A 111732-nucleotide genomic window follows, 5' to 3' on the forward strand; every position below is an offset into this window, starting at 1 on the left:
GGAATGAACTTGCCGTCCTTGGGCATGTCGCGGACCTGAAGCACGTTCAGCCCCTCGAAGATCAGGATGTCCGGCTGGTCCACCGTCACCTGCTCGCCCGACACGACGTCATAGACGAAATGCGAATAGACGGGCGCCGTGACGCGGGGCACGCCGGCCTTGATGTCCGAGAGGAAGCGCAGGATGGCGCCGACATCGTAGCTTTCGGGAAAGCCCTTGCGCTGCATCAGCCCTTCGGCTTCCAGAACGGCATTGGGAAACAGGAACCCGTCGGTCGTCACGAGATCGACCTTGGGCGTGCCGGGCCAGCGCGCCAGAAGCTCCTTGAGGATACGAGCCGTGGTGCTCTTGCCCGCCGCCACCGAGCCGGCGATGCCGATCACGAAGGGCGTCTTGGTCTGCTCCGAGCCGCGCAGGAAGCGGCGGCGCTGGCGAAACAGGGTCTGCGAGGATTCCACATGCGCGTAGAGAAGGCGCGACATGGCGAGATAGATGCGCTCCACTTCGCCCAGATCGATCCGGTCGCCCATCGAGCGCAGGCGGCGCACCTCGTCCTCGCTGAGCGTCAGCGCCTCGCGGCCCCGGAAGGTCGCCCATTCCGCCGCCGAGAAGAAGCGATAGGGCGAATGCGCGGGATTGGGCAGCCGCGTGTCCATCGCGCTCAAGCCCCGGCGAGCGGGCGCGCCGCCTTTTCCTGAAGCCCGGTCTGCGCCGTGCGGCGCTGCAGCTCGTCCATCACGGAGGCGAGCGGAAGCCCACGCAGGTGGAGCACCACGAGGAGATGGTAGAGAAGGTCGGCCGCTTCGCCGGTCAGCGCCGCGTCGTCCTCGCTGATCGCCGCGATCACGGTTTCCACGCCCTCCTCGCCGAGCTTCTGCGCAGCTTTCGGCAGGCCGCGCGCGGCGAGCTTGGCGGTGTAGGAAGTGGGGTCGTCCGAGCGGGCGCGCGCGGCGACGATGGTTTCGAGCTCGGCAAGCGTGAACATCGTCAATCAGATCCGGGCAGGGGGTTCGGTCCGGCGGCGGATCGCTTGGGGCGGTCCGCCGGGCGGGGTCAGGAAGCGCGCCGCGCGGCCGGGGCCGCGTCGAGACGCATGGGAATGCCGGCCTTGGCCATGTGATCCTTGGCTTGCGCGATCGTATAGGTCCCGAAGTGGAAAATCGAGGCCGCGAGCACCGCCGCCGCGCCGCCCTGCAACACGCCGGCGGCCAGATGATCGAGCGAGCCGACGCCCCCCGAGGCGATTACCGGCACGGACACGGCGTCCGACACGGCGCGCGTCAGCTCGATGTCGAAGCCCGCCTTGGTGCCGTCACGGTCCATGGAGGTGAGAAGGATTTCGCCCGCGCCCAGCGCCACGACGCGCCGCGCGAACTCCACCGCGTCGATGCCCGTCGGCGTGCGCCCGCCATGGGTGAAGATTTCCCAGCGCGATACGTCTTCGGGGCTGGACACACGCTTCGCGTCGATCGCGACGACAATGCACTGGTTGCCGAACTTGTCGGCGGCCTCGGCGACGAATTCCGGCCGCTTCACCGCCGCCGTGTTGATCGAGACCTTGTCGGCCCCGGCGAGCAGCAGCTTGCGGATGTCGGCGACCTCGCGCACGCCCCCGCCCACCGTCACCGGCATGAAGCAGGCTTCCGCCGTGCGGGCGACGACGTCGAAGATCGTCTCGCGATTGTCGGAAGAGGCCGTGATGTCGAGAAAGCAAAGCTCGTCCGCCCCGGCCGCATCGTAGCGCCGCGCCGCTTCCACCGGGTCGCCGGCATCCACCAGCCCCTCGAAATTGACGCCCTTGACCACCCGGCCGTCCTTGACGTCGAGACAGGGAATGATGCGAGCCTTCAGCGTCATCGCGCGAACCTTATCCGGGCAACCGGGAATGGGGCGACATCTCGTCCCCGTCGCCGGTGCTTATCGCCGGGTCGGGGCGAAGGCGCAAGCGCGGCCGAAGCCTTGCCCCCCGCTCCTGTCTCACGTGAAACAGCGTGTCTGGCTTAACAAAAGCTGAAAGCTCTTTCGGAACGGGGCCGGAAACGGTCCGTTTGCTCCTCGAACGCCGGCGCGGCGCCGGTTCTGAGATTTCGAGGATTTCCATGAAGAAGATCATTGCTTTGGCGGCCCTGTCCACCCTGCTCGCCATGCCCGTCGCGGTGCAGGCCCAGCAGGCCGTGACGCCCGCCGCCGGCTCGCCGACCAAGATGAAGGCGGCGACCACGCAGGACGAATTCGTGCCCATGGCCGTCTCGTCCAACATGTACGAGATCGAATCGAGCCGCATGGCGCTGGAGAAGTCGCAGAGCGCCGAGGTGAAGCGCTTCGCCCAGCACATGATCGACGACCACACCAAGGCCACGGCCGAGCTGAAGGCCGCGCTGGCCTCCGGCCCGAAGACGGCGATGCCCGAGCGCCTCGACCCCAAGCACGAGCGGATGCTCGAAGAGCTGCGCGCCGCCTCCGGCACCCAGTTCAACGCGCTCTACATCCAGCAGCAGGGCGCCGCGCACGAGGAATCGATCGGTCTGTTCCAGGGCTATGCCGAGAACGGCGAGGCGGGTCCGGTGAAGGATTTCGCGGCCAAGACGCTGCCGACCCTCGAAATGCACCGCGACATGCTCGCCAAGGTCAAGGCGTCCTGAGCGAGCGGCCCTAGGCGATAGAAAAAAGGCAGGCGCTCGCGGGGGCGCCTGCCTTTTCGCATTCGAACTCCGGCGAGTCCCGTCAGGCCCGGGCCAGCCGCGCCAGCGCTTCAGTGGGGTCGATGCGCCCGTCATAGAGCGCGCGGCCGCTGATCGCGCCTTCCAGGATCGCGGCGTCAGGGCCGGCCAGACGCTCGATATCCTCCATCGAGGCGAGGCCCCCGGAGGCGATCACCGGAATGCCGACGGCGCGGGCGAGCTCGATGGTCGAATCCCAGTTGATGCCGGCGAGAATGCCGTCGCGGTCGATATCGGTGTAGATGATCGCGGACACGCCGACATCCTCGAAGCGGCGGGCGAGGTCGATGGCCGTCAGCGTCGAGGATTCCGCCCAGCCTTCCACCGCGACATAGCCGCCCTTGGCGTCGATGCCGACCGCGACGCGCCCCGGAAAGCGCTGCGCGGCTTCGCGCACCAGATCGGGATCGCGCACCGCGACCGTGCCGAGGATGACGCGCGACAGGCCCTTGTCCAGCCAGCGCTCGATATCCTCCATCCGCCGGATGCCGCCGCCGAGCTGCACCTTCATGTCGGTGCCGACCGCACCGAGGATCGCGTCCACCGCGCCGGCATTCACCGCGCGCCCCTCGAAGGCGCCGTTGAGATCGACGACGTGAAGATGCGTGAAGCCCTGCGCGCGAAACGCCTCGGCCTGATCCGCCGGATCGGCGTTGTAGACCGTCGCCTCCTCCATCAGCCCGAGCTTCAGGCGCACGCATTCGCCATCCTTCAGGTCGATGGCGGGAAAGAGAATGGGCATCAGGGCTTCCACTTCAGGAAGTTGGCGATGAGGGCGAGACCGAGCGTCTGGCTCTTTTCGGGGTGGAACTGCGTGCCGACCTTGTTGCCATTAGCGACGATCGCCGTGACCGGGCCGCCATAGTCGACGGTCGCGATCACCTGGGCCTCGTCGCGCGGCACGAGGTGGTAGGAATGGACGAAATAGGCGTGCAAGCCGCCTTCGCCGGTCGGAATGCCCTCGAGGATCGGATGGGCGTGGCGCAGCTCGATCGTGTTCCAGCCGATCTGCGGCACTTTCAAGCTGGCATCGCTCGGCACGATCGGCTCGACATCCCCGGAAATCCAGCCGAAGCCTTCTGTGATCGTCTTTTCCAGCCCGCGCTCGGCCATGAGCTGCATGCCGACGCAGATGCCCAGGAACGGCCGCCCTTGCGTGTCCACGGCGTGGCGCAGCGCCTCTTCCATGCCCGGCACCGCGCGCAGGCCCGCCCGGCAATCGGCATAGGCGCCGACGCCCGGCAGAACCACGCGGTCGGCCCCGCGCACCACCTCCGGGTCATCCGTCAGGCGAATGTCCATGTCGAGACCGGCCTCGAGGGCGGCGCGCTCGAAGGCCTTGGTGGCTGAGCGCAGATTGCCCGAGCCATAGTCGATGATCGCAAGTGTCGGCATCAGCTCTTGTCCGAAAGGGGGGAGGGGGCTGGCCCGAAGGGGCGGCTCTCGTCGGAAGTCAGGGGCGCGGCAGGGGAAAGACCGTGGGTTCGAATCCCATCCTCTCCGCCAGCCGCCATGCGCGCATAATAGCGGATTTCGGCCTCGGCCCGGTCGCTCGCCATCAGGGCCGCCGTCTCGCGCCAGCCCTGCCGCCGAAGCTTCCAGGCCTTGAGGCTCGGGCCTTCCAGCGCCACGAGAAGCCCGATCAGAAGCGGCAGCACGGCGGCGGCCAAGCCGAAGCCCGTCGCGCCCGCCTGCCAGCCGATCAGGACCTCCAGCGCGAAGACGGCGATGGCGGCGAGAAACAGGCGCTGCCACAGAAGCCAGATCACGGGAACCACGAAGGCGACGAGCGAAAACCCATCACGCAGAAACAGCGCCTTCTCGCTGGCCGCAAAGCCCGTTCGACCCTCCGGCCGGATCGGCTCCGCCGGGGCGTTCGCGCCGTCGGCCTCGACCGCGTCCGCCGCCTCGCCGGCCCGCGCGATCCCGCGCCCGTCCTCCACCGACGCGTCGTCCCACTCGCTCTCGGCCGGGGCCGGCGGCTCGAAGACGCGAAACCGCTTCATGTCAGCCGGTCCGTCATGCGAGGACGCCCTTGGTGGAGGGCACGAGATCGGCCTGTCGCGGGTCGATCTGCAAGGCATCGCCCAGCACCCGCGCCACCGCCTTGAAGCAGGTCTCGGCGATGTGGTGCGAGTTCTCGCCGTAGAGCGTCTCGATGTGCAGCGTCAGTCCGGCGTTCATGGCGAAGGCCTGGAAGAACTCGCGCACGAGCTGCGTGTCGAACGTGCCGATCTTCTCGGTCGGAAAGCGCGTGCGAAACACCAGAAACGGCCGGCCCGACACGTCCACCGCCGCGCGCGTCAGGGTCTCGTCCATCGCCAGATCCAGCGAGGCATAGCGCCGGATGCCGCGCCGCTCGCCCATCGCCTGCCGGATCGCCTGACCCAGCGCAATGCCGACATCCTCCACCGTGTGATGGTCGTCCACATGCAGATCGCCCTTGGCCTCGACCCGGATGTCCATGAGCGAATGGCGCGCCAGATGGTCCAACATATGGTCGAAGAAGCCGACGCCCGTGGAGGTCGTCGCCCGGCCCTGGCCGTCGAGATCCACATGAACGCGGATCTGCGTCTCCTTCGTCGCCCGATCCACCGCCCCGTCGCGCCGACCCGCCGTCACGCCCATGATCCTGCCCCTTCGTCTTCCACTCCCGGGCTTCCTACAGGGGCCGAGGCCCGTGTGCCAAGGGGCGTGATGGTGGATGGGCGAGGGCAGGGGCGCTGCCCCTGCACCCCGGCAGGGGAAATGATTTCCCCTGCACCCCTCCACTCTCTTGGCGCATGTGTCCGAGATTGGGCGGGGCCGCTGGCCCCGCCCAATCTCGGAAAGAAGGTCCCAAAAGAAAGGAAGGGTTCGGGAAGCCCTTCCCGAGCGGGGCCCGGGGCGGCAGCCCCGCCTTCGACATCCGCCATCGCCCCCTTGGCGCGCGGGCCCTCGGCCACCCATATGGGGCCGTGAGTTCGAGACAAAGGGCATGAGACCATGATGGAGCGGCACGATCCCGCGCAGATGTATTCCACGACGATCGTGACCGTTCGCAAGAACGGCAAGGTCGTGGTGGCGGGCGACGGGCAGGTTTCGCTGGGCAACACGGTGATGAAGGGCAACGCGAAGAAGGTGCGCCGGCTCGGCAAGAACGGGCAGGTGATCGCGGGCTTCGCGGGCGCGACGGCGGACGCCTTCACGCTCTTGGAGCGGCTGGAGGCCAAGCTGGAGCAGTATCCGGACCAGCTGACGCGCGCCTGCGTGGAACTGGCGAAGGACTGGCGCACGGATCGTTATCTGCGCCGGCTGGAGGCGATGATGATCGTCGCCGACAAAAGCGTGACGCTGACGCTGACCGGCAATGGCGACGTGTTGGAGCCGGAGAATGGCGTGATGGCGATCGGCTCGGGCGGCAATTATGCGCTGGCGGCGGCGCGCGCGCTGGCCGACACGGATTTCGGCGCGGAGGAGATCGCGCGCCGCGCGATGAAGATCGCGGGCGAAATCTGCATCTACACCAACGGCAACGTGGTGCTGGAAAGCCTCGACGCGGACGCGTGAGACGAGCGGCGGGGCCGAGGCGTTGCGCCCGGCCCCGCCGGCTTCGAGATGACGCCCAGCTCTTAGTCGCGGTCGCGCGCGATGAGGCCGAGAACGAAGCCGATCAGGCCGGCGACCAGCAGGGCGGAGAGCGGGTTCTGATGAACCTTGTGGCGAACGACCTTGCTGCCGCGTTCGGCATAGGCGCCGGCGTTCTCGTAGAGGTCGGAAGCGTAGTGCGAGGCATCGCGCAGTGCCTCGCGGCCCTGACCGTAGAGGTCCTGCGCGGCGCCTTCCGCCTGGCGAAGCCGGCCTTCGGCGGCGTTCTTGTCGGAGCCGAACGCATCCCCGAACGCGCTCTGCAGCTTGCCGCCCAACTCGCGCGCGCTGCCTTCGAAACGATTTTTGTCCAACGCTCCGTACCCCTTGTGACGAATTCGCGGGTTCACCTGTCGGTCTGAAACTCGTTAGTCGGGCATTGGTTCGCCCGCGCGGCCCGTCTTTTGAAAGATCGTTGGCCTGCAAGATGGTTGGGCGGGCGCGCATTCGACGCCCTTCCCGCTGTCATCCGCGCACCCTAAGTCGGCCCTGCAATGGCTGGACGGGCGCGTGCCGCTGTCTGGCCGAAGAAAATGTCTGGCCCGGAGAAGGAGCGCCCCCATGGAGTATCGTCGGTTCGGACAATCGGGCCTGAAAGTGCCCGCTCTCAGCCTGGGAACGGCGACCTTCGGCGGGTCGAACGAGTTCTTCCAGCGCTGGGGCGCGACGGATGTGGCGGACGCCGCGCGCATGGTCGATCTCTGCCTCGACCATGGCGTCAACTTCTTCGACACGGCCGACATCTATTCCGGCGGCGTGTCGGAAGAGGTGCTGGGGCAGGCGCTGAAGGGCAAGCGCGAGCGCGTCCTGATCTCCACCAAGGCGACGTTCCGCAACGGGGAGGGACCGAACGAGGTCGGCTCCTCGCGCCACCATCTGGTGCGCGCCTGCGAGGCGAGCCTGAAGCGGCTGGAGACCGACCATATCGACGTCTATTTCATGCACGGGTTCGACGCCTCGACCCCGGTGGACGAGACGCTGCGCGCGCTGGACGATCTGATCACGGCCGGCAAGATTTCCTATATCGGCGCGTCCAACTTCTCCGGCTGGCACCTGATGAAGTCGCTGGCGACCTCCGAGAAATACGGGCTCGCCCGCTATGTCGCCTATCAGGGCTATTATTCGTTGATCGGGCGCGACTACGAATGGGAGCTGATGCCGCTCGGGCTCGACCAGGGCGTCGGCCTCATGGTCTGGAGCCCGCTCGGCTGGGGCCGGCTCACCGGCAAGATCCGGCGCGGGCAGGAGAACAAGGGCGGGCGCATCGCCTCGGGCGGCGCGGTCGGCGGGCCGCCGGTCTCGGACGAGTATGTCTATGACGTCGTGGACGCGCTGGACGCGGTGGCGGCCGAGACGGGCAAGAGCGTGTCGCAGGTCGCGCTGAACTGGCTGCTGCAACGGCCGGGCGTGTGCAACATCGTGGTCGGCGCGCGCAACGAGGAGCAGCTCAAGCAGAATCTCGGCGCGGTCGGCTGGAGCCTTGCGCCCGAGCAGATCGAGCGTCTCGACAAGGCCTCGCATCGCGAGCCCGTCTATCCCTATTGGCACCAGAAGGATTTCGACGAGCGCAATCCCAAGCCCACGCGCTGGTAGGCGCATGAGCGCGAGCGCGTTTCGCCGGGCCGTCGTCGTCGGCGCGTCGGGGGGCGTCGGCGGCGCTCTGGCGTTTGCGCTGGCCGAAGGGGGATCGGAGGTCGAGGCCTTCTCGCGCTCCGGCCGCGCGCCGGATCATCCCCTGATCCGGCCGGGGTCCATCGACCTTCTCGACGAAGCCACGATCGCGGCGGCGGCGGCGCGGGTGAAGGCGGGCGGCGCGCCGGACCTCGTGATCGTCGCGACCGGGCTTCTGCATGGCGAGGGCGTGCAGCCGGAAAAGACCTGGCGGCAGATCGAGCCGGACGCCTTCGCCCACCTCTTCGCTGTCAACGCGACCGGGCCGGCGCTGGTCGCCAAGCGCATGCTGCCGCTTCTACCGCGCGAGGGGCGGGCGGTCTTCGCCGCGCTCTCGGCCCGCGTCGGCTCGATTTCCGACAACCGGCTCGGCGGCTGGGTCGGCTATCGCGCGTCCAAGGCGGCGCTGAACATGATCGTGCGCACGCTGAGCCTGGAGCTGAAGCGCACCCACCCTGCCGCGCTCTGCGTGGCGCTGCATCCCGGCACGGTGGAAACCCAACTCAGCGACCCGTTCTCGCGCAACGCCGCGCGCGTGACGCCGCAGGCGGCGGCCGGCCATCTCCTGCGCGTTCTCGCCACGCTCACGCCGGACGAGAGCGGCGGCTGCTTCGCCTGGGACGGACAGCCGATCCCGGCCTGACAGGCGCGCGTCGCGGGCGCGTTCGCTCGCGAGGGGCTTGCCGCTTCCGGATGGCGCTGTTCTTCTGCAAGCCCTTGCAGGGGTGAATGCGGTCCGGGCGCAGGCGCGAGGAGCCTCCGATGATCACGACACTCGCCGTCGCCAACTATCGCTCGCTTCGCGATCTCGCGATCCCGCTCGGGCGGCTGACGCTGGTGACGGGCGCCAACGGCAGCGGCAAGACCAGCCTTTATCGCGCGCTGCGGCTTCTGGCCGAGATCGCGCAGGGCCGGCTCGCCGCGACGCTGGCGGGGGAAGGGGGCTTCGGCTCGGCGCTCTGGGCGGGGCCGGAGACGATCGGCCGGGCCATGCGGGAGGGCCGCGTTCCCGTTCAGGGCACCGTGCGCTCAGGGCCGGTGAGCCTGCGGCTCGGCTTTGCCGGCGAAAGCTATGGCTATGCGATCGACCTGGGCATGCCGAGCCCCGAAAACCCCTTTCCGCTCGATCCTGTCATCAAGGGCGAGGCGATGTGGACGGGCGAGCGCCTGTCGCGCGTCTCGCTCTTTGCCGAACGGCGCAACGCGCTCGTGCGGCTGCGCGCCTCGGACACCGGCGCATGGCGCGACGCGCTGGACGATCTCTCGCCCTTCGACAGCATGGTGACGCATTGCGCCGATCCGGCGGATGGGTTCGAGCTTCTGGCGATGCGCGAGCGCATGCGCGACTGGCGCTTCTACGACGCGCTGCGCACCGACCCGGACGCGCCGGCCCGCCGCCCCGGCCTCCTGACCTACACGCCGGTTCTCGCCGGCGACGGCGCCGATCTCGGGGCCGCGATCGCCACGATCCGCGCGATCGGCGATGCATCGGCGCTGGACCGGACGATCGAGGCCGCCTTTCCCGGCTCGAGCCTCGAGGACGATCCGACCGGCCTCCGGCTTCGCCAGCACGGGCTTCTGCGCCCGCTCGGACCCTCTGAACTGTCCGACGGAACGCTGCGCTTTCTGCTTCTCACCGCCGCGCTCCTGTCGCCGCGCCCGCCCGAGCTGATGGTGCTGAACGAGCCGGAAGCGAGCCTTCATCCCGCGCTCATGCCCCCGCTCGCGGAGCTTCTGAACACCGCCGCGCGACAGACGCAGATCGTCCTCGTCAGCCACAGCGCGGCGCTGGTCGAGGCGTTGCGCGAGACGGGCGGCTGCGCTGAGGTGCGGCTCGACAAGAGCTTTGGCGAGACGCAGGCGCCGGATTGCGAGCGGCCGGTCTGGACCTGGCCGAAGCGCTAGCGAGCCGCTTGGCTCGCTCGCAGGCGCTCCGAACAGGCGCGAGGCTGGCGACCTCTCGGCGGCGCTGACGGGAAATGCGCGGGCCCGCCGCCCGGCGGCCATGGCGAGCCCCCGGTCGCTCCGCTACATCGCCTCCATGGTCGCTCCGCATCCCCCCGTCTCGTCGCCGTCCTCGGCCAAATCCGCTTCCCACCGCGCCGCGTGGCGCGACCGGCTGCGGGAGCTCTATATCGGCGAGGAGGCGCGGGACGTCCGCTTTCAATGGGCGGTCGGGATCGTCGATCTGGCGATCATCGTCTTCTTCATCTTCGCGCCCGTCCTTGCCGAGGAGCCGAGCTTTCTCTGGATCGACTATTCCGTCGCGGTGCTGCTGATCCTCGATCTCGGCACGCGGGCGCTCGCCGCGCGCTCCTTCCGCCGCTGGATCGCTCGGCCGACGGTCTGGGTCGATTTCATCGTGCTCGCGACGCTGCTCGCCCCGCTCTGGCTCGCCAATCTCGGCTTCCTGCGCATCCTGCGGCTCTGGACCCTGTCGAAGAAGGACCTCTTCTGGCGCTCGCTGCGCCGGCGCGGCTATCAGGAATGGGAGGATGTCGGGCGCGCCGCGATCAATCTCCTGACCTGCCTCTTCGTCATCACCGGCTTCGTCTACACCGCCTTCGCGCAGGAGGGGTCGGGCATGGAGGGCTATGTCGACGCGCTCTACTTCACGGTCGCCACCGTGACGACGACGGGCTTCGGCGACATCACCCTGCCGGGCACGGCCGGCAAGCTGACCTCGATCGTCACCATGATCGTCGGCATCTCGCTCTTCGTTCGCTTGGCGCAGGCCCTCTTCAAACCCTACAAGGTCTTCTTTCCCTGCCCTCAATGCGCGCTGCAGCGGCACGATCCGGACGCCGTCCATTGCAAGGCCTGCGGCCATATTCTCGCGATCCCCGACGAGGGGGCGGATTGACCGCGCTGTTTCACGTGAAACGTCAGTCGCCCCGGCCAGAGCGCAGGCCGTTGAGGAGAACCAGCGTGCTCGACAGGCCCATCGCGGCGGCCGCCCAGACCGGCGAAAGCAGAAGGCCGAAGGCCGGATACAGCGCGCCGGCGGCGACCGGGATCAGAAGCACGTTGTAGCCGAAGGCCCAGCCGAGATTCTGGCGGATATTGCCGAGCACCGAGCGCGACAGGCGAAGCGCGCGCGGCACGTTGCCGGGCGAGGGCGCGACGAGCACGATGTCGGCCGCCTCGATCGCGACATCGGTGCCGGAGCCGACGGCCATGCCGATCTCGGCGGCGGCGAGCGCGGGCGCGTCGTTGATCCCGTCGCCCACGAAGAGCACCGGCCCGTGCTCGCGCTGAAGCCGGCGGATCGCCTCGACCTTGCCCTCGGGCAGGACCTCGGCGACGGTCTCGTCGATGCCGAGCTTGCGGGCGACGGCCTCGGCCGTGCGCCGGTCGTCGCCGCTGACGAGCGCCGTGCGCAAGCCCTCGCGCTTCAGGGCGGCGATGGCGTCGGCCGCCTCCTCGCGGATCGGATCGCTGACGGCGAGAAGCGCCGCGAGCTGGCCGTCCAGCGCCAGGAAGAGCGGCGTCGCGCCGCTCTCGGCCAGCGCTTGAGCCTGTGCATCGAAGGGGGCGGCGTCGAGCCCCAGCCGCTCCATGAAGCGCCTCGCGCCGATCTCGACCCGCCGTCCCTCCACCTCGGCTCGCAGGCCAAAGCCGGGCAGCGCTTCCGCGCCGGTGACGGGCGCGAGCGCGAGGCCGCGCGCCTTGGCGGCGTCTAGCAGCGCATGGGCGATCGGGTGTTCCGAACGCGCTTCGGCGGAGGCGGACAGGCGCAGGGCCTCGTTCGCGTCGAAGCCGGGCGCGGTCTGGATGCGCTCCAGCGTGGGGCGGCCGAGCGTCAGCGTTCCCGTCTTGTCGAAGGCGACGATGCGGGCGTCGCCGAGCGCCTGCAGGGCTTCGCCGCGCCGGAACAGAATGCCCTGACGCGCCGCGCGGCCGGTGCCGACGAGGATCGAGGTCGGCGTCGCCAGACCCATGGCGCAGGGGCAAGCGATGATGAGGACGGCGACGGCCGCGCTCAGCGCGTGGGGCAGGGCGGGCGTGGGGCCGAGCGCCAGCCAGAGCGCGAAGGTGGCGAGCGCGGCGGCGATCACGGCCGGCACGAACCAGAGCGTCACCCGGTCCACCAGCGCCTGGATCGGCAGCTTGCCGCCCTGCGCCTCTTCCACCATGCGCAGGATGCCGGAGAGAACCGTGTCCCCGCCGACCTTCTCGACGCGCAGGGTCAGCGCGCCCGCGCCGTTCACCGTGCCGCCCGTCAGCGCCGCGCCGCTCTCCTTGCGCACGGGCGCGGGCTCGCCGGTCAGCATGGCCTCGTCCACGAAGCTCGCGCCCTCCTCGACCCGCCCGTCGGCCGGCACGCGCTCGCCGGGGCGGATCGCCACGAGATCGCCAGCGCGAAGCGCGTCGATGGGAACGCGCTGGCTCTGGCCGTCCGCGCCGATCCGCTCGGCCTCGGCCGGCTGGAGCTTGGCGAGCGCGCGGATCGCCTGACCCGTCCGGCCCCTGGCGCGCGCTTCCATCCAGCGGCCGATGAGCACCAGCGCGACGATGACGCTCGCCGCCTCGTAATAGACATGCACGGCCTCGGCCGGCAGAAGCGCGGGCGCGAAGGTCGCGACCAGCGAATAGGAATAGGCTGCGAGCGTGCCGATCGCGACCAGCGAGTTCATGTCCGGCGCGCCCTTGATGAGGAGCGGCAGGCCGATGCGATAGAAGCGCAGGCCGGGGCCGAAGAGCACGAGCGTCGCCAGCACGGCCTGGATGCGCCAGCTCGTCTCCATGCCGATCGTGCCGGCCACGGCGTGATGCAGAGCGGGCACGAGATGGCCGCCCATTTCCACGACGAAGAGCGGCGCGGCCAGCGCCAGCGCCAGAAGCGCGCGGTGCTTGAGGCCGCGCGTTTCGGCGTCGGCGCGGGCCGCGCGCTCGTCCCGCCTCGCTTGCGGCGGCGTGTCGCCTTCGAGGCGCGCGTCGTAGCCGGCCTCTTCCACGGCGGCGACGAGATCGGCCGGGGCGAGCGCGGGCGAGGCCGTGACATGGGCCTGGCCCGTCGCGAGGTTGACCGTGGCTTCGCCGACGCCCGGCAGGGCGCGGAGCGCGCGCTCGACGCGGCCGACGCAGGACGCGCAGCTCATGCCCTCGACGCTCAAGGCGATCCGGCGCGGCGGCACGTCGTAGCCGGCCTCCTCGATCGCCCGGACGGCGGCGGCGGCATCGGCCTCACCCGCAAAGCGCAGGCTGGCCTCGCCGGTCGCGAGATTGACCGAAGCCTCGGTGACATCGGGCAGGGCGCGGAGCGCGCGCTCGACGCGGCCGACGCAGGAGGCGCAACTCATGCCTTCGACCGGCAGCGTGAGCCGGGAGGGCGAGGCAGAGGAAAGATGCCGGGTGGGAAGGGTTTCGTTCATGGCTCGGGCGTCCGACACTATCGCGATCACAGCTCCTGGACAGGGCCGCCCATCTCAAATGGAAGCCTCCCGCGCGGGAAGGTCAAGGGCGAGCGGGTTTGGAAGATTAGCATTGCCGCCGATGCTCCGAGCGCGTTCCGCGCGACCCTTGCCGAGACGGGGGCGGAGCGCCCATGTCTGGCAAAGGCACAAGGAGAGTTCCCATGAGATTGCGGATCGACGACATGACCTGCGACGGCTGCGCCCGCGCGGTGACGCGTACCATCCAGCGCCTCGACCCGGAGGCACAGGTCGCGGTGGACCGGCCAGGCGGCACGGCGGACGTGACCACGAAGGCCGAGGGCGAGGCGCTGGTGAGCGCGTTGACCAAGGCCGGCTATCCCGCCGAAGTGCTCGCCGCCTGATGGGCTGGCGGGCGAGTTTCGAGATGGCGCGAGGTTGAACGCGCGCGAGGGTCGTCACGCTGTCGTCGTGATCGCGCCTTTGAACGGCAGGATGGGCCTATCGAGGGAAGGGGCAAGGTTGAGAGGGCAACGGGCTCGCCGGTTGCGCCGCCCATTTCTCCACTGGCCCCGCGACAGGCGCGCTCGATACCGTGGGAAGGCTGGTCCCTCACATACGCACCATCCGCAAAATTTCAGACAGTCGCTAAGCCGGCTTACCGCTACACGATGCGAAGACGGGACGCGCCCGCCTGAGCTTCGTTCTTCACGAGACCGCCGGCTTCGCTTTTCCCTTCGTCGTAGGGGCTTCGGAGGCGAGACCTGTTCGGCGCCGCAAGGAGCCGGGGCCGATCCGTTGCCTCAAACGCCCTCGACCACCCGCAATCCGCCGCGAAAGCGCCGGGCGTTTTCGACATAGGTCTCGGCCGAGCGCTTGAGGCCGGCAAGCGTCGCCTCGTCCAATTGGCGCACGGCCTTGGCCGGGGCGCCGATGATGAGCGAGCCTTCCGGAAATTCCTTGCCTTCCGTCACCAGCGCGCCCGCGCCGACCAGGCAGTTGGGGCCGATGCGCGCGCCGTTCAGCACCGTCGCGCCCATGCCGATCAGCGTGTTGTCGCCGATCGTGCAGCCATGGACGATGGCGTGATGGCCGATCGTGCAGCCCGCGCCGATGGCGAGCGGGAAGCCCGGATCGACATGGAGCATCGCGCCTTCCTGGATGTTGGTGCGCGCGCCGACCGTGATCGTGTCCCGGTCGCCGCGCAGCACCGCGCCGAACCAGACGCCGACATCCTCACCGAGCGTGACGTCCCCGATCACATGCGCGTCGGGCGCGATGAAGAGGCGGTCGGGCGAGGGGAGCTTCGGCGTCAGATCGTCGAGGGCATAGACGGGCATGGGAACCTTCCTTGGTCAGACGCTGGGGCTCAGGAGCTCGCAGGCGGCGAGCGACAGGGCGACGACGCCGTTGCGGATGGCGCGCTCGTCCGGCTGATAGTCCGAATTGTGAAGCTCGTCCCGCCGGCCCGGCGTCATGGAGCCGATGCCGAGCTGGAAGGCCGGCACCTTTTCGCCGATCAGCGCGAAATCCTCCGCGCCGAGCGAGGGGCTGGCTTCCAGAAGCGCCTCGCGGCCGAAGTGGTTTTCCACCGCGCGCATCGTGGCGCGCATCACCCGCTCGTCGCTGACGAGCGGCGGCGTGCCGCGCTCCCAGTCGAGCCGGCATTCGAGGCGCAAGGACGTGGAGACGCCCTCGCAATGACGCCGGATCGCCGCCTCCATCGCCACGCGGTCGGCTTCCAGATGGGTGCGCACCGTGCCTTGGAGGCGCACGGCGTCCGGAATGATGTTGGGCGCGAGCCCGCCTTCGATGACGCCGAGCGTCAGGACGATCGGGCGCATCGGGTCCATCTCGCGCGAGACGATGGTCTGGAGCTGCAGGACCAGCGTCGCGGCGCCGACGATCGGATCGGCGGTGAGATGCGGGCGCGCCGCATGGCCCGAGCGGCCCGAGACGGTGATGGTGAACTCGTCCGACGAGCCGCCCGCGACGCCCGGTGTGAAGGAAAAGCTGCCGACCGGCTCGCCGGGATAATTGTGGAAGCCGAGCGCCAGATCGACGCCCTCCAGCGCGCCGTCCTGCATCATCCTGGCCGCGCCGCTGTCGGAGACCTCCTCGGCCGGCTGGAACATCAGCTCGATGCGCCCCGAGAGATCGGGCGCGATGCGCTGGAGCACTTCGGCGACGCCGATCAGCGTCGCAGTGTGAAGATCGTGGCCGCAGGCATGCATCTTGCCGGGAACGGTCGAGGCATAGGGCAGGCCCGTCTGTTCCTGGATCGGCAGCGCGTCCATGTCGGCGCGCAGCAGAACGGTCGGGCCGGGGCGGCCGGTGTCGATCGTCGCCATGACGCCCGTGCCGCCGATTTGGGTGCGATGGGGCACGCCGATGCGCGCGAGTTCGCGGGCCACCACGCCGCTGGTGCGCACCTCCTCATGGGCGAGTTCGGGATGGGCGTGAAGATCGCGGCGGATGTCGATGAGCGCGGGTTCGATCTCGCCGGCGATCGCCTCGATCCGGGGTCCGATATGGTTGCTGGTCATCGCTCTCGTCTTCCTGTTCAGCGCTGGGGCCAACGCGCTCGCGGCTCGCCCCGGCGCCGAGCGGCACCTTGGCGGGGCGTTTCTCCCCGCGTCTTGTCCCGCGTTTTGCCGGCGGTTTCCAGTGCGAAGCCGCGTTGCGTGCCACGCCGGGACGAAGCCTCGTGCGGTCGCGCGAAAATGAGGTGACATTGACGTTTACGGAAGAGTAGATTCTTCGCGCTTGCCCTATCTCGTGTCTTTGGGAGAAGACCGGATGGAAAACGGGGCATGGGAGGAGCGGACATGAACAAGCCTTGGCTGGCGCATTATCCCGAGGGCATGCCGGCGGAACTCGGCCCGGTTCCCTACGAGACGCTGGCCGACCTCCTCAGCGAGGCCTTCGGCAAATACGCCGCGCGGCCCGCCTTCCGCCTGATGGGCGTCACTCTCACCTATGCCGAGCTCGACCGCGCCTCGGCCCGCTTCGCCCGCTATCTCCAGAGCCTCGGGCTGACATCGGGCGATCGCATCTCGCTGATGATGCCCAATGTCTTCCAATATCCGGTGGCGGTGGCCGGCGCGCTGCGGGCCGGGCTCGTCATCGTCAACACCAATCCGCTCTACACGCCGCGCGAGCTTGCCCATCAGCTCAACGATTCGGGCGCGCGGGCCATCGTCATCCTCGAGAACATGGCCGAGACGCTGCAGAAGTGCCGCGCCGAGGTGCCGGCGCTGGAGCATGTCGTGGTGACGGGCGTCGGCGACATGCTGCCGGGGCTGAAAGGGCATCTCGTCAATTTCGTGCTGCGCTACGTCAAGCGCGCGGTGCCGGCCTACACGCTGCCGGGCGCGGTGCGCTGGAAGGCGGCGCTGAAACAGGGCGGGGACGGGCGCTTCACCCCCGTGCGGCGCGAGGCCGACGAGCCGGCGATCCTGCAATATACGGGCGGCACGACGGGCGTCGCCAAGGGCGCGGTGCTGACCAACCGCAACATCGTCTCCAACGTGCTCCAGTCCGAACTCTGGAACCGGCCGGCGACGCGGCTCGTGCCCGAAAGCCAGCAGGTCGTCACGGTCTGCGCCCTGCCGATCTACCATATTTTCGGCTTCACCGTGAACATGATGCTGTCCTTGCGCCAGGGCGGCTGCAATCTCCTGATCCCCAATCCGCGCGACATTCCCGCCGTCATCAAGACGCTCAAGACCGGGCCGTTCCATCTCTTTCCGGGCGTCAACACGCTGTTCGGCGCTATCGCCCGGCATCAGGATGCGGGGAGCGTCGACTGGAGCCACATGGTCATGTCGCTCGGCGGCGGCATGGCCGTGCAGCGCGCGACGGCCGAGAAATGGCTGGCGCTGACGGGCAAGACGATCTGCGAGGGCTACGGCCTGTCGGAAACCTCGCCGTCGGCGGCCTGCAACATCGTCACCAGCCGCGAATACACCGGCACGATCGGCTATCCGATCCCCTCCACGGAATTCTGCATCCTGTCGGACGACGATGCGCTTGTGCCGCCGGGCGAGGCGGGCGAGATCGCCATTCGCGGGCCGCAGGTCATGGTGGGCTACTGGAACCGGCCCGATGACACGCGCCGCGCCTTTGCCGACGGCGGCTGGTTCAAGACGGGCGATATCGGGATCATGGACGAGACGGGCGCGATCCGCATCGTGGACCGCAAGAAGGACATGATCAACGTCTCGGGCTTCAACGTCTATCCCAACGAGATCGAGGACGTGGTGACGCGGATGCCGGGCGTCGCCGAAGCCGCCGTGGTGGGCGTGCCCGACGAGAATTCCGGCGAGGCGGTGAAGCTCTTCGTGGTGCGCTCCGACGAGGGCGTCAGCGCGGACGCGGTGAAGCAATATTGCCGCGAGAACCTGACCGGCTACAAACGCCCGCGCGAGATCGTGTTCCGCGAGGAGCTGCCGAAAAGCGGCGTCGGCAAGGTGCTGCGCCGCGCGCTGCGGGACTGAGAGCCGGACGCCCGGCCGCCTTCATCACAGGTCGGCGACCGGGCTTCCAAACCTGCGTGGATAAGGTTTGTATGCACGCGCCCGACGCGCTATCGCGAAAGGCGAGCCGCCCCATCCCCGCAGACGAGGACCCGACATGAGCGAGCCAGCCGACACGCCCGCGCCCGAGCGCAAGCGCGGCTCCGGCGTGAAGATGGTCTACGACCTCCTGCGCGACGAAATCCTCGATCTCGTTCTGCCGCCGGGAAGCCCGATCGACGAGGTGCAGCTCGCCGAGCGTTTCGGCATGTCGCGCACGCCGATCCGCGAGGCGCTGGTGCGCCTGTCGGGCGAGGGTCTGGTGCACACGCTGCCCAACCGCTCGGCGGTGGTGGCGCCGATCGACTTCCTGAACCTCCACACGTTCTTCGACGCGCTGGTGCTGATGTACCGCGTCACGACGCGGCTGGCCGCCGAGCATCACCGGCCCGAAGACCTCGAGCCGATCCGCGCGCGCCAAGCCGAGTTCGCCCGCGCGGTGGCCGACCAGAACGCGCTCGCCATGATCGCCACCAACGCCGCCTTCCATTCGGCCATCGCGGAAGCTGGGCGGAACCCCTATTTCCTCGGGCTCTTCAACCGCATTCTGGACGAGGGGCGGCGCATCCTGCGCATCTACTACAATTCCTACGAGGATCGCCTGCCCCGGCAATTCGTGGACGAGCACGAGGAGATCATCCTCAAGATCGCCGGGCGCGATCTCGACGGCGCGGACCATCTGGCCCGTATCCATGCCGAGCAGATCGTGCGCCAGGTGCAGACGCTGTTCGCGCGCGGGGGAACGCTCGACATCGCGCTCTGACCCTTTCCCGCCATCCGCACCACCAAGCCGTCTCGTTTCGCGAGGCGGCTTTTTTTGCGTCTTGCCGACCCGCCCGACCGCCGCAAAATCTTGTCGACAAATAAAATGCAATGCGCGATAGTCACGTCCAGAACGGCGGGAACGATGGCTTGAAGCTCACCGCTGGGGTCCCACGAGGAGTTTACAGGTGAAGGCTCAGATCTTTTCCGGCGTCATTCCCGCGCTGATGACGCCCTGCAAGGCCGACCGCACGCCCGACTACGACGCGCTGGTGAAGAAGGCGCAGGAGCTGATCGCCGAGGGCATGTCGGCGGTCGTGTATTGCGGCTCGATGGGCGACTGGCCGCTCCTCACCGACGAGCAGCGCATGGAAGGCGTCGCGCGCCTCACGGGCGCCGGTATTCCGGTGATCGTCGGCACCGGCGCGGTCAACACCGCCTCGGCCGCCGCCCATGCCGCGCACGCCCAGAAGGTCGGCGCCAAGGGTCTGATGGTGATCCCGCGCGTCCTGTCGCGCGGCTCGGTGATCTCGGCCCAGCGCGCCCATTTCAAGGCGATCCTCGCGGCGGCGCCCGAGCTTCCGGCGGTCATCTACAACAGCCCCTATTATGGGTTCGCGACCCGCGCCGATCTCTTCTTCGCGCTGCGCGCCGAGCATGCCAACCTCGTCGGCTTCAAGGAATTCGGCGGCCCGGCCGACATGCGCTACGCCGCCGAGACCATCACCAGCCGCGACGACGGTGTGTCGCTGATGATCGGCGTCGACACGGCCGTGACCCATGGCTTCATCAATTGCGGTGCGACGGGCGCGATCACCGGCATCGGCAATGTCCTGCCCCGGGAAGTCATCCAGCTCTGCACGCTCGCCCAGAAGGCGGCCGCCGGCGACGCGCTCGCCCGCCGGCAGGCCAGGGAGCTGGAAGAGGCGCTCGCCGTCCTCTCCTCCTTCGACGAAGGCCCGGACCTCGTTCTCTACTTCAAGCACATGATGGTGCTGAAGGGTTTTGGCGAATACACGCTCCACTTCAACGAGACGGATGCGCTGAGCGACAGCCAGCGCGGCTATGTCGAAGCGCAGCTCAAGCTCTTCGACACCTGGTATGCCGACTGGTCGAAGCGTGAAGGCCTCGCGGCCTGATCGGGCGTCGCTTCCGTCAAAGGCGGGTCTCGCGAGAGGCCCGCCTTTTCTGTTTCAGAGCGTGACGGCGTCGAGCCCGTCGCGCTCCAGCCGGTCGAGCTGAGCGAGTTCGCTGGCCGACAGGGTGATGCCCTCGCGCTCCGACACGGCGCGCGCGGCGAAGCGGCGTTGCGAGGGGAGGCGCGCGCCCTGGCCGACGATCGCCTCGAACAGCGTTTCGGCCCGCGCGAACGGGTCGCCCGCGCGCCCCGCCGCGAAGCGCTCGGGCGAGAAGGCGAGGATCAGCTCGCCATGGCTCGGCGACAGGTTGGTGGAGCCGAGCTGGCGCAGCGATTCCAGGCTCGTCAGATCGCCGATCATGATGCCCGCCAGAAGCTCGATCATGGTGGAGATGGCCGAGCCCTTGTGCCCGCCGAAGGTGAGCATGGCGCCGGCGAGCGCGGCTTCCGGGTCGCGCGTCGGCTGGCCTTCGGCGTCGATCGCCCAGCCCTCGGGGAGCGTTTCGCCCGCCCGACGTTTCAGCTCGATCTCGCCGCGCGCGGCGACCGAAGTCGCGAAATCGAAGACATAGGGCTCGCTGTCGCGGCGCGGCCAGCCGAAGGCGAGGGGATTGGTGCCGAGAAGCGGCTGCGTCCCGCCGGTCGGCGCGACGGTCGCATAGCTCGGGCAGAGCGCGAGCGCGGCGAGCCCGTGGGCCGTCACCGCCTCCACCTCCGGCCAGAGCGCCGAGAAATGCGTGCAATCGTTGATGACGAGCGCGGCCATGCCGAGGGTGCGGGCGCGCTCCGCAAGATGCGGCAGGCCGAGTTCGAAGGCGGGATTGGCAAAGCCGCCCTTGGCGTCGACCCGGAGGATCGCCGAGCCGTCGTCGGGCAGGAGTTCGACGATCGCGTCGGCCTCGACCTTGCCGGCCTTCACGGTCCGCAGCGCGCCCTCGATCCGGTAGATGCCATGCGACTTGCAGGCGTCCCGCTCGCCCGCCACGATGACGCGCGACAGCGCGCCGGCCTGCGCCGCGTTGAGGCCGCCCTTGCGGAAGATCGCCTCGACACGGGCCAGAAGCGCGGAAACGGGCAGGGTCTCGGACGTCAGGGTCATCGGGGCCGGTCCTTTGCATTCGAGGGCGCGGCGCGCGCGGCCCCTCCTCTTTTTGCATACACAGAGAATATTGCAAACGACGGCTGCGCCGGGCGGGGCGACTGCACCGCAACAGACTTTGCCGCTTTGTCTCGCAATTGCACAAAATATGCGCTGCCGACAGGTCTTGCACACTTGTTGTATTTTCTGTTTGATGCCTCCATCCGGAGGCTCGCGAGACGAGCGCCCGATGCCGACACAACAAGGGGACAGCGCATGAAGACCAAGGCCATCGCACTCAGCCTCATGGCTGCCACCGCCTTTGCCGGAGCCGCCAAGGCCGACAAGCTGGACGACATCATCGGCTCGGGCACGCTGCGCTGCGCCGTGGTTCTCGACTTCCCGCCCATGGGCTCGCGCGACGCGTCCAACAACCCGGTCGGCTTCGACGTCGACTATTGCAACGATCTGGCGAAGGCCCTCGGCGTCACCGCCGAGATCGTCGAGACCCCGTTCCCCGAGCGCATTCCCGCGCTGATGTCGGGCCGCGTCGATGTCGGCGTCGCCTCGACCTCGGACACGCTGGAGCGCGCCAAGACGGTCGGCATGACCATTCCCTATTTCGCCTTCGAAATGGCCGTGACGGCCAACGAGAAGTCGGGCGTCACCTCCTTCGAGGGGATGAAGGGCAAGACGGTCGGCGCGACCGCCGGCACCTATGAAGCCATCGCGCTCGAGAAGCAGGTGACGGAATGGGGTTCGGGCACGTTCCGCCCCTACCAGACGCAGGCCGACGTCTTCCTGGCGCTGAGCCAGGGCCAGATCGACGCGACCGTCTCGACCTCGACCGTCGCGCAGGCCAACGTCAAGACCGGCAATTTCCCGGGCATCGCGGTCGTCGGCAAGGCGCCCTTCGACATCGACTATGTCTCGCTCTTCACCAACCGCGAAGAATACGGCCTCATCAACTACCTGAACCTCTTCATCAATCAGCAGGTTCGCACCGGCCGCTACAAGGAACTCTACGAGAAGTGGGTCGGCGGCGAAGCCCCGAACCTGACCGTGCCCGGCGTTTACCGCTAAGCTCCTGCCTCTGCCCGGCGGCGCCTCGGGGGTCTCCCCCGCGCGCCGCCGGCTTTTTTCGAGGGCGAGAGGGCCATGTTCAACTACTCGTTTCGATGGAACCAGGCCTTCCAGGCCCTGCCGCGAATGCTCGACGGCGCGCTCGTCACGCTGCAGGTCGCGCTTCTATCCATGGCGATCGGCCTCGCCTTCGCCATTCTCCTCACCCTCTTCCGCCGCTCCGACAGCCGCATCCTCAAGGGCTTCGCGACGGCCTGGGTGGAGGTCGCGCGCAACACGCCGGCGCTGTTCCAGATCTACATGGCGCATTTCGGCCTGGGCGCCTTCGGCATCCACCTGAGCCCCTATCTGTCGCTGCTCGCCGGCATCGCCTTCAACAATGCCGGCTATCTCGCCGAGAATTTCCGCGGCGCCTTGAAGGCGATCCCCGAAACGCAGGCCCGCGCCGGGCGCTCGCTCGGCATGAGCTCGCTTCAGGCCTTCCGCTTCATCGTCCTGCCGCAGATGCTGCGCATCGCCTTCCTGCCGATCACCAACCAGATGGTCTGGGCCATTCTCATGACCTCGCTCGGCGTCACCGTCGGCATGAACACGGATCTTGCCGGCATCACGCAGGAGCTGAACGCGCGCTCCTTCCGCACCTTCGAGTTCTTCGCCATCGCCGCCGTCATCTATTACGTCATCGCCAAGGCCGTGACGCTCGCCGCGCGCCTCGTCGCCTGGCGCCTGTTCCGGTCCTGAGGGGCGCGCCATGTTCGAGACGGCTCTGACCCTCAACGACTTGATCTTCCTCGCCAAGGGCGCGGGCATGACGCTGGCCGTCACCGGCGTCGCCGTCACGGCGGGCACGCTGCTCGGCATCCTGTTCGGCGTCCTGCGCTTTCAGCTCGGACCCATCTGGTTCGCGCCGATGACCTTCCTCCTCGACATCTTCCGCTCCGTGCCGCTCCTGATCCAGTTGGTGCTCGCCAACGCGTTCCAGTCCATCGCCAAGCTTGGCTGGCCGCCCTTCACGACCTCCTGCGTCGTGCTCTCGCTCTATGCGGCGGCCTATTGCACCGAGATCGTGCGCGGGGCCATGGAAGCCGTGCCCTTCACCACGCGCCGCGCGGCGCGCTCGCTGGGCATGACCTGGGGCCAGGACCTTCGCTATATCGTCGCGCCCTTGGCCACCCGCGTCGCGCTGCCCTCCTGGATCGGGCTGACGCTCGGCGTCATGAAGGATTCCGCGCTCGTGCTCTGGCTCGGCCTGATCGAGCTTCTGCGCGCCTCGCAGATCCTCGTCACCCGCCTTCAGGAACCGCTGTTCATCCTGATGATCTGCGGCCTCATCTACTTCCTCCTGAGCTTCCCGGTCGCTCGGCTCGGAGCCTATCTCGAAAGGCGCTGGTCTCCCCATGATTGAGATCCGGAACGTGCGCAAATCCTTCGGCCCGCTGGAAGTGCTGAAGGGCATCGACCTCACCGTCGCCAAGGGCGAGGTGCTGACGATCATCGGCGGCTCGGGCTCGGGCAAGTCGACGCTTCTCACCTGCATCAACGGGCTGGAGCCGATCGATTCCGGCTCCATCCATATCGACGGCACCGAGGTTCACGCCAAGAGCACCAATCTCGACAAGCTGCGCCAGAAGGTCGGCATCGTGTTCCAGCAGTGGAACGCCTTTCCGCATCTCACCGTCATCGAGAACGTCATGCTCGCGCCGCGCAAGGTGCTGGGCCTGTCCAAGGCCGAGGCCGAGGCCATCGCCGTCAAGCAGCTCGGCCATGTGGGGCTGGGCGACAAGCTCAAGGTCTATCCCGGCCGTCTCTCGGGCGGCCAGCAGCAGCGCATGGCGATCGCCCGCGCCCTCGCCATGAGCCCGGAATACATGCTCTTCGACGAAGTGACCTCGGCGCTCGACCCGATGCTGGTCGGCGAGGTGCTGGACACGCTGCGCATGCTCGCCTCCGAGGGTATGACCATGATCTGCGTGACGCACGAGATGAAGTTCGCGCGCGAAGTGTCGGACCGAGTCGCCTTCTTCCACAAGGGCGTCATGGCCGAGATCGCGCCGCCCGAAGAGCTGTTCGGCGCGCCGAAGAACCCGGAAACGCAGACCTTCCTGGCGGCGACGCACTGACATGAACCAACCTTCTTCCGCCCAGCCGGATGTCGCGGTCATCGGCGCGGGCGTCATCGGCCTGTCCATCGCCCTGGCGCTCCAGGCGCGGGGCCTTTCTGTCACCGTTCTCGACCGCGAGGGGCCGGCGGCCGGTGCTTCGGCCGGCAATGCGGGCGCCTTCGCCTTCACCGACATTCTGCCGCTCGCCTCGCCTGGCATCCTGAAAAAGGCCCCGCGCTGGCTTCTCGACCCGCTGGGGCCGCTCAGCGTGCCGCCGCGCTATGCCGCGCGGATCACACCCTGGATGCTGCGCTTCTGGCGCGCCTGCCAGCCCGACCGCGTGGAGGCTGCAACCGCGGCGCAAACCGCGCTGATGGATCTCTCCAAGGCCGAGCTGGAGCCTTTCCTCCAAGCGACGGGCACGCTGGGGATGCTGCGCAAGGAGGGCAACCTTCAGGTCTATGAATCCCGAGCCGAACTCGACACCTCGCAGCCCGGCTGGGACGCGCGGGCGCGGCATGGGATCGAATTCCGGCACTTGACGGCCGCCGAGATGGCGGCGATCCAGCCCGGACTTTCGCCGCGCTTCACCCATGGCACGTTCACGCCCGGCTGGTTCTCCATCGCCGACCCCAAGACTTACGTGCTGGCGCTGGCCGAGCGGTTTCGGGCGGGCGGTGGCGCGATCGAGCGCGCGAGCGTTTCGGCGCTGAAGCTAGAGAGCGCGGGCGTCGCGATCGAGACCGAGGGCGGTTCCCGGCGCGCGGGCCATGTCGTGGTCGCGGCCGGGGCCTTCTCGCATCGCATCGCGCAGACGCTCGGCGAGCGCATTCCGCTGGAAACCGAGCGCGGCTACAACACGACGCTGCCGGCGGGCGCGTTCGATCTGCGCACGCAAGTCACCTTCGGCGGCCATGGCTTCGTGGTCACGCGCCTGACCTCCGGCGTGCGCGTCGGCGGCGCGGTGGAACTCGGCGGCCTGTCGCTGCCGCCGAACTTCAAGCGCTCCGAGGCCATGCTCGCCAAGGCGAAGGCGTTCCTGCCCGGCTTGAAGACGGAAGGCGGCAAGCAGTGGATGGGGTTTCGCCCCTCGCTGCCGGATTCGCTGCCCGCCATCGGCCCGGCGCGGGCCAGCGCCCAAGTCACCTACGCCTTCGGCCACGGCCATCTCGGTCTCACCCAGTCGGCCGGCACCGCCCGGCTGGTGGCCGATCTGGTGTCGGGCCGCCCCTCCGCCATCGATCCGACACCCTTCTCGCCGCAACGCTTCTGATCAGCCTTCCCCAATGAGGTCCGGCCCATGGCCAACCATACGTTTTCCTGTCTCGATGGCCACACCTGCGGCAATCCCGTCCGCTTGGTGTCGGGCGGTGGTCCGCTTCTCAAGGGCGAGACCATGCTGGAGAAGCGCGCGCATTTCCTGGCCGAGTTCGACTGGATTCGCACCGGGCTCATGTTCGAGCCGCGTGGCCATGACATGATGTCGGGCTCGATCCTCTATCCGCCGACGCGCCCCGATTGCGACGTCGCCGTGCTCTTCATCGAGACGTCGGGGTGCCTGCCCATGTGCGGCCATGGCACGATCGGCACGATCACCATGGCGATCGAGAACGGGCTGATCCAGCCGCGCGAGCCCGGCAAACTGTCGATCGACGCACCGGCCGGCAAGGTGGATATCACCTACCGCCAGGAAGGCCGCTTCGTGGAAGAGGTGCGCCTCACCAACGTGCCGGGCTTTCTCTATGCCGAGGGGCTCACGGCCGAGGTCGAGGGCCTCGGCGAGATCGTGGTGGACGTCGCCTATGGCGGCAATTTCTACGCCATCGTCGAGCCGCAGGCGAACTTCCGGGACATGGCCGATTTCACCGCCGGCGAGCTGGTCGGCTTCTCGCCCAAGCTCCGCGCCGCGCTGAACGCCAAGTACGAGTTCGTCCATCCCGAGCACCCTGAAATCCAGGGCCTCAGCCATATCCAGTGGACGGGCGCGCCGACGGTCGAGGGCGCGCATGCGCGCAACGCCGTGTTCTATGGCGAGAAGGCGATCGACCGCTCGCCTTGCGGCACCGGCACCTCGGCGCGCATGGCGCAGCTGGCGGCCAAGGGCAAGCTGCAGGTCGGTGACGAGTTCGTCCACGAATCCATCATCGGCTCGCTGTTCAAGGGCCGGGTCGAGGCGGCGGTGACGGTGGCGAACCGTCCGGCCATCATCCCGTCCATCGCCGGCTGGGCGCGCCAGACGGGCATCAACACGATCTTCATCGACGATCGCGACCCGTTCGCGCATGGCTTCGTGGTGAAATGAGCGGCGCGGCCCTCGCCGTCCTCGAAGGCCGGGCGGAGGGCCCGGTCCTCGCGCTCCCCGAGCCCTTGAGCTTCTGGGGCGGGGTGGACCCGGCGACGGGCCGCATCATCGACGTGCATCACCCCGCCCATGGCGCCTGCGTCTCCGGCGCGGTCCTGATGATGCCGACGAGCCGGGGCTCCTGCACGGGCTCCGGCGTGCTCCTCGATCTCGTGCTGGAAGGGCGCGCGCCGGCGGCGTTGGTGTTCTCCGGGCCGGAAGACGTGCTGACGCTCGGCGCGCTGGTGGCGGCCGAGCTGTTCGGCCGGAGCCTACCGGTGTTTCGCTTGGGGCAAGCCGATTTCGCGGCGCTTGCGACCGCGCCTCATGCCCGGCTCGGGCCTGACGGCATCGAAGCCGAAGGGCTCCGCCTCGCGGTCGAGCCCCTGTCCGCCACGGACCTGGCGTTATCAGACCATGACCGATCCTGTCTTTCGGGCGAGCGGGGCGAGGCGGCGCGGCAGGCCATGCGGATTCTCTGCGCGGTGGCGCGCCAGCAGGGGGCCGAGACGCTGACGGATGTGTCGCGCGCCCATATCGACGGCTGCATCTATGCCAGCCCCGCCAACCTGACCTTTGCCGAGAAGATGGAAGCGCTCGGCGCTCGCGTCGCCATTCCGACGACGATGAACGCCATCTCGGTGGACCGGGAGAACTGGCGGGGGCAGGGCGTGCCGGACAGCTTCGGCTCGCCCGCCGCGCGCCTCGCCGACGCCTATATGCGCATGGGTGCCAGAGCAAGCTTCACCTGCGCGCCCTACCTTCTGCCGGGTGCGCCTGCTGAGGGCGAGGCCATCGGCTGGTCGGAATCCAACGCCGTGATCTATGCCAATAGCGTTCTCGGCGCGCGCACGGCCAAGCACCCGGACTTTCTCGATCTCTGCATCGCGCTGACCGGCCGCGCGCCGCTTTCGGGCGTTTATCTCTCGGAGCATCGCCGCGCCCGGCGCGTGCTCCAGGTCGAAGCGCCGGACGGGGCGGGCGGGGCCTTCTGGCCCGTCATCGGCTATCTCGCCGGTCTCGCCGCGCCCGACCGCATTCCCGTCCTGACGGGCCTCGCCACTCTCGCACTGAGCCCGGACGATCTGAAGGCGCTCTGCGCGGCCTTCGGCACGACCTCCGCCGCGCCCATGCTGCATGTGGAGGGCGTCACGCCCGAGGCCGTCGGCGCGGCGCTGCCCGAGGCCGATCACGTTACCATCACCCGCGCCGATCTGGCGACAGCCTGGGAGCGCCTGAACGGCGGCCCGGGTGACATCGATCTCGTGGCATTGGGCAGCCCTCATGCTTCGCTGGCCGAATGCCGCGCCTTGGCCGAAGCGCTGGGCGGGCGACACCGGGCGGAGGGCGTGTCGGTGATCGTCACCGCCGGGCGCGACACGATCGCGGCCGCGCGCGCCGACGGCACGCTGGCGCGCCTTCAGACGAGCGGCGTCGAGGTTCTGCCCGATCTCTGCTGGTGCTCGATCTCGCGGCCGGTCTTTCCCGAGCGGGCGAAGGTGGTGCTGACGGATTCCGGCAAATACGCCCATTACGGGCCGGGCCTGTCGGGCTGCACGGTGCGGCTCGGCACGCTTGATGATTGCGTCGAAGCCGCGCTGACCGGCCACGCGCCGCCGCGCCTGCCGGCCTGGCTCGACTGAGGAGGACATCGGATGCGCAGCATTAGGACGGTTCACGTCATTTCGGCTCATGCGGAAGGCGAGGTCGGCGACGTCATCGTCGGCGGCGTCGCGCCGCCGCCGGGCGACACGCTCTGGGCGCAGAGCCGCTTCATCGCCAGCGACAATCGCTTGCGCAATTTCGTGCTCAACGAGCCGCGCGGCGGCGTCTTCCGGCATGTGAACCTGCTGGTGCCGCCGAAGAACCCGAAGGCGGATGCGGCCTTCATCATCATGGAGCCGGAGGACACGCCGCCCATGTCGGGCTCCAACTCGATCTGCGTGGCGACCGTCCTGCTCGACGGTGGGATCATCCCGATGACCGAGCCCGAAACGCGGCTCACTCTGGAAGCGCCGGGCGGGCTCGTTCCCGTGCGCGCCGAGTGCCGGGACGGCAAGGCAGAGCGCATCTTCGTGGAGAACCTGCCGAGCTTTGCCGACAAGCTGGGTGCCTCGCTCGACGTGCCGGGATTGGGCACACTCAGCGTCGATACCGCCTATGGCGGCGACAGTTTCGTGATCGTCGATGCCGAGGCGCTCGGCTTCAAGCTCGTGCCCGAGGAGGCGCATGAGATCGCGCGCCTCGGCGTGCGCATCACCAAGGCCGCCGACGAGCAGCTCGGCTTCCACCATCCGGAAAACCCGGACTGGCGGCACTTCTCCTTCTGCCTTTTCGCCGGGCGCGTGGAGCGGACGGCGGAGGGCCTGCGCGCGGGCGCGGCGGTCGCCATCCGCCCCGGCAAGGTGGATCGCTCGCCGACCGGCACGGCGCTCTCGGCCCGCATGGCCGTGCTTCATGCGCGGGGAGAGATGACGGAAGCGGACAGTCTCACCGCCGTGTCGCTGATCGGCTCCACCTTTACCGGCCGTATTGTGGGACAGGCGAAAGTGGGCGGGCGTCCCGCCATCCGGCCGGAAATTTCCGGGCGCGGCTGGATCACCGGCATCCACCAGCACATGCTCGACCCCGCCGACCCCTGGCCGGAGGGCTATCGCCTAACGGACACGTGGGGCGCGCGCTGAGAACGTTTTGCGATGGGGCAGGGCGCGCGGGCGTTGCGGCCGCGAGGCGGGCGGCCGCAGGATGATGCCGACCGTTCGAGCCGGCGGGAAGGCGCTTTAGGCGTCGCGCTTGCCCGCCCGATCTTGCGCGCTGAGAATGGCCGGCAGGCTGGCTTCCACCCAGTCCGCCAGATCCTTCACGCGCCGGGCGGCTTCCTGGCCGAGTTCGGTCAGCGAATATTCGACATGCGGCGGCACGGTGTCGAAGGAGGTGCGGCGCACCAGACCGTCGCCCTCCAGCGCCTTCAGGGTCTGCGCCAGCATCCGCTCGCTGACCCCGTCGATGCGGCGGCGCAGGGTGCTGAAGCGGAACGTGCCCTCTTCGAGAACGATCAGCACCAGGACGCCCCATTGGCTGGTGAGGTGACGCAGCACCGCGCGGGACGGGCAGGCGGCGGCTAGGACATCGCCGCGCCGGAGCTTGTCGGACAGGGACGGCGCGCTCTCGGACAAAATCTCCATACGAACCTTTTTGTGCGTACTTACGTTTCGTAAGCATCCTGTCTAAGTCTCGGCGATCGATCCAGCAAGGAGATTGATCGTGACCATTGCCATCACCGGCGCCACCGGCGCTCTCGGACGCCTCGTCCTTCAGGGCCTCGCCACGCGACGCCCGAACGAGACCGTGGTCGCCCTCGCGCGCTCGCCCGAGAAGCTGACGGGGGCCGGCGTCGAGGCCCGCCACTTCGACTACAACGACGCCGCGACACTCGCCCCGGCGCTCGCCGGCGTCACCACGCTGCTCCTGATTTCCTCCAGCGAGGTCGGCCAGCGCGAGGCGCAGCACCGCGCGGTGATCGCGGCGGCCAAGGCCGCCGGCGTCGGGCACATCGTCTATACGAGCCTTCTCCATGCCGACCGCTCGGCCCTGTCGCTGGCGGGCGAGCATCTGGCGACGGAAGCGGCGCTGCGGGATTCGGGCATCCCCCACACGATCCTGCGCAATGGCTGGTACACCGAGAATTACATGGGCTCGGTGCCCCCGGCGCTCGCCCATGGCGCCTTCATCGGCAGCGCGGGCGAGGGGCGCATCGCCTCGGCGGCGCGGCAGGATTACGCCGAAGCGGCGGCCGTGGTGCTGACCGAGAGTGGCCATCAGGGCAAGGTCTACGAGCTTGCCGGCGACGAGGCCTATACGCTCGCCGATCTCGCGGCCGAGCTGTCGCGCCAGTCGGGCCGCGAGATTCCTTATGTGAACATGCCGGAAGCCGACTATGCCGGCGCGCTGGCCGGCGTCGGCCTGCCCAAGCCGCTCGCCGATGCGATCGCGAGCTACGACGCCAAGGCCGCCGAGGGCGCGCTGTTCGACGACGGCCGCGAACTCTCGCGCCTCATCGGCCGCCCGACGACGCCGCTCTCCGCCAGCATCACGGCGGCGCTGCAACAGGCGAAGTGAGATCGGGCGCGGCATGGGAGAGAGCCCGTGCCGCGCCTCCGCCGCACTCACAGGGTTTCACGTGAAACACCGGGGGCGACGGATCGCCGCATCCGCGGCGGCACGGGTGGAGTGGGCCTCTCCAAAGGGCAGGACCCATAAGCCTTGCGAAGCGTCTCGGCCGTCCTCTTGAAACTGCATGGCAGGCTTGCAGAATCCGGGGTCGTCATGGCGGCGGCGCCATGGTGTCGCTTTGCGACGCGAACCCTTTCAGGCGGCATTCCATGGACCTTTCCGTTCCCTCCTCCGTGCGGGAAGGCGGCTTGGCCGCTTCGCCCGCGCCGCGCGCGGGGCTGACGCTCGCCGCCCTGTCGCTCGGCTCCTTCACCATCGGCTGCGGCGAATTCGGCATCATGGGCCTCCTGCCCAATATGGCCGACGACCTGCGCGTCACGATCCCGCAGGCCGGCCTTCTGGTGACGGGCTATGCGCTCGGCGTCGTCTTCGGCGCGCCGCTGCTCGCCGTCCTCACCTCGCGCTGGGAGCGCCGGCGCGCGCTGCTCCTCCTGTCGCTGGTCTTCGTGATCGGCAATCTTGCCTGCGCGCTCAGCCCGACCTATGGCCTCCTCATGGCCGCGCGCGTCTTCACGGCGCTGGCGCATGGCACGTTCTTCGGCATCGGCGCGGTGCTCGCCACCGAGATCGCCCGGCCCGGGCGCGAGGCGCAGGCCATCGCCATGATGTTCGTCGGCATGACGCTCGCCAATGTCTTCGGCGTGCCGCTCGGCACGTTCATCGGCCAGGAATATGGCTGGCGCATGCCCTTCTACATCGTGACGGCGCTCGCCCTTCTCACCTCGCTGGCGCTCTTCCTCTTCGCCCCGCAGAGCTATCCGCGCGCCAATGTGCGCTTTCGCGACGAACTGCGCGCGCTCGGCCGCCCGCCGGTTCTCATGGCCATGGGCCTCAGCGTTCTGGCCTCCAGCGCCCTGTTCACGCTCTACACCTATATCTCGCCGCTCCTGTCCGAGGTCACGGGCATCGCGCCCGAGCGCGTGCCCTATCTGCTTCTCGTCTTCGGCGTCGGCATGACGCTCGGCAATGTCATCGGCGCGCGGCTCGGCGACTGGAAGCTGATGCCCGCGATCATCGGCATGTTCGGCGCCATGGCCGTGGTGCTGGCCGCCATGCATGTCCTGGCGGCCGAGACGGTGCCCATGCTGTCGCTGCTGCTCGTCTGGGGTGCGTTGGTCTTCGGGCTGGCCTCGCCGATCCAGATGCGCATCGTCGCGACCGCTGAGGGCGCGCGCAATCTCGCCTCCACCGTGAACCAGAGCGCCTTCAATCTCGGCAACGCGATCGGCGCCTGGATCGGCGCCATGCTGATCAGCGCCGGCATTTCCTATGCCATGCTGCCCATGGCCGCCGCGATCCTCGCCGCGCTCGCCTGCGCGCTCGCCGCCTTCAGCCATCGGCAGGACCGGCGCGCCGCCTGACGGCGACGACAAGCCTCTAGCCGGCTGAGGGTTGAGCCGGCGCGCGCCGGGAGCGATCGGGCGTCCTGCCTCGTTCGGAAGGACGGACCTGAAGCCGGAGGAGGCGGGCGCATGGTGGTGCAGATCGAACTCGGCGAGGCGGCGCGCGCGCCCGAACGCGTCGAGGCCCATGAGGTCCGGGAGGTGCGCCCGGACCTTGCCTATCTTCGCACGATCCTCGTCAATGTCGCTTTCGTCGGCCAGCCGGGCGCCGGCGACCGGGGCTGGGTGCTGGTCGATTGCGGCATCACCGGGACCAAGGGGCAGATCACGGAGGCCGCCGCCTCGCGCTTCGGCGCGGGGGCCCGGCCCGCCGCCATTCTCCAGACCCACGGCCATTTCGACCATATCGGCGCGCTGGAAGATTTCGCCGCCGAGTGGGACGCGCCGGTCTTCGCCCACGCGCTCGAAGCACCCTTTCTCACCGGGCGGGAAAGCTATCCGCCGCCGGACACGAGCGCCGATGGCGGCATCATGCCGAAACTCGCCCCGCTCTTTCCGCGCTCGCCGGTGGATGTCTCCGCCCATCTCCAGATCCTGCCGGACGACGGCTCGGTGCCGCCGCTGCCGGGCTGGCGCTGGGTTCACACGCCCGGCCACACGCCGGGTCACGTCTCCTTCTTCCGCGAGGCGGACCGGACGCTGATCGCGGGCGACGCCGTGATTTCCACGGGGCAGGAATCGGCCTACGAGGTCGCCACGCAGCGGCTCGAGATGCACGGGCCGCCCCGCTATTTCACGCCGGACTGGGTGGCGGCGCGGGACTCCGTGCGCCGCCTCGCCGCGCTGGAGCCCGAGCTCGTCGTGACCGGCCATGGCCGCGCGCTGGCGGGGCCGGCGATGCTTAAGGCGCTGCATCATCTCGCCGCGCATTTCGACGAGATCGCCCCGCCGCGCCACGAGCGCGCCTGACGCGTCCTCCGGCCGCGCGCCCGCGCTGCGACCAAACGCGCATGACATCCGCTTGAACGGGGCGGAACGGCGCGGCGCGTTCCACGCTTCCTCGGGCATGATGGATGTTTTCGTATACGGGACCCTGAAACAGGGCTTTCCCTTTCACCCGCTCGGCCTGTCCGGCGCGCGGTTTCTCGGGCCGGTGGAAACGCTGGAGCCCTATCCGATGGTAATCGCCGGCTCGTTCTACGGGCCGATGATGCTGGAGCGGCCAGGCGAAGGGCTTCGGGTGCGCGGAGAGCTCTACCGCGTCGAGCCCGAGCGGCTCGCCAAGCTCGACGAGCTGGAGGATGTCGGCAAGCCCGGCAGCTACCGCACGCGCATCGCGGTGGGCGGGCAGGGCGCCGATCGCGTCGAGGCCATCGGCTACATGAAGAGCGCCGAATGGCTGAAGCCCGTCCACACGGGCTATCTCTCGGATTATCAGGACCGGCGCTTCATCCCGCCCTGGGAGCGCTGAGGCCACCAAAAAAGGGGAGGCCGGCGCGGCCTCCCCTTCGATGGTTTTGGCCGGCGCGAAGCCTCAGCCGGCGCGCAGCGGCGAGATGGAAATCTCGACGCGGCGGTTCTGGGCGCGGCCCGCTTCCGTCTGGTTCGAGGCGACCGGGCGCGACATGCCGTAGCCCTGCACGTTCAGGCGGCGCGGATTGACGCCCTGGCTCTGCAGGAACTGCGCGACCGAGCCGGCGCGGCGCTGCGACAGGGCGAGATTGTAGCCCTCGCCGCCGACATTGTCGGTGTTGCCGGCCACATCCACGATCGACTGGTCGTATTTGTTGAGCACGATCGCGACCGACTGGAGCGTCGGGTAGAACTGCGAGCGGACCTGATCCTCGTTCGTGCCGAAGGTGATGTTGGAGGGCATGTTGAGGATGATCTGGTCGCCATTGCGCGTGACCGAGACGCCCGTGCCCTGGAGCTGGGCGCGGAGGTCCGCCTCCTGGCGGTCCATATAGGCGCCGATGCCGCCGCCGCCGATGGCGCCGATGCCCGCCCCGATCAGCGCGGCGCGGCCGGGGTCGGTGCCCGTCGCGCGGCCGACGAGATAGCCGCCGAGCGCGCCGGCGCCCGCGCCGATGCCCAAGCCCCCGGCCGTGTTGGAGAGCTTCTGCTCGCCGGTATAGGGATCGGTGGTGCAGCCGGCCAGGAGCGAGCCGGCGGCGAGCACGAGAAGAAGCTTCTTCATGAAAGTCCAGCCTTCCGATGTTCGGACGCCTCTCGCGGGCGCCCTTCAGGATCGTTCGGAGAAGGGGCTAGAAAACAGTCTGGGCTGGATTGGGGCTGACGCTCCTGGTTTTCCACAAGCGTTGCGCTCCTGCCACAGGGGGCTCAGCCGGCGGCGGGCTGCCGCAGGCGCGCGGGCGCCGCCGCCTTCGGCCCGGTGAACATCACGACATTGCCGAGAAGCGTCAGCGCGAGGCCGAGGACGCCGGTCGCCGTCCAGACATAGGATTCGAAGAGGCTGGAGAGGGTCAGCGCGACGATCGGAAACAGGACCGTGGCATAGGCCGCGCGCGCCGAGCCGATGCGCGCCACCAGCATCAGATAGGTGGTGAAGCCGACCACCGAGCCGATCGCGGCGAGATAGACGAGCGCCGCGACATAGCGTCCGTCCGGGGGCGTCACGATAGGCGTGCCGGTGAGCGCGATGAGGGCGAGGAGAACGAGCGCGCCGTAGCTCATGCCCCAGGCATTGGCGGTGATGGGTTGAAGACCCGCCGCGCTGTTGCGCCGCGACACCATGTTGCCGAAGGAGAAGAACAGGGTGCCGAGCATGGCGAGCCCGATGCCGGTCAGCGTGCCCCGGTCGAGATGGGTGGCGATATCAGGCCCGAACAGGAGCGCGAGGCCGCAGGCGCCGAGAAGCGCGGCCAGAAGCGCGCGGCGCGAGATCGGATCGCCGAAGAAAAGCCGGGCGTTCAGCGCGTTGAGGATCGTCGCCAGCGAGAAGATCACCGAGATGAGGCCGGACGGCACGAAGCCGGCCGCCTTGTAGAAGCACAGGAAATTGCAGGAGAAGAGGCACAGCGCCTGAAGCAGCACGAAGGGCTGGTCGCGCCGCGCGGGGATCTTCAGCCGGCCCGCCAGCGCCAGAGCGGCGACGAGAAGGAGCCCGGCCAGGGCGAAGCGATAGAAGACCGACACCAGAACCGGCACGGGGCCGACCTGAAAGGCGATGGCGATCCAGGTCGTGCCCCAGATCAGGACGGTGGCGATGAAGAGGGCGGCATTCATGGGCTGACGTCTCGGAAGGAACAGAAGCGGGGCAGGCGAAGGCGACGCGCCGCCGCATGAGCGGACGACACGGGGGGTTCGATCGGATCGGACGGCCGACACGTCTATTCGACGGGCGCCGACAAGGGCGGCTCGACATCGACGAGAACCCTCGTCGAACGGGAGGCGCCGACGCGATGAGGCGCCCGCGCCTTCCTCGGAGCCGCGACAGAGGCTCCCGGTGCCGATCCGTTCCGATCGCCCTTGGCTCTAGCGTGGACGCTCGGGTCCGCTCTTGACGATTCTTGCGGTAGATCGCGCTTGGCTTGGCGCCCGCTTCGGGCGCAGATTGGGCCCCGTCCACCCGTCTCGCACCGCAAGCCCCGCACCGCAGCCCCGCACGCCCCATGCCGCCTCGCTCCCTCTCGCCCTCCGTCTTCTCGGCGCTTTCGGCCTCGCCCACCGCCCAGGCCACGCACCGGCTGGACCTTGGCGCGGGGCGTTCGGCGACGATCTGGCGCAACACGCGCGACGAGGTGAGCTACGAGCAGCCGGAGGGTCACACGCTGAGCCTCTATCTGACCGGCGGCGAGGGCACGCGGCGCGTCGGCGGGCGCGGGGCTGGCGCGCGGGGAGCCAGCGGGCGGGCCGGCGCGGTCTGCATCCTGCCGCAGGGCCATTCCTCGCGCTGGGCGATCTCCGACCCGTTCGAATTCGCCCATCTCTACGTGCCCGACCGGGAACTGCGCCGCTTCTTCGCCGAGACCTTCGAGCGCGACGCGCGGCTGATGAGCCTGCCGGAGGCGACCTTCGCGGACACGCCGCGTCTGGCGGGCGCGCTGACGCGCTTGGCCCTCGCCGTGCGCGCGGGCGAGGCGCTCGCGGCCGAGGTGGCGATGGGCGAGGCGCTGGTCGCGGCGCTCGCCCCGGAGGGCGCGGGCGGGCGGGCCGTGAAAGGAGGGCTCGCGCCCCATCTCTGCCGCCGGGTGGAGGAGCATGTGGACGCCGCGCTCGGCGAGACCATCCGGCTCGACGATCTCGCCCGTCTCGCCGGCCTCAGCCCCTTCCATTTCCAGCGCATGTTCCGCGAGACGTTCGGCCTGTCGCCGCACGCCTTCACGCGCCGGCGCCGGGTGGAGCGGGCGCGTGCGCTGCTGCGCGCGGGCGAGCCCGTGGCCGAGATCGCGGCGGCTTGCGGCTTCGGCGACCAGAGCCATTTCACCCGCGTCTTCAAGAGCGAGACGGGCCTCACCCCCGCCGCCTATCGCGCCGCGCTGCGGCGTTAGGCTTCGGTCGGATTGTCGGGCGCGCCGCCCTTCGCCGCGACCTATTCGAAGATCGGCACATGGGGCGCGGCGTCGCGCGGCAGCGCGCCGTTGAGGCGCGGATCGTCGGCGATTTCGAGGCTTTGGCCGATCGGCCGGAACCCGGTGCGCCGGTAGAAGGCGAGGGCGCGCGGATGGTCGATCGTGTTGGTGTGCAGCCAGAGCCGCCGGATCGGCCGCGCGAAGGCGGTCTCGATCGCGTGGTTCATCAGGGCGCGTGCCGCGCCCGTGCCCTGAAGCCGCTCCGTCAAGCCGAAATACTTGATCTCGCAGGCGTCCGGCTCGGAAAAGTCGAGTTCCAGAAGCCCCTCGTCCACGCCCTCGACGCGCCAGGAGAAGATCGCGGTGCCGGGATGGGCGAGAAGCGCGTCGAGCTCGGCGCTCTCCATGTAGAGGCGCGAGAACCAGAGATGCGGGGCGCCGACCTTGCGATAGAGCGCGAGATAGGCCTCCCGCTCGGGCGCCGGCCAGGCGACGATCCGGCCCGGCAGATCGGCGGGCGCGGGGCGCAGGGGCGGGCGCTCGCGCAGTTCGAGCGAGGTGGCGATGGCGGCGATCTTGCCCCGTTCGATCTCGTTGAAACGCTCCATCCGCCTGTCTCCTCGCCATCCGTTCGGCTGGCGGAGTGCCATGGCGACGGGGCGGGGGCAAGGGCGGGCCTCGGGGGCGGAGAGGCGAGGGCGTGGATGTCACCGCTCCGCTCGGACGCCGCGCGGCTCAGCCGAGGAGCAGCGCCAGCGCGAGATAGATGGCCTGCAGCGCCACGACGAGGACGCCGCTCCACAGGAAGGCTTCTTCCCAGGTCTCGGCGATCAGGAAGATGGCGGGCATGCCGATCGCGACCGCGATCAGGAAGCGATGCAGGAACAGCCCGACGCGCCAGGGCGAGCGCTTGTCCGGCGCCGGGCGCGGCGGACGGTGCCGCCGGCGCGGATGCCGTTCCTGTCCGGGTTCGACAGGCTCGGCCTCGATGATCCGATCGTCTTCTTCGGGCCGGTCTTCTTCGCGACGAGACGACATGCGACCTTCCTGCGGCGCGCGGCGCCCGGAGAGGAGGGATCGGACAGGCCGGACCGGCCCACGATCGAAGCGATGGGCAGAACATGTGCTCGACGAAGCCGCCCTTGGGCGGCGTTCGGGGACGCGCCGGTCTGGCCCTCGAGAGTAATTGAAACCTCAGGGCTTGGCGATACGCTTTTGGGTTAAAAATGCAGTTTTGATTGTGATGAACCGGATCGGTGTAGCGCCGGTCCCCCTGCGATCAAAGAGGGGCTGCCAGCAAGGCTCGCCGGATTTCCAGCAGTGTATCGGACGTCTTGAGGCGGTCCTCGCCGAGGCTTCCGCAGCGCCAGGCGTGGCGACTCCCTCGCAAACACCCGAACCTCTCTCCCCTGCGGCTCGATCGGCGCGGACTTTTCTTGAGGGCAGGTGCGCTTCTCGTTGCAGCGGGGGCTCGCCGCCACGCGCTCGTGGACATGAAAACGCCCCGGCGGGAAACCCGCCGGGGCGCTCGGTCGAGTAGGCGGACCGGGCGCCTGGCCTTTGCAGGGGGCGCCCGGCCTTGTCGGGTTCGTCAGGCCGGGCGCTCGCGCGACGGGGCGAGCCAGAGCACGAGGGCGCCGAGAAGGCCGGAGGTGATCGAGCCCATGAGCACGCCGAGCTTCACTTCGTCCTGCAGAAGCGGCGAGGTCGGGAAGGCGAGAAGGCCAATGAACAGGCTCATGGTGAAGCCGATGCCGCACAGAAGCGCGACGCCGTAGAGCTGCGCCCAGGTCGCCCGCTCGGGCAGGCTCGCCCAGCGCAGGCGAATGGCGAGCGCCGCCATGCCGAAGACGCCGACCTGCTTGCCGACCAAAAGCCCCACCGCGATGCCGACCGGCACGGGGTCGGTCAGCGCCGAAAGCGTGAAGCCGGCAAAGGACACGCCCGCATTGGCGAAGCCGAAGATCGGCACGATCAGAAAGGCGACCCAGGGCTGGATCGCGTGTTCGAGCTTCAGAAGCGGCGGCTCCTCCTGCTGGAGGCCTTCTTCGGGCACCACGAGCGGAATGGCGAGCGCGAGCACGACGCCGGCCAGCGTCGCATGGATGCCCGACAGGAACACCAGCACCCACAGAACGAGGCCGAGCGCGAGATAGGGCGCGAGCCTCGTGACGCCGCGCCCGTTGAGAAGCGCCAGAAGCGCGACCACGACCGCCGCGCCCGCGAGCGCCAGGAGATTGAGCTCAGCCGTGTAGAACAGGGCGATGATCAGAACCGCGCCGAGATCGTCGATGATCGCGAGGGCGGCGAGAAAGACCTTCAGCGAGACCGGCACGCGCGAGCCGAACAGCGAGAGAACGCCGAGCGCGAAGGCGATGTCGGTGGCGGACGGAATGGCCCAGCCGCCCCGCGTCTCGGCCGAGCCCATGTTGAAGACGAGATAAAGCGCGGCCGGCACCGCCATGCCGCCGAGCGCGGCGAGACCCGGCAGGATGCGCGCGTCCCAGGTGGCGAGCTGGCCGCCCAGAACCTCGCGCTTGATCTCCAGCCCGACCATCAGGAAGAACACGGCCATCAGTGCGTCGTTGATCCAGTGGAGCAGCGAGAGCGGGCCGATATAGAGGTGGAGCGCGCCGAAATACTCGGCCGCGAAAGGCGAATTGGCGACGATCAGCGCCAGGGCCGCCGCACCCATCAGGACGAGACCGCCCGAGGCCTCGCTGGCGAGGAAGTTGCGCAGGAATCGCGACGGCCGCCGGCTCGGGATCGAATTGTGGTTCTGCGAGGACATGGCTTCGCCCTCCCTCCTGTTCGAAAAAGGTTGCACACATCTCCGTCGATTTGAGGGAAGCCCCCGGGCGCACGCAGCACACGCCTCGAAGGCCTAGATAGAAGGACGAACGCCGCTTGGCGAGAGGCGATGGGCCTGCGAGCCTGACGCTTTCGCGAGCGCGAGAAGGGCGCGGGCGGCGACGGCCTCCATGCCGTCCCGGCGCCCCGCGCCGGCAAGGGGGCGGCAGGGTTCGAACGGCGTCTCAGCGCCGGATCAGATAGGCCTTCAGCCGCTCCAGGCGGAACAGGATGCGGAAGATGTGGCGGGCGTGCGGGCTGTTCAGGACGCGGCGGCGCAGCACCAGCTTCTTCTTGAAGGACGCGGGGATCGAGGGCATGGCGAGAAGGGTCGCCACATAGTCGTTGGCGATCTGCAGATATTCGCGCTTGTGCGCCGTGTACTTGCCGGGCACGTCCAGCGCGGCGTTGCGCGCTTCCCGCATGATCGGCTGGTGGAAGCGCTTGATCATCAGATCGCGCACGAAGAAGCGCCCCTTTTCCGGATCGTCGGGAAACAGGCCGATCAGCTTCTGGAAATAGCGCCAGCGCGAGCGCGCCATGCGGATGCCGTAGGACGTGCTTTCCGTGTGGATGCACCAGACGGTCACGGGCTTCGGCGTGAAGTGGTTCGTGTAGCCGCGCCGGAAGATGCGCAGGAACAGGTCGTCGTCCTCGTAGCCCATGAACTGCTCGTCGAACCCGTCGACCGCCTCGAAGGCCTCGCGCGCGATCAGCGAGGCGGAGGGCAGGACGTGCATGTCGTTGGCGAGAAGATCGGCCAGCGAGGTCTTGGGGTGGGACGAATGGTGACTGACGATGCTGGTGCGCACCACCTGGCCGTCGCCATCGGCCTCGAACAACTCGCCATAGACCCAGCCGAAATGCGGATCGTCGTCGGGCATGGCGTCGATCAGCGTCTCGATATGGGTCTTCAGGTAGAAGTCGTCCTGATCGAGAAAGCAGATGAAGGGCGAGGTCGAATGGCGCACGCCGTGATTGCGCGCGCTGCCCTGGCCGCCGTTCGCCTTGCGCAGGACCGTGAAGCCCATGCGCTCGGCGATCGCGTCCAGCCGCGCCGCTTCCTCGGCCGTCGATCCGTCATCCACCACCAGGAACTCGGCGGGGGGAACGGTCTGCTCCAGAACGCTGCGGGCCGAGCGCTCGATGAAGTCCGAACCGTTGTAATAGGGGATGACGACGACGACGGGCGTCTGGCCATGGCGCGCGCGCCGGGCGGCTTCCTCGGCCGGGGTCTTCGTCCAACTCGTCATCCATCCATCTCCGGCCGGGGCGCCAAGCGTCTCCTGCGAGACGGTTTGGCCATGCGCGGGCGAGGAACCGGGGAAGGGACTTGCCCCTCGCGCGAAACGCCGGACGCCTGATGCGCGAGCGCAGCGGCGCCTTCGCAGGAATGCGCGTTCGGGGAACCGCCGGACCGACCCGAGCGGGTTGTCGTGGCGTCTCTTAACCCTTGCCGCGCGCTTGCACAACGCGCGGTCCTCGCGGCCTGTCAGCCCGAGCCCCTCGCGCCCGTCTCAACGCCGAGGGGCCCACGGCCCGCGCCCGCCCGTCTCGGCCCGTCTCGACCCTGCGCGCGCGGCCGCTCAGGGCTCCCGGTCTTCGCCAAGCAGCGCCGGCGTGTCGGCCGCGCCCATGGCGCGCGCGGCGCCGGCGGCGGTGAGACCCTCCGGCGTGCGGCGCGCGGGGTCCGCGCCGCGTTCCAGAAACAGGCGCACGAGATCGACCCGGTTGAACATCGCGGCCATCATCAGCGCCGTGCGCCCGTCCGGCCCGGCCGCGTCCACCGCCGCGCCGCCGTCGAGCAGCGCGCGCGCCGTCGCAGCATGGCCCTTGAAGGCGCAGCCCGCGAGCGGCGTCTGGCCGCGATCGTTGACGCGGTCCGGGTCGGCGCCCTGGCGCAGGAGAAGCGCGGCAAGCTCGGTGTGCCCGTGATAACTCGCCAGCATCAGGAGCGTGTCGCCCTTGTCGTTGGACAGGTTCGGCGGCAGGCCGCGCGCCAGGGCCTCCTCCAGAAAGGCGATGTCGCCCTCGCGCGCGGCCTGGAACACCCGCGCCGCCAGCGCCAGCGTGTCCTCGTCGAATTGCGGCTCCATGCTCGTTCCCTCGTCGCTCGTCGCTGCGGCCCATTATGGAGCGCGCCGCGCTCTTGGGTCCCTCGAAACCCCGCCGCGCGGCGTTTGGCAAGCGGGAAAAGAGCGGCGAACGAAGGCGCGGGCGTCTCGCCCTGCCGCGCGGGACGGAGAGGTCGCGAGGGCGGGGCCATCGCCCGCAAGCGGACAACAGGGGCGGCCGGCGTGTCTCCCGGCTGCGCGCTTCGAACCGCTGCCGCCAGCCCGCGCCCTCACGGATGGAGAAGGCCGCGCAAGCCGTGTCCGCGATCCGTGAGGGCTCCACGCGGACCACCGCCTCGCCCGCAACGCCGGCTTTCGCGGCCTCGCGCGAGGGCCTCCGGCGCCCTGCGCTCTTGCTCCCGGCCGCTCACTTGCCCATAGCATGGTCGATGGAAACACCCCGCACATCCGCCCGCTCCGCCGGCTCGCCCGGCCGACGCTCCTCCGCTCGCCCCTCCGGCTCGGGAGGGCGCCCGCCCGCCGATCCGCCCAGTGAGCGCCCCGGCATCGCCTCGCGCCGCACCGCCGCCCGGCTGCTCGCCGCCGTGGTGGACGCGCGCACCTCGGCCGACGGGCTCACCGACCGCCGCCACGGCCATCCCGACTTCCTGCGCCTGCCGCCGCGCGACCAGGGGCTGGTGCGCGCGATCCTTCTCAGCGCCCTTCGGCGCCGAGGCACGATCGAGGCGATCCTCGACGAATGCCTGGAGCGGCCTTTGCCGGCGCGCGCGGCGCATCTGCGCCATGTCCTGCATGTCGGCGCGGCGCAGATCCTGTTTCTCGACGTGCCGGATTCGGCGGCGGTCGATCTCGCCGTGGCGCAGGCCTCCGGCGATCCGCGCTCGGAGCGCTTCGCCGGCCTCGTGAACGCCATCCTGCGCCGCGTGGCGCGCGAGAAGGACGCCTTTCTCGCCCAGTTCGACGATCCGCGCCTCGACTGCCCGCCCTGGCTCTGGGCGCGGCTGGAGGCGGCCTATGGCGAGGACGGCGCGCGCGCCATCGTCGCCATGCATCGCCTGCCCGCGCCGCTCGACTTCACGGCGCGCGGCGAGCCCGCCGCGGTTGCCGAGGCGCTGCAGGCCAGCCTCCTGCCCTTCGGCACGGTGCGGCGCGCGCCGGGCGAGGAGGCGGTGAGCGATCTGCCGGGCTTCGAGGCGGGCGACTGGTGGGTGCAGGACGCCGCCGCCAGCCTGCCGGCCCGGCTCATGGGCGAGGTGAAGGGCCTGCGCGTCGCCGATCTCTGCGCCGCGCCCGGCGGCAAGACGGCGCAGCTGGCCGCCAGCGGCGCCGATGTCACGGCGGTGGAGATTTCCCCCTCGCGCCTGCGCCGCCTGAAGGAGAATTTCGCCCGGCTGAAGCTGGAGGCGCAGTTCGTCGGCAGCGATCTCATGCGTTTCGAGCCGGAAACGCCCTTCGACGCCGTGCTTCTCGACGCGCCCTGTTCCTCCACCGGCACGATCCGCCGCCATCCCGACGTCGCCTACACCAAGGACGAGACGGAGCTGCGCAAGCTCGCCGAGGTCCAGGCGCGGCTTCTGGCGCGCGCGGCCGATCTCGTGGCGCCGGGCGGGCTTCTCGTCTTTTCCAACTGCTCGCTCGACCCGATCGAGGGCGAGGAAACGGTCGCCGCCTTCCTCGCTTCGCGCACCGACTACACGGTGGAGCCGGTGCGCGAGGAGGAGGTTCCGGGCCTCGGCGAGGCCGTGTCGGCTTCGGGCTTCCTGCGCACGACGCCCGCCATGCTGAGGCGGGACACGCCCGAGCTGTCCGGCCTCGACGGCTTCTTCGCCGCCCGCCTGCGCCGCGCCGCGACCGCGCGCTAGAGCATGTCCAGCGAAAGCCGAGTCGGCTTTCGCGCCCGGACAGGCTCTGGACGCCTGCCCAGCGAAGGCCGGACCGGCTTTCGAGGGGCGGAGCGACACGCCGGGGATGGGGCGGGTGCCTGTTCGCTCCACCCCCCCGAAGGCCGGCTTTCGCCCTCCCGTCCGGGTCGCCGACGCCTTGGGAAGACCCGTCCTGACGGGAATGTGTTGGGCGGGACGGCGCCCCGTTTCGGCCACAATGCCTGTCATTAGCGCGGTGTTAACCCTGCTCGTCGAAAAATCGGCGCAACACGACAGGCCGGCCGAGGCCCCCTCCTGCGACGCGCGCAGGGCTGGGGCAGAAGGCCCGGCATCGTTGGTCGGGGGAAGTTGCGATGACGACGGGATTTGTCGACGAGCCACGCTTGGCGGGGCTGATGGTCCGCGAGACGGTGCGTCGTCTGCGCGGTGTCGGGCCGGCGATCGTCGGCTTCGCGCCGCTCGCCGGCCGGCGCGCCGGCCGCATCCTGGCCGTGCCGGTGGACCTGCGCCGGGCCGAGCCGAGCTTCGTCGAGACCTTCTATTCCGGCCGCCTGTCGCTCGCCGGCCATGACGTCGAGTTCGGAAGCCGCTCGCCCTTCCTCCTGCGCGGCGCGCCGCGAAGCTGGATGGCGGAACTGCACGGCTTCGGATGGCTGCGCCATTTCACCGAGACCGGCGACGCGCTGTCGGCCGAGCAGGCGCGCGTTCTGGTGGCGGATTGGCTCGTCCTCGATCGCCGCGCCCTGCCGCGCCTCGCCTTCGACCACGAGGTCGCCGCCCGCCGCCTGATCAGCTGGCTCGCCCATGCGCCGATCGTGCTCGCCCAGGCGCACGCGCCCTTCCGCCGACGCTTCGAAACCGCGCTGGCCCGCGAAGCGCGCCGCTTGTCGCGCGCCAGCGCCTCGGCGCCGGAGGGCCTGCCGCGCCTTCTGGTTCGCATCGCGCTCGCCACCGCCGCGCTCTGCCAGCCCGGCCGCCGCTCGCTCGTGCGCCCCGCCGCCAAGCTCCTGTCGGACGAGCTCGACCGGCAGATCTATCCCGATGGCGGCCATATCTCGCGCAACCCCGCCGCGATCCCGGCGCTGCTCGCCGATCTCCTGCCGCTGCGCCAGCTCTTCGCCCATCGCAACCAGGCGGTGCCGCGCGCCCTGTTCAGCGCGATCGACCGGATGCTGCCGGCGCTGCGCTTCTTCCTGCATGGCGACGGCGCGGTGGCCCTCTTCAACGGCGCGGCGCTCGCCGATCGTTCGCTCCTCGCCCTGCTCCTGCGCTACGACGAAACGCTCGGCGAGCCGGCTTCCGCGCTGCGCCAGACCGGCTATCAGCGCTTGGCGGCCGGCGGCACGGTGCTTCTCGCCGACACCGGCCTGCCGCCCGCGCCCGCCCATGCGGGCGAGGCCCATGCCGGCACGCTCGCCTTCGAGTTCTCCTCCGGGCGTCGGCGCATGGTGGTGAATTGCGGCGCGACCACCCGCGCCGAGGATGCCGGTCGGCGTCTGGCGCGCAACACGGCGGCGCATTCGACCCTCGTGCTCGGCGATCATTCCTCCTCGCGCTTCGCCAAATCGCCGATCCTCGACCGCTATCTCGGCGTGCCGCTCCTGCCGGGGCCGACCCGCGTGCCGGCCTCGCGCGAGGACACGGGCGAAGGGCATCTCCTCACCGCCGCCCATGACGGCTACCGGCTTCCCTTCGGCTTCGTGCACGAGCGGCAGATTCACCTTTCCGGCGACGGACGGCGGATCGAGGGCGTCGACCGCCTGTTCCAGGCGACCGGGCGGAACCAGCGCCCGGCCGGCGACCCGCCGCTCGGCATGTTGCGCTTCCATCTCCACCCGGACGTGACGGCCGACGAGACGCAAAGCGGCATCCGCCTCCAGCATGGCGACGAGATCTGGTGGTTCCGCAGCGAGGTCCCGGCGCGGCTGGAGGATTCCATCTTCTTCGCCGATCCGGCCGGCGCGCGCCCGAGCGCGCAGATTTCGGTCGTGTTCGACCCGATGGAGCGCACCCAGCTCGGCTGGTGCTTCGAGCGATAGGCGCGGCCCATTCCCCTCCGTCGGCCGGGTGAGACTTGGCCGACGAAGGATCGACGGGCGGCGAATGGCTGACGCGAGGCGGGCAGGCGCTATCTACCCGTTTCACCGCTCGGGAGCCCGGCCGCCATGTCTCGCCTTCTTCTTCTCGCCGCGCTCGGCGCCTGTCTTGCCGGCTGCGGCATGAACCGGGCCGTCGCGGTTCTGCCCAACACGCTGGACGATCTCGGCCGGCGCACCGAGCCCCTGCGCGAAGGGCGCCAGCCCGGCGACGAAGCCTTGGCGGCGGCGCGCTGAAGCCGCCGTTCCCACCCGGTAAGCCGGCTAATCTCTGTCGGTGCCGAGAACCTGCGCTGCGACTTCCACGGCTTTCGAGAGCGGCGCGGGAAGCGCATCCAGCGCGAACCAGCCGAGCGCCTCGTGCTTGTGCGGCTCGACGATGCGCGGCTCGCCCGTGAAACGATCCGCCCGATAGACCGGCGACACCCAATGCGTATCCGCCTCGCGATCGATCAGGTCCACCACGCAGAGAAGCGCGAGCGGGCCGACCGCGATCCCGAGTTCCTCGGCCGTTTCGCGCGCGGCCGCCGTCTCGGTCGGCTCGAACGGATCGACCTTGCCGCCCGGAAAGCTCCAGCTGCCCGCTTCCGGCGCGCCGCGCCGCTGGACGAGAAGGAGCCGCCCCTCCCGCAGGATCGCCACGCCGCAGCCGACACGCGGTTCACTCGCCATCGCAGGTCCTTCCATTGTGTGCGGGTCGCTTCTACCGGCAAACCGGCGCGCGCGCCAAGCGGGCGGGGCAGGGGAGGCGGGGCGGTTTCGGTGCGGCCGAGCGGGGATCGGCGCGTTCGGCTGGGCTCGCCGGCCTTGTGAGCGGCGGGTTTGCGCACTATGGGGAGGCGATCCGCCGGGGCCGCGCCCCGATCCGCCGATCGCCCTTTCCAGCCTGGAGTGCCCGCCCATGGCCGTCGCCGCCAATCTTTATCCCGCCCCCGATCGTCATCCGGTGCGCCGGGCGCTCCTGTCCGTCTTCGACAAGACCGGGCTCGTGGATCTGGCGCGGGGCCTCTCGGCGCGCGGCGTCGAACTCGTTTCCACCGGCGGCACGCGCGCCGCGATCGAAGCGGCCGGCCTGCCGGTGCGCGACGTGTCGGAGCTGACCGGCTTTCCCGAGATCATGGACGGGCGCGTGAAGACGCTGCACCCCGGCGTCCATGGGGGGCTCCTCGGCATGCGCGCCGACCCCGCTCATCAGGCGGCGATGGACACGCACGGCATTTTCGGCCTCGACCTTCTCGTGGTCAATCTCTACCCCTTCGCGCAGACCGTCGCGTCGGGCGCCGACAAGGCTTCGATCATCGAGAATATCGACATCGGCGGCCCGGCCATGATCCGCGCCGGCGCCAAGAACCACGCCTATGTCAGCGTGCTCACCGACCCGGCCGACTACGACGCCTTCCTCGCCGCGCTGGACGAAGGCAAGGGCGAGGTCGAACTCGACCTGCGCCGCCGCCTCGCCGGCAAGGCCTATGGGCTGACGGCGAGCTACGACGCGGCGGTCTCGGCCTGGTTCGCGGGCGTCACGCAGGATGTCGCCCCGGCGCGGCGCGCCTTCGCCGGCACGCTCTCCTCCTCGCTGCGCTATGGCGAGAACCCGCACCAGACCGCGAGCTTCTATCTCGACGGCTCCAACCGCGCCGGCGTCGCCACCGCGCGGCAGGTGCAGGGCAAGGAACTGTCCTACAACAACATCAATGACACCGACGCCGCCTTCGAGCTCGTGGCCGAGTTCGACCCCGCCCGCACCGCCGCCGTCGCCATCATCAAGCACGCCAACCCCTGCGGCGTGGCGGAGGGCGGCACGCTTCTCGACGCTTATGCCAAGGCGCTCGCCTGCGACCCGGTCTCGGCCTTCGGCGGCATCGTGGCGCTGAACCGCAAGCTCGACGCACAATCGGCCGCCGAGATCGTCAAGGTCTTCACCGAGGTCATCATCGCGCCGGAAGCGGACGAGGAGGCGATCGCCCTCGTCGCGGCCAAGAAGAACCTGCGCCTCCTCCTGACCGGCGGCCTGCCCGACCCGCGCGCACCCGGCCTTCTCGTGAAGTCCGTCGCCGGCGGCCTCCTTGTCCAGAGCCGCGATTCCGGCACGGTGGACGCGCTCGACCTCAAGGTCGTCACCAAGCGCGCGCCGAGCGAACAGGAAATGGCGGATCTGCGCTTCGCCTTCCGCGTCGCCAAGCATGTGAAGTCCAACGCCATCGTCTATGCCAAGGATCTGGCGACGGTCGGCATCGGCGCCGGCCAGATGAGCCGCGTGGATTCGGCCCGCATCGCCGCCCGCAAGGCCGAGGACGCCGCGCAGGCGGCCGGCGGCCAAGTGCTGACGCGCGGCTCGGCGGTGGCCTCCGACGCCTTCTTCCCCTTCGCGGACGGTCTCCTTTCGGCGGTCGCGGCCGGCGCGACGGCGGTGATCCAGCCGGGCGGCTCGATGCGCGACCAGGAGGTGATCGACGCCGCCGACGAGCACGGCATCGCCATGGTCTTCACGGGCATGCGCCATTTCCGCCATTGAGGCGCGCCGCGCCGCTCCGTGCGGATCGTCAGCGGTTTCGATTTGGCAAAGGCCGCCGGTTCGCCCGGCGGCCTTTGGCGTTTTCAGGCCGAGGCCTTGGGATGGCTTGTGTTCGCTTTGGGATCGTGCTTACTTTGCATTACAAAGTGAGGACGTCATGGGCGACTACGAACGGGCCTTGGCCGATATCGACGACATCCGCAGTCGGATGGCGGCGAGCACCGTGTTTCATGGGCTCGGTCCCGCCGCGCTCGCGACGACGGGTGGTCTCGCCATCGCCACCGCTCTCGTGCAGGGCGCGCTGATCGCCGTCCCGGCGGAGCGCCCCGGCCTGTTCTTCGCCGGGTGGATCGCGGTCGCCGTCGTCAGCGTGGTGCTGGTGGGGGCCGAGATGGTCGTGCGCTCGCGCCGCCACCATGCGGGCCTTGCCGATGCGATGATTTTCCAGGCGGTGCACCAGTTCCTGCCGGCCGGCGCGGCGGGCGCGGCGCTCGCGCTGATCCTCGCCCGCTTCGCGCCGGACGCGCTGTGGATGCTGCCGGGCCTCTGGCAGATCCTCGTCAGCCTCGGCCTCTTTGCCGCCGCCCCGTCGCTGCCGCGCGGCACCCTGATCGCGGCCGCCTGGTACTTCGTCGCCGGCTGCGCCGTTCTCATGCTGGAGGGCTCGGCGCCCACGCTCTCGCCCTGGTCGATGGGTGTGCCCTTCGCGGTCGGGCAGCTGCTTCTCGCCGCCGTCGTCCGCCATGCTTCGGGAGATCACGATGCAAGATAGCGCCGCGCCCTTTTCCTATGACGGCCTCGACCGCGTGATCCACGAGAAGGCGCGGCTCGGGATCATGACTTCGCTCGCCGGCCACGCGAAGGGCCTCGCCTTCGCCGATCTGAAACGGCTCTGCGGCCTCACCGACGGCAACCTGTCGCGCCATCTCCAGGTGCTGGAAGAGGCCGGGCTCGTCGCGATCGACAAGGTGTTCGAGGGCAAGCGCCCGCTCACCACCTGCCGCCTGACGGCGGCCGGCCGCGCGCGTTTCCTGGATTATCTCGCCGTGCTCGAACGCGTCGTGCGCGACGCGGCGGAGCTCGCCAAGACGAGCGGCGCGGACGCCCCCGCCTTGCGCCCGCGCAACGCCTGACCCCTTCCCGAATTTTTTTGCACTGGAGCTTTGCGATGCAAAGTGGTTTCGCCGACAGAATGCATATCGGCCTGATCATGGATGGCAACGGCCGCTGGGCCACCGCGCGCGGCCTACCGCGCGTTCGCGGTCATCAGGCCGGCGTGAAGGCGATCCGCCCCGTGGTGGAAGCCGCCGCCGAGGCGGGGGTCGGCACGCTGACGCTCTATGCCTTTTCGAGCGACAACTGGCGCCGGCCGGCGGCCGAGGTCTCCGGGCTGATGGCGCTTCTCGGCCGCTACCTGCGCGAGGAGATCGCGACGCTCGCGAGAAGCGGCGTGCGGCTCGGCTTCATCGGCCGGCGCGACCGCTTGCCGGCGGGGCTCGCCGCGCGCATCGCCGAGGCCGAGCGGGAGACGGCGGGAGCCGAGCGGCTGCATCTGCGCATCGCCTTCGACTATTCGGCGCGCGACGCCATTCTCGCCGCCGCCCTCCAAGCCGCCCACGCCGCTCAAGCCGGCCCCGGCCTGTCGCGCGAGGCCTTTTCGCGCCTCGTCACCAGCGACGGCGCGCCGGATGTCGATCTTCTGATCCGCACCGGCGGCGAGCAGCGGTTGAGCGACTTCCTCCTGTGGGAATGCGCCTATGCCGAGCTCCTCTTCGTGGAGCGCATGTGGCCCGATTTCGGGCCCGCCGATCTCACCGAAGCCCTGGCGCGCTTCGCGCGGCGCGAGCGCCGCTTCGGCGAGGTGCCGGAGGCCGCCGTCGCCGCCTGACGAAGAGGCGCCGGCAGGGTTCGGGCCGAGACGGCATGCGGGTCGGTCAGGCGCTGCGGGGCAGGCGGGGCAGGAGCGCGAGGCCGAGGATGAAGAACAGGGCGATCACCGACATGCCCCAGCGCGTGGCCGTCGCCGGCTCCACCCAGAGCGCGGCGAAGGCGGTCGCGCCCGCCACGAGAAGCGGCGCGAGAAAGCCCGTGGCGCGGCCCGCGAGGGAATAAAGGCCGAACCAGCGCGCGGCGTCCGCGACCGGCACCGCCATGGCGAGCGCCGAGCGCGAGGAGGCCTGGACCGGGCCGAAGGCGATGCCGATCAGGACGCCGTAAAGGAGAAAGGCCCGCTCGGCCGGCGTCGCGAAGAGCCCCGTCGCCTCGGACGGGGCAAAGCGCAGCGCGCCGAACAGCGTGGAATCCGGCGTGGTGGAAACGATGCCGACGGTCGCCAGCACCAGCATCGCGAGCCCCGCGACCACCACCGGGCGCGGGCCGAAGCGCCGGTCGAGAAAGGCCGCCGCCAGACAGCCGATCGTCGCCGCGACCGCGAGAAGGAGGCCGAACACGCCACTTTCCGTCGTGCTCCAGCCAAAGCTCGCCGCCGCGAAGGCGCCGCCGAGAACGAGAAGGGCGTTGATCCCGTCCTGGTAGAGCATCCGCGCCAGGATGAAGCGGGCAAGGCGCGGATGCTGCGCGAGATCGCCGCGCAGCGTGCGCCAGAAGGAGGGGGCCTCGCCCGCTTGCGCGACCGGGGGCCGGCGCGGGCGGTCGGGCACGAACAGGAACATCGGCCAGACGAAGGCGAGATACCAGAGCGCCGCCAGCGGCCCGGCCGCCCGCGCGCCTTCGAAGCTCGTGGCGTCCAGCCCGAAGAACGGCGGGAGGCCGAGCAGCGTCAGGCCGCTGGCGGGCTCGGCGGCGAGCAGCCCGAGCGTCACCACCAGCGCCAGAATGCCCCCGACATAGCCCGTGCCCCAGGCGATGTTGGACACGAGGCCGAGCGAGGCGCGCGGCACGAGGCTCGGCAGAAGCGTGTCGTTGAGCACCACCGACAGCTCCGCCGCGATGCCGGCGAGAACCACCGCGATCGCCACCGGCAGGAGCGGGGAGCCGGGCGCGGCGAACCAGAGCGTGGCACAGCTCGCCACCTGCACCAGCGCCAGCGTCGCGAGCATGGGCTTCACCGGCCCGCGCCGGTCGGTGCGCTGGCCGAGAACAGGCGAGGCAAGGGCGACGAGAAGGCCCGTCGCGCCCGCCGCGAGCGCCCAGGCCGACTGCCCACGGGCGGGGTCCTCCGCCAGATGCGCCACGAAATAGGGGCCGAAGACGAAGGTCAGCACCACCGTGAAGAAGGGTTGGGCGGCGAAATCGAAGCCGATCCAGCTCCACACCGCCCGCCGTCGCAGCGGCGAGGGGGAAGGGGAGGAAGAGGAAAGAACCGGCTGCGGCGCGGGCTGGGGCTCGGTCATGATCGGCTCTCGTGAGGGGGCGAAAGGCTGCAAGCTGTAGCCGAGCCGCGCCCGGTTTCGAAGGGGCCGGTCCGCAACCTGTCCAAAGCTTCATCCCTCATCTCACGAGGCCGCTTGTGGACGGCGCGAAATCGGATCACAACATCCGACCGATCGCTGCTTCCAAGCCCCGGACGTCCGGGCGCGGCGGTCTTCGGGAGGGTGACATGGCCAAGGGTCAGATGCGCAGCAACAAGGAAACGCGCAAGCCGAAGGCGGACAAGGCCAAGAAGGTCGAGCCGACGGCGACCGGCGTTCCCGGCAAGTTCGCCACGCCCCAGAAGGACGCGAAGAAATAAGGTTTCGACACCGCAGCGCGGCCGGCTGCTTGCTGCCGGCCCGCCTTCCTGACGCTCTCTCGACCCTGGCCCCACACGGCCCGGGATCGCGGCTTCGGGAAAGCGCTCGACAAAGCCTCACGGTCGCGCTGCGTCGGCTCCCGGCTCCCGGCTCCCGGCTCCCGGCTCCCGGCTCCCGGCTCCCGGCTCCCGGCTCCCGGCTCCCGGCTCCCGGCTCTGCCTGACGTCCTCCCCGTTCGTGCGAACCTCTGCGGCGTCGAGCGTCGAGCGGTGCGGAGGCAGGGCTCGGCTTTCGAGGCCGACGCCGATCCCTCGGCGGCTTCCGCTGGTTGTTCTGTTGCGGCTCGGGAGTTGTGGACCGATCCTCGCGGGATCGACTTCTCGGATCGCTTCATCGTTTGTCCGAGGGCGGCCCACGCGGCTCGCCCGTCGGCAGGTCCGTCGCGACGGCACTGATGCCGATATCGCATCACCCAAGCGCCGCGCCTCGCGACCGAGCGACGCTCTCTCGCCCTCCGCCCGGAGGCCCCCATGGGCCTAGTAAAGCGTCGTCTTCAGCCGCTCCGGCAGCGCCTCGTCATAGGCCGCGCCGTCGAAGGCTTCCTGCGACAGGGTGCGCAGGATCGTGCCGGGGCTCGGCAGGGTTTCGCGCGCGATCCGGCTCTCCTCGCTCCAAAGGCCGGCGCGGATCACCGCTCGGCTGCACTGGAAGAAGACACTCTCCACGCGGATGCGCAGCACGGATTTCGGTGGGTGGCCCGCCAGGGTGAAGCGGGCGAGAAGGCCGGGGTCGACGCGAATTTCGGCCGTGCCGTTGACCCGGAGCGTTTCGCCGATGCCGGGCAGGAGAAACAGAAGCGCGACGCGCGGATCGGCGAGGATGTTGCGCAGGGCGTCGATCCGGTTGTTGCCGCGCCGGTCCGGCAGAAGCAGCGTCTTGCGGTCCTCGATCTCCACGAAGCCGGCGGGGTCGCCGCGCGGCGTCACGTCGAGCCCGCCCGGGCCGACCGTCGCCAGGGCGACGAAGGGGGCGGCCTCGATGAAGGGCCGATAGACCGGATGGAGGTGGTCGACCTCCTTGATCCGCGAGGGCGGCGCGACCGGCCCGTACAGCGCTTCCAGCGCGGCGAGCGTCGCGACGCGGCCCGCCTCGGTCCGCTTCCCTCCGGCGCGCTCCGTCTCGATCCCGTCCATCTCTCGTCTTTCCGTTGGCTCGGCGGTTGTCCGGCCGGACCGCGCGGGAGGCGGTCCGGCCGGACGCTTCGTCAGTGCCCGAGGTCCTGCAGGAGACCGGCCGCGAGGGTGAGGCGCGAGACCGAGGTCTCGCCCGTGCCGGCGAGGCGCGCCATCTGCTCGCTGGCATCGCGCAGCGCGTCGCCCTGTGATTCCAGCCAGTCGGCCACGGGATCCTGACCCCGGCCGTTCTGGAGGGCGAGCACGGCCAGACGGCGGCGCTCCCGCGCGATCTGGCTCGCGGCGCGCTCCAGCGCCAGCGTCTCGTAATAGTCGGTCGGCCGCAGCGTGCCGAGCGCGGCTTCGAGCTGGCCGATGCGCAGGACGTGCGACAGCTCGAACATGGCGCGCACCGCCGCCTCGATCGGCTGCGATGTTTCACGTGAAACGGCATCCATGTCCGGCACCAGCGCCAGAAGCGGAAGCAAGGCAAGATCGGCGGCAAGGTCCTGCGGCACGCCCCGGCCGACATAGTCGGCCTCCGCCGCCTCCACGGCCTGACGCGCGCGCTCGCTGGCGAGCATCGCCAGTTGCGGCTTCAGGCGTCGCACGCGCTCCTGCAGCGCCGCGACGGCCGGGCCGAGATCGGTCGCGCCCGCCCGGACGGTGCCGACCGTGACGCGCTGGAGGAAGAGCGAGACGGCGGCGTAGAGCTCGTTCTGCACCTCGCCGGGCAGGGCGGCGTCGAGCGCGTCGATGCGTTTCAGAAGGTCGGCGGCCTCGAACCCGTCGGCCGCCAGAACGAAGCCCTGGCAGACCGCGCTCGCATTGCGGCCCGTCGCGTCGCGCAGCACCACGGCGAAGCTCGGCCCCAGCCGGTTGACGAGATCGTTGGCGAGCCCCGTCGCCACGATCTCGCGGCGCAGGCGATGGCCGTCGATCTCGGCGGCAAAGCCCTGCCGCATGGCCGGCGGGAAGTAGGAGACGAGCCGCTCGTGGAGATAGGAATCGTCCGGCAGCGGGCCTGAGACGATCCCGTTGAAGAGGTCGATCTTGGCATAGGCGAGAAGCACGGCGAGTTCGGGCCGCGTCAGGCTCTGGCCCTTGGCGCGCAGGTCCGCGATCGCCGCATCGCTCGGCAGGGTCTCCACCGCGCGGTCGAGCGCGCCGGTCTCCTCCAGAACGTTCATGAGCCGCGTCTGAAGCGCGAGGCGCGAGGCGCCGGCGCGCTGTTCCAGGGAGAGCGCCAGCGTCTGCTCGTAATTGTTGCGCAGGACGAGCCGCGCCACGTCGTCCGTCATGGAGGCGAGAAGCGTGTCGCGGTCGGGCCGGGTCAGGCGCTCGGCCGCCATGGCGGCGCGCAGCGCGATCTTGATGTTGACCTCGACGTCCGACGTGTTGACGCCCGCCGAATTGTCGATCGCGTCCGTGTTGAGCCGCACGCCCGCGCGCGCCGCCTCGATGCGCGCCTGCTGGGTGAGGGCGAGATTGGCGCCTTCGCCGATCACCTTGGCGCGGAGGTCGCGGCCGGTGACGCGCACCGGATCGTTGGCGCGGTCGCCGACATCCTGGTTGGTCTCGGAGCGGGCGCGCACATAGGTGCCGATGCCGCCGAACCAGAGAAGGTCCACCGGCGCGCGCAGGATGGCCGAGATCACCTCCTGCGGGGTTCCCGAGCGCTTGTCCCAGCCGATCGCCTCGGCCGCTTCGGCCGACAAGGTGATGCGCTTCTCGCGCCGCGAGAAGACGCCGCCGCCCGCCGAGATCTTCGAGCGGTCGTAGTCGTTCCAGGAAGAGCGCGGCAGGTCGAACAGGCGGCGGCGCTCGGCGAAGGAGGCGGCCGTGTCCGGCTGCGGGTCGATGAAGATGTCGCGATGGTCGAAGGCCGCGACGAGGCGCGTCTGCGCGGACAGCAACATGCCGTTGCCGAACACGTCGCCCGACATGTCGCCGCAGCCCGCCGCCGTGAAGGGCTCGGACTGGATGTCCCAGGCCTTGTCACCGGAACCCATCTCGCGGAAATGCCGCTTCACGGCCTCCCAGGCGCCGCGTGCGGTGATGCCCATGGCCTTGTGGTCGTAGCCCGCCGAGCCGCCGGAAGCGAAGGCGTCGCCCAGCCAGAAGCCGCGCGCTTCGGCCACCGCGTTCGCCGTGTCGGAGAAGGTCGCCGTGCCCTTGTCGGCGGCGACGACGAAATAGGGATCAAGATCGTCGTGGCGCACCACGCCCTGCGGCGTCACCGTTTCACCGGCCGCATCGATATTGTCGGTCACCGACAGGAGCGAGGCGATGAAGACGATATAGGCCGAGCGGCCGGCCTCGAACCAGACGTCGCGCTGCGCGGGGTCAGGCAGGCGCTTGGGGTAGAAGCCGCCCTTGGAGCCGACCGGCACGATCACGGCGTTCTTGACCTGCTGCGCCTTCACGAGGCCCAGCACTTCGGTGCGGTAGTCCTGGCTTCGGTCGGACCAGCGAAGGCCGCCGCGCGCCACCGGGCCGAAGCGCAGGTGGACGCCCTCGACGCGCGCGTCGAAGACGAAGATTTCGCGATAAGGCACGGGCGCGGGAACGCCCTCCAGAAGATGCGGGTCGAACTTGAAGGCGAGCGCCGGATCGACCTGCGCGGGCCGCGAGTTCGGATCGGCTGAGACCTTCGGCACGGCGTAGAAATTGGTGCGCAGCGTCGCGAGGATCGCGGAGAGAAACCGGCGGGCGACGCGGTCCTCGTCCAGCGTTTCCAGGGCGTCGAGGGACGTGCGCAGGCGCTGGAGAATGGCGAGCGCGCCGCGCCGGGCCGCGCGCTCGGCCTCGCCGTCGCCCTTCAGATCGTCGGGCAGCGCGTCCTCGCGGCCGGCCTGCGCGGGGTCGAAGCTCGCGGAGAAGAGCTCGGCGAGATCGCGCGCGATGGCCGGCTGGCGCTCCAGAACCTGCGCGATGAAGGCGTCCGTATAGGCGAAGCCCGTCTGCCGGATATAGCGGGCATAGGCGCGCAGCATGTTGGCGGTGCGCCAGTCGAGCCCGGCGGCGAAGACCAGCGCGTTGAACCCGTCATTCTCGATGCGCCCGTCGGTGACGGCGGCAAAGGTCGCCTCCAGCGCCGCGCCGCCATCGGGGAGCGCGATGGCGCCGCCTGCGCGCAGCGTCAGCTCCATGTCGTGCAGCCAGACATTGGTCTCGTCGGGGCGGCGCACTTCGAAGGAGCGCTCGGCGACGGCCGAGAAGCCCATATTCTCGAGGATCGGCACGCGGCGCGAGAGCGACAGCGGCTCGGCGTAATTGTAGAGGCGCAGGCGCAGCACGTCCGGGCCGTCGCTCTTGCGGCGATAGAAGTCCGCCGCGAGGCGCTGCTCGTGCGACAGGGCGAGAATGTGCAGCGCGTCACCCACCGCCTCGTCGGGCGGCACGAGATCGCGGTAGCCGTCCGGCAGGCCGGGAGCGAGCGCCATCAGCTCGCCATAATGGCCGGCGGCGGCGCTGGAGCGCTCGAAGCCGAACATCCAGTCACGCGCGAGATCGGCGATCGCCTCTTCCAGCCCGGCCGGGTCGGGCTGCGGCGTCACCCCGCCCCGGCGGCCGATGATGAAGTGGATCGAGGCGAGCGAGCCTTCCGGGAAGGCCGGATACCAGGCCGAGACATGGCCGTCGTAGCGCTCGGCCAGAAGCAGGCCGATCTCGTCGCGCAGCCGCGCGTCGTAGCGCTCGCGCGGCACGAAGACGAGCACGGAGGCGAAGCGGTCGAAGCGGTCGATGCGTGGCAGGACGCGGATGCGCGGGCGCTCGCCGAGTTCGGTGATGACGCCGATGAACTGTTCCAGGAGATCGGTGTCGATCTGGAACATCTCGTCGCGCGAATAGGTGTCGAGCGCCACGCTGAGCGCCTTGGCCGAATGCGAGCGCGGCGAGAAGGCGAAGCGCTCGATCACCGTTTCCGCCTTGCGGCGCAGAAGCGGGATGGAGAGAACCGAACTCGTATAGGCGCTGGAGGCGAAAAGGCCGACGACGCGGGTTTCGCCGACGAGCCGCCCCTCCGCGTCGCGCCGCTTGATGCCGACATAGTCCATGTAGACGCGGCGATGGACGCGCGAGCGGGCATTGGCCTTCGCCACGATCAGCGGGGCGGGGTCCTCCAGAAAGGCGCGGACCTCGGCGCTGGTGGAGGCGCCCGGCGCTTCGCGCCGGAGAACGCGCACGTCCGGGTCGGTCAGGATGCCGAGTTCGGCCCCTTCGACCCGGCGCAGCGCCTCGCCCTCGGGGTAGTAGGTGAAGTCGCGAATGCCGAGGAAGATGAAATTGTCGTCGCAGAGCCAGCGCAGGAGCGCCGCGCCCTCGCGCTCGGCGGCGGCGCGGGCTTCGTCACCCTCGCGACTGGCGCGCGCCTCGATCTCCCCCGCCGCGTCCTCGACGCGCGCGCGCATGGCCAGATGATCGCGGTTGACGACGCCGACCTCGGCGAGGATCGCCTCGAGATCGGCGGCGAGCGTCGCTTCGAGGCTCGGCTCGGCGCTCGGCTCGATCGCCACCTGAATGAGGCTGATGCGCTCGCGGCCCGAGCCCTCGCGGCCCGCCGCCTGGAATTCCGTCGGCGTGCCCGAGGCGTCGCGCGTCACGTCCAGCACCGGATGCGACACGGCGTGAATCGCCGGGGCGCTGGTGGCGATCGCGGCGGTCACGCTGTCGAACAGGAAGGGCATGTCGTCATGCACGAGCGTGACGAGCGTCACGCCCTGGCCGAGCCGCGCCGCCTCCTCGAAGCGCTCGACGCGCACCAGCGAGCCGCCGGGGCGGTGGTCGGCCAGAAGCGCGGCGGCGCGCTCGGCCATGCGGGCGAGAAACGCCGGATCGAAGGGCGCGAGATCCTCGGCCGGCGGGCGGGCGAAGAGGAGCGGGGCCAGCTTTCGCGCCGCGCTCCCGTCCGGCAGGCGCGTCAGGACGGCTTCGAGAACGGTGCGCTTCTCGCCGGTCGATTCGGGCATGATGGTTCCTCGTTCGTTCGGCCAGGCCGCCGACGCTGCGTCATATCGCGCCGGGACCCTGCCAAGGCCCGCTGACGCGGGGCTTTCGGGCCTCCCGCCGCTGGCGGCTTTCCTTGGGTGATCTCCGCGCGACAGAGTCAGGGCGCCGTCGCGGCACGATCCCACCGGCGGAAGAATGGAACGTCTGGCTTAGATTTCCACCAGTCGATCGGGAAGGACGTTGCCGCTTCCCGCGCGCGGCGGAAAGCGCGTCGCCAGAAGCGCGCCGCAGCGGCCGACTGCCGCCTCGAACCCGTCCGCCAGCCGGTCGCCCCGCGCGGCCTCGGTGAGACCAGCGACGATCCCGTCCCATTCGCCCTGCTCGACATGGGCGGCGATGCCCTCGTCGGCGATCACCTCGGCATAGCGCTCCTGTTCGGACACGAAGACGAGGACGCCGGTGCGATCGGGCGTCCTGTGGAGATTGTGGGCGAGGAACTGCGCCCGCGCCATGCGCGCGGCGCGCATCCGCGCCAGCGCCGGCGGCACGAAGAGCATCACGAGGCGGGAGGAGCGCAGAAGGAAGAACAGGAGAAGCGCGCCCGCGAGCTGCGCGGTTTCGATCGCGAGCGTGGGAAGCGCGAGGCCGGCGAGCCAGGCGAGCGCGGCGGCGAGCCAGCCGAGAAGAAGGGAAAGAGCCAGCGCGAGCGTCGCGGCGACGAAGCGGTAATCGTCGCTCGCGCGGGCGAAGACGGCATAGATTTCGCCGCTCGTTTCCCGTTCCGCCGCCGCGATGGCGGCGGCGATGCGCGCGTGGTCGTCCTCCGTGAAGCGAAGCACCATGGCCGTCTCCTACCAGCTTCCCGAGGCGCCGCCGCCTCCGAACGATCCGCCGCCGCCCGAGAACCCGCCGCCGCCGGACGAGCCGCCGCCCCAGCCCGAGCCGCCGCCGAAGCCGCCGCCCCAGCCGGGGCTGATCGGACCTACGCGCCGCCGCCGCCGCGCCGGCTGGCGCAAGCCGCTGCCGGGACCGCCGCGCCCGCCGCCGCCGCCGAACAGGCGCGCCAGAAAGGCGAGGACGATCGGCCCGACCGCGACGAACAGGATGAACAGGATCACGACGAGGCCGAACCAGCCTTCGCCCTTGCCTTCCTGCCAGCCGCCATTGCGCTCGGCGCGCTGCTTCACCTCCTCGGCATCGCCGCCGACGATCTGGAGAATGGCCTCCGTGCCTGCCCGGATGCCGCCCGCATAGTCGTTGGCGCGGAAGCGGGGCAGGATGTCGTTCTCGATCACGAGGCGCGACAGGGCGTCGGTGAGCGTGCCCTCCAGCCCGTAGCCGACCTCGATGCGCACCTTGCGATCGCCCTTGGAGACGAGAAGGATGACGCCGTTGTTCTCGCCTTCCCGGCCGATGCCCCAGGCGCGACCGAGACGGTAGCCATAGTCGGCGATGTCGGTGCCTTGCAGATCGGGCACGGTCGCGACCACGACCTGATCGCTGGAGCGCTCTTCGAAGGCGGCGAGCTTCTGGGTGAGGTCGGCCTCGGTCGCCGCGTCGAGAAGCTCTGCCGCGTCCACCACGCGCCCGCTCAAGGGCGGAAAGGTCTGCGCGCTCGCGGGCAGGGCGTATAGCGCGAGGAGGCAGAGCGCGGCGAGCGGCAGGAGCGCGCGCCAGCGCCGGGCCAGACGCTCGAACGCGCTCCGGCGAGCGAGCGGGTCGAGGCGGGTCGGACGGAGGCCGATCGGACCAGGCAGGGCGCGCATCACCCGCGCGCCCTTAGGGCCGGAAGGAAACGGGCGGGGGCGTGTCGGCGCCGACGCGCGCCTCGAAGACCTGCATCGGCTTGGCGTCGGGGTAGAGGAAGCCGGCGATCCAGCGGCCCGGAACGGTGCGAAGCTCGGTGTTGTAGGCCTGCACGGCCTCGATATAGTCGCGGCGCGCCACGGCGATGCGGTTTTCCGTGCCTTCCAACTGGCTTTGCAGCGCCATGAAGTTGGCGTTGGATTTGAGGTCCGGGTAGCGCTCCACCGTGACGAGCAGGCGCGACAGCGCGCCGCTCAATTGCTCCTGCGCCATCTGATAGCGCTGCACGGCGGCGGGGTCGGTGAGCTGGTCGGCCTGGATCGTGGTCTGCGTCGCCTTGGCGCGCGCTTCCGTCACCGCCGTCAGGACGTCGCGCTCCTGCGCGGCATAGCCCTTCACGGTTTCCACGAGATTGGGAATGAGATCGGCGCGGCGCTGATACTGGTTCTGCACCTCGGCCCAGCGCGCCTTGGCGCTTTCTTCGAGGGTCGGCACGTTGTTGACCCCGCAGGCGGACAGGAAAGGCGCGAGAAGAAAGAGGGCAAGCGCGAGGCGAAAGGGCGCGAAGCGGGACGGCGCGGAGTGGGACGCGTCGAGCGACGCGGCGGCGGACTGGGACACGGGACGCATTCCTTCAGGTCACGGGCCAGCACACTGGCAAGACCGCCCCGATATAGGGCAAGATGTCGCGGCGGGCAGGAGGGCTGTTTCACCCAAAAAAGCTTATGCGCGCCGGGGCGCCGGCCTCGTCTTGCCCCGCACCGGCTTTTCGGTCAGGTTCGCCGCCATGACAGGACGACCCCAAGACCAAGAGCGCCGCGACGAGGCCGAGGCGATCCTGCGCCGCGTGCGTCAGGAAACGGAGCCGCAGATCGGCCTGTCGGCCGAGCGGATGAGCCAGGGCGTGCGCCGGCATTTCTGGGGCGGCGACGCCGACCCGGCCGACCGGATCGAGGTCTGGGGCACGCGCATCGGCCGGCTGGCGGGCCTTGCCGCCTTTTGCGGGCTCGCCGCCTATCTCGCGGTCAGTCTGATGGCGCAGTAGAACAGGGGCGACGATGAAGCAGCGGTCGGTTTCGGGTCGGGTCAGCGCGCGCCGCATGGGCTGCGCGAGGCGGCTTTCGGCCGCGCGGGGGCCGCTCGCGCGTCGTTCCGTGCCGGCCAGCGCGACCGTCGCGACGCGCCGCCTTCGCCCTTTCGCGCCCGGTTCGTTTCCTGTCCCGCCGGGCGCGCGCTCCCGTCTCGCCCGCAACATCCTCTAGGCTCCCATGTCCTATGTCTCTGCCGCGTCGGATGAAAAGCCGGCGGTTCTCTCGATCTCGTCGCATGTCGCGCGCGGCACGGTGGGCAACCGGGCCGTGGTCTTCGCGCTGGAAACGCTCGGCTATCCCGTCTGGTCGGTGCCGACCGTGACGCTGCCCTGGCATCCCGGCCATGGGCCTTCGACGCGGATCGTGCCGGACGCCGAGACCTTCGCGGCCTTCGCGGCGGACCTCGCGCGCGCGCCTTGGCTCGGCGAGGTCGGCGCGGTGATCTCGGGCTATTTCGGCGCGCCGGGGCAGGTCGAGGCCGTGGCCGCGCTGGTGGACGCGGTGAAGGCGCGCAATCCGCGCGCGCTCTATCTCTGCGACCCCGTGCTCGGCGACGGCGGGGCGGATGGCGCGGGCCGGCTCTACCAGCCGCGCGCAGTTCTGGACGCGATCCGCGACCAGCTGATCCCGCGCGCCGACATCGCCGTGCCCAACCGCTTCGAGCTCGAATTCCTCACCGGGCTCGAATTTTCGGCCAACAATCATCTGGTGGAGGCGGCGAGCGCGCTCGGGCCGCGCTCGGTCGTGGTCACCTCGGCCTATCCGCTGCTGCGCGGCGGCATCGGCAATCTCCTGGTGGAGGACGACACGGCGATCCTCGCCGAGCATCGGCGCATCGAGGGCGTTCCGAACGGGCTCGGCGACCTCACGGGCGCGGTGTTCCTGGCGCGCAAGCTCGCCGGGCTTTCGGGCGAGAAGGCCCTCCAATCCACCACCGCCGCCGTGTTCGAGATCCTGGCCCGCACCACCAAGCGCGGCAAGGACGAGCTGACGCTGGAAACCGACGCCGACAGTCTGAAGACGCCGATGGCCATGGTGCAGATCCGCCGTCTGGCGACCGGCGGCCGGCGCGCTTGAGGCGGCTCGCGTCGCCGCGCGGGATCGGGGTTTGAGCGAAAGGAGAAGCCTTGCCGGCGTCGACGGATGCCGGGCCGGCTGGATCGCGGCCGTGGAGCATCCGCGCGGGCGAACCGAGCTTCGCGTCCACGCCCGCTTCGCCGATCTCGTGGCCGCGCTGCCCGAGGAGGCGCTCATTGCCGTGGACATGCCGATCGGCCTGCCGGATCGGATCGAGGGCGCGGGCCGCGCCGCCGAGATCGCCGCCCGGCCGCTTCTGCCGCCGGAGCGCCGCTCCAGCCTGTTCTTCATTCCCGCGCGCCCCGCGGTGGAGGCCGGGGCCGGGCCCTTCGGCGATGCTGGGGAGCGCCGGGCCGCCTTCGCGCGCGTCACCGCCCTGTCGCGCGCGACGTCCATGCCGTCCCGCGCCGTGTCGATCCAGGGCTTCTGCCTGTTCCCCCGCATCGTGGAACTCGACCGCCTCCTGCGCGCCGACCCGACCCTTGCCGCCCGCGTTCACGAGAGCCATCCCGAGCTTGCCTTCGCGCGGCTGAATGGCGGGGCGGCGATGCGCCAGCCCAAGAAGCGGGGCGGGCGGGCCTCGCCGGATGGCATGGCGGAGCGCCGGGCGGTCCTGCGCGCCGCCGCCCTGCCGCCCGCGCTTCTCGAGGGTGCGCCGCCGCGCGGGGCGGGCGAGGACGATCGGCTGGATGCCTGCGCGCTGCTTCTCGTGGCGCGGCGCATCGCGCGCGGGCAGGCGGTCAGCCACCCAGACCCGCCCGGCCGCGACGCCCATGGCCTGCCGGTGGCGATCTGGGCGTAGCTCCCTATGTGAGCATGTGCAAAAAAGGTTAGAGACGTTCGAATCGATCGGCCGCGGCTGCCCCGAAAGGCGCGGCTTTCCTAGAGGAGCGCCCATGTCCCTTCTTCCTTCCGTTCTTCTCGACGGCTACCGGAGCTTCGTGGAAGGCCGTTATCTGCAGGAAACCCAGCGCTACCGCACGCTGGCGCGGGAGGGACAGGCGCCCGACACGATGGTGATCGCCTGCTGCGATTCGCGCGCGGCGCCCGAAACCATCTTCGGCGCGGGCGCGGGCGAATTGTTCGTGGTGCGCAACGTCGCCAATCTCGTGCCGCCCTACCGGCCGGACGGCGATTTCCACGGCACCTCGGCGGCGCTGGAATTCGCGGTGCAGGCGCTCAAGGTCAAGCACATCGTGGTGATGGGTCATGGCCGCTGCGGCGGCATCAAGGCGGCGCTCTCGCCCGATGCCGAGCCCCTGTCGCCCGGCGACTTCATCGGCAAGTGGATGAGCATCCTGGAGCCGGTGGCCGCCGCCGTCTCGTCCAACGAGCTTCTCACCTCGGGCGAGCGGCAGACCGCGCTGGAGCGCATCTCGATCCGCACCTCGATCGGCAATCTGCGCTCCTTCCCCTATATCGCCGAGCGCGAGGCGGCGGGGGACCTGACCCTGCACGGCGCCTGGTTCGACATTTCCACCGCCGAGCTCTGGGCGATGGACAACGAGAGCGGCGACTTCCAGCGCCCGCTCGTGGATCTCGACCCCGAGCCGAAGGACAGTCTGGCGGCGGGCGATCCGATGCACGGCGTCAAGGACGAGCCGGCGGACGGCAGCGAGGACGCGCTCTCGGAAGGGGCGAACTGAGCGCATCGCCCTCGCGGGCGCGCTTGGCTCTTGCGTGGCCGCCTCGCCACAATTTACCTTGCATTTTAACGAAAGGGTGGTGAGCCGGCTTGCGAAACCCGGCGGCCCTCCCTTTTAACGGAATGGAAACGGCGCGCGTCGGGGACGGCGCCGATGGCGCATCACGAGGATCGGGCTGACATGACCCATTGGACCAAGACCGGCGCGGCCCTGGCGGCGCTTCTGACCGTGGCGGGGTGCAATTCGGTCGCCCCCGGTCTCGGCGGCGCGAGCCTCGGCGGCAACGGGTCCGGCGTCGCGCCGCTGCGCGCCGCGCCGACGGGCCAGGTCTATGCCAACCAGCTTCCCCCGCCGCCTCCGCCGCCGGCGGCCCCGCCCACCACGGCGCAGACCCCTCCGCCCACCGGCGAAACCCCGCCTGCGAACGGCGCGACGCCGGCCGCCCAGCCGACCCGCACCGCCTCCACCGCGCCGGTCACGCGCGAAGGTCTCGTCGGCGCGTGGCGCGTCTCGTCGGGCGGCGGCAATTGCCAGATCTTCATGGCGCTGACGCAGTGGACCGGCGGCTACCGCGCCGCCTCGCGCGGCTGCCCCGGTCAGGTCGCCGACGTGTCCGCCTGGGACGTGTCGGGCAGCCAGGTCGTTCTGAAGGATTCCAGCGGCTCCACCGTCGCCACCCTCAGCAACACCGGCGGCACGCGCTACGAAGGCACCACGAGCGGCGGCCAGTCGGTCAGCCTCTACCGCTGATCCAAAGCTTTCTCGCGGCCCGCTCCTTGAGGAGAAGGCCAGCGTCTCGTCGCGCCGTCCGGCCTTCTCCTTCGGGAGCGGGCCGGGCGGCGTTTTGCCGTGCGCCCCGGCGGATGCTAACAGGCCGGCCATGCCGCGCCGCCTCGGCGCTCTTCCGCCCTCTCGTTGCGCGGGTGGGGCAGGGGGCGCGGGCGCGCTTGTTCTTGAGGTTGATCCGACATGGCTGATGCGAAGGGTTACGGCAGGCCCGGTTCCGAACGCGGGCCGGTGCGCACCGAGTTGGAGCGGCGCGTGCGCGCGGGCGACATCCAGCCCGACCCGATCCAGGCCGATCTCTCCGACAAGCTCGACCGGATCGGGCGCGAGCTGAAGCTCCAGGCGCTGCCGGCCAAATCCAGCGCGCTCGGCTGGCTCTTCGGCAAGCGCGACAAGCCGGAGGCGCCGCGCGGGCTCTACATCTACGGCTCGGTCGGGCGCGGCAAGTCCATGATGATGGACCTGTTCTTCAAGCTCTGCCCCGAGCCGCGCAAGCGCCGGCTGCATTTCCACGAATTCATGCGCGAGGCCCATGCGCGCATCAACGCGCACCGCGCGGCGGTGAAGGCGGGCGAGGCGAAGGGCGACGATCCGATCCCGCCCGTCGCCGAGGCGATCGCGGCGGAAGCCCGGCTCCTGTGCTTCGACGAATTCACCGTGACGGACATTGCCGACGCGATGATCCTGTCGCGCCTCTTCGACGCGCTGTTCGCGCAAGGCGTCGTTCTCGTGGCCACGAGCAATGTCGCGCCCGACGATCTCTACCGCAACGGCCTCAACCGCCCGCTCTTCCTGCCCTTCGTGGAAACCCTGAAGCGGCACACGGAACTCTATTTTCTGGATGCCCCGACCGACTACCGGATGGAGACCGTGGAGGGCGAAAGCCTCTATGTCACGCCGCTCGGCCCGGAGGCGGAGCGGCGCATGGACGGGCTCTGGCGCTCGATCCTCGCCGGGGCGAGCGAAGCGCCGGAAGCGGTCGAGGTCGCCGGGCGGCGGGTCGCGGTGCCGCGCGCCGGCAACGGGGCGGCGCGCTTCGCCTTTGCCGATCTGCTCCAGCGCCCGCTCGGCGCCAACGACTATCTGGCGCTCGCCGCGCGCTACGACACGCTGATGCTGGATGGCATTCCCGTCCTCACGCAGGACCAGCGCAACGAGGCCAAGCGCTTCATTCTCCTGGTGGACACGCTCTACGATGCCGGGCGGCGCATCGTGGTCTCGGCCGCCGCGCCCGCGCACGAGCTGTATCGGGCGAGCTCCGGCACCGAGCTGTTCGAGTTCGATCGCACGGTCTCGCGCCTCACCGAAATGCGCTCCGGCGACTATCTCGACCGCGCCCGCGCCAAGGCCGCCGCCTGAGCGGGGCGTCGCCGGATGCCCTCAAAGTCAACGCGTCCCGAAACGCCCGACGGCTCGGCGCCTCGGGTTCGGGACGCGGGGTGCCTTGCCGCCGGAAGCGCGTGTCCGGCACAACGGACGCCGGCTTCCGGCGATCCTTGGAAAAATTTCATTTTGAGGCGTCCTCGCCAGCTTTCCCGTTGTTCGAACGACGCTTTACCATTGACCTTTACGTAAGCCCCACATGGTCTAACCGTTTGAAACTGCTAGTGCCCCAAAAGCAATGATTGCGCTTTAGCCGGGAGGCGGGTAACTCAGCGCCCAAGACCGGCCGGGGCAGGACGCCCGGGGTGCCGGAGGGGAAGGGCATGGCCCGTCGTCTCCGAGCCCCTGCGATCCGCCCGCGCCGCCAATGCGAAACGAGGCGTCATGGCGCGACCGCGCATTCAACGGATCGGGACGGAGCCTGCGGCCATCGCCGCCGGCATGCCCCTTTTCGTTCGCGCGCCCCTGTCCGCCCGCGCGCCTGCGTCCTCCCGCACGGGCCGCTTCGCCCCTCCGCAGCTCCGGGCCCGCTGGCGCTTCGCCCGCGCGGCCCGTGGCATCGATCCCGCTCCCAAAGAGATGATCCCATGAACATTCACGAATACCAGGCCAAGCAGGTTCTCAAGGGCTTCGGCGCGCCCGTCGCGAGCGGCATCGCCATCACGAGCGCCAGCGAAGCCGAAGCCGCCGCCAAGCAGCTTCCGGGCCCGCTCTATGTCGTGAAGTCGCAAATTCATGCCGGCGGTCGCGGCAAGGGCAAGTTCAAGGAACTCGGCGCTGAGGCCAAGGGCGGCGTGCGCCTCGCCAAGTCCGTCGAGGAAGCCGTCGCCCACGCGACCGAAATGCTCGGCAACACGCTCGTCACCGCGCAGACGGGCGAGGCCGGCAAGCAGGTGAACCGCCTCTACATCGAGGACGGCGCCGACATCGCCCGCGAACTCTACTGCTCGCTGCTCGTCGACCGCTCGGTCGGCCGCGTGGCCTTCGTGGTCTCCACCGAAGGCGGCATGGACATCGAGGCCGTCGCGCACGATACCCCTGAGAAGATCATCACCGTCGCGATCGACCCTGAGACGGGCGTCACCGACGCCGATGTCGCCAAGATCTCCGACGCCTACGGCCTCGACGGCGCGGCCCGCGAGGACGCCAAGTCCTTGTTCCCGGCGCTCTACAAGGCCTTCGTCGAGAAGGACATGGCGCTTCTGGAAGTGAACCCGCTGATCGTCATGACCGACGGCCACCTCCGGGTGCTCGACGCCAAGGTCTCCTTCGACGGCAACGCGCTGTTCCGCCACGACGACATGAAGGCTCTGCGCGACGAGACCGAAGAGGACGCCAAGGAAATCGAGGCCTCCAAGTGGGACCTCGCCTATGTCGCGCTCGACGGCAATATCGGCTGCATGGTGAACGGCGCCGGTCTCGCCATGGCGACGATGGACATCATCAAGCTCTACGGCAAGGAGCCGGCGAACTTCTGCGACGTCGGCGGCGGCGCCGGCAAGGAGAAGGTCGCGGCGGCCTTCAAGATCATCACGGCCGACCCGAAGGTCGAGGGCATCCTCGTCAACATCTTCGGCGGCATCATGAAGTGCGACGTCATCGCGGAAGGCGTGATCGCCGCCGTGAAGGAAGTCGGCCTCAAGGTTCCGCTCGTGGTGCGCCTCGAGGGCACCAATGTCGAGCTCGGCAAGAAGATCCTCAACGAGAGCGGCCTCGCCATCACGGCGGCGGACGACCTCGACGACGCCGCGCAGAAGATCGTCGCGGCGGTCTGATCCGCCCGCGCTTCTTCCGCCGACCGACGCACTTTTCGGAGTCTCGAAAGACCCATGTCCATTCTCGTTGACAAGAACACCAAGATCATCGTGCAGGGCCTGACCGGCAAGACCGGCACGTTCCACACGGAACAGGCGCTCGCCTATCACGGCACGCAGATGGTCGCCGGCATCCACCCCAAGAAGGGCGGTGAGACCTGGACCGGCTCGAAGGGCGAGAGCCTGCCGATCTACGCCACGGTCGCCGAGGCCAAGGACGCGACCGGCGCCAACGCCTCCGTGATCTACGTGCCCCCTAGCGGCGCCGCCGACGCCATCATCGAGGCGATCGAGGCCGAGATCCCCTTCATCACCTGCATCACCGAAGGCATTCCCGTCCTCGACATGGTGCGCGTGAAGGCCCGCCTCGAGAAGTCGAAGTCGCGCCTCCTCGGCCCCAACTGCCCCGGCATCATGACGCCGGACGAGTGCAAGATCGGCATCATGCCGGGCTCGATCTTCAAGAAGGGCAATGTCGGCATCGTCTCGCGTTCGGGCACCCTGACCTACGAGGCGGTGTTCCAGACCACGAACGAGGGCCTCGGCCAGACGACGGCGGTCGGCATCGGCGGCGATCCGGTCAAGGGCACCGAGTTCATCGACGTCCTGGAAATGTTCCTCGCCGACGACGAGACCAAGTCGATCATCATGATCGGCGAGATCGGCGGCGCGGCCGAGGAAGACGCCGCGCAGTTCCTGATCGACGAGGCCAAGCGCGGCCGCAAGAAGCCGATGGCCGGCTTCATCGCGGGCCGCACGGCGCCCAAGGGCCGCACGATGGGCCATGCCGGCGCGGTGGTCTCGGGCGGCAAGGGCGACGCGGAATCCAAGATCGCGGCGATGGAAGCGGCGGGCATCCGCGTGTCGCCCTCGCCGGCGCGTCTCGGCAAGACGCTGGTGGAAGTCCTGAAGGGCTGACGCATCTTCCGGTCCGAGCGGGGCGGTTTCGCCCCGTTTCGGCCGGAATGCCCCTAGAAGAGAGGATGCCGCGCGGCTGACCCGGCCCGCGCGGCCTTCGCGCAAGGTGAAACCGGGTAAACGCGTTTCGAGTGAACGGCGAAGACATCGACCTTCGCCCTTTTTCCCCTTCCAAGGAGACGGCGCCCGACAAAGCGGGAGCCGCGTTTTCAGATCATGGCACGCAACCCGGCGAACGAATCCTTCGCGCAGACCTCGTTCCTCTACGGCGGCAACGCCGACTATATCGAGGAACTGGCGGCCGCCTTCGAGCGCGACCCCGCCTCCGTTTCGGAGGAATGGCGCGCCTTCTTCGGCGCGATGGCCGACGACAAGGCGACGGTGGTCAAGAACGCCGAAGGCCCGTCCTGGCAGCGCGCCAACTGGCCGATCGCGGCCAATGGCGAACTCGTCTCGGCGCTCGACGGCAACTGGGGCCAGACCGAAGCCCGCATCGAGAAGAAGCTGCGCGACAAGGCCGCCGAAGCGCCCAAGGGCGCTGCCGGCCCGTCCGAAGCCGACATCCTTCAGGCGACGCGCGATTCGGTGCGCGCGGTCATGCTGATCCGCGCCTACCGGGTGCGCGGCCATCTCCATGCCAAGCTCGATCCGCTCGGCATCGCCAAGTCCGCCGACGAAGACTACAACGAGCTGAGCCCGGCCAATTACGGCTTCACCGAAGCCGATTTCGACCGCAAGATCTTCATCGACGGCGTGCTCGGCATGGAGTTCGCCTCGATCCGCGAGATCGTCGACATTCTGGAGCGCACCTACTGCTCGACGATCGGCGTCGAGTTCATGCACATCTCGAACCCGGCCGAGAAGCAGTGGATTCAGGAGCGCATGGAAGGGCTTGACAAGGGCGTCGCCTTCACGCCCGAGGGCAAGCGCGCCATCCTCAACAAGCTGATCGAGGCCGAGGGCTTCGAGAAGTTCATCGACATCAAATACAAGGGCACCAAGCGCTTCGGCCTCGACGGCGGCGAAGCGCTGATCCCCGCGCTGGAGCAGGTCATCAAGCGCGGCGGCCAGATGGGCCTCAAGGAAATCGTGTTCGGCATGGCCCATCGCGGCCGTCTGAACGTGCTCGCCCAGGTCATGGGCAAGCCGCGCCGCGCCATCTTCCACGAGTTCAAGGGCGGCTCCTTCAAGCCCGAGGACGTCGAGGGTTCGGGCGACGTGAAGTACCATCTGGGTGCCTCGTCCGACCGCGAGTTCGACCAGAACAAGGTCCACCTCTCGCTGACGGCCAACCCCTCGCATCTGGAAATCGTCAACCCGGTCGTGATGGGCAAGGCCCGCGCCAAGCAGGACCAGATCGGCGGCGGTCGCACCCGCACCGAGCCGGTTCCGGCCGAGGTGCGCGCCGAGGTCCTGCCGCTCCTGATCCATGGCGACGCGGCCTTCGCCGGCCAGGGCGTCGTGGCGGAATGCTTCGGCCTGTCGGGCCTGCGCGGCCACCGCGTCGGCGGCACGCTGCACGTCATCATCAACAACCAGATCGGCTTCACCACCAATCCGCGCTTCTCGCGCTCCTCGCCCTATCCGTCCGACGTGGCGAAGATGGTCGAGGCGCCGATCTTCCACGTCAATGGCGACGATCCGGAAGCCGTCACCTACGCCGCCAAGATCGCGATCGAGTTCCGCCAGACCTTCGGCAAGCCCGTCGTCATCGACATGTTCTGCTACCGCCGCTTCGGCCACAACGAAGGCGACGAGCCCGGCTTCACGCAGCCGATCATGTATCGCAAGATCCGCGAGCATAAGACGACGCTCGAGATCTACGCCGCCAAGCTCGTCGCCGACGGCGTGCTGAGCCAGGAGGACGTCGATGCCCGCCGCGCCGAATGGCGCGCGGACCTCGAGGCCGAATACGAGGCCGGCCAGAGCTACAACCCGAACAAGGCCGACTGGCTGGACGGCGCGTGGTCGGGCCTCAAGCGCGCCGACGACGAGGACGAGCAGCGTCGCGGCAGCACCGGCGTTCCCGTCAAGACGCTGAAGGAACTCGGCCGCAAGCTGACCGAGGTCCCCGGCGACTTCGAGGTCCACAAGACGATCGGCCGCTTCCTCGAGAACCGCGCCAAGGCGATCGAGACCGGCGAGAATCTCGACTGGGCGACCGGCGAGGCCCTGGCCTTCGCCTCGCTCCTGACCGAGGGCACGCCGATCCGCCTGTCGGGCCAGGATTCCGAGCGCGGCACCTTCTCGCAGCGTCACTCGGTGCTCTACGATCAGCGCAACGAGAACCGCTACATTCCGCTCTCGAACCTCGCCAAGGGCCAGGCGGCCTACGAGGTCATCAACTCGATGCTCTCGGAAGAGGCCGTGCTCGGCTTCGAATACGGCTACTCGCTGGCCGAGCCGAACGCGCTGACGCTCTGGGAAGCCCAGTTCGGCGACTTCGTGAACGGCGCGCAGGTCGTGATCGACCAGTTCATCTCGTCGGGCGAAGCCAAGTGGCTGCGCATGTCGGGCCTCGTGATGCTCCTGCCGCATGGCTACGAGGGTCAGGGTCCCGAGCACTCCTCGGCGCGCCTGGAGCGCTTCCTCCAGGCCTGTGCCCAGGACAACATGCAGGTCGCCAACTGCACGACGCCGGCCAACTACTTCCACATCCTGCGCCGGCAGATGAAGCGCGACTTCCGCAAGCCGCTGATCCTGATGACGCCGAAGTCCCTCCTGCGCCACAAGCGCGCCGTGTCGGACCTGAGCGAGATGGGCGGCGACACCTCGTTCCATCGTCTCCTGTGGGACGACGCCGAGATGAAGCCGAACTCGCTCACCGTGAAGCTGCGCAAGGACAAGGACATCCGCCGCGTCGTGCTCTGCACCGGCAAGGTCTATTACGACCTTCTGGAAGAGCGCGAGAAGCGGGGCATCGACGACATCTACCTCCTGCGCGTCGAGCAGCTCTACCCGTTCCCGGCCAAGGCGCTGGTCAACGAGCTGTCGCGCTTCAAGGATGCCGAGATCGTCTGGTGCCAGGAAGAGCCCAAGAACATGGGTGCCTGGAGCTTCATCGAGCCCTATCTGGAGTGGGTGCTGGACCGCATCGGCGGCCCGAAGCGTCGCGCCCGCTACGCCGGACGCCAGGCGGCGGCCTCGCCCGCGGTCGGCACCATGTCGAAGCATATCGCCCAGCTGGAAGCCTTCCTCGAGGAAGCTCTCGGCAACGCGGCGGCCTGACGGCCGCCGCATGTCCCGACCCCCCTTTTTTGATTCACGAACGAGCAAGCGATGAGCACCGAAGTCAAAGTCCCGACGCTGGGCGAATCCGTCACCGAGGCCACGATCGGCCAGTGGTTCAAGAAGGCAGGCGACCGCGTCGAGCAGGATGAGATCATCGCCGAGCTCGAGACCGACAAGGTGACGGTGGAGGTTCCCGCCCCCGCCGCCGGCACGCTGGCCGAGATCGTCGTCAAGGAAGGCGAGACGGTGGAAGTCGGCGCGCTGATCGCGGTGATCGGCGAGGGCGGTGCCGCCGCCGCTTCGGCGCCCTCGGCCAAGCCCGCCGCCGCGACGCCCGCCCCGGCCACCCCGGCGCCGTCGGCCAAGGAAGGCTACGGCAACGCCGCGCCGGCTCCTGCCGCGCCCGCCGCCGCCGGTTCCGACATGCCGGCCGCGCCCTCGGCCCAGAAGCTCATGGCCGAGAAGGGCCTTGCGGCCTCCGACGTCGAGGGTTCGGGCAAGCGCGGTCAGGTCCTGAAGGGCGACGTGCTCGACGCGATCGCCAAGGGCACGACGGCCCCGGCCGCTTCCGCCCCGGCGGCGCCCCGCCCCGCCTCCTCGGCGACGGATGCGCCGCGCGAGGAGCGCGTGCGCATGACCAAGCTGCGCCAGACCATCGCGCGCCGCCTGAAGGACGCCCAGAACACGGCCGCCATGCTCACCACCTTCAACGAGGTGGACATGACGGCGGTGATGGAGCTGCGCGCCCGCTACAAGGACCTGTTCGAGAAGAAGCACGGCGTGAAGCTCGGCTTCATGGGCTTCTTCACCAAGGCCGTGACGCACGCGCTGAAGGAAATCCCGGCCGTCAACGCCGAGATCGACGGCACCGACCTCATCTACAAGAACTACTGCCATGTCGGCATGGCCGTGGGCACCGACAAGGGCCTCGTGGTTCCCGTGGTGCGCGACGCCGACCAGATGTCGATCGCCGGCATCGAGAAGGAACTCGGCCGCCTCGCCAAGGCGGCGCGCGACGGCTCGCTGACCATGAGCGACATGCAGGGCGGCACGTTCACGATCACGAACGGCGGCGTCTACGGCTCGCTCATGTCGACGCCGATCCTGAACGCCCCGCAGTCGGGCATCCTGGGCATGCACAAGATCCAGGAACGTCCGATGGTGGTCGGCGGCAAGATCGAGATCCGCCCGATGATGTATCTGGCGCTGTCCTACGATCACCGGATCGTCGACGGCAAGGAAGCCGTGACCTTCCTCGTGCGCGTCAAGGACTCGCTGGAGGACCCCGAGCGTCTGGTGCTCGACCTCTAAAGACCTCCAGACAGCGGGCCGCCCACGAGCGGCGGCCCGCCGTTCGACCGACCGACAGGCAAGCGAAGACACGAGATGGGCCGGCACCTGCGCATGATCCGGGAACCGATGGCGGCAGCCTGCGCCGCGCGCCTTCGCGCGCCCCGTTCGGCGGCGTCCGCCCTCGCCGTCCTGCTCGCGCTCGCCGCCATTGGCCCCGCGAGGGCGCAGGACGCCGCGCTGCCCGATTATCGCGACGACCGCTCCACCGCCGCAAGCGTCATCGAAAGCCTCTACAACGCGATCAACCGGCGCGAATACTTACGCGCCTGGAGCTATTTTCGCGACGAGCCGGACCGGCCCGGTTTCGAGAGCTTCGCCAAGGGCTATGCCGACACGAGCCGCGTGCGCGTGAAGCTCGGCGCCACCGAGTCCGAAGGCGCGGCGGGCTCGACCTATTACCGCGTGCCGGCCGTGGTGGAAGCCACGCGCGGCGGCACGGCCACCGTGTTCTCGGGCTGCTACGAGCTGCGCCTCGTGCAGCCGGCGGTGCAGGCCGAGCCGCCCTTCCAGCCCTTGGGCGTCGTGCGGGGCAATCTGCGCCAGTCCAAGGCGACGTTCGAGGAGGGGCAGGGCGACTGCTCCCAGTCGAACGCGCCGGCCAAGCCGTGAGCGCGGCCCCCTGCCGAGCCTTGCGCCCGCGCGCGGCTCGGGGCCCAGTGGAGGTTCAGTCTCGCGCGCCGCGCCCTAGCTCAAGGCATCCGGGGCGCAGGACGCGCCCGCTCGCGGAGCTTGCCCGATCATGAACACGTCCTTGTCTCTGGAACTCGCCCTTCTGGGCTGGTCCGTCGTTCTCCTCTTCATCCATATCGGCCTGCAGGGCCAGCTCGCGACCCGCGAGCGTGGCACCGACTGGAACGCCGGCCCGCGCGACGGGCAGGCCAAGCCCCTCGGCCTCCATGCCGGCCGGGCCGAGCGCGCCTTGCGCAACTTCCAGGAAACCTGGCCGGCCTTCATCGCGCTGGCTTTGGCGCTCGCCATTTCCGGGCGCACCGGGGGGATCGGCGCGACCGGGGCGCTCGTCTGGTTCGTCGCCCGCCTCGTCTATCTTCCGCTCTACCTCTTCGGGGTTCCCTATATCCGCAGCCTCGCCTGGCTGGTTTCGGTGATCGGGCTCCTCCTCATGCTCATTCGCTTCCTCTGACAAACGAAAAGACGGCTCCATGTCCGACACCACTGAAACCTTCGATCTCGTCGTCATCGGCTCCGGCCCGGGCGGCTATGTCTGCGCCGTGAAGGCCGCCCAGCTCGGGCTGAAGGTCGCGGTCGTGGAAAAGCGCGCGACCTATGGCGGCACCTGCCTGAACATCGGCTGCATCCCGTCCAAGGCGCTGCTGCACGCCTCCGAGATGTTCGCCGAAGCCAATCATGCCTTCGGCGATCTCGGCATCAAGGTCGCGCCCGAGCTCGACCTGCCGACCATGCTGGCGCACAAGGACAAGACCGTGCGCGCCAACACGGACGGCGTCGCCTTCCTGTTCAAGAAGAACAAGATCACTGGCGTCATCGGCACCGGCCGCATCGCCAAGGCCGGCGAGGTCGAGGTGACCGGCGAGGACGGCGCCAAGCGCACGCTCCAGACCAAGGCGATCTGCATCGCCACCGGCTCGTCCGTCGCGGGCATTCCGGGCCTCGACGTCGCCTTCGACCGCGACACGATCGTCTCCTCGGACGACGCGATCGCGCTCCAGAAGGTGCCGGCCACGATGGTGGTCGTCGGCGGCGGCGTGATCGGCCTCGAGCTCGGCTCGGTCTGGTCGCGCCTCGGCGCGCGCGTCACGGTGGTCGAATATCTCGACAAGATCCTGGGACCGATGGACGCCGACGTGTCCAGCCAGTTCCAGAAGCTCCTCGTCAAGCAGGGCTTCCACTTCAAGCTCGGCGCCAAGGTCACGGCCGTCGCCAAGAGCGCGTCGGGCGCGAGCGTCACCTTCGAGCCGGCCAAGGGCGGCGAGGCCGAGACGCTGGAAGCCGAGGTCGTCCTGATCGCCACCGGCCGCAAGCCCTTCACCGAGGGCCTCGGCCTTGCGGAAGCGGGCGTCGCCATGGACAAGGCGGGCCGGGTCGAGATCGACGCGCATTACCAGACCAACGTGCCGGGCATCTACGCCATCGGCGACGTGGTGAAGGGGCCGATGCTGGCGCACAAGGCCGAGGACGAGGGCATCGCGCTCGCCGAAATCCTCGCCGGCCAGCGCGGCCACGTGAACTATGGCGTCATCCCCTCCGTCGTCTACACCTCGCCCGAGGTCGCCTCGGTCGGCGCGACGGAAGAGGAGCTGAAGGCGAACGGCACGGCCTACAAGGTCGGCAAGTTCCCCTTCTCGGCCAATGGCCGCGCGCGCGCCATGCTGCACACGGACGGGTTCGTGAAGATCCTCACCGACGCGGCGACCGACCGCGTGCTCGGCGCCCATATCCTCGGCTTCGGCGCCGGCGACATGATCGCGGAAGCGGCCGTCCTCATGGAGTTCGGCGGCTCGGCCGAGGATCTCGCGCGCACCTGCCACGCCCATCCGACCCTGTCGGAAGCCGTGCGCGAGGCGGCCTTCGCGGCCTTCGCCAAGCCGATCCACATGTAGGAATCGAGAGCGCTCGGCGTTCGCGCGGGCGCTGCGCGACGATCGAGGCCGGAGCGGGACCCCCGTTCCGGCCTTTTTCGTGCGCGATCTTCCCTAGCGTTAAGTTCGGCCTCACCATATCGGCCGAGACGCAGGCGAAGGCGGGAAAGTTCAGACCTCGGAAACGGTTTCGGCCCCAATGTCCCTCCGTTCCAGACCTGCAACGATGCCGGTCTCGATACGGGTTCTTTTCATGAGTCTTGCAGCCGCCTATCTGATCGGCATCCCCCGGATGCCCGGCTCGCAGTGCCCCGACGCCGATCCGCGGGTGGACTTCAGCCTGTCCGACGATCCGCTTCAGGCCGTGGAGCGGGAGCTCGAACGCCTGCCGCACGGGCCGACGCTCTTCGCGGACGGGCTGGAAGACATCTATCAGGCCGAGCGGGACGCGCGGCGCGCCGAGCGCCTTCCGCCCTGGCTGCGCCTTTGGAGCCTCGGTCAGGCCGGGATCGGCCTCGGGCTTCTGACCGATATCTGGCCCCTCGTTCCTTCGCCCACCTCGACGGCGGTGGAGCTTCTTCTGGCGCTTTGCCTGCTCGCCTTTCCCCTGTCCACCCTGACGCGGGCGAACCGGTTGGCGGTCGCGTCGATGGTCTGGGCTCTGATCGGCCTCGTGCTCCAGGTGGCGCTTCTCGCCCTTCCGGCCTGGACCGGGGAGCCGGTCTCGCCCGCCCTTCTCGTCGCGCCGCCCGTGGCGCTGGCCTTCCTGTGCGGCGCGCCGCTGCCGGACGCCTGGAGCCGGATGGCGGCCGGGGCCTTCACGCTCGCGTCGATCCTCGCCGCGCTGGTGGTTCTGCCGGGTGCGTCGGCCTTGACCTTCGGCCTCGGCATGGCGGCGCTCTGGGGCGCGCAGCGGCGGATTCGCGAACGCCTTGGCAGCCTGCGCCGCGAAAGCTTTCTCCTGCGCCGTCAGGTCCGGCTTCAGAACGAAGCGGCCTCCGCCGAGCGGGCCGCCATGGAGCGCCTCGCCAAGGTGGACGCGCTGACCGGCATTCCCAACCGGCGCGCCTTCGACGCCCAGCTGATCGAGCATCTCGTGCGCGCCCGGCCGAGCCGCCCGGTCTGCGTGGCCTTGCTCGACATCGACTATTTCAAGGCGCTCAACGACGCGGCGGGCCATCTCTCGGGCGACGAATGCCTGCGCCGCGTCGCCGGGGCGCTGCGCAAGGCGGCGGGCGAGGCCTTGGTGGCGCGCTATGGCGGCGAGGAATTCGCGGTTCTGTTCGAGGCGGACGAGGAGCCGGCCCTGAGCGAGCGGCTGGAGCGCCTGCGAGAGGCGGTGCTCGCGCTCGACATCGCCCATCCCGGCCGCCGGGGCGAGCGCCTGACGATCAGTCTGGGCGCGGCCACGGCGACGGAAGCCGAGAACAGCCGCGTCGTCTTGGACCGCGCCGACACGGCGCTCTACCGCGCCAAGAACGAGGGACGCAACCGCGTGGCCTTCGAGCCGAAGGCGGTGCCCGTGCCGGACACGGCCGATCTGCGACGCCTGCTCGACATCGCGCGGGACGAGCGCGGAGCGGTGCCGGCAGAGGGCAGGGCGCGCGCGCAAGCGTGAGCCGTCCCGCCCGTCCCGCACAGGTCTGCATGCGGCGAGGCGGCCTGGATCGCGATTCGGGCGATCAGTTCAACCGGCCGCTGCGGCAGCGCGCATAGGCGCGCCGGCCCGAATCCTCGGCCTGCTGGCGCGTCAGAAGCCGCGAACCCAGCGAATCCCCGGCGTCGATCTGGTTCTCGTAGGTGTTGCGGGCGGTCTGGTCCGCATAGTTCTCGCAACCCGCGCGGACGGGCGGGCGGTAGGATTCGGGCGCGAGCCCGATCGGCGGTTCCGTCGCGACGCAGCCGGCGAGCGGCGCGGCGAGAAGAAGAACGAGAAGAGGACGCATGAAACCCTCCCGAGGGTCCGACAGCGGACAGGAAGGGAAGCGGTGCCAGGGCCGGAAGGTTCCCGCGCCGAGCGGCCCGCAAGAGGCCGCGATGCGCTCGGCTTGGGAGCGCTCACCTCTTGCGCGTCCGGTGTCGGCGTCAGTCCGCCCGCGTCACCGTCCATCCCGTGCGGCGCAGGCTCTCCACGAGGCCCGTTTCGCCCGGCAGATGCAGCGCGCCGACGGCCACGAAGAGGCCGCCCTTCGTCAGGAGCGGCTGAAGCCGTTCGCTCATCACCGCATTGCGGCGGTCCACCACCGCCTCGTCGAAGCGCTGCGTCACCTCGATCGAGCGCGCCTCGTCGGTTCCCGCCGGCGCGAGCGCCGAGGTGGCGGGCTCGATCAGCGCGATGCGGCCGCTGAGATAGAGATCGGTCATGGTCTCGAAGAGATCGGGCAGCTCGTCCACGAGATCGAGCGTCGCGGCGAGATTGTCCACCTGAAGATCGAGCGGCATGGAGGCGAGGGCTTCGAGCTGCTCGGTCGCCTTTTCCAGACCTTCCACCGGCTTGCCGCTGTCCTTCGCATCCTGCGCGAGGGCGAGGTCGAGCACTTTGGCGCCCTCCTTCATGCGCGCGGCCTCGCAGGGCGCGACGAGAAGCTGGGTTGCGAGAAACCAGGGCTGCAGCGTCTGCACGGCGGCGAGCGGCATGGCGCGCTTCTCGAGCTGGGGCGCGAGCTGCTTCATCTCGTCGGGGGGAACCAGCGTCTCCAGCGTCTGGCCGGCCGGCAGGGTGGTGAGGTCGGGGCGCGACAGAAGCGCCGTCGCCATGATCGTGGGGTCGAGCACGTCGGTGGTCTCGATCACGAGGCCGGAGGCCGCCTCGAAGGCCGCTTTGGCCGGCGGCGGCAGGGTCAGGACGCGCGGGTCGGTGAGATGCATCGTGCCGAACAGGAAGGACGGGGCGACGCCCGCGCGCTCGACGCGAAACAGCTTGCCCTCGCCGTTCGGCACGTTCGCCGCCTCCGCCTCCGCCTCGGCGAGCTGGCCGCTGCGCTCCAGGGCGGGAAGCGCGCTCGTCCCCGGCGCACAGGCGGCGGGGGCGGGCGTTTGGGCGAAAGCCGGCGCGCCGAGAAGCGCCACGAGAAGGCCCGGAGCCAGGAGACGGGACAGGAAGCGAGGCGGCATGGCGGCGATCCGGAAGGGCGGCAGGGACGGGAGCTTTGGGGCGGAGCTTTTAGGGCAGGGGCTTGGCGGCGGGGAGAGCGGAAGATAGGGCGCTCGGGTCAGGCGGCACCGCGCCGGGCGCGGGGATGGGCGTCGTCGTAGATCTGGAGAAGCCGGTTGCCCTCGATGGCGGTGTAGATCTGCGTCGAGGAAAGCGAGGCATGGCCGAGAAGATCCTGGATCGCTCTGAGGTCGCCGCCCTTGGCGAGGAGATGGGTGGCGAAGGAATGGCGCAGCGCGTGCGGCGTCGCCGAATCCGGCAGGCCGAGATAGCCGCGCAGCCGCTGCATCTCGCGCTGGATGATGCCGGGGCCGAGCGCCCCGCCGCGCGCGCCGCGAAACAGCGGCTTGTCGGCCGAGAGCGCATAGGGGCAGAGACGGCGATAATCGGCGGCGGCCTCAAGCACGGCGGGCAGGAGCGGCACGAGGCGCTGCTTGTTGCCCTTGCCGGTGATGGTCATGGAGCGCGCCGTGCGGTCGGCCAACGCATCGCCCGGCAGGTTCAGCGCCTCGGAAATGCGCAGGCCGCAGCCATAGAGCAGCGTCAGGACGGCGACGTTGCGCGCCGCGATCCAGGGCTCGGAGGCGGTCGCGCCGGCTTCCTCGGTGACGGCCAGCGCATCGGGCACGCTGAGCGGGCGGGGGAGGGATTTCGGCCGCTTGGGCGCGCGCATGGAGGCCGCGCCCGCGCCCGAGGCCAGGCCCTCGCGCTCCAGATGGCGCACGAAGGAGCGCACGCCCGACAGATGCCGCCCGAGCGAGCGTGCGCCCGCGCCCTCGCGCCGGCGATCGGCCAGAAAGGCGCGGAACTCGGCGGGCTTCAGATCGGCGAGATCCTCCGGCGCGACGGGCCGCCCCTGATAGGCCGCGAAGAAGAGAAGAAACTGCCTGAGGTCCCGCTCATAGGCCTCGATCGTCAGCGGCGAGGCGCGGCGCTCCACTTCCAGGCGGCGCAGCCATTCGGCCTTGAGGGCGAGAAGCGGCGCCGTCGCCGACACGAGAACGGGGGCACTCATGCTCAGAGCCTTCCTTGCGACCATCGAAGCGGGCCGGCGCCCCTGCGCGCTCGGCCGGAGGCGATCGGGGAACCCGCCCGGCGCCTGCTTCGCGCGAGGCGTCGCGGCGTCCACTCTCGCCGCACTTTCGTAAATGAAGCGTTGCGAGGCTGGAAACCCCGTGGCCCTGCCCCACAACCTTGCCGGGACGCTTCGCGCGCGACCGGATGTCCGGCGTGCGTGAGCCAACTCATGGGCGCAAAGCCCGACGGGACGGCGGGCCGCGCCGCCCGGTCCATTCGAAGGAGACGATCATGAAGCGTCATGCAACCGCGATCTGGAACGGCGCGCTGGCGACCGGCAAGGGGGCTCTGACCACCCAGTCCGGCGCGCTCGACAACCACGGCTATTCCTTCAAGGCCCGGTTCGAGGACGAATCCGGCAAGTCCGGCACCAATCCGGAAGAGCTTCTGGCCGCCGCCCATGCCGGCTGCTTCGCCATGCAGCTGTCGCATTTCCTGGCCGAGAACGGCACGCCCGCCGACGAGCTGAAGGCGCGCGCCGTGGTCAGCGTCGAACAGGCCGCCGCTGGCGGCTTCGAGGTCCGCTCCAGCGCCATCACGCTGGAAGCCAAGGTGCCCGGCATCGACGACGGCACGTTCCAGTCGCTCGCCACCAAGGCCAAGGAAGGCTGCCCGATCTCGAAGGCGCTCGGCGCGATCGAGGTCTCGCTGGACGCCAAACTCGTCTGACAAGTCCGAAGGGGCTCGCCGCGCCGGCGGGCCTCTTCGCCCGGGCGGTCCACGAGCCGGCTGAGCCGCCGCGCTCAGTCCGGCCGCTTGCGCCCGTAGAGTTCGAGCCGGTGGAAGACGATCTCGTAGCCGAGTTCGCGGGCGATCTCGTCCTGCAGCGCCTCGATCCGGTCGGAGCGGAATTCGATCACCGCCCCCGTGTCCATGTCGATCAGATGATCGTGATGGGCGCTGTCCGCCTGTTCGAAGCGCGAGGGGCCGTTGGCGAAGGCGTGGCGATGGATCGCACCCTTCTCCTCCAGAAGCCGCATGGTGCGATAGACGGTGGACAGCGAGATCGAGGGATCGACGGCCGAGGCGCGGCGGAAGATTTCCAGCGCGTCGGGGTGATCGCCGCCTTCGCTGAGAATGCGCAGGATCGTCTTGCGCGGCCGTGTGATGCGCACACCCGCCTCGCGCAACAGGGTCTCGTAGTCGAGCGCTTCGTTCGCCGTGGTCATGTTCGCTCTCTACAAGCAAACTGCATCGGGCGCGAGACGTCTCGCATCGCCGGCAGGCTCGCGCGGCGCCTTTCCACCGGACGCGCGAACCCGGCCCGGCTTCGACGCGACGGTCTGACTCCACCTATTTCTGCAAATCATTTGCATTTGCATTGACCGATCACGAGTTTGCGATTAGCTCTGCCCCCAGTCCAGTCGAGGATCGTTTTCCATGTCGCGTCAGGCCGAGGCCGAGATCGCCCCTTCGCACGCCAACCCGCCCGATCAGCAGGGCTTTGCGCAGGGTCGCGGCGAGGGGTCGCTGCACCAGTCCTTCCGCAGCGTGAGCATCGGCGAGGGCGGGACGTTCTTCCGGCGTTTCCTCGCCTTTCTCGGCCCCGGCTATCTCGTGGCCGTCGGCTATATGGACCCCGGCAACTGGGCGACCTCGCTCGCGGGCGGCTCGGAGTTCGGCTACACGCTGCTCTTCGCGGTGCTTCTGTCCTCGCTGATGGCGATCGTCCTGCAGGCGCTCTGCGCGCGCCTCGCCATCGCCACGGGCCGCGACCTCGCGCAGGCCTGCCGCGACGCCTATCCCAAGCCCGTGTCCTTCGGTCTCTGGCTTCTGGCCGAACTCGCCATCGTCGCGACCGATCTCGCCGAGGTGATCGGCACGGCGATCGCGCTGAAGCTCCTGTTCGGCCTGCCGCTGGAATGGGGCGTCGTCGTCACCGCGCTCGACGTCTTCGTGATCCTCTGGCTCCAGTCGCGCGGCTTTCGCTATGTCGAGGCCTTCGTGGCGACCATGATCCTGGTGATCGCGATCTGCTTCGTCGGCCAGCTTTTCCTGGCCCAACCCTCGATCGCGGCGATCGCGGCCGGCTTCCTGCCCTCCTCCTCGATCGTCACCGACGAGCGGCAGCTCTATCTCGCGCTCGGCATTCTCGGCGCGACCGTCATGCCGCACAATCTCTACCTGCACACCGGCATCGTGCAGACCCGCGCCTATCGCGAGGACGAGGCGGGCAAGCGCGAGGCGATCCGCTTCGCCACCGCCGATTCCACCCTGGCGCTCGGCTTCGCGCTGCTCGTCAACGCCTCGATCCTGATCCTGGCGGCCGCCGCCTTCCACGCCAGCGGTCATGGGACGGTGGGCGATCTGGAGGAGGCCCACGCGCTTCTGGCGCCGCTGCTCGGCGCCGCGCTCGCCCCGATCCTCTTTGCGGTCGCGCTCCTGGCCTCCGGCCTGTCCTCCACGGTGACGGCGACGCTGGCCGGCCAGATCGTCATGGAGGGCTTCCTGCGGCTGCGCATCTCGCCGGTTCTGCGCCGGCTGGTGACGCGCGGCCTCGCGATCGTGCCGGCGGCCGGCATCATCATCGCCTATGGCGAGGCGAGCGCCGGCGAGCTTCTCGTGTTCAGCCAGGTCGTCCTGTCGATGCAGCTTCCCTTCGCCGTCGTGCCGCTCGTCCTCATGTCGCGCGACCGCCGGAAGATGGGCGCGTTCCGCGCGCCGGCCTGGCTTCTGGCCATCGCCGTCCTGATCGCGACCCTGATCGTGGTGCTGAACCTGAAGCTCGTGTTCGACTTCGCCCGTCTCGGGTTCGGCGGCTGAGACGATCCAGAACGAAAACGGCGCCCGCAAGGGCGCCGTCCTTCATTCAGCTGAGCGTTCCCGCGGCTCAGGCCGCCTTCTTGCCTGCGGTTCAGGCCGCCTTCTTGGCGCCGAGCAGCTTGCGGTTGACGAGAAGCTCGGCGATCTGGATCGCGTTGAGCGCGGCACCCTTGCGCAGATTGTCGGCGACGACCCACATGTTGAGGCCGTTCTCCAAGGTCTGGTCCTCGCGGATGCGCGAGATATAGGTCGCGTCCTCGCCCGCCGTGTCGATCGGCGTCGCATAGGCGCCGTCCTCGTGCTTGTCGATCACGAGGCAGCCCGGGGCTTCCCGCAGGATCTCGCGCGCCTCGTCGGCGGTGATCGGGTTCTCGAACTCGATGTTCACCGACTCGGAGTGACCGATGAAGACAGGCACGCGCACGGCCGTGCAGGTGACCTTGATCTTCGGGTCGAGCATCTTCTTGGTCTCGGCCATGACCTTCCACTCTTCCTTGGTCGTGCCGTCTTCCATGAAGACGTCGATATGGGGAATGACGTTGAAGGCGATGCGCTTGGTGAACTTCTTGGCGCTGACGGGGTCGGCCACGAACACGGCGCGGCTCTGCTCGAACAGCTCGTCCATGCCTTCCTTGCCCGCGCCCGAAACGGACTGGTAGGTCGAGACCACGACGCGCTTGATCTTGGCCTTCTCGTGCAGCGGCTTCAGCGCCACGACGAGCTGCGCGGTGGAGCAGTTCGGATTGGCGATGATGTAGCGCTGCGTGAAGCCGGTCACGGCGTCGGCGTTCACTTCCGGCACGATCAGCGGCACGTCGGAATCGTAGCGGAAGGCCGAGGAATTATCGATCACGACGCAGCCCTGCGCGCCGATCTTGGGCGCCCATTCCTTGGCGACCGAGCCGCCGGCGGACATGAGGCAGATATCGACGTCGGAGAAGTCGAAGAGTTCGAGCGCCTTGACCTTCAGGGTCTTGTCGCCGAACGAAACCTCGGTGCCCTGGCTGCGGCGGGACGCGAGCGCCACTACTTCGTCGGCCGGGAAGCCGCGTTCGTCCAGGATGTTGAGCATTTCGCGGCCGACATTGCCCGTCGCGCCGACCACTGCAACCTTGTAACCCATGGGTCTGACCTGTTCCATCGCCCCCCTCAAGAACTCGTCATGCGCTTCTAGCCCCGTTCCGGGGGCGAGCGGAACGAGGGTCAGGGCGTAATCGTGGTTTTGGTCAAAAGCGCGGACATGGGTTCCTCATGCGCCAGCCCGCTCGCCCTGTCAATCGTCCCGAATGCGCGAAGCGGGTTTCAGGCTTGCGGCCGGCTTTGGAATGGGTCTATGTAATATTATAACATTACAGAGGAGACCCGCATGGGCCGCTATCGCTGCGAAGAGGTGCCGACCGATACCCGCCTTCCCGTCACCGTCCTGTCCGGCTTTCTCGGGGCGGGCAAGACGACGCTGCTCAACCACATCCTCAACAATCGCGAGGGGCGGCGCGTCGCCGTCATTGTCAACGACATGAGCGAGGTGAATATCGACGCCGATCTCGTGCGCGAGGGCGGGGCCGACCTGTCGCGCACCGACGAGACGCTGGTGGAGATGACGAACGGCTGCATCTGCTGCACGCTGCGCGGCGATCTGATGGAGGAGGTGAAACGCCTCACCGAGGAAGGGCGCTTCGACTATCTCCTGATCGAGGGCACGGGCATCGCCGAGCCGCTGCCCGTGGCGGCCACCTTCTCGTTCCGCGACGAGGCGGGCGAGAGCCTGTCGGACCGCGCGCGGCTCGACACGATGGTGACGGTGGTGGACGCCTCCAGCTTGCTGCGCGACTACGGCTCGCACCAGCTCCTCGCCGAGCGCGGCGAAACGGCGGGCGACGGGGACGAGCGCACGCTGGTCGATCTCCTCGTGGAGCAGATCGAGTTCGCCGACGTCGTCGTCATCAACAAGGCCTCCGAGGTCGACAAGCTGACGCTCGGCGCGGTGCGCTCCGTGGTGAAGGGGCTGAACCCGACCGCTCGCCTCGTGGAAACCGATTTCGGCCGCGTGCCCTTGGATCAGGTGCTCGACACCGGCCTCTTCCACGAGGAAACCGCGCAGACGCATCCGCTCTGGTACAAGGAGCTTTACGAGCCCGAGGCGCACAAGCCCGAAACCGAGGAATACGGCGTTTCGAGCTTCGTCTACCGGGCGCGCCGGCCTTTCGACCCCCAGCGCTTCGACGCTTTCGTGAAGGCGACCTGGCCGGGTCTCATCCGCGCCAAGGGCCATTTCTGGCTGGCGACGCGGCCGGACTGGGTGGGCGAGTTCTCGCTGGCCGGGGCGGTGGCGCGCGTGTCGGGCCTCGGGCGCTGGTGGGCGGCGGTGCCGCGCGAGCGCTGGCCCGATGTGCCGGAATGGCAGGACCTCCTGCGCCGCAACTGGTCCGCGCCCTGGGGCGACCGGCGGCAGGAACTCGTCTTCATCGGTGCGGGCATGGACGAGGCGGCGATCCGCGCGGCGCTGGACGATTGCCTCGTCGGCCCGGCGGACGCGTTCGAGGCCTCCCGCTTCCGCGCCTTGCCCGACCCGTTCCCGCAATGGGGCCGCGCGGCCTGAGGCGCATCAAAAAAGGCCGGCCTCGCTTCGGGCGAGACCGGCCTTCGTTTTTCAGCGTCTCAGGATCAGACGCGGCGATCGGGATAGGGCGTGCCGGCCGGCTGCGGCGTCGCCGAGCGACGGGCGCCGCGCTGGGCGATCTTCTTGGTGACCCAACCCACGAACAGGGCCTTGATGATGCTGCGGATCATGAGATGTTCCTCCAGAGAGCGATGCAGTGCGTTGGAGGCAGAATGCGGCCAAGCTCTTGAGGTTCCTGCACAAGCACGCGGATCGCGTTCCCGTGATCGATCATGAATTGTGTCCGGAAAGGGGCGGTGCAACTTCCCATTTCTTAAAAATGGGTTAGCCTCTTCGACCGGCGCTGGGAGGCGCCGCCGCCGTTTCGCGGCCAGGGAGGACAACGCGTGAGCACTTATTCCAGGAGCGCCGATCCGGCGCTCGAACGCCAACCCATGACGAAGCGCGAGCGCAAGGTGATCATCGCCTCCTCGCTCGGCACCGTCTTCGAGTGGTACGACTTCTATCTCTACGGAACGCTGGCCGCGATCATCGGCAAGCAGTTCTTCTCGCAGTTTCCGCCGGCGACGCAGGCCATCTTCGCGCTTCTGACCTTCGCGGCGGGCTTCCTCGTGCGCCCCTTCGGCGCGCTGGTCTTCGGGCGCCTCGGCGATCTCGTGGGGCGTAAATACACGTTCCTTCTGACGATCCTGATCATGGGCCTGTCGACCTTCGCGGTCGGCCTCCTGCCGGGCTACGAGCAGATCGGCATCGCCGCGCCCATCATCCTCGTCGCGCTGCGCATGGCGCAGGGGTTGGCGCTCGGCGGCGAATATGGCGGCGCGGTGGTCTATGTGGCCGAGCATTCGCCGCGCAACCGGCGCGGCTTCTACACGGCCTGGATTCAGACCACGGCGACCATGGGTCTTCTCCTGTCGCTCTTCGTGATCGTGACGCTGCGCATCAATCTGGGCGAAGACGCCTTCCAGACCTCGCAGCCGCTGTTCTTCGGGCTGACGGGCGGCTGGCGCATTCCCTTCCTCCTGTCGATCGTCCTGCTTCTGATCTCGATCTATATCCGTCTTCAGATGCACGAATCGCCGATCTTCCAGAAGATGAAGGAAGAGGGCACCCAGTCCAAGGCGCCGCTCTCGGAAGCCTTCGGCAACTGGAAGAACGGCAAGATCGTCCTGATCGCGCTGTTCGGCCTCGTGATCGGTCAGGCCGTGGTCTGGTACACCGGCCAGTTCTACGCGCTGTTCTTCCTCCAGACGGTCCTCAAGATCGACCTTCTGACGGCGAACGTCCTGATCGCCTGGGCGCTGATCATCGCCACGCCCTTCTTCCTCGTGTTCGGCTCGCTGTCGGACCGGATCGGACGCAAGCCGGTGATCCTCGCCGGCTGCCTGCTCGCGGCGGCGACCTACTTCCCGCTGTTCAACGCGCTGACCAACGCGGCCAACCCGACCTATGCCAACGCGATCCAGACCGTGCGGGCCGAGGTCGTCGCCGATCCCGCCACCTGCGGCTCGCTGTTCGATCCGGTCGGCATCCGCACCTTCACCAGCCCCTGCGATGTCATGCGCCGCACCATGTCGCAGCAGGCCTTCCGCTACACGCAGGTCAACGCCCCGGCCGGCACGCCGACGCAACTCGTCGTCAACGGCGGCGCGCCGATCGCCTTCACCGACGCCAAGAGCTTCTCCGAAGCGCTCGGCCCGGCCATGGTCGCGGCCGGCTATCCCGCCGCCAACGATCCGGCCAAGGTCAAGATCGACGGCTTCTTCTCCGCGCTCGGCTCGGCCCAGGCGCTGAAGGTCATCGCGATCCTGACGGTGATGGTGATCTACGTGACCATCGTCTACGGCCCGATCGCCGCCGCGCTCGTGGAGTTCTTCCCGACGCGCATCCGCTACACCGCCATGTCCTTGCCCTATCATATCGGCAACGGCTGGTTCGGCGGCCTGCTGCCGGCGACCTCCTTCGCGATCGTCGCCTCCACGGGCGATATCTTCGCGGGGCTCTGGTACCCGGTCTTCTTTGCGCTTCTGACCGTCGTCATCGGCGTGATCTTCGTGCGCGAAAAGAAGGGCGTCGATCTCGCCGACTGATCGGCGCGTTGGAGGAGAAGCCTCAAACGAAAACCGCCGCCCCGGGAGACCGGGGCGGCGGTTTCGTCTTGCGGGCAGGGAAGAGGATCAGGCGGCGAGCTTGCGGCGGAACGCGTCGAGCACCGCGTCGCCCATCTCGGTCGTGCCGACCTCGCGGCAGCCCGGCGCCATGATGTCGCCGGTGCGCGTGCCCGATTCCAGAACCTCGGCGATCGCCGCTTCCAGCTTGTCGGCCTCGTCCACCATCGCGAAGGAATAGCGCAGCATCATCGCGAAGGAGGCGATCATGGCGATCGGGTTGGCGATGCCCCGGCCGGCGATGTCGGGGGCCGAGCCGTGCACCGGCTCGTACATGGCGCGGCGCTGGCCGCTCGTCTCGTCCGGGGCGCCGAGCGAAGCGGAGGGCAGCATGCCGAGCGAGCCGGTCAGCATGGCCGCGATGTCGGACAGCATGTCGCCGAAGAGATTGTCGGTGACGATGACGTCGAACTGCTTGGGCGCGCGCACGAGCTGCATGCCGCCGGCATCCGCCAGCATGTGGTCGAGCGCGACGTCCGCGTAGCCCTTGTGGGTTTCGGTCACGACCTGGTTCCACAGGACGCCCGACTTCATGACGTTGCGCTTTTCCATGGACGTCACCTTGCCCCGGCGCGTGCGGGCGAGCTCGAAGGCGACCTTCGCGATGCGCTCGATCTCGTAGGTGTCGTAGATCTGCGTGTCGATGCCGCGCTTCTGGCCGTTGCCGAGATCCACGATCTCCTTGGGCTCGCCGAAATACACGCCGCCCGTCAGCTCGCGCACGATCAGGATGTCGAGCCCGTCCACCAGCTCGCGCTTGAGCGAGGAGGCTTCGGCGAGCGCCGGATAGCAGATGGCGGGGCGCAGGTTGGCGAACAGCGCCATGTCCTTGCGCAGGCGCAGGAGGCCCGCCTCGGGGCGCTTCTCGTAAGCGACGCCGTCCCATTTCGGGCCGCCGACCGCGCCGAAGAGCACGGCGTCCGCGCCCATGGCGAGCGCCATGTCCTCGTCCGAGATCGGCACGCCATGGGCGTCCAGCGCCGCGCCGCCGACAAGGCCCTTCTGCGTCTCGAAACCGGCCGCGCGCTCGGCGTTCAGGAGGGAGACGAGCTTTTCGACCTCGGTCATGGCCTCCGGTCCGATACCGTCGCCGGGAAGAAGAAGAAGCTTGCGCGTGGTCATGAGGGTCCCCCAAAGGCTCCAGGCCGCCGGTCCTGCGGCGCGTCGTCCGGGTCGTAGCGGCAGGCCCCGCCGACCGCAAGCGCCGAGCCCCTCCCGCCGATATTCGCCGAGGCCTTCAGGCTTTCTTGACTCCGTTTGGAAGGCACTTGTCGCGGCGGCGGTCCATCAATGTCTTTGCAACTAAGAAAGGCGAACCATCGACCGAACGATGCCGGCAGAAGCATTGCGGGGCAGCGAGAGAGAGGGTGCCTTGAAACTCAGCATTAAAACCAAGCTGGCCATGGGGTTTGGCTCCGTTCTTCTCATGTTCGCCGCCACGGGGGTGATCGGCCTCGGCGAACTCGGTCGCTCCAACGAGCAGACGGGAGCCTTCACGCAGGGTCCCTTCCAGCAGGTGCAGCGTCTCGGCCAGCTCTATGCCGATCAGGGCCTCGCGCGCAGCGACCTTCAGACCATGATCCTCAGCCAGAAGCCGGAAGAGCTTCAGGGCCTCGGCGAGCGCCTCGACGCGCATGTCCAGTCGATGCGGACGGTGCTGGCCGCCTATGTCGCCGCCCTGCCGGAGGCGCGCCGCGCGGCGGCGGGCGATCTCGAGACGCTTCTCGGCCAGCTGACCGGCGCCTTCGACGAGGCACGGCCCTTCGCCTCCACCACGTTCCGCAGCGATGCGATCAAGGCGATGAGCAAGGCCGAGCCGATCGGCATCGAGATCACCAACGTCCTGCAGCAGCTTCAAAGCACCTTCCGCGCCGCGCCGCAGACACCGCTGATGACGATCTCCATCAACACATTGTCGGACATGCGGGCGCGCTTTCCCGAAATGCGGATGATCGCCAATCAGGTCCTGGTGGAAAACGACGACGCCAAGCTGAAGGCGCTGTCGCAGCTCCTCACCGCGCGTCAGGCGCAGTTCGGCGCCTTCATCACCCAGCTGAAATCGGCGACGCCGGAAAACTTCCAGCCCAAGCTCGCTTCGCTGGAAAAGCGCTGGGGCCAGTTCAAGGAGGCGATGGACGGCTGGGTGTCGGGCGGCGTCGCCAATGACAGCGGCCGGGCCCGCACCCTCTTCAACACCAAGATCGTGCCCCTGGCGCAGGCGTTCGAAACGCGCCTGTCCGAACAGAAGAAGGTCGAGGCCGACACCGCCGCCGCCGTGGTCGAAAGCGGCAACAAGGCTTTTGCGGAAACGCGCCTGTTCCTGGTCGCGGTGATCGGCGGCGCGATCCTTCTGGGTCTCGGCATCGCCGCCTGGCTCGGCCTGTCGATCTCGCGCGGCCTGTCGCGCTCGGTGACGCTCGCCCGCCAGATCGGCTCGGGCGACCTGACGCACCGGATCGAGGCCAAGGGACGCGACGAGATCGCCGAGTTGCAGCGGGCGATGAGCGACATGACCGTGAAGCTCTCCGAAATCGTCTCGGGCGTGCGGAACTCGTCCTCGCTGGTCGCCGCCGGTTCCGCCCGCTCGGCCGAGACCGCCGAGCGCCTGTCGTCGGGATCGACCGAACAGGCCGCCGCGTCCGAGCAGGCCTCTGCCGCGATCGAGGAAATGTCGGCCAATATCCGTCAGAACGCAGACAACGCCTCCACGACCGAGAAGATCGCGGCGCAGGCCGCCGAGCATGCCGGAACGACCGGCGAGGCCGTGGCGCAGTCCACGAAGGCGATGCGCGCAATCGCCGAGAAGATCGCGGTGGTGCAGGAGATCGCGCGCCAGACCGACCTTTTGGCGCTGAACGCCGCCATCGAAGCCGCCCGTGCCGGCCAGCATGGCAAGGGCTTTGCGGTGGTCGCGTCCGAAGTGCGCAAGCTCGCCGAGCGCAGCCAAGCGGCCGCGAGCGAGATCGGGGAACTGTCCACCAAGACCCTCGTCGTCGCCGAGGAAGCGGGCACGCGTCTGGAACGGCTGGTGCCGGATATCCGAAAGACGGCGGAACTCGTGTCCGAGATTTCGGCGGCCTGCCGCGAGCAGTCGATCGGCGTCGAGCAGATCAACCAGGCGATCCAGCAGCTCGATCAGGTGACGCAGGCCAATGCCGGCGCGGCCGGCGAGATGACGGCGACCGCCGAGCAGCTCGCGGCGGAAGCGGGGCGGCTGGAAGAGCGCGCGGGCTATTTCCGCATGACGGATGCCGAGCGCGAGCATCTTCTCCAGGCGGAAGCGGCCGAAATCGAAGCGACGAACCGGCAGATGGAGCGCGAAAAGGCGCGGCGCGTCGAGGCCCCCACGAAGTCCGCGTCCTCCAAATCCGCCTCTTCCAAGCCGGCTTCCGCCAAGTCCGCCCCCGCCAAGCCGGTCGCGGCGGCCCCGTCCAAGCCGGTCCGCGCAGCGAAGGCGCCGGTCGCGGCGGTGGCGGATGACGATCTCTTCGCGGATGGCGGCGACAACCCCGTCCATTCGCTCCAGGCCAAGGCGGCGGACTTCGCGGCGCGCCCGAGCAGCGGGACGTCCAAGGGCGGCTTCGCGCTGGATCTCGGCGGCGACGACGGCTTCGAGCGCATGAGCCGCTAAGGGCTCGCGAGCCCCGTTCCAGGACACGAAAGCCCGGCGCGACCGCTCGCGCCGGGCTTCTGTCATGAGAGGGCTCGGCGGGTCAGTCGGCGCGGCGCGCCGTCGCCTCGATCTCGACCTTCATTTCGGGGCGGATCAGCCCGGCCACGATCATGGTGGCGGCGGGCCGGATCTCCGCGAACCAGCGCCCCGTCCCCTCGCAGACCGGCCCGAGCGCGACGGCGCGGCTGTAGCCCGCCTCGTCTCGAAGGGCGAGCCCGTCGAGACGGCCGGCGATCCGCCATCGTCACGCCCAGGGGCGCTCTGCGCCGACGCGCTCTTCGAAGCCGGTGATCGAGGCTTCGCGCTCCAGCGTCAGGCCGATATCGTCGAGCCCGTTGATGAGGCAGTGCTTGCGGAACGGGTCCATCTCGAAATGAACCGTGCCGCCGTCCGGCCGGCGGATTTCCTGCGCTTCGAGATCGACGCTGAGCGTGGCGTTGGAGCCCTTCTCGGCGTCGCCCATCAGCGCGTCCAGCTCGGCCTGGCTGACGCGGATCGGCAGAATGCCGTTCTTGAAGCAGTTGTTGTAGAAGATGTCGGCAAAGGACGTGGAGATCACGCAGCGGATGCCGAAGTCGAGCAGCGCCCAGGGCGCGTGCTCGCGCGAGGAGCCGCATCCGAAATTGTCGCCCGCCACCAGGATCTCGGCCTTGCGATAGGCCGGGCGGTTGAGGACGAAGCTTTCGTCTTCCGACCCGTCTTCCTTGTAGCGCAGATTGGCGAAGAGGCCGACGCCGAGGCCCGTGCGCTTGATCGTCTTCAGATAGTCCTTGGGAATGATCATGTCGGTGTCGACATTGAGGATCGGAAGCGGCGCGGCCACGCCGGTCAGTTGGTCGAACTTCTGCATGGCTTCGATCCTTTCCTGTTCGCTCGCGCGCTGCTCTTCAACGCTGCGCTAGGGTCCGTCCCGTTCGTTACACCTCCCGGGCGTCCCGGTCCAAGCGCTTTCGCACAACGCGATCGAGCGCTGGCCCTCGCAAAAATCGTATCGCGATAGAAAAACATGTTGCATTAATTATCGCGATAATTTATTGAGGGCGTCAACAAAGGATCTGCCCCATGACCCGCTCCTCTTCGCATCTCACCCTGGACGAAAAGCTCTGCTTCTCGCTCTATGGTGCGTCCATGGCGGTGGGGCGCACCTACAAGCCGATCCTCGACCAGCTGGGCCTCACCTATCCGCAATATCTGGTTCTCTCGGTTCTCTGGGAGAAGGACGGCATGGCGGTGGGCGCCATCGCGGATCGGCTCGATCTGGAGCCGAGCACGGTGACGCCGCTGGTGAAGCGGCTGGAAGCGGCCGGCTTCGTCACGCGCCGCCGCAATCCGGCCGACGAGCGGCAGGTCACGGTGTCGCTCACCGATCGCGGCCGGGCCATGCGCACTGAGAGCACCTGTCTCGCCGATGCGCTGGTGGCGGGCTCGGGCCTGACGCTGGAACGGCTCGCCGCGCTGAACCGCGAGGTCCGCGCCCTGCGCGAGGCGCTGGCCGAGAAGGTCGAGCCCTGAGCGAGCCGGCCTGATTTCGTTCAACGGTCCGCTGATGGGCGGGCCGATCCCTCTCCCAACCGGGCCGTGTTCGGCCCCTGTTTCGAAGTCCCAAGGAGACAAGTCCATGCCTGTTGACGTCATCTACAAGACCAAGGCCACGGCAAATGGCGGCGGCCGCGACGGTGCGGCGCGTTCGGACGACGGTTCGGTCGACGTCAAGCTCGTGGTTCCCAAGGAAATGGGCGGCCCCGGCGGCGTCGGCGCCAATCCCGAGAAGCTCTTTGCCGCCGGCTATTCGGCCTGCTTCCTCGGCGCCATGCGCGCGGTCTCGTCCAAGGTCGGGGTCAAGGTTCCGGCCGAGGCGACGGTGACGGCCGAAGTCGGCTTCGGCCCGCGCTCGGAAGGCGGCTACGGCATCACCGCGGACCTCACGATCGACCTGCCGGGCGTCGATCGCGCCGAGGCCAAGAAGCTGATCGCCGCCGCGCACGAGGTCTGCCCCTATTCCAACGCCACGCGCAACAATGTCGATGTCGGCCTGACGCTCGCCTGAGCGCGAAGCTCGACCAAGCGCGAAGCTCGACCGAGCGCGAAGCTTGGCTGAGTGCGAAGCTTGGCTGAGCCCTCATCGCCGAGCCCGATCCGAGGCCGGGGCGCATTCGCGCTCCGGCCTTTTTCGTGCCCCTCCCGGTCGCGCCCGCCTTGAACCGGCCGAGGGGATCGGGCAGACCTTCACGCCATGACCGAAGCCGAGCCGCTCCTGCGATCCGTTCTCTTCGTGCCCGCCGCCAATGGCCGGGCGCTCGACAAATCGATCAGCCTGACCGCCGACGCGCTGATCTTCGATCTGGAGGATTCCGCCGCCGACGAGGAAAAGGACGCCGCGCGCGAGCGCCTGCGCGCCCATCTCCTCGCCCGGCCCCAAGGCCGAGCCTTGCGCGTCGTGCGCATCAACCCGCTCGCCACGCGGCACGGCACGGAAGACCTCCTGATGGCCCGCGCGGCCCGCGTCGACGTCGTTCTCCTGCCCAAGGTCGAGAGCCCGCGCCAGTTGCACGAGGCCGACGACGCGCTGGTGGAAACCGACGCGCCGGAGCGCCTCCGGCTCTGGGCCATGGTGGAAACGCCGAAGGGCGTGCGCCATGCCGCCGAGATCGCCGAGGCGCGGCTGCGCCACCGGCTCGGCGCGCTCGCGATCGGGCCGAACGATCTCGTCTCGGCCGCCGATCTCCAGCTCTCGTCCGGCCGGCCCGAACTCATGCCCTGGCTTGGGCCCGCTCTCGTCGCCGGCAAGGCGGCGGGCGTTCCCGTGCTCGACGGCGTCTGGTCCGATCTCGCCGATATCAGGGGCTTCGAAGCCGAATGCGCGCAGGCGCGCCGCATGGGCTTTGCCGGCAAAACGCTGATTCATCCCGCGCAGATCGCGGGCGCCAACGCCGCCTTCGCGCCCTCGCAAGACGAGATCGAGCGGGCCCGTCGCCTCGTCGCCGCCTTTGCCGCGCCGGAACAGGCCGGGCGCGGTGTCATTCGCCACGAAGGGCGGATGGTGGAACTCTTGCATTTGCACGCGGCCGAGCGCCTTCTTGCCCGCGCCGCCTCGATCGAGGAAAGGACCGATCCTTGAAGCTTTATCGCCTGCTCACCGGCGTCGACGACGCCGCCTTCTGCCACCGGGTCTCGCTCGCCCTCTCCAAGGGCTGGGAGCTCGCCGGCAGCCCGGCCTATGCGTTCGACGCCAAGGAAGGCGTGATGAAATGCGCCCAGCCGATGACCAAGGTCGTCGAGGGCAAGGAGTACGATCCCTCCATGAAGCTCGGCGAGCAATGAACCCGCTCCGCTTCGGCCAGCTCGGTCTCCAGGCCGGGCGCGAGGGGTTACGGCATGGCGAAGCCGCGCTTCGCCAGAGCGAAGCCGGCTTGCGCCGGGCGGAAACCACCTTGCGCGCGCTCGGCGCGCTCAAGGGCGCGCCGTTCGACAGGGGAGCCGAAGCGCTGCGCCGGGCCGGCGACGCGGTTCAGGTCGGCCGGGACGCCCTCAGCCGGGGCGAGGCGGGCCTTGCGCGCGGCGAAGAAGGGCTTCGCCGGGGCGAAGAAGGCCTCCGTCGGGGCGAAGCGGCGCTGCGCCAAGCCGAAGAGCGGCTGCGGCGCAGAAGCGCGCGCCCTTCTTGAGGCGCTGGGGTCAGGCGCTTCTCGCCGCGCCGCTCGCGCTCGCCGCGAGCCTTATGGGCCTCGCGCTTCTGGCGCTCGCCATCCCGCGCGCGCCCGAAGCCCGCTTTCCGCCACCCGAAGCCGGCAACGAGCGGGTCGTGCTTCTGGCCGCCAACCCGATCCACACCGACATTCTCCTGCCCGCGACGCCCGACATCCTCGCGCGCTTCGCTTTTCTCTCCGGCGACGGGCTGCCGCTCGACGACCCGCGCGTCGGCGCGATCGCGATCGGCTGGGGCGGGCGCGCCTTCTACACGCAGACGCCGGAATGGCGCGACCTGACGCCGGGCGCGGTCTGGCACTCCGTCACCTACGACCGCTCGGTGCTGCATCTCTCGCTCGCCCCGGCGCTGACCGGCGAGGAGCCGGGCCTGCGCCGCCTGACATTGAGTGAGCCGGCTTTCCAGGCGCTCCTGCGCTTCATCGAGGCGAGCTTCGCGCGCACCCCATCCGGCGCGCCCGATATCCTGCCCGGCTTTTCCTACGGCCCCTATGACCGCTTCTACGAAGCACGCGGCGGCTTCAATCTCCTGTTCGGCTGCAACACCTGGACCGCCGAGGCCTTGCGCCAAGCCGGCCTCACCACCAGCCTCTGGTCCCCCTTGCCCCCGCTTCTGCTCTGGGGGCTGGACTGGCATGAGGGGTGAGGCTTCAGCCCTTTCACGAAAGGAACCTGCGAGGACGCATCCAGCGCCCTATGCTAAGGATGACCCAAAGGCGGGAGTGCAGCATGGAAGCGGCCGAGCGCGCAGAGGTCTCGACGGAGACGTTCCTCGGTTGGATCGCAACGCAGGAGGGGCGGTTCGAACTCGTCGATGGCCAGATCGTCGAGATGATGGCGGGCGCCAAGCAGGGGCACAACGTCGTCGTCGCCAACATCGTCATGTCCGTGGGGCCGCAAGCCAAATCCGGCGGATGCCGGACGACGGCCAGCGACACGGCCGTTCAGACGGGTGCGAACACCATTCGCTATCCCGACATCGTCGTGGATTGCGGGCCGCCCGACCCGGACGCCACGATCGCCGAGAATCCCAAGCTGGTGGTGGAGGTCTCGTCCCCCGGCACGAGCCTCGTCGACACGACCGACAAGCTGGACGAATATCAGCGCCATCCCGCGATCCGGCTCATCCTGTTCGTCGAACCCACCCTTCTTTCCGTCAAGCTCTATAGACGGAGCGAGCAAGGGCGATGGGAGGCCGAGAAATACGAGAATCTCGACGCCGTGATCGACATGCCGGAAATCGGGGCCGTTCTTGCCTTGCGGGACATCTACGACACGATCACGCCCCGTCCGCGCCCACGCTTGCAGGTGATCGACACGGCCGACGGTTCGACGCCGCGTTGATCCCAAGCGCGAGGCGCTCGCGCCCGATCAATCCGCCTCGGCCTCCAGCGCTTCCATGTCTTCGTCGGACAGGCCGAAATGGTGGCCGATCTCGTGGATCAGGACGTGGGAGACGAGGGCGCTGAGGGTTTCCTCGTGCTCGGCCCAATAGTCGAGGATCGGGCGGCGGTAGAGGAGGATGCGGTTGGGGAACTCGCCGGTGGCTCCGACCGCCATCTCGGCCACGGGCCGGCCTTCGAACAGGCCGAGAATGTCGAACGGGCTTTCGAGACTCATCGCCTCGACCACCTCGTCCTCCGGGAAGTCGGCGACGTGGAAGCGGATCTCGCCCGACAGGGCGCGGAATTCGGGCGGCAGCTGCGCATAGGCGTCGAGCGCCAGCGCCTCGATCTCCTCCAGGCTCGGCGCCATGCGCCGGCCCCAGTCCCCCGCCTGATCGAGCTGACCCATCCCCACTCCCTTTCCCGGTCCGACGCAGCCTTCGCCTGTCGTGGCATATCGCTTCGCGTGGGGCGAGCCCGCGCCGGCTCACGAATGCGCGCGGGGGTGCGTCTTTCCACATGAGCGAAAACAGGCGCCCGGTTTTCCACAGGGGGCGCTCGGAGCTGTGCACAAGGAATGTAATCCTTGTCTTTGGCTGATTGACTCGAATCAGCCGCTCTGGAATTCATAGGAACATAGAGGGAACAGATGCCGTTTCGGACGAAGCCGCGGGGCTGTCGAGGGTTTGTCCGAAGGAGACGTTCATGTCGGGGGTCCAACCAAAAGCCGCCTTTGCCGCGCCTTGGGACGAGGGGGTGGCGTCGGATGAGACGCTGGATTTATCCAGACGAAACAACGCCGCGTCAAGTGTTTCGGCGATGTCTCCCTCTTCTGCCGACATGCAAGAGGCGAGCCCGGAGAAAGGGCGGCTCGAGACCTTGCGCGCCGCGATCCGCCGGATCGAGGATCGCCCGGCCGAGACGTGGGAGGCCCCTGGCAAGGCAGAGGCGGGCAGCCGGAGCCAGGCCGACACCCCAAAACGGCAAGAGGAATTTCGTCCTGTCCTGCCCGTTTGTCCGCTCGGCGCGGACGAGGTCGACCGAGCGCTCGGCGGCGGCTTTCCGGAAGCGGGCCTGTCGGAAGTGCGGGTCGAGACCGTGCGGGACGGAGGCGCGGGGCTCGGCTTCGCCCTGGCGCTCGCCGTGCGGCTTGGCGCGTCGCCTCAGCGCCCGCTCGTCTGGATCGCGCCCGCCACGACGCTGACCGATGCCGGCTATCCCTACCGGCCGGGGCTCGTCGCCTTCGGGCTCGACCCCGCCGCGCTGGTCGTGGTGCGGGCGCGCCGCTTGGAAGACGCGCTCTGGGCGGCGGAAGAGGCCGCGCGCTCCGGCGTGCCGGCGCTGACGCTTCTGGAAGTGCAGAACAACCCCGCCGCGCTCTCGCTGGAGGGCTCGCGGCGGCTCCATTGGCGCTCGCGCCATGCGGGGCGGCCGGTTCTCGTCCTGCGCCAGGGCGGATCGGCGGAAACCACCGCCGCGCCCCTGCGGCTTCGCCTGGCCGCCGCCCCGGCGGGCCGCGTGCCCGGTCTGGAGGCACAATCCTGCCTCGGCGCGCCGGCTTTCGCCCTCGGTGTCGAGAAATCCCGCGATGGCCGTCTTGGCCAATTCCATCTGGAGTGGAACGTCCATGAGCGTCGATTCGTCCAAGCCGAGCGTGCCGCCGCGCTTTCTCGCCCTGTTCTTCCCCCGCCTGCCGACGGACCGGCTGCGACGGCAGACATTCGGTCGCTCCTGGCGGCTCGAGACGGAGGGGGCCGACGGGCCGAGCCTCGCCGCCACGCCTCCTGACACCAGCGCCGGCACGCCGATCCTGACGCCGCGCCTCGGCGCGGGCAACGGCCATCGCCCGCCGGCGACCATGCCGCCCGCGACGCTTCGCCCTTCGCAGCGCGAGCCCGCGCCCGGCGCCGAGGCGCTGCGCCCGCTCGCCCTCACCGAGCGGCAGAACGGGGCCGAGCGGCTCGTCGCGCTCTGCGATCTGGCGGCTCGGCTGGGCCTGCGCCCGGGGCTGGGCGTCGCCGAGGCGCGGGCGCGCTTTCCCGAACTGGACCTCGTGGAAAGCGACCGCGCGGCCGACCGACATCTTCTGGAAGCCTTGGCGGACGCGGCCGAGCGTTACACGCCGCTGGTCGCGCTGGATGGGCGGCAGGGCCTCGTTCTCGACATTTCCGGCTGCGCGCATCTCTTCGGCGGGGAAGGGGGCCTGTGCCGCGAGGTCGAGTTGCGCTTTCGCGCGCAGGGCTTCGCGCTCGGCTGGGGCCTCGCCTCGCATCCCGCGCTGGCCTCCGCCCTGGCGCGGCATCGGCCGGGTACATCCCTTGCCGAAGGGGCCGAGCCGCCCGTCGTCGCCGCGCTGCCGACCAGCGCGCTGCGGATCGGGGCGGAGGAACGCGGGCGGCTCGCCCGGCTGGGTCTCGTAACCGTCGGCGATCTCCTGGCGCTGTCGCGCGCGCAGCTCGCGCGCCGTTTCGGCTCGGGGCTTCTGAGCCGGCTCGACGCGCTGACCGGCCGCCATCGCCCGCCGATCGAGCCGCGCCGCTTCGTGGCGCCGCTGACGCGCGAACGCCTCCTGTTCGAGCCGGTGAGCCTGTCGGACGACATCCTGCGCATCGCGAACCATCTGGCGGGTCATCTCAAGCCCGAGCTGGAAGCGCGGGGGCAGGGGGCGCGGCGGCTGGAACTCACCCTGTTTCGCGTCGATGGAAAGGTGGAGCGGCTTCCCGTTCGCAGCGCCCGCCCCTTGCGCGATCCCCGGCGCATCGAGCGGCTCTTCGCCGAGCGGCTGAAGGGGATCGGCGACGATCTCGATGTCGGCTTCGGCTACGATCTCCTGCGCCTCGCGGTGGTCGAGACGGAAGCGATGGGGGAGGCGCAGACGAGCCTTGCCGAGGAGGACAGCGCGCCCGAAGCCCTCGCCGAACTTCTCGACCGCCTGTCCACGCGGCTCGGCGAAACCGCGCTCTTCTCGCTGGAGCCGGACGAGAGCCACCGGCCCGAGCGCGCCCAGCACCGTGTTCAATGGCTGAGCGCGTCGCAGGCGAGCGCGGGCGACATGCCGCTCGCGCCCCGGCCCCTGCGCCTTCTCGTGCCGCCCGAGCCGGTGAGCGCCACGGCCGAGGTGCCGGACGGGCCGATCCGCCAGTTTCGCTGGCGGCGCGCGCATTACCGCGTCGAGCGGATCGAGGGGCCGGAGCGCATCGCGCCCGAATGGTGGCGCGAGGACGCCGCGCCGGAGCGCGACTATTTTCGCGTCGAGGACGAGGGCGGCCGGCGCTACTGGATGTTTCGCGAGGGCGCGCGGCCGGACGGCGCGTCCGGCTGGTTCCTGCACGGGCTCTTCGCGTGACATCGGGCTTTCTGCCCGCCGGCCCGGGCTTTTGCGAGATCGGCGCAGCCTCGACCTTTTCCTTTCTGCGCGGCGTGTCGCAGCCGGGCGAGATGGTGGTGGCCGCGCAGGCTCTCGGCTTGGGCGGCCTCGGCCTTGCCGATCGCAACAGCGTGGCCGGCGTGGTGCGCGCCTATGGGCAGGCCCAGCTGGTGCAGATGCCCTTTCGCGCCGGCACGCGCCTCGTGTTTCAGGACGAGACGCCGGACCTCTTCGCCTATGCGCGCGACCGCGCCGCCTGGGGCCGACTTTGCCGGCTTCTGACGGTTGGAAACCTGCGTGCGCCCAAGGGCGAATGCCATCTGACCTTGGCCGATCTTCTCGAATGGGGCGAAGGTCTGAGCTTGGCGCTGCTCGCGCCGGACGAACTCGGCGGCGACGGGCCAGAAGCGCAGGAGGCCGAACGCCGGCTCAGTCAGGCCTTGGCACCGCTCGTCTCGACCTTTCCCAAAGCCGTGCGCGTGGCGCTGGCCCCGCGCTTCGACGGCGGCGACCGGCGGCGGATCGAGCGCGCCGAGGCGCTGGCGCAACGCTTCAGGGCGCCGCTGCTGGCCACCAACGACGCGCTCTACCATGGCACCGAGCGCCGGCCCCTGAGCGACGTCGTGACCGCCATTCGCGAGCATGTGCCGCTCGCGCAAGCCGGCTTTCGTCTCGCTCGCAATGCCGAGCGCCGGCTGAAACACGAGGGCGAGATGCTGCGCCTGTTTCGCGGGCACGAGGGGGCGATCCGCGAAGCGCGGCGCTTTTTCGAGGAGATCGAGTTCGACCTCGCCAGCCTCAGATACGACTATCCCGACGAGGCATTGGGCCTCTCCGTCACACCGGCCGAGGAGTTGCGGCGCCTCGCCTATGAAGGCGCGGCCTGGCGCTACCATCCCAAGCCCGTCCCCTCCGAGATTTTCGAGCGGATCGAAACGGAGATGAAGCTGATCGAGAAGAAGAAATACGAGCCCTATTTCCTCACCGTCCACCGCATCGTGCAGGCGGCGCGCGATATGAAAATCCTCTGCCAGGGGCGCGGCTCGGCGGCCAATTCGGTCGTCTGCTACTGCATCGGCGTGACGGAGGTTCATCCCGACAAGGCCGGCCTTCTCTTCGACCGCTTCATCTCCGAAGAGCGCGACGAGCCGCCCGATATCGACATCGACTTCGAGCACGAGCGGCGCGACGAGGTGATCCGCTGGATCTACGATTTCTACGGGCGGGACTCGGCCGCGATCGCCGCGACCGTCATCACCTATCGCGCCCGCTCGGCGGCGCGCGAGGTCGGCAAGTGCTTCGGCCTGTCGGAAGACGCCTTGAGTGCTCTCTCAGGTTCGGTCTGGGGCTATTCGGCGAGCGATCTCGGCGAGGCCGAGGCCGAGGCGGCGGGCCTTTCGGCCGGGGATCGCACGACGCGACATGTGCTCGACTTCGCTCATCAGCTCGCCGGCTTTCCGCGCCACCTGTCGCAGCATGTCGGCGGCTTCGTGCTGACGCGCGGGCGCGTGGACGAGACCGTGCCGGTGCTCAACACGGGCAGCAAGGGGCGCATCATCGTCGAGTGGGACAAGGACGATCTCGACACGCTCGGCATCCTCAAGATCGACATTCTGGCGCTCGGCATGCTCTCCTGCCTGCGCCGCGCCTTCGAGATGCTGAACCGGCTTTATCCCGGCGAGGCGACGGGCGACGGGCGGGCGGCCTCGCTCGACACGCTGCCCGTCGAGCCGGAAAACGCGCCGGTCTGGCGCATGACGCACCGGGCCGACACGCTCGGCACGTTCCAGATCGAAAGCCGGGCGCAGATGACCATGCTGCCCAAGCTGAAGCCCAACGAGTTCTACGATCTCGTGATCCAGGTCGCCATCGTGCGACCCGGCCCGATCCAGGGCAACATGGTGCATCCCTATCTCCGGCGGCGCATGGGGCTGGAGGACGCGACCTATCCCAAGGACGAGTTGAAGGAAATTCTCTGGCGCACCTGCGGCGTTCCGCTGTTTCAGGAACAGGCCATGCGCATCGCCATGGTCGCGGCCGGCTTCACGGGCGCCGAGGCCGACAAGCTGCGCCGCGCCATGGCGACCTTCAAGCGCTCGGGGCAGGTGACGCATTTCAAGGAGCGGATGATCTCCGGCATGATCGCCAAGGGGTACGAGCCGGAGTTCGCCGCGCGCTGCTTCAGCCAGATCGAGGGCTTCGGCGAATATGGCTTTCCCGAAAGCCATGCCGCCTCCTTCGCGCTGCTCGTCTACGCCTCGGCCTATATCAAGTGCCACTTCCCGGACGTCTTCGCCGCGAGCCTTCTCAACTCGCAGCCCATGGGCTTCTACGCCCCGGCGCAGATCGTGCGCGACGCGCGCGAGCACGGGGTGGAGGTGCGCGCCGTCTGCGTCAACCGCTCGCGCTGGGATTCGACGCTGGAGCCCGGCCGCTTCGACCCGCGCGACATGCACCCGCGCCATCGCGAGATGGCCGGCGCGATCCGCACGCGCCATGCGCTGCGCCTCGGCCTGCGGCAGGTGAAGGGCCTGGGCGAAGCGGAGATGACGCGGCTGGTCGAGGCGCGCGAAGGGAGCGGCCCGTTCCGCTCGCTTCACGACCTTCGCCAGCGCACCGGCCTGTCGCGCCGCGCCTTGGAGCGGCTGGCCGATGCCGACGCGTTTCAGGACATGGGTCTCAAGCGCCGCGCCGCGCTCTGGGCGGTGCAGGGGCTGGACGAGCCGGTGGAGGACCTGCCACTCTTCGCGGTGGCCAGGGGACCGGACCTGCGCCCCGAGGCGCCCGCCGCGCTGCCCGTGATGCCCGAAGGCGAGGAGGTGGTGAACGACTACCGCTTCCTGTCGCTCTCGCTGAAGGCGCACCCGATCTCCTTCCTGCGCGGACACTTGAGCGATCTCGGCATCGTCCAGACGGCGGCGCTGGATGACGTGAAGCCGGGGCGGCGGGTGGATGTGGCGGGGCTCGTCCTGATCCGCCAGCGGCCGGGCTCGGCCAAGGGCGTCGTCTTCATCACGGTGGAGGACGAAACGGGCGTCGCCAATATCGTGGTCTGGAAGAGCACCTTCGCGCGCTTCCGCTCCGTCGTGCTCGGCGCGCGCTTCATCCGCATTTCCGGCCGCATCCAGCGCGACCATGGCGTGCAGCATCTCGTCGCCGAACACCTGGAGGACCTGTCGCCGCTTCTGGCGCATCTCTCCAAGGGCGGGCTAGAGCGCACCAACACGCTGCAACCGGCCGACCATGTGCGCAAGCCCTTGCGCTATCACGGGACCGAGCGCGCGCTGAAGCGGCCCATTCCGGCCGATGTGGTGGAGGCGGCGAGCGCGCTCGGCGCGGTTCTCTCAAGGGCCGACGAGTTCCGCCGCCCGCAGCCCGAAGGCCGCGTCAACCTGCACCGAACCCCGCGCGAGGGCCGCACCATGCCGGACGTGCCCTGGGAGGAGCGATTGGGCGAGCGGCCGGGCGCGGTGGAGGACGAGGCGCGGCGCACCCATGCCGTCCTGCCCAAGGGGCGCAATTTCCACTGAGAGCCCGTCCGAAAAGTCCGCCGGGTCGGCTCGGCGGTGCTTTCCGGACGGGCTCTGAGGGCGTCGGGGTATCAGGCGTTCCGCGCCAAAATCTCCCGCAGCGCTTCCACCAGCCGCTCGCATTCGGCCGGCGTGCCGACCGTGATGCGCAGGAAGTCCGCGATGCGCGGGCGTGCGAAATGGCGCACCAGAATGGCCCGCTCGCGCAGCGCCCGCGCGAGCGCCGCGCCCGGCCGCGCCGGGTGGCGCGCGAAGAGGAAATTGGCCTGCGAGGGCAGAACCTCGAAGCCGAGCGCGCCGAGCGCTCCCGAGAGCTCGTCCCGCGCGGCGATGGTGAGCGCCGTGTGGTGCTCGAACCAGTCCCGGTCCTGCCAGGAGGCGAGCGCGCCGGCCTGCGCGGTGCGGCCGAGCGGATAGGAGTTGAAACTGTCCTTCACGCGTTCCAGCGCCTCGATCAATTCGCGCTGGCCGAGCGCGAAGCCGACGCGCAGGCCCGCCAGCGAGCGCGACTTGGAAAAGGTCTGCACCACCAGAAGGTTGGGATAAGCGCGGATGAGACCGGCCGCGCTCTCGGCGCCGAAATCCACATAGGCCTCGTCGATGACCACGGGCTGGTCGGGGTGATCCTCCAACAGCTGGCTTATCGCCGACAGCGGCAGGGCGGTGCCGGTCGGCGCGTTGGGATTGGGCAGGATGATCGCGCCGCAGGCCCGGCGGTAATCCAGGGTCCGTACGCCGAACTTCTCGTCCAGCGCCACGGTCTCGTAAGGAATGCCGAAGAGCCGGGCATAGGTCGGATAGAAGGCATAGGTAAGGTCGGGGAAGAGAAGCGGCCGCTCGTGGTTCAGAAGCCCTTGGAAGACATGGGCCAGAACCTCGTCCGACCCGTTGCCGACGAAGACCTCGCCCGCCGACAGGCCGAAGCTTCCGCCGATCGCCTCGCGCAGCGCCAGCGAGGACGGGTCGGGATAGAGCCGCAGATCGTCCGAGGTCGCCGCGCGGATCGCCTCCAGCGCGCGGGGCGAGGGGCCGTAGGGGCTCTCGTTCGTGTTCAGCTTCAGAAGATCGGCAACGCGCGGCTGCTCGCCCGGCACATAGGGCTCCAGCGTGTGGACGATCCGGCTCCAGAAACGGCTCATGAGGCGACAGCTCCCCGCGTTGCGCGCGCCCTTGATAGACCGGCGAGGCGTGCACTGGCGAGGGGCGCGGATCGCTTCGCCGCGACGGAGGGGGACGTTCCGCGAGAGCCCGTCCCGGCAAGGTTTCGGCGGGGGATCGGCGAGGCTTTCGTCGCGCCCGAGCCGTTGAACAGGCGCGATGCGAGGGGGCGGCTGCGTTCGACAAGGACGAGGGCTTTGAGATGATCCGGCAGCCGGCGCGGCGGAGGTTTCAGGCGGGCTCTGGGGCGCCGGTCGAGGCTTCGGCGGCGGAGGGCCGGCGAGGGCTCTTCGGTGTCGCCGAAGGACCGTCACGACGGGCGAGGCCCGTGGCCCGTTTCAGGACCGGAGCCGAGGCAGCGCAGGGTCGCGCATCGGCGGCGACGAAGAGCGGCGGACGGTGCCGGCGAGCCGACCGCCCGAACAGTCTGCCCCGGTTCCAGAAAAGGCCCGCACCCCTGCCGCCGCGCCGCCGTCGTCCGACGCTCACCCAACCAGGCCCCGGGCCTGTTTACATCTCTGTGATGGGATCGTGTCATGGTCGCGCGCCATCATTCGGAACGCGCGCTTGCTTTATCTCGTCCTGAAATATCTGCATGTCCTTGGCGCGACCGTCATTCTGGGAACGGGAACGGGCATCGCCTTCTTCATGCTGATGGCCCATCGCACGCGCGACGCCGCGTTCGTGGCGCGCACGGCCGGCGTGGTGGTGACCGCCGATCTCCTCTTCACCGCCTCCGCCGTCACGCTTCAGCCGATCACCGGCTATCTCCTGATGCGCGAAGCCGGCTATGCCATGAGCGAGCCCTGGATCGTCGCCTCGCTGGCGCTCTATGGCGTCGCCGGCCTGTTCTGGCTGCCGGTCGTGTGGATTCAGGCGCGCATGCGCGATCTGGCGTGCGACGCCGCCGCGAGGGCCGAGCCGCTGCCCCCGCGCTATGACAGGCTGTTTCGCATCTGGTTCGTCTTCGGCTTTCCGGGCTTCGGCGCGGTCGTCGCCATCCTGTGGCTCATGATCGCCAAGCCGAGCCTCTAGCCATGACGCCGCTTCCGACCATAGCGATCCTCGGCGCCTCCGGCCTGATCGGCGAGGCGCTGGCGCGCCAGCTGCAAGGCGAAGGGTTTCCCGTTCTGGCGCTCGCCCGGCGCTTCACGGCGGCCCAGCGCCAGGCCCTCGGCCGCCCGATCGAGCGGCCGCTCATCGACGCGCCCGCCGCCGATCTCGCGCGGCTTCTGGCCGATGAAGGCGCCGCGATCGTCGTGAACTGCATCGGCGTGTTGCAGGACAGCGGCAAGGGCACGGCGCAGGCGGTGCACCGCGATTTCGCCGCCCGTCTGGTGGAGGCGACGCGGGGCCGGCTTCTCGTCCAGATCTCCATTCCCGGCCGCGAGGCGGACGACCACACGCCCTTCAGCACGACCAAGCGCGAGGCGGAGCGCGTCATCGCCGAAAGCGCCGAGGCCTTCGCGATCCTGCGCCCCGGCTTCGTCTGGGCTCCCGCGGCCTTCGGCGGCAGCGCGCTGGTCCGCGCGCTCGCCATGCTCCCCGTCGCCCTGCCGGCGCGCGAGGCCGCGAGCCCCTTCGCCGCGACGGATATGCGCGACATCGCCCGCACCGTGGCGTTCCTCGCCCAGCAATGGGCCGGCGGCCGGCGGGACTGGCGCGTGACATGGGACGTGATGGAGCGCCGGCCCGGCACGGTGGAAACCGTGGTGGAAGCCGTGCGGCGTCATCTCGGCGGCCCGCCCGCGCGGCTGCGCCTTCCCGGTTTTCTGATGGCGGCCGGCGCGCGCGCGGGCGATCTCGCCGCGCGGCTCGGCTGGTCGCCGCCCATCCGCACCACGGCGCTCACGGAAATGCGGCGCGGCGTTTCGGGTGATCCCGGCGCCTGGATCGCCGCGACGGGCTTCGAGCCCGCGTCCCTCGATGATGCCCTGTCCCACACGCCCGCCACCGTCCAAGAGCGCTGGTTCGCGCGCCTCTACCTTCTCAAGGCTCTGGTTTTCACCATGCTCGTTCTGTTCTGGCTCGTGTCCGGCCTCGTCGCGCTCACGGTCTCCTTCGAAGCGGCTAGCGCGATCCTGATCGGGCTCGGCCTGCCGGTCGGCCTCGCCAAGGGCGCGACCGTCCTGACCAGCCTTCTGGACATCCAGATCGGCACGATGATCGCCACGCGGCGCACCGCGCGCCTCGGCCTCTGGTCGGCCATCGCCCTGTCGCTTCTCTACGTTCTCGGCGCGATCCTGTTCGACCCCGAACTCTGGCTCGACCCGCTCGGCGCGATGGTCAAGACGCTGCCCGCCCTCGTCCTCACCCTCGTCGCCCTCGCGCTTCTGACGGAGCGCTAGACCTCCTCCGCTTCACGAACGGTCACGCGAGCGTGATCGCTTCCGACATCGGCGCCCGCATCGCCAAAAGCATCGCGCGCCATAAGTGTTTTCCCAACGAACGGTCTTCCGACGCCGCGAAGGGGCGGGGCGGCGGAAGGCGGGGCAGGGCGCGGCGCGCCCGGGGGAACGACGCTGAAACGGGCCATTTCATCCGATCCGAGACCGGGACGGCGAGGCATCACGCCTTTCCGGCGCATTGCGCATCCGCGAGGCGTGTCACGCCCGCATAGCCTGACGCGCCTGCGAGGCGGCGCGATCCTGCGGGGGCTGGCGCTGCTTCCCCTCGTGGCGCTCACCGCCTGCCAGGGTCCGCAATCCGCCTTCGCCCCGGCGGGCATGGAGACCGACCGCGTGCTCGGCCTGTTCTGGGTCATGCTCGCGGGGGCCGTCGCCATCTGGCTCTTCGTCATGGGCATTTCGGTCTATGCCACGCGCAGCGAAAGCCGGCCCCTGAGCGACAAGGCCGGCCAGCGCTTCATCCTCTGGGGCGGCGTCGCCTTTCCGGTCGTGGTGCTGACCGCGCTTCTCGTCTTCGGCCTGCGCCTCATGCCCGAGTTCCGCGCCCCGGCCGATGGCCCGCGCATCGCCGTCTCGGGCGAGCGCTTCTGGTGGCGCGTGCATTACAACACGCCCGATACGCCGGGCGTCGCCAAGTCCCTGTCGGGCGAGGGCGTGCCGTCCGCCAACGAAATCTGGCTGCCGGTGAACCGGCGCTCGGAACTGCTGCTCGGCTCGCCCGACGTCATCCACTCCTTCTGGGTGCCCAATATCGCGGGCAAGACGGACACGATCCCCGGCCGCATCAACCGGCTCGTGGTGGAGCCGACCAAGCTTGGGCTCTACAACGGCATCTGCGCCGAGTTCTGCGGCACGGCCCATGCGCAGATGCTGTTTCGCGTGCGCGTCGTCAGCCAGGAAGAGTTCGACGCCAAGGTCGCGGCGGAAGCCGCCCCGGCGACGCTTCTCGACCATCCCGGCCGGATCGCCTTCGAGCGCAATGGCTGCGGCGCCTGCCATGCCGTGCGCGGAACCGAGTCCGCCGGGCTCGTCGGACCCGATCTCACGCATCTCGCCAGCCGCCAGACGCTCGGCGCCGGCATTCTGGACATGAACCCCGACAACATCATGCGCTTCGTCGCGCTCACCGAACACGAGAAGCCGGGCGTTCAGATGCCGTCCTTTTCCATGCTGCCGCCGGACGACATCCGGCAGATCGCCGAATGGCTGGGGGCGCTGAAATGAGCATGGCGGCCGAACTCAACGCGATGCGCCGCCCCGAGGACCCGGACCAGGAGGACGAATCCGTCCGCAAGGGACAGGCCGAGCGCCTGATCGCCGTCTGGGACTCGCCGAAGGGCTGGCGCTACTGGTCCGACGTCAACAACACGACGGTCGGCGTCTGGTACACGGCGACGGCCTTCGCCTTCATGCTGTTTGCCGGCGTGCTCGGCCTGATGATCCGCGTGCAGCTGGTCGCGCCCGACACCGACTTCCTGTCGGCGACCATGTACAATCAGGTCTATACGCTACACGGCACGGTGATGATGTTCCTCTTCGCCGTCCCGATCTTCGAGGCGGTGGCGGTGATCCTCCTGCCGCAGATGCTCGGCGCGCGCGACCTGCCCTTTCCGCGCCTGTCGGCCTTCGGCTACTGGTGCTTCCTGATCGGCGGCATCTTCGTCTGCGGCTCGATCTTCTTCGGGCAGGCCCCCAATTCCGGCTGGTTCATGTACCCGCCGCTGACCACGCAGGCGCGCTTCACGCCGGGTTATGGCGCGGATATCTGGCTGCTCGGCCTGTCCTTCATCGAGGTCGCCTCGATCGCCGCCGCCGTGGAACTCATCGTCGGCGCGCTGAAGTGCCGCCCGCCCGGCATGAAGCTGAACCTCATGCCGCTCTACGCCTGGTATGTCCTCGTGGTCGCGGCGATGATCCTCTTCGCCTTTCCGCCGCTGATCGCCGGCGACATCCTGTTCGAGATGGAGCGCCTGTTCGACTGGCCCTTCTTCGACCCGACGCGCGGCGGCGATCCGATGCTCTGGCAGCATCTGTTCTGGATCTTCGGCCATCCGGAGGTCTACATCATCTTCCTGCCGACCATCGCGCTCTTTGCGATGATCATCCCGACCTTCGCGCGCCGCCCGCTGATCGGCTATTCCTGGATCGTGCTGGCAGCGGTCGGCACCGGCTTCCTGTCTTTCGGCCTGTGGGTCCACCACATGTTCACGACAGGCCTGCCGGCCATGTCGCTCGGCTTCTTCTCGGCGGCCTCGGAAGCGGTCGCGATCCCGACCGGGGTGCAGATCTTCGTGTTCCTCGCGACCTGCCTTGCCGGCCGCGTCATCTTCGCCGTGCCCATGCTCTTCGTGTCCGGCTCGCTCGGCATTTTCGTGCTGGGCGGTCTCACCGGCGTCATGGTGGCGATCGCGCCCTTCGACTGGCAGGTGCACGACACCTATTTCGTCGTCGCCCATCTCCATTACGTCATCATCGGCGGCGTCCTGTTTCCGATCGTCGCCGGCCTCTACTACTACTGGCCGATCGTCTCCTCGCGCAAACTCTCGGACCGCTGGGGCAAGATCGCCTTCTGGCTGATGTTCGTCGGCTTCAATGTCGGCTTCTTCCCGATGCACTATTCCGGCATGATCGGCATGCCGCGCCGCGTCTACACCTATCCGGCGGCGCTCGGGCTGGAACTCCCGAACCTCATCTCGACAATCGGCGCCTTCATCTTCGCCGCCGGCTTCCTGATCGTGGTGGCCGACATGCTGCGCCCCCGCAAGGACCCTTATGCCGATCGCAATGTCTGGAACGCCGGCACGCTGGAATGGGCGGGCGAGGTGCCGGACCAGCCCTGGGGCGTGCGCTCCGTCCCGATCATCCGCTCGCGCTATCCGCTCTGGGACCAGCCGGGCTTCGTGGACGATATCGATAAGGGCCGCTTCTATCTGCCCGACGCGCAGGAGGGGAAACGCGAAACGCTGGTGACGAGCGTGCTCGACGCCGAGCCGATCCAGTGCCTGCGCGTGCCCGGCCCCTCCTTCGTGCCGATGGGCGCGGCGGTCTTCCTTGGCGCCTGCTTCATCGCCGCGACCTTCCACTATTGGACGCTGACCATCGCCTCGCTCGTGATCGCGATCTTCGTGATCATGTTCTGGCTCTGGAAGGCGACCGCCGTCATCCCCGAGAAGGACGAGAAATATGTCGGCCTCGGCCTGACCCTGCCGACCTACATGTCCGGTCCGCATTCGGTGTCCTGGTGGGCCATGTTCATCACCATGATCGGCGATGCCACGGCCTTCCTGTCCCTGGTGTTCGGCTATTATTTCTTCTTCACGATCCACGAGAACTTCCCCCCGCCGGGCGACACAGGTCCCGGCCAGTTCTGGCCGAGCGTCTCGCTGGCGCTCTTCGCGCTCGGCTGGGGCGCGACACTCCTGTCGCATCGCGTGTTGAAGCGCGGCGGCGCGATGTTCGCCCGCGCCCTGATGGCGCTGGGGCTCGTGGCGTTCCTCGGTGCCGGCGCGGCGCTTCTCTGGGCGCCGCATGTGACCGGGCTTCAGCCGACCGTCCATGTCTATCCCGCGACCGTCTGGATTCTCTGCATCTGGACGGCGATCCACGCGGGCGTCGGGTCGCTGATGCTGGCTTACTGTCTGGCGCGCTCCTTCGCGGGCAAGCTCACGGGGCGCTACGACATCGATCTCGCCAATGTCGCGCTCTACACGCATTTTGCGGCCGCGACCGGCCTCGTGACGGTGCTCACCGTCGGCTGGTTCCCTCTCGTGGCGGGAGGGTAGAGTGACTTTCGAAACCTCACAGGGTCGGCTGGCGGAGGCTTTTCGCCGCCGGGCATCGTTGCCAATCCTCGCCGATGCCGCCGGCATCGACTGCGGTCGGCGCCTTGCCGACGACCAAAATCCTTCCACCATCCTCCGCCCGGAGGTCTCGAAAGTCACTCTGCGATGTTCGGCCTAAGGCGCGGCACGCGCGACAGTCTCATCACCATGATCGCGACGCCCACGGTCTGGGCGCTGCATTTCCTCCTGTCCTATGTCTGGGTGGCGAGCGCCTGCGCGCCCAACGAGGACGTGTTCAAGTCGATCACCCCGGCGCGGATCGGGGTCGCCATCGCCACGGTTCTGGCGCTCGCCTTCTGCTTCTTTGCCGGCTTGCGCGCGTGGCGCGAATGGCGGGCCGAAGGCGGCGAGCCGCCGCACGACAAGCCGACCCAGTTCGACCGCGAGCGGCAGATGGAGATCGCCTCCGTGCTTCTGTCGGGCCTGTCCTTCCTCGCCATCATCTTCACGGCGCTGCCCGTGCTTCTCGTCTGGGATTGCCGATGACCTCCGCCGCGCTTCGGCGGCACGGACCGCTCGGCCTCGCCCTCCTGCTTCTCGCCGTGCTCTGGATCGGCCCCTTGCCGGCGCGGGCCGAGACCTCGTTTGCCGCGCATATGGTGCTTCATATGGGCGTGGTGGCGCTGGCCGCGCCGCTCCTGGCCTTCTCGCTCGGGCGATCGGGACTTTTGCCGGCGAGCGCCGCGACCGGGCGCTTCGTCCTGCCGGCCGCGCTTCTGGAATTCCTGCTCATCTGGGGCTGGCACGCCCCGGCGCTGCATGACGCCGCGCGCCAGCATGTCGGCCTGTTCGCGCTGGAACAGGGCTCATTCCTGCTCGCCGGCCTGTTTCTCTGGACGACGGCGCTTGGAAGTCTCGGCAGCCGGCAGACCGGAGCGCGCGCGGCCGGGGCGGCGGGTCTGCTTCTCACCTCCATGCACATGACGCTGCTCGGCGCGCTTCTGCTTCTCGCCCCGCGCCCGCTCTATCGCTGCGGCACGCTCTGCTCGCCGCTGGCGACGCTCACCCCGCTGGAGGACCAGCAGCTCGGCGGCACCTTGATGCTGCTCGTCGGCGGCGCGGCCTATCTCGCGGGCGGCATCGCGCTGCTCGCCGGCGTCCTGAGATTACCAAAGGTCGAGGCGCGCCCATGAAGCGGACCATCAAGATCACCTGGACCCGCCTCGCGCTTCTGCCCGTCATCGGCGTCGCGGGCGCGCTTCTCGTCGGCGGCTCCGGCCTTGTGTCCATTGCCGCCTCGTCGGGCCATTTCGCGCCGGTCGAATGGTTCCTCCATTGGACCTTCAACCGCGCCGTCTCGACGCAGTCGCTGCCCATTTCGGTGCCGGACGGCGTCGATCTGAAGGACCCCATTCTGATCCAGCGCGCGGCCGGCCATTTCGCCAGCGGCTGCGCGCCCTGCCA

General features: G+C 69.3%; 103 protein-coding genes and 2 pseudogenes (2 of these 105 running past the window's edge). 67 read left to right on the plus strand and 38 right to left on the minus strand.

Annotated features, from left to right (window positions below):
- The 3 genes from coaA to hisF all read right to left on the minus strand — a co-directional run.
- A protein-coding gene (coaA, locus tag B146_RS0101585; RefSeq protein WP_019994656.1) for a type I pantothenate kinase crosses the window boundary here: on the minus strand, positions 1 to 656 show its 5' portion. The gene continues 304 nt to the left of window position 1, outside the view; the window shows 656 of its 960 coding nt (coding positions 1-656); its start codon is at positions 654 to 656; its stop codon lies beyond the left edge, outside the window.
- Between the two features lie 5 nt (positions 657 to 661).
- Positions 662 to 991 (minus strand): phosphoribosyl-ATP diphosphatase, encoded by a 330-nt coding sequence (locus tag B146_RS0101590; RefSeq protein ID WP_026358236.1) that lies wholly within the window; start codon positions 989 to 991, stop codon positions 662 to 664.
- 62 nt (positions 992 to 1053) lie between these two features.
- A complete protein-coding gene (hisF, locus tag B146_RS0101595; protein ID WP_019994658.1) occupies positions 1054 to 1857 on the minus strand; it encodes an imidazole glycerol phosphate synthase subunit HisF in 804 nt (267 codons plus the stop codon).
- Between the two features lie 242 nt (positions 1858 to 2099).
- Here hisF and B146_RS0101600 point away from each other — a divergent pair, with 242 nt between their 5' ends.
- Positions 2100 to 2642 carry a DUF4142 domain-containing protein gene (locus B146_RS0101600; protein ID WP_019994659.1) on the plus strand — a complete coding sequence of 181 codons (543 nt, stop codon included), beginning with the start codon at positions 2100 to 2102 and terminating at the stop codon, positions 2640 to 2642.
- A gap of 82 nt (positions 2643 to 2724) precedes the next feature.
- Here B146_RS0101600 and hisA read toward each other — a convergent pair whose 3' ends face one another.
- From hisA to hisB, 4 genes are read right to left on the minus strand one after another with little or no spacing between them, the layout of a single operon-like run.
- Complete coding sequence (gene hisA / locus B146_RS0101605; RefSeq protein WP_019994660.1) at positions 2725 to 3462, minus strand: 1-(5-phosphoribosyl)-5-[(5-phosphoribosylamino)methylideneamino]imidazole-4-carboxamide isomerase; 738 nt, start codon at positions 3460 to 3462, stop codon at positions 2725 to 2727.
- Positions 3462 to 4115, minus strand: coding sequence for an imidazole glycerol phosphate synthase subunit HisH (gene hisH, locus B146_RS0101610; RefSeq protein WP_019994661.1), 654 nt, complete (start codon positions 4113 to 4115; stop codon positions 3462 to 3464). Before hisH ends, hisA begins: the two co-directional genes overlap by 1 nt.
- Entirely contained in the window at positions 4115 to 4726 is a 612-nt protein-coding gene (locus B146_RS27490; RefSeq protein ID WP_019994662.1) for a DUF2628 domain-containing protein, read from the minus strand. The genes hisH and B146_RS27490 overlap by 1 nt, the downstream gene beginning before the upstream one ends.
- Positions 4727 to 4739: 13 nt before the next feature.
- Positions 4740 to 5348 carry an imidazoleglycerol-phosphate dehydratase HisB gene (gene hisB, locus B146_RS0101620; protein WP_019994663.1) on the minus strand — a complete coding sequence of 203 codons (609 nt, stop codon included), beginning with the start codon at positions 5346 to 5348 and terminating at the stop codon, positions 4740 to 4742.
- Positions 5349 to 5705: 357 nt separating this feature from the next.
- On the opposite strand from hisB, the gene hslV reads away from it, so the two are divergent.
- Entirely contained in the window at positions 5706 to 6269 is a 564-nt protein-coding gene (hslV, locus tag B146_RS0101625; protein ID WP_019994664.1) for an ATP-dependent protease subunit HslV, read from the plus strand.
- 62 nt (positions 6270 to 6331) lie between these two features.
- Here the strand turns inward: hslV and B146_RS0101630 are convergent, their stop codons facing one another.
- The gene (locus B146_RS0101630) at positions 6332 to 6661 is read right to left on the minus strand and encodes a CsbD family protein (RefSeq protein WP_019994665.1); all 330 of its coding nucleotides are present in this window, start codon (positions 6659 to 6661) and stop codon (positions 6332 to 6334) included.
- Between the two features lie 247 nt (positions 6662 to 6908).
- Here B146_RS0101630 and B146_RS0101635 point away from each other — a divergent pair, with 247 nt between their 5' ends.
- The 4 genes from B146_RS0101635 (at position 6909) to B146_RS0101650 (ending at position 10881) form a co-directional block, all read left to right on the plus strand.
- A complete protein-coding gene (locus tag B146_RS0101635) occupies positions 6909 to 7940 on the plus strand; it encodes an aldo/keto reductase (protein WP_019994666.1) in 1032 nt (343 codons plus the stop codon).
- Between the two features lie 4 nt (positions 7941 to 7944).
- A complete protein-coding gene (locus B146_RS0101640) occupies positions 7945 to 8661 on the plus strand; it encodes an SDR family NAD(P)-dependent oxidoreductase (RefSeq protein ID WP_019994667.1) in 717 nt (238 codons plus the stop codon).
- A gap of 119 nt (positions 8662 to 8780) precedes the next feature.
- Positions 8781 to 9923 carry an AAA family ATPase gene (locus B146_RS0101645; RefSeq protein WP_019994668.1) on the plus strand — a complete coding sequence of 381 codons (1143 nt, stop codon included), beginning with the start codon at positions 8781 to 8783 and terminating at the stop codon, positions 9921 to 9923.
- A 136-nt stretch (positions 9924 to 10059) separates the two neighbouring features.
- The gene (locus B146_RS0101650; protein ID WP_040408179.1) at positions 10060 to 10881 is read left to right on the plus strand and encodes a potassium channel family protein; all 822 of its coding nucleotides are present in this window, start codon (positions 10060 to 10062) and stop codon (positions 10879 to 10881) included.
- Between the two features lie 22 nt (positions 10882 to 10903).
- On the opposite strand, the gene B146_RS0101655 is transcribed toward B146_RS0101650, so the two are convergent.
- Positions 10904 to 13393 (minus strand): heavy metal translocating P-type ATPase, encoded by a 2490-nt coding sequence (locus tag B146_RS0101655; RefSeq protein ID WP_019994670.1) that lies wholly within the window; start codon positions 13391 to 13393, stop codon positions 10904 to 10906.
- 203 nt (positions 13394 to 13596) lie between these two features.
- Between B146_RS0101655 and B146_RS0101660 the strand changes: the two genes are divergently transcribed.
- Entirely contained in the window at positions 13597 to 13797 is a 201-nt protein-coding gene (locus B146_RS0101660) for a heavy-metal-associated domain-containing protein (protein WP_081630873.1), read from the plus strand.
- A 399-nt stretch (positions 13798 to 14196) separates the two neighbouring features.
- Here the strand turns inward: B146_RS0101660 and B146_RS0101665 are convergent, their stop codons facing one another.
- Positions 14197 to 14733, minus strand: a complete 537-nt coding sequence (locus B146_RS0101665) for a gamma carbonic anhydrase family protein (protein ID WP_019994672.1) — start codon at positions 14731 to 14733, stop codon at positions 14197 to 14199.
- A gap of 15 nt (positions 14734 to 14748) precedes the next feature.
- Positions 14749 to 15939 carry a M20 metallopeptidase family protein gene (locus B146_RS0101670; protein WP_019994673.1) on the minus strand — a complete coding sequence of 397 codons (1191 nt, stop codon included), beginning with the start codon at positions 15937 to 15939 and terminating at the stop codon, positions 14749 to 14751.
- Positions 15940 to 16221: 282 nt separating this feature from the next.
- Between B146_RS0101670 and B146_RS0101675 the strand changes: the two genes are divergently transcribed.
- The 3 genes from B146_RS0101675 to B146_RS0101685 all read left to right on the plus strand — a co-directional run bounded on the left by B146_RS0101675 (position 16222) and on the right by B146_RS0101685 (position 19871).
- Entirely contained in the window at positions 16222 to 17892 is a 1671-nt protein-coding gene (locus B146_RS0101675) for a long-chain-fatty-acid--CoA ligase (RefSeq protein ID WP_019994674.1), read from the plus strand.
- Between the two features lie 136 nt (positions 17893 to 18028).
- Positions 18029 to 18733: a GntR family transcriptional regulator gene (locus B146_RS0101680; RefSeq protein WP_019994675.1), complete on the plus strand. Its 705-nt coding sequence runs from the start codon at positions 18029 to 18031 to the stop codon at positions 18731 to 18733.
- A 187-nt stretch (positions 18734 to 18920) separates the two neighbouring features.
- Entirely contained in the window at positions 18921 to 19871 is a 951-nt protein-coding gene (locus tag B146_RS0101685) for a dihydrodipicolinate synthase family protein (protein ID WP_019994676.1), read from the plus strand.
- Between the two features lie 54 nt (positions 19872 to 19925).
- Here B146_RS0101685 and B146_RS0101690 read toward each other — a convergent pair whose 3' ends face one another.
- Positions 19926 to 20969, minus strand: a complete 1044-nt coding sequence (locus tag B146_RS0101690; RefSeq protein WP_019994677.1) for an Ldh family oxidoreductase — start codon at positions 20967 to 20969, stop codon at positions 19926 to 19928.
- 255 nt (positions 20970 to 21224) lie between these two features.
- Between B146_RS0101690 and B146_RS0101695 the strand changes: the two genes are divergently transcribed.
- From B146_RS0101695 to B146_RS0101730, 8 genes are all read left to right on the plus strand, one after another.
- On the plus strand, positions 21225 to 22031 hold the full coding sequence (locus B146_RS0101695; protein WP_019994678.1) for an ABC transporter substrate-binding protein: 807 nt from the start codon (positions 21225 to 21227) through the stop codon (positions 22029 to 22031).
- Between the two features lie 75 nt (positions 22032 to 22106).
- A complete protein-coding gene (locus B146_RS0101700) occupies positions 22107 to 22772 on the plus strand; it encodes an amino acid ABC transporter permease (protein WP_019994679.1) in 666 nt (221 codons plus the stop codon).
- A gap of 10 nt (positions 22773 to 22782) precedes the next feature.
- Positions 22783 to 23436: an amino acid ABC transporter permease gene (locus tag B146_RS0101705; RefSeq protein ID WP_019994680.1), complete on the plus strand. Its 654-nt coding sequence runs from the start codon at positions 22783 to 22785 to the stop codon at positions 23434 to 23436.
- On the plus strand, positions 23429 to 24151 hold the full coding sequence (locus B146_RS0101710; RefSeq protein WP_019994681.1) for an amino acid ABC transporter ATP-binding protein: 723 nt from the start codon (positions 23429 to 23431) through the stop codon (positions 24149 to 24151). Before B146_RS0101705 ends, B146_RS0101710 begins: the two co-directional genes overlap by 8 nt.
- Before the next feature lies 1 nt (position 24152).
- The gene (locus tag B146_RS0101715) at positions 24153 to 25406 is read left to right on the plus strand and encodes an NAD(P)/FAD-dependent oxidoreductase (protein ID WP_019994682.1); all 1254 of its coding nucleotides are present in this window, start codon (positions 24153 to 24155) and stop codon (positions 25404 to 25406) included.
- A 27-nt stretch (positions 25407 to 25433) separates the two neighbouring features.
- The gene (locus tag B146_RS0101720) at positions 25434 to 26435 is read left to right on the plus strand and encodes a 4-hydroxyproline epimerase (protein ID WP_019994683.1); all 1002 of its coding nucleotides are present in this window, start codon (positions 25434 to 25436) and stop codon (positions 26433 to 26435) included.
- Complete coding sequence (gene lhpI / locus B146_RS0101725) at positions 26432 to 28117, plus strand: cis-3-hydroxy-L-proline dehydratase (RefSeq protein WP_019994684.1); 1686 nt, start codon at positions 26432 to 26434, stop codon at positions 28115 to 28117. Before B146_RS0101720 ends, lhpI begins: the two co-directional genes overlap by 4 nt.
- A 12-nt stretch (positions 28118 to 28129) precedes the next feature.
- Complete coding sequence (locus tag B146_RS0101730; RefSeq protein WP_019994685.1) at positions 28130 to 29158, plus strand: trans-3-hydroxy-L-proline dehydratase; 1029 nt, start codon at positions 28130 to 28132, stop codon at positions 29156 to 29158.
- Positions 29159 to 29254: 96 nt separating this feature from the next.
- Here B146_RS0101730 and B146_RS0101735 read toward each other — a convergent pair whose 3' ends face one another.
- Positions 29255 to 29659 (minus strand): winged helix-turn-helix transcriptional regulator, encoded by a 405-nt coding sequence (locus B146_RS0101735; protein WP_019994686.1) that lies wholly within the window; start codon positions 29657 to 29659, stop codon positions 29255 to 29257.
- 73 nt (positions 29660 to 29732) lie between these two features.
- On the opposite strand from B146_RS0101735, the gene B146_RS0101740 reads away from it, so the two are divergent.
- The 4 genes from B146_RS0101740 (at position 29733) to B146_RS0101755 (ending at position 33521) form a co-directional block, all read left to right on the plus strand.
- A complete protein-coding gene (locus B146_RS0101740) occupies positions 29733 to 30593 on the plus strand; it encodes an SDR family oxidoreductase (RefSeq protein ID WP_019994687.1) in 861 nt (286 codons plus the stop codon).
- 263 nt (positions 30594 to 30856) lie between these two features.
- On the plus strand, positions 30857 to 32068 hold the full coding sequence (locus tag B146_RS0101745) for an MFS transporter (protein WP_019994688.1): 1212 nt from the start codon (positions 30857 to 30859) through the stop codon (positions 32066 to 32068).
- 111 nt (positions 32069 to 32179) lie between these two features.
- Positions 32180 to 33019, plus strand: coding sequence for an MBL fold metallo-hydrolase (locus tag B146_RS24705; protein ID WP_019994689.1), 840 nt, complete (start codon positions 32180 to 32182; stop codon positions 33017 to 33019).
- A 97-nt stretch (positions 33020 to 33116) separates the two neighbouring features.
- Positions 33117 to 33521, plus strand: a complete 405-nt coding sequence (locus B146_RS0101755; RefSeq protein WP_019994690.1) for a gamma-glutamylcyclotransferase family protein — start codon at positions 33117 to 33119, stop codon at positions 33519 to 33521.
- A gap of 63 nt (positions 33522 to 33584) precedes the next feature.
- Here B146_RS0101755 and B146_RS0101760 read toward each other — a convergent pair whose 3' ends face one another.
- Together B146_RS0101760 and B146_RS0101765 are read right to left on the minus strand one after the other, a co-directional pair.
- Entirely contained in the window at positions 33585 to 34247 is a 663-nt protein-coding gene (locus B146_RS0101760) for an OmpA family protein (RefSeq protein ID WP_019994691.1), read from the minus strand.
- Between the two features lie 143 nt (positions 34248 to 34390).
- Positions 34391 to 35296: a DMT family transporter gene (locus B146_RS0101765; protein ID WP_019994692.1), complete on the minus strand. Its 906-nt coding sequence runs from the start codon at positions 35294 to 35296 to the stop codon at positions 34391 to 34393.
- A gap of 386 nt (positions 35297 to 35682) precedes the next feature.
- Between B146_RS0101765 and B146_RS0101770 the strand changes: the two genes are divergently transcribed.
- Positions 35683 to 36561 carry a helix-turn-helix transcriptional regulator gene (locus B146_RS0101770; protein WP_019994693.1) on the plus strand — a complete coding sequence of 293 codons (879 nt, stop codon included), beginning with the start codon at positions 35683 to 35685 and terminating at the stop codon, positions 36559 to 36561.
- Between the two features lie 41 nt (positions 36562 to 36602).
- On the opposite strand, the gene B146_RS0101775 is transcribed toward B146_RS0101770, so the two are convergent.
- From B146_RS0101775 to B146_RS0101795, 5 genes are all read right to left on the minus strand, one after another.
- Positions 36603 to 37190 carry a GNAT family N-acetyltransferase gene (locus B146_RS0101775; protein WP_019994694.1) on the minus strand — a complete coding sequence of 196 codons (588 nt, stop codon included), beginning with the start codon at positions 37188 to 37190 and terminating at the stop codon, positions 36603 to 36605.
- Between the two features lie 127 nt (positions 37191 to 37317).
- Positions 37318 to 37620 (minus strand): hypothetical protein, encoded by a 303-nt coding sequence (locus B146_RS0101780; RefSeq protein WP_019994695.1) that lies wholly within the window; start codon positions 37618 to 37620, stop codon positions 37318 to 37320.
- 553 nt (positions 37621 to 38173) lie between these two features.
- Positions 38174 to 39373, minus strand: a complete 1200-nt coding sequence (nhaA, locus tag B146_RS0101785; RefSeq protein WP_019994696.1) for a Na+/H+ antiporter NhaA — start codon at positions 39371 to 39373, stop codon at positions 38174 to 38176.
- A gap of 244 nt (positions 39374 to 39617) precedes the next feature.
- Positions 39618 to 40685 carry a glycosyltransferase family 2 protein gene (locus B146_RS27495; protein WP_019994697.1) on the minus strand — a complete coding sequence of 356 codons (1068 nt, stop codon included), beginning with the start codon at positions 40683 to 40685 and terminating at the stop codon, positions 39618 to 39620.
- Between the two features lie 333 nt (positions 40686 to 41018).
- The gene (locus tag B146_RS0101795; protein WP_019994698.1) at positions 41019 to 41528 is read right to left on the minus strand and encodes an ankyrin repeat domain-containing protein; all 510 of its coding nucleotides are present in this window, start codon (positions 41526 to 41528) and stop codon (positions 41019 to 41021) included.
- A gap of 407 nt (positions 41529 to 41935) precedes the next feature.
- Here B146_RS0101795 and B146_RS0101800 point away from each other — a divergent pair, with 407 nt between their 5' ends.
- The 3 genes from B146_RS0101800 to B146_RS28845 all read left to right on the plus strand — a co-directional run bounded on the left by B146_RS0101800 (position 41936) and on the right by B146_RS28845 (position 45723).
- Positions 41936 to 43369 (plus strand): RsmB/NOP family class I SAM-dependent RNA methyltransferase, encoded by a 1434-nt coding sequence (locus B146_RS0101800; protein ID WP_155897306.1) that lies wholly within the window; start codon positions 41936 to 41938, stop codon positions 43367 to 43369.
- A 374-nt stretch (positions 43370 to 43743) separates the two neighbouring features.
- Entirely contained in the window at positions 43744 to 45429 is a 1686-nt protein-coding gene (locus B146_RS0101805; protein WP_019994700.1) for a heparinase II/III family protein, read from the plus strand.
- A gap of 126 nt (positions 45430 to 45555) precedes the next feature.
- The gene (locus tag B146_RS28845) at positions 45556 to 45723 is read left to right on the plus strand and encodes a hypothetical protein (RefSeq protein WP_019994701.1); all 168 of its coding nucleotides are present in this window, start codon (positions 45556 to 45558) and stop codon (positions 45721 to 45723) included.
- A 27-nt stretch (positions 45724 to 45750) separates the two neighbouring features.
- Here B146_RS28845 and B146_RS0101815 read toward each other — a convergent pair whose 3' ends face one another.
- Positions 45751 to 46158: an NUDIX domain-containing protein gene (locus tag B146_RS0101815; RefSeq protein ID WP_019994702.1), complete on the minus strand. Its 408-nt coding sequence runs from the start codon at positions 46156 to 46158 to the stop codon at positions 45751 to 45753.
- Between the two features lie 229 nt (positions 46159 to 46387).
- On the opposite strand from B146_RS0101815, the gene purH reads away from it, so the two are divergent.
- From purH to B146_RS0101835, 4 genes are all read left to right on the plus strand, one after another.
- Positions 46388 to 48001 carry a bifunctional phosphoribosylaminoimidazolecarboxamide formyltransferase/IMP cyclohydrolase gene (gene purH, locus B146_RS0101820; RefSeq protein ID WP_019994703.1) on the plus strand — a complete coding sequence of 538 codons (1614 nt, stop codon included), beginning with the start codon at positions 46388 to 46390 and terminating at the stop codon, positions 47999 to 48001.
- 157 nt (positions 48002 to 48158) lie between these two features.
- Complete coding sequence (locus tag B146_RS0101825) at positions 48159 to 48773, plus strand: hypothetical protein (RefSeq protein WP_019994704.1); 615 nt, start codon at positions 48159 to 48161, stop codon at positions 48771 to 48773.
- Entirely contained in the window at positions 48763 to 49134 is a 372-nt protein-coding gene (locus B146_RS0101830; protein WP_019994705.1) for a winged helix-turn-helix domain-containing protein, read from the plus strand. Before B146_RS0101825 ends, B146_RS0101830 begins: the two co-directional genes overlap by 11 nt.
- 35 nt (positions 49135 to 49169) lie before the next feature.
- Positions 49170 to 49889, plus strand: coding sequence for a di-trans,poly-cis-decaprenylcistransferase (locus B146_RS0101835; protein ID WP_026358243.1), 720 nt, complete (start codon positions 49170 to 49172; stop codon positions 49887 to 49889).
- A 46-nt stretch (positions 49890 to 49935) separates the two neighbouring features.
- Here B146_RS0101835 and B146_RS0101840 read toward each other — a convergent pair whose 3' ends face one another.
- On the minus strand, positions 49936 to 51354 hold the full coding sequence (locus B146_RS0101840; RefSeq protein WP_019994707.1) for an MFS transporter: 1419 nt from the start codon (positions 51352 to 51354) through the stop codon (positions 49936 to 49938).
- Between the two features lie 206 nt (positions 51355 to 51560).
- Here B146_RS0101840 and B146_RS30050 point away from each other — a divergent pair, with 206 nt between their 5' ends.
- Positions 51561 to 51692: a hypothetical protein gene (locus tag B146_RS30050; protein WP_019994708.1), complete on the plus strand. Its 132-nt coding sequence runs from the start codon at positions 51561 to 51563 to the stop codon at positions 51690 to 51692.
- A gap of 537 nt (positions 51693 to 52229) precedes the next feature.
- Here B146_RS30050 and B146_RS0101850 read toward each other — a convergent pair.
- From B146_RS0101850 to B146_RS0101870, 5 genes are all read right to left on the minus strand, one after another.
- Positions 52230 to 52886, minus strand: coding sequence for a pyridoxamine 5'-phosphate oxidase family protein (locus tag B146_RS0101850; RefSeq protein ID WP_019994709.1), 657 nt, complete (start codon positions 52884 to 52886; stop codon positions 52230 to 52232).
- A gap of 71 nt (positions 52887 to 52957) precedes the next feature.
- Positions 52958 to 57838 carry an NAD-glutamate dehydrogenase gene (locus tag B146_RS0101855; protein WP_019994710.1) on the minus strand — a complete coding sequence of 1627 codons (4881 nt, stop codon included), beginning with the start codon at positions 57836 to 57838 and terminating at the stop codon, positions 52958 to 52960.
- A 189-nt stretch (positions 57839 to 58027) separates the two neighbouring features.
- Positions 58028 to 58660, minus strand: a complete 633-nt coding sequence (locus B146_RS0101860) for a TPM domain-containing protein (RefSeq protein WP_019994711.1) — start codon at positions 58658 to 58660, stop codon at positions 58028 to 58030.
- Between the two features lie 9 nt (positions 58661 to 58669).
- Positions 58670 to 59584, minus strand: a complete 915-nt coding sequence (locus B146_RS0101865; RefSeq protein ID WP_019994712.1) for a TPM domain-containing protein — start codon at positions 59582 to 59584, stop codon at positions 58670 to 58672.
- Between the two features lie 13 nt (positions 59585 to 59597).
- Complete coding sequence (locus B146_RS0101870) at positions 59598 to 60254, minus strand: LemA family protein (protein ID WP_019994713.1); 657 nt, start codon at positions 60252 to 60254, stop codon at positions 59598 to 59600.
- A gap of 157 nt (positions 60255 to 60411) precedes the next feature.
- On the opposite strand from B146_RS0101870, the gene B146_RS0101875 reads away from it, so the two are divergent.
- The 14 genes and pseudogenes from B146_RS0101875 to B146_RS27500 all read left to right on the plus strand — a co-directional run bounded on the left by B146_RS0101875 (position 60412) and on the right by B146_RS27500 (position 77099).
- Entirely contained in the window at positions 60412 to 60669 is a 258-nt protein-coding gene (locus B146_RS0101875) for a hypothetical protein (protein WP_026358246.1), read from the plus strand.
- 223 nt (positions 60670 to 60892) lie between these two features.
- Complete coding sequence (gene pdxY / locus B146_RS0101885) at positions 60893 to 61792, plus strand: pyridoxal kinase PdxY (RefSeq protein ID WP_019994716.1); 900 nt, start codon at positions 60893 to 60895, stop codon at positions 61790 to 61792.
- Positions 61793 to 61823: 31 nt separating this feature from the next.
- Positions 61824 to 62594, plus strand: coding sequence for a DUF429 domain-containing protein (locus tag B146_RS0101890; protein ID WP_019994717.1), 771 nt, complete (start codon positions 61824 to 61826; stop codon positions 62592 to 62594).
- Between the two features lie 94 nt (positions 62595 to 62688).
- Positions 62689 to 63330: pseudogene (locus tag B146_RS0101895) on the plus strand (carbonic anhydrase); the annotation flags it as partial.
- Positions 63331 to 63618: 288 nt separating this feature from the next.
- Positions 63619 to 64188, plus strand: a complete 570-nt coding sequence (locus tag B146_RS0101900; protein WP_019994719.1) for a protease inhibitor Inh/omp19 family protein — start codon at positions 63619 to 63621, stop codon at positions 64186 to 64188.
- A gap of 219 nt (positions 64189 to 64407) precedes the next feature.
- Positions 64408 to 65583, plus strand: a complete 1176-nt coding sequence (gene zapE, locus B146_RS24715; protein ID WP_081630875.1) for a cell division protein ZapE — start codon at positions 64408 to 64410, stop codon at positions 65581 to 65583.
- 611 nt (positions 65584 to 66194) lie between these two features.
- Positions 66195 to 67382 (plus strand): ADP-forming succinate--CoA ligase subunit beta, encoded by a 1188-nt coding sequence (sucC, locus tag B146_RS0101915; RefSeq protein WP_019994722.1) that lies wholly within the window; start codon positions 66195 to 66197, stop codon positions 67380 to 67382.
- Between the two features lie 54 nt (positions 67383 to 67436).
- A complete protein-coding gene (sucD, locus tag B146_RS0101920; RefSeq protein WP_019994723.1) occupies positions 67437 to 68339 on the plus strand; it encodes a succinate--CoA ligase subunit alpha in 903 nt (300 codons plus the stop codon).
- Positions 68340 to 68555: 216 nt separating this feature from the next.
- Positions 68556 to 71567, plus strand: a complete 3012-nt coding sequence (locus B146_RS0101925) for a 2-oxoglutarate dehydrogenase E1 component (protein ID WP_019994724.1) — start codon at positions 68556 to 68558, stop codon at positions 71565 to 71567.
- Between the two features lie 51 nt (positions 71568 to 71618).
- A complete protein-coding gene (gene odhB, locus B146_RS0101930; protein WP_019994725.1) occupies positions 71619 to 72881 on the plus strand; it encodes a 2-oxoglutarate dehydrogenase complex dihydrolipoyllysine-residue succinyltransferase in 1263 nt (420 codons plus the stop codon).
- Positions 72882 to 72974: 93 nt separating this feature from the next.
- On the plus strand, positions 72975 to 73532 hold the full coding sequence (locus B146_RS24720) for a hypothetical protein (RefSeq protein ID WP_155897311.1): 558 nt from the start codon (positions 72975 to 72977) through the stop codon (positions 73530 to 73532).
- A gap of 130 nt (positions 73533 to 73662) precedes the next feature.
- Positions 73663 to 74064 carry an MAPEG family protein gene (locus B146_RS0101940; RefSeq protein WP_019994727.1) on the plus strand — a complete coding sequence of 134 codons (402 nt, stop codon included), beginning with the start codon at positions 73663 to 73665 and terminating at the stop codon, positions 74062 to 74064.
- Positions 74065 to 74083: 19 nt separating this feature from the next.
- Positions 74084 to 75502, plus strand: a complete 1419-nt coding sequence (lpdA, locus tag B146_RS0101945; protein ID WP_019994728.1) for a dihydrolipoyl dehydrogenase — start codon at positions 74084 to 74086, stop codon at positions 75500 to 75502.
- Positions 75503 to 75734: 232 nt separating this feature from the next.
- Positions 75735 to 77099, plus strand: coding sequence for a GGDEF domain-containing protein (locus B146_RS27500; protein ID WP_019994729.1), 1365 nt, complete (start codon positions 75735 to 75737; stop codon positions 77097 to 77099).
- Between the two features lie 64 nt (positions 77100 to 77163).
- Here the strand turns inward: B146_RS27500 and B146_RS0101955 are convergent, their stop codons facing one another.
- The 3 genes from B146_RS0101955 to B146_RS0101970 form a co-directional block, all read right to left on the minus strand.
- Positions 77164 to 77427, minus strand: coding sequence for a hypothetical protein (locus tag B146_RS0101955; RefSeq protein ID WP_019994730.1), 264 nt, complete (start codon positions 77425 to 77427; stop codon positions 77164 to 77166).
- 139 nt (positions 77428 to 77566) lie between these two features.
- The gene (locus tag B146_RS0101960) at positions 77567 to 78595 is read right to left on the minus strand and encodes a TraB/GumN family protein (protein ID WP_019994731.1); all 1029 of its coding nucleotides are present in this window, start codon (positions 78593 to 78595) and stop codon (positions 77567 to 77569) included.
- Positions 78596 to 78693: 98 nt separating this feature from the next.
- Complete coding sequence (locus B146_RS0101970) at positions 78694 to 79656, minus strand: tyrosine recombinase XerC (protein ID WP_026358249.1); 963 nt, start codon at positions 79654 to 79656, stop codon at positions 78694 to 78696.
- Between the two features lie 287 nt (positions 79657 to 79943).
- Here B146_RS0101970 and B146_RS0101975 point away from each other — a divergent pair, with 287 nt between their 5' ends.
- Positions 79944 to 80381, plus strand: a complete 438-nt coding sequence (locus B146_RS0101975; RefSeq protein WP_019994734.1) for an OsmC family protein — start codon at positions 79944 to 79946, stop codon at positions 80379 to 80381.
- A 74-nt stretch (positions 80382 to 80455) separates the two neighbouring features.
- On the opposite strand, the gene B146_RS0101980 is transcribed toward B146_RS0101975, so the two are convergent.
- On the minus strand, positions 80456 to 80881 hold the full coding sequence (locus B146_RS0101980) for a Fur family transcriptional regulator (protein WP_019994735.1): 426 nt from the start codon (positions 80879 to 80881) through the stop codon (positions 80456 to 80458).
- A gap of 211 nt (positions 80882 to 81092) precedes the next feature.
- On the opposite strand from B146_RS0101980, the gene B146_RS0101985 reads away from it, so the two are divergent.
- Positions 81093 to 82475: an Nramp family divalent metal transporter gene (locus B146_RS0101985; RefSeq protein ID WP_019994736.1), complete on the plus strand. Its 1383-nt coding sequence runs from the start codon at positions 81093 to 81095 to the stop codon at positions 82473 to 82475.
- A 91-nt stretch (positions 82476 to 82566) separates the two neighbouring features.
- On the opposite strand, the gene B146_RS0101990 is transcribed toward B146_RS0101985, so the two are convergent.
- Complete coding sequence (locus B146_RS0101990; RefSeq protein WP_019994737.1) at positions 82567 to 83598, minus strand: aspartate-semialdehyde dehydrogenase; 1032 nt, start codon at positions 83596 to 83598, stop codon at positions 82567 to 82569.
- 243 nt (positions 83599 to 83841) lie between these two features.
- Here B146_RS0101990 and B146_RS0101995 point away from each other — a divergent pair, with 243 nt between their 5' ends.
- Entirely contained in the window at positions 83842 to 85074 is a 1233-nt protein-coding gene (locus B146_RS0101995) for a GTP-binding protein (RefSeq protein ID WP_019994738.1), read from the plus strand.
- 65 nt (positions 85075 to 85139) lie between these two features.
- On the opposite strand, the gene B146_RS30055 is transcribed toward B146_RS0101995, so the two are convergent.
- Positions 85140 to 85265, minus strand: coding sequence for a hypothetical protein (locus B146_RS30055; protein ID WP_019994739.1), 126 nt, complete (start codon positions 85263 to 85265; stop codon positions 85140 to 85142).
- 264 nt (positions 85266 to 85529) lie between these two features.
- Between B146_RS30055 and B146_RS0102005 the strand changes: the two genes are divergently transcribed.
- Positions 85530 to 87185 (plus strand): MFS transporter, encoded by a 1656-nt coding sequence (locus B146_RS0102005; RefSeq protein WP_019994740.1) that lies wholly within the window; start codon positions 85530 to 85532, stop codon positions 87183 to 87185.
- Between the two features lie 87 nt (positions 87186 to 87272).
- On the opposite strand, the gene leuB is transcribed toward B146_RS0102005, so the two are convergent.
- Positions 87273 to 88385, minus strand: a complete 1113-nt coding sequence (leuB, locus tag B146_RS0102010) for a 3-isopropylmalate dehydrogenase (RefSeq protein WP_019994741.1) — start codon at positions 88383 to 88385, stop codon at positions 87273 to 87275.
- Between the two features lie 250 nt (positions 88386 to 88635).
- Between leuB and B146_RS24730 the strand changes: the two genes are divergently transcribed.
- Positions 88636 to 90894: a HAMP domain-containing methyl-accepting chemotaxis protein gene (locus tag B146_RS24730; RefSeq protein ID WP_162141923.1), complete on the plus strand. Its 2259-nt coding sequence runs from the start codon at positions 88636 to 88638 to the stop codon at positions 90892 to 90894.
- Between the two features lie 82 nt (positions 90895 to 90976).
- On the opposite strand, the pseudogene B146_RS29685 reads toward B146_RS24730, so the two are convergent.
- Together B146_RS29685 and leuD are read right to left on the minus strand one after the other, a co-directional pair.
- A pseudogene (locus B146_RS29685) lies at positions 90977 to 91084 on the minus strand (RidA family protein); the annotation flags it as partial.
- A gap of 96 nt (positions 91085 to 91180) precedes the next feature.
- Complete coding sequence (gene leuD / locus B146_RS0102020; RefSeq protein ID WP_019994743.1) at positions 91181 to 91786, minus strand: 3-isopropylmalate dehydratase small subunit; 606 nt, start codon at positions 91784 to 91786, stop codon at positions 91181 to 91183.
- 212 nt (positions 91787 to 91998) lie between these two features.
- On the opposite strand from leuD, the gene B146_RS0102025 reads away from it, so the two are divergent.
- From B146_RS0102025 to B146_RS0102055, 7 genes are all read left to right on the plus strand, one after another.
- Entirely contained in the window at positions 91999 to 92448 is a 450-nt protein-coding gene (locus B146_RS0102025; protein ID WP_019994744.1) for a MarR family winged helix-turn-helix transcriptional regulator, read from the plus strand.
- Positions 92449 to 92554: 106 nt separating this feature from the next.
- Positions 92555 to 92983, plus strand: coding sequence for an organic hydroperoxide resistance protein (locus B146_RS0102030; protein WP_019994745.1), 429 nt, complete (start codon positions 92555 to 92557; stop codon positions 92981 to 92983).
- A gap of 186 nt (positions 92984 to 93169) precedes the next feature.
- On the plus strand, positions 93170 to 94054 hold the full coding sequence (locus B146_RS0102035; protein ID WP_019994746.1) for an HpcH/HpaI aldolase/citrate lyase family protein: 885 nt from the start codon (positions 93170 to 93172) through the stop codon (positions 94052 to 94054).
- Complete coding sequence (locus B146_RS0102040; protein ID WP_019994747.1) at positions 94051 to 94257, plus strand: DUF1737 domain-containing protein; 207 nt, start codon at positions 94051 to 94053, stop codon at positions 94255 to 94257. Before B146_RS0102035 ends, B146_RS0102040 begins: the two co-directional genes overlap by 4 nt.
- On the plus strand, positions 94254 to 94598 hold the full coding sequence (locus tag B146_RS28850) for a hypothetical protein (protein WP_155897314.1): 345 nt from the start codon (positions 94254 to 94256) through the stop codon (positions 94596 to 94598). Before B146_RS0102040 ends, B146_RS28850 begins: the two co-directional genes overlap by 4 nt.
- Complete coding sequence (locus B146_RS0102050) at positions 94595 to 95284, plus strand: TIGR02117 family protein (RefSeq protein ID WP_019994749.1); 690 nt, start codon at positions 94595 to 94597, stop codon at positions 95282 to 95284. The genes B146_RS28850 and B146_RS0102050 overlap by 4 nt, the downstream gene beginning before the upstream one ends.
- 83 nt (positions 95285 to 95367) lie before the next feature.
- Positions 95368 to 95982: a Uma2 family endonuclease gene (locus B146_RS0102055; RefSeq protein ID WP_019994750.1), complete on the plus strand. Its 615-nt coding sequence runs from the start codon at positions 95368 to 95370 to the stop codon at positions 95980 to 95982.
- Positions 95983 to 96009: 27 nt separating this feature from the next.
- On the opposite strand, the gene B146_RS0102060 is transcribed toward B146_RS0102055, so the two are convergent.
- Positions 96010 to 96432, minus strand: coding sequence for a metallopeptidase family protein (locus B146_RS0102060; protein ID WP_019994751.1), 423 nt, complete (start codon positions 96430 to 96432; stop codon positions 96010 to 96012).
- A 410-nt stretch (positions 96433 to 96842) separates the two neighbouring features.
- Here B146_RS0102060 and B146_RS24735 point away from each other — a divergent pair, with 410 nt between their 5' ends.
- The 3 genes from B146_RS24735 to B146_RS0102075 all read left to right on the plus strand — a co-directional run bounded on the left by B146_RS24735 (position 96843) and on the right by B146_RS0102075 (position 102920).
- Positions 96843 to 97811: an ImuA family protein gene (locus B146_RS24735; protein WP_155897315.1), complete on the plus strand. Its 969-nt coding sequence runs from the start codon at positions 96843 to 96845 to the stop codon at positions 97809 to 97811.
- 70 nt (positions 97812 to 97881) lie between these two features.
- On the plus strand, positions 97882 to 99369 hold the full coding sequence (locus tag B146_RS24740; protein ID WP_244498139.1) for a Y-family DNA polymerase: 1488 nt from the start codon (positions 97882 to 97884) through the stop codon (positions 99367 to 99369).
- 11 nt (positions 99370 to 99380) lie between these two features.
- Positions 99381 to 102920, plus strand: a complete 3540-nt coding sequence (locus B146_RS0102075) for an error-prone DNA polymerase (RefSeq protein WP_040408191.1) — start codon at positions 99381 to 99383, stop codon at positions 102918 to 102920.
- Between the two features lie 71 nt (positions 102921 to 102991).
- Here the strand turns inward: B146_RS0102075 and hisC are convergent, their stop codons facing one another.
- A complete protein-coding gene (gene hisC, locus B146_RS0102080; RefSeq protein WP_019994755.1) occupies positions 102992 to 104059 on the minus strand; it encodes a histidinol-phosphate transaminase in 1068 nt (355 codons plus the stop codon).
- A gap of 586 nt (positions 104060 to 104645) precedes the next feature.
- Between hisC and B146_RS0102085 the strand changes: the two genes are divergently transcribed.
- The 7 genes from B146_RS0102085 to B146_RS24745 all read left to right on the plus strand — a co-directional run.
- Complete coding sequence (locus B146_RS0102085) at positions 104646 to 105113, plus strand: DUF2269 family protein (RefSeq protein WP_019994756.1); 468 nt, start codon at positions 104646 to 104648, stop codon at positions 105111 to 105113.
- A 2-nt stretch (positions 105114 to 105115) separates the two neighbouring features.
- Entirely contained in the window at positions 105116 to 106426 is a 1311-nt protein-coding gene (locus tag B146_RS0102090) for an SDR family oxidoreductase (protein WP_019994757.1), read from the plus strand.
- 255 nt (positions 106427 to 106681) lie between these two features.
- Complete coding sequence (locus B146_RS0102100; RefSeq protein WP_019994758.1) at positions 106682 to 107710, plus strand: cytochrome c oxidase subunit II; 1029 nt, start codon at positions 106682 to 106684, stop codon at positions 107708 to 107710.
- On the plus strand, positions 107707 to 110268 hold the full coding sequence (gene ctaD / locus B146_RS0102105; protein WP_019994759.1) for a cytochrome c oxidase subunit I: 2562 nt from the start codon (positions 107707 to 107709) through the stop codon (positions 110266 to 110268). Before B146_RS0102100 ends, ctaD begins: the two co-directional genes overlap by 4 nt.
- Positions 110269 to 110433: 165 nt before the next feature.
- Complete coding sequence (locus tag B146_RS0102115; RefSeq protein WP_019994761.1) at positions 110434 to 110814, plus strand: hypothetical protein; 381 nt, start codon at positions 110434 to 110436, stop codon at positions 110812 to 110814.
- Positions 110811 to 111461, plus strand: a complete 651-nt coding sequence (locus B146_RS0102120) for a cytochrome c oxidase assembly protein (RefSeq protein WP_019994762.1) — start codon at positions 110811 to 110813, stop codon at positions 111459 to 111461. The genes B146_RS0102115 and B146_RS0102120 overlap by 4 nt, the downstream gene beginning before the upstream one ends.
- Positions 111458 to 111732: the 5' end (the start) of a c-type cytochrome gene (locus B146_RS24745; RefSeq protein WP_019994763.1), read on the plus strand. It continues 1054 nt past the right edge of the window; 275 of the gene's 1329 nt are visible here — the first part of the coding sequence; its start codon is at positions 111458 to 111460; its stop codon lies off the right edge, out of view. The genes B146_RS0102120 and B146_RS24745 overlap by 4 nt, the downstream gene beginning before the upstream one ends.

The organism is Aureimonas ureilytica DSM 18598 = NBRC 106430 (assembly GCF_000382705.1).
GTDB classification, from domain to species: Bacteria; Pseudomonadota; Alphaproteobacteria; order Rhizobiales; family Rhizobiaceae; genus Aureimonas; species Aureimonas ureilytica.

What these genes read in the sequence shown, in the direction of transcription:
- hisF (WP_019994658.1), bottom strand. Translation starts at nt 1,857, where the DNA reads ATGACGCTGAAGGCTCGCATCATTCCCTGTCTCGACGTCAAGGACGGC.
- B146_RS0101600 (WP_019994659.1), top strand. Translation starts at nt 2,100, where the DNA reads ATGAAGAAGATCATTGCTTTGGCGGCCCTGTCCACCCTGCTCGCCATG.
- hisA (WP_019994660.1), bottom strand. Translation starts at nt 3,462, where the DNA reads ATGCCCATTCTCTTTCCCGCCATCGACCTGAAGGATGGCGAATGCGTG.
- hisH (WP_019994661.1), bottom strand. Translation starts at nt 4,115, where the DNA reads ATGCCGACACTTGCGATCATCGACTATGGCTCGGGCAATCTGCGCTCA.
- B146_RS27490 (WP_019994662.1), bottom strand. Translation starts at nt 4,726, where the DNA reads ATGAAGCGGTTTCGCGTCTTCGAGCCGCCGGCCCCGGCCGAGAGCGAG.
- hisB (WP_019994663.1), bottom strand. Translation starts at nt 5,348, where the DNA reads ATGGGCGTGACGGCGGGTCGGCGCGACGGGGCGGTGGATCGGGCGACG.
- hslV (WP_019994664.1), top strand. Translation starts at nt 5,706, where the DNA reads ATGATGGAGCGGCACGATCCCGCGCAGATGTATTCCACGACGATCGTG.
- B146_RS0101635 (WP_019994666.1), top strand. Translation starts at nt 6,909, where the DNA reads ATGGAGTATCGTCGGTTCGGACAATCGGGCCTGAAAGTGCCCGCTCTC.
- B146_RS0101640 (WP_019994667.1), top strand. Translation starts at nt 7,945, where the DNA reads ATGAGCGCGAGCGCGTTTCGCCGGGCCGTCGTCGTCGGCGCGTCGGGG.
- B146_RS0101645 (WP_019994668.1), top strand. Translation starts at nt 8,781, where the DNA reads ATGATCACGACACTCGCCGTCGCCAACTATCGCTCGCTTCGCGATCTC.
- B146_RS0101650 (WP_040408179.1), top strand. Translation starts at nt 10,060, where the DNA reads ATGGTCGCTCCGCATCCCCCCGTCTCGTCGCCGTCCTCGGCCAAATCC.
- B146_RS0101655 (WP_019994670.1), bottom strand. Translation starts at nt 13,393, where the DNA reads ATGAACGAAACCCTTCCCACCCGGCATCTTTCCTCTGCCTCGCCCTCC.
- B146_RS0101660 (WP_081630873.1), top strand. Translation starts at nt 13,597, where the DNA reads ATGAGATTGCGGATCGACGACATGACCTGCGACGGCTGCGCCCGCGCG.
- B146_RS0101665 (WP_019994672.1), bottom strand. Translation starts at nt 14,733, where the DNA reads ATGCCCGTCTATGCCCTCGACGATCTGACGCCGAAGCTCCCCTCGCCC.
- B146_RS0101670 (WP_019994673.1), bottom strand. Translation starts at nt 15,939, where the DNA reads ATGACCAGCAACCATATCGGACCCCGGATCGAGGCGATCGCCGGCGAG.
- B146_RS0101675 (WP_019994674.1), top strand. Translation starts at nt 16,222, where the DNA reads ATGAACAAGCCTTGGCTGGCGCATTATCCCGAGGGCATGCCGGCGGAA.
- B146_RS0101680 (WP_019994675.1), top strand. Translation starts at nt 18,029, where the DNA reads ATGAGCGAGCCAGCCGACACGCCCGCGCCCGAGCGCAAGCGCGGCTCC.
- B146_RS0101690 (WP_019994677.1), bottom strand. Translation starts at nt 20,969, where the DNA reads ATGACCCTGACGTCCGAGACCCTGCCCGTTTCCGCGCTTCTGGCCCGT.
- B146_RS0101695 (WP_019994678.1), top strand. Translation starts at nt 21,225, where the DNA reads ATGAAGACCAAGGCCATCGCACTCAGCCTCATGGCTGCCACCGCCTTT.
- B146_RS0101700 (WP_019994679.1), top strand. Translation starts at nt 22,107, where the DNA reads ATGTTCAACTACTCGTTTCGATGGAACCAGGCCTTCCAGGCCCTGCCG.
- B146_RS0101705 (WP_019994680.1), top strand. Translation starts at nt 22,783, where the DNA reads ATGTTCGAGACGGCTCTGACCCTCAACGACTTGATCTTCCTCGCCAAG.
- B146_RS0101710 (WP_019994681.1), top strand. Translation starts at nt 23,429, where the DNA reads ATGATTGAGATCCGGAACGTGCGCAAATCCTTCGGCCCGCTGGAAGTG.
- B146_RS0101715 (WP_019994682.1), top strand. Translation starts at nt 24,153, where the DNA reads ATGAACCAACCTTCTTCCGCCCAGCCGGATGTCGCGGTCATCGGCGCG.
- B146_RS0101720 (WP_019994683.1), top strand. Translation starts at nt 25,434, where the DNA reads ATGGCCAACCATACGTTTTCCTGTCTCGATGGCCACACCTGCGGCAAT.
- lhpI (WP_019994684.1), top strand. Translation starts at nt 26,432, where the DNA reads ATGAGCGGCGCGGCCCTCGCCGTCCTCGAAGGCCGGGCGGAGGGCCCG.
- B146_RS0101730 (WP_019994685.1), top strand. Translation starts at nt 28,130, where the DNA reads ATGCGCAGCATTAGGACGGTTCACGTCATTTCGGCTCATGCGGAAGGC.
- B146_RS0101735 (WP_019994686.1), bottom strand. Translation starts at nt 29,659, where the DNA reads ATGGAGATTTTGTCCGAGAGCGCGCCGTCCCTGTCCGACAAGCTCCGG.
- B146_RS0101745 (WP_019994688.1), top strand. Translation starts at nt 30,857, where the DNA reads ATGGACCTTTCCGTTCCCTCCTCCGTGCGGGAAGGCGGCTTGGCCGCT.
- B146_RS24705 (WP_019994689.1), top strand. Translation starts at nt 32,180, where the DNA reads ATGGTGGTGCAGATCGAACTCGGCGAGGCGGCGCGCGCGCCCGAACGC.
- B146_RS0101755 (WP_019994690.1), top strand. Translation starts at nt 33,117, where the DNA reads ATGATGGATGTTTTCGTATACGGGACCCTGAAACAGGGCTTTCCCTTT.
- B146_RS0101760 (WP_019994691.1), bottom strand. Translation starts at nt 34,247, where the DNA reads ATGAAGAAGCTTCTTCTCGTGCTCGCCGCCGGCTCGCTCCTGGCCGGC.
- B146_RS0101765 (WP_019994692.1), bottom strand. Translation starts at nt 35,296, where the DNA reads ATGAATGCCGCCCTCTTCATCGCCACCGTCCTGATCTGGGGCACGACC.
- B146_RS0101770 (WP_019994693.1), top strand. Translation starts at nt 35,683, where the DNA reads ATGCCGCCTCGCTCCCTCTCGCCCTCCGTCTTCTCGGCGCTTTCGGCC.
- B146_RS0101775 (WP_019994694.1), bottom strand. Translation starts at nt 37,190, where the DNA reads ATGGAGCGTTTCAACGAGATCGAACGGGGCAAGATCGCCGCCATCGCC.
- B146_RS0101780 (WP_019994695.1), bottom strand. Translation starts at nt 37,620, where the DNA reads ATGTCGTCTCGTCGCGAAGAAGACCGGCCCGAAGAAGACGATCGGATC.
- nhaA (WP_019994696.1), bottom strand. Translation starts at nt 39,373, where the DNA reads ATGTCCTCGCAGAACCACAATTCGATCCCGAGCCGGCGGCCGTCGCGA.
- B146_RS27495 (WP_019994697.1), bottom strand. Translation starts at nt 40,685, where the DNA reads ATGACGAGTTGGACGAAGACCCCGGCCGAGGAAGCCGCCCGGCGCGCG.
- B146_RS0101795 (WP_019994698.1), bottom strand. Translation starts at nt 41,528, where the DNA reads ATGGAGCCGCAATTCGACGAGGACACGCTGGCGCTGGCGGCGCGGGTG.
- B146_RS0101800 (WP_155897306.1), top strand. Translation starts at nt 41,936, where the DNA reads ATGGAAACACCCCGCACATCCGCCCGCTCCGCCGGCTCGCCCGGCCGA.
- B146_RS0101805 (WP_019994700.1), top strand. Translation starts at nt 43,744, where the DNA reads ATGACGACGGGATTTGTCGACGAGCCACGCTTGGCGGGGCTGATGGTC.
- B146_RS28845 (WP_019994701.1), top strand. Translation starts at nt 45,556, where the DNA reads ATGTCTCGCCTTCTTCTTCTCGCCGCGCTCGGCGCCTGTCTTGCCGGC.
- B146_RS0101815 (WP_019994702.1), bottom strand. Translation starts at nt 46,158, where the DNA reads ATGGCGAGTGAACCGCGTGTCGGCTGCGGCGTGGCGATCCTGCGGGAG.
- purH (WP_019994703.1), top strand. Translation starts at nt 46,388, where the DNA reads ATGGCCGTCGCCGCCAATCTTTATCCCGCCCCCGATCGTCATCCGGTG.
- B146_RS0101825 (WP_019994704.1), top strand. Translation starts at nt 48,159, where the DNA reads ATGGGCGACTACGAACGGGCCTTGGCCGATATCGACGACATCCGCAGT.
- B146_RS0101830 (WP_019994705.1), top strand. Translation starts at nt 48,763, where the DNA reads ATGCAAGATAGCGCCGCGCCCTTTTCCTATGACGGCCTCGACCGCGTG.
- B146_RS0101835 (WP_026358243.1), top strand. Translation starts at nt 49,170, where the DNA reads ATGCAAAGTGGTTTCGCCGACAGAATGCATATCGGCCTGATCATGGAT.
- B146_RS0101840 (WP_019994707.1), bottom strand. Translation starts at nt 51,354, where the DNA reads ATGACCGAGCCCCAGCCCGCGCCGCAGCCGGTTCTTTCCTCTTCCTCC.
- B146_RS30050 (WP_019994708.1), top strand. Translation starts at nt 51,561, where the DNA reads ATGGCCAAGGGTCAGATGCGCAGCAACAAGGAAACGCGCAAGCCGAAG.
- B146_RS0101850 (WP_019994709.1), bottom strand. Translation starts at nt 52,886, where the DNA reads ATGGACGGGATCGAGACGGAGCGCGCCGGAGGGAAGCGGACCGAGGCG.
- B146_RS0101855 (WP_019994710.1), bottom strand. Translation starts at nt 57,838, where the DNA reads ATGCCCGAATCGACCGGCGAGAAGCGCACCGTTCTCGAAGCCGTCCTG.
- B146_RS0101860 (WP_019994711.1), bottom strand. Translation starts at nt 58,660, where the DNA reads ATGGTGCTTCGCTTCACGGAGGACGACCACGCGCGCATCGCCGCCGCC.
- B146_RS0101865 (WP_019994712.1), bottom strand. Translation starts at nt 59,584, where the DNA reads ATGCGCGCCCTGCCTGGTCCGATCGGCCTCCGTCCGACCCGCCTCGAC.
- B146_RS0101870 (WP_019994713.1), bottom strand. Translation starts at nt 60,254, where the DNA reads ATGCGTCCCGTGTCCCAGTCCGCCGCCGCGTCGCTCGACGCGTCCCAC.
- B146_RS0101875 (WP_026358246.1), top strand. Translation starts at nt 60,412, where the DNA reads ATGACAGGACGACCCCAAGACCAAGAGCGCCGCGACGAGGCCGAGGCG.
- pdxY (WP_019994716.1), top strand. Translation starts at nt 60,893, where the DNA reads ATGTCCTATGTCTCTGCCGCGTCGGATGAAAAGCCGGCGGTTCTCTCG.
- B146_RS0101900 (WP_019994719.1), top strand. Translation starts at nt 63,619, where the DNA reads ATGACCCATTGGACCAAGACCGGCGCGGCCCTGGCGGCGCTTCTGACC.
- zapE (WP_081630875.1), top strand. Translation starts at nt 64,408, where the DNA reads ATGGCTGATGCGAAGGGTTACGGCAGGCCCGGTTCCGAACGCGGGCCG.
- sucC (WP_019994722.1), top strand. Translation starts at nt 66,195, where the DNA reads ATGAACATTCACGAATACCAGGCCAAGCAGGTTCTCAAGGGCTTCGGC.
- sucD (WP_019994723.1), top strand. Translation starts at nt 67,437, where the DNA reads ATGTCCATTCTCGTTGACAAGAACACCAAGATCATCGTGCAGGGCCTG.
- B146_RS0101925 (WP_019994724.1), top strand. Translation starts at nt 68,556, where the DNA reads ATGGCACGCAACCCGGCGAACGAATCCTTCGCGCAGACCTCGTTCCTC.
- odhB (WP_019994725.1), top strand. Translation starts at nt 71,619, where the DNA reads ATGAGCACCGAAGTCAAAGTCCCGACGCTGGGCGAATCCGTCACCGAG.
- B146_RS24720 (WP_155897311.1), top strand. Translation starts at nt 72,975, where the DNA reads ATGATCCGGGAACCGATGGCGGCAGCCTGCGCCGCGCGCCTTCGCGCG.
- B146_RS0101940 (WP_019994727.1), top strand. Translation starts at nt 73,663, where the DNA reads ATGAACACGTCCTTGTCTCTGGAACTCGCCCTTCTGGGCTGGTCCGTC.
- lpdA (WP_019994728.1), top strand. Translation starts at nt 74,084, where the DNA reads ATGTCCGACACCACTGAAACCTTCGATCTCGTCGTCATCGGCTCCGGC.
- B146_RS27500 (WP_019994729.1), top strand. Translation starts at nt 75,735, where the DNA reads ATGAGTCTTGCAGCCGCCTATCTGATCGGCATCCCCCGGATGCCCGGC.
- B146_RS0101955 (WP_019994730.1), bottom strand. Translation starts at nt 77,427, where the DNA reads ATGCGTCCTCTTCTCGTTCTTCTTCTCGCCGCGCCGCTCGCCGGCTGC.
- B146_RS0101960 (WP_019994731.1), bottom strand. Translation starts at nt 78,595, where the DNA reads ATGCCGCCTCGCTTCCTGTCCCGTCTCCTGGCTCCGGGCCTTCTCGTG.
- B146_RS0101975 (WP_019994734.1), top strand. Translation starts at nt 79,944, where the DNA reads ATGAAGCGTCATGCAACCGCGATCTGGAACGGCGCGCTGGCGACCGGC.
- B146_RS0101980 (WP_019994735.1), bottom strand. Translation starts at nt 80,881, where the DNA reads ATGACCACGGCGAACGAAGCGCTCGACTACGAGACCCTGTTGCGCGAG.
- B146_RS0101985 (WP_019994736.1), top strand. Translation starts at nt 81,093, where the DNA reads ATGTCGCGTCAGGCCGAGGCCGAGATCGCCCCTTCGCACGCCAACCCG.
- B146_RS0101990 (WP_019994737.1), bottom strand. Translation starts at nt 83,598, where the DNA reads ATGGGTTACAAGGTTGCAGTGGTCGGCGCGACGGGCAATGTCGGCCGC.
- B146_RS0101995 (WP_019994738.1), top strand. Translation starts at nt 83,842, where the DNA reads ATGGGCCGCTATCGCTGCGAAGAGGTGCCGACCGATACCCGCCTTCCC.
- B146_RS30055 (WP_019994739.1), bottom strand. Translation starts at nt 85,265, where the DNA reads ATGATCCGCAGCATCATCAAGGCCCTGTTCGTGGGTTGGGTCACCAAG.
- B146_RS0102005 (WP_019994740.1), top strand. Translation starts at nt 85,530, where the DNA reads ATGACGAAGCGCGAGCGCAAGGTGATCATCGCCTCCTCGCTCGGCACC.
- leuB (WP_019994741.1), bottom strand. Translation starts at nt 88,385, where the DNA reads ATGACCACGCGCAAGCTTCTTCTTCTTCCCGGCGACGGTATCGGACCG.
- leuD (WP_019994743.1), bottom strand. Translation starts at nt 91,786, where the DNA reads ATGCAGAAGTTCGACCAACTGACCGGCGTGGCCGCGCCGCTTCCGATC.
- B146_RS0102025 (WP_019994744.1), top strand. Translation starts at nt 91,999, where the DNA reads ATGACCCGCTCCTCTTCGCATCTCACCCTGGACGAAAAGCTCTGCTTC.
- B146_RS0102030 (WP_019994745.1), top strand. Translation starts at nt 92,555, where the DNA reads ATGCCTGTTGACGTCATCTACAAGACCAAGGCCACGGCAAATGGCGGC.
- B146_RS0102035 (WP_019994746.1), top strand. Translation starts at nt 93,170, where the DNA reads ATGACCGAAGCCGAGCCGCTCCTGCGATCCGTTCTCTTCGTGCCCGCC.
- B146_RS28850 (WP_155897314.1), top strand. Translation starts at nt 94,254, where the DNA reads ATGAACCCGCTCCGCTTCGGCCAGCTCGGTCTCCAGGCCGGGCGCGAG.
- B146_RS0102055 (WP_019994750.1), top strand. Translation starts at nt 95,368, where the DNA reads ATGGAAGCGGCCGAGCGCGCAGAGGTCTCGACGGAGACGTTCCTCGGT.
- B146_RS0102060 (WP_019994751.1), bottom strand. Translation starts at nt 96,432, where the DNA reads ATGGGTCAGCTCGATCAGGCGGGGGACTGGGGCCGGCGCATGGCGCCG.
- B146_RS24735 (WP_155897315.1), top strand. Translation starts at nt 96,843, where the DNA reads ATGTCTCCCTCTTCTGCCGACATGCAAGAGGCGAGCCCGGAGAAAGGG.
- B146_RS24740 (WP_244498139.1), top strand. Translation starts at nt 97,882, where the DNA reads ATGCCGCCCGCGACGCTTCGCCCTTCGCAGCGCGAGCCCGCGCCCGGC.
- hisC (WP_019994755.1), bottom strand. Translation starts at nt 104,059, where the DNA reads ATGAGCCGTTTCTGGAGCCGGATCGTCCACACGCTGGAGCCCTATGTG.
- B146_RS0102090 (WP_019994757.1), top strand. Translation starts at nt 105,116, where the DNA reads ATGACGCCGCTTCCGACCATAGCGATCCTCGGCGCCTCCGGCCTGATC.
- ctaD (WP_019994759.1), top strand. Translation starts at nt 107,707, where the DNA reads ATGAGCATGGCGGCCGAACTCAACGCGATGCGCCGCCCCGAGGACCCG.
- B146_RS0102115 (WP_019994761.1), top strand. Translation starts at nt 110,434, where the DNA reads ATGTTCGGCCTAAGGCGCGGCACGCGCGACAGTCTCATCACCATGATC.
- B146_RS0102120 (WP_019994762.1), top strand. Translation starts at nt 110,811, where the DNA reads ATGACCTCCGCCGCGCTTCGGCGGCACGGACCGCTCGGCCTCGCCCTC.